Origin of the sequence: Nocardia sp. BMG111209 (assembly GCF_000381925.1) — a bacterium.
Taxonomy (GTDB): Bacteria; Actinomycetota; Actinomycetes; order Mycobacteriales; family Mycobacteriaceae; genus Nocardia.
This window is the reverse complement of the sequence record NZ_KB907307.1, coordinates 2,068,300-2,182,189: the sequence shown is the minus strand read 5'-3', so window position 1 is coordinate 2,182,189 and position 113,890 is coordinate 2,068,300. Positions and strand designations below refer to the sequence as shown.

Here is a 113,890-nt window from a genome sequence, read left to right as displayed (position 1 = left end):
GGATCCGCTGCACCCGCAGCGACGGCAGCGGCAGCAGGTCGACGATTCGCAAGAGGGCGCGTGACAGCACGTGACGATGGTAGTCCGGCGCACCGCCCGTCCCGCACGCGGCCTACTACGCGCCGTCGTTCATTGCATCGTGTGCCATCTCGCGAGGTGTGCCGCGCCGGATCTCGGCGGCGTGGCGGCCTCGAGGTGCGGAAACGGGGTCGCGTCGTCGTCCGAAGAGCCGTCGATGCAGAGGTGCAGCGAGTGCAGAAACGGTGCCGTCAGGCCGGGTGTCCGACCGCCTCGCGGAGGATGCGGAATTCGTCGGCGAGGGCCGCGGGGGTGTAGTGCGCGTTGAGGCCGCTCGGGTTGGGCAGTACCCAGACCTCGGTATCGCCGATGGATTCGGCCTGGCGGCCGACGGTGGTGCGCGGCCGTCCGAACGCGGTCCGGTAGGCGCCCAGCCCGAGTACCGCGAGGGTGCGCGGCCGGTACCGGGTGACGCGCTCGACCAGCGCGCGGCCGCCCTCCCGGAACTCCGCGGCGGTCAGCTCGTCGGCGCGGGCGGTGGTGCGCGCCACGACGTTCGTGATGCCGAGACCGTACTCGAGCAGTTCGCTCTGCTCGTCCGGACTCAGCTGACGCGGCGTGAAGCCGGACCGGTGCAGCGCGGGCCAGAACCGGTTGCCGGGTCGCGCGAAGTGGTGACCGGTGGCGCCCGACCACAGCCCGGGGTTGATCCCGCAGAACAGCACGCGCAGATCCGGCGCGATCACATCGGTGAGCGTGGCCGAGGTCGCCGCGGCGAGCTGGTCCGCGGTCGGTCGAGCGGAAGGCATTCGACCAGTCTGCCGAGCACCTCGGCCGGTCGGCGGGCCGGGTCGAATCGGATCGATCGCTGAAAGGTTGCTGTTTTGATCCGATGTCCGAATGGGTGGCGATCCGCCGTGCCGCCGATCGCACGTAATTACCCTGCGCCGCCGCATCTTTGCCCAACAAGGCCCCGTGTGATCGGCCGCGTCGCATATCGGGTTGATCACGGGTCGATGAACATAGGTGTATTGCCATGAAATAGCTGACGGGTCCTTCGCTAGCGTAACGGAATCGGTGACCGAGTCTTCGCTCACGACCCCGCGCCCGGATGGCCACCGGCGGCGCATCCACCTCTTTCCGACGTCCACCGCTGCGCGTGGTTCGGCGCAGCCGTCCGACCCTCGTTCCCTCGTCCGGCGCCGCGTGCGGGAGGTGGCGTCCCTCGTAGAAGGGTGGCCCGATGTCTCGGATTCGACTGCTCGCCGTATGTGCCGGTTTCGGTCTGGAGGCGTACGACTGGGGGTTGTATCCGCTGTTGCTCTGCTACTTCGGACCGTCGTTCTTCGGCGGTGACGCGCAGCACGCGCTGTTCTCCGGCTTCGCGGTGTTCGCGGCCGGATTCCTCACCCGTCCGCTCGGCGGCCTGGCGCTCGGCCGGTACGCCGACACCCGCGGCCGCAAGCCCGCGATGCGGCTGTGCCTGGCCGGCGCCGGGATCGCGGCACTCGGGATGGCGCTGACGCCGTCGGGCACGTCCATCGGGGTGGCCGCCCCGATCCTGGTGCTGTTCTGGCGGACCCTGCTGGGATTCTCGTTCGGCGGCGAGACGCCGCTCGGCCACAGCTACATGTACGAGATGACTCCCCGGCAGCGCCGCGGCGCCGGCGCGGCCCTGCTGGCGACCGCCGCCTGTATCGGCGCGATCGTCGCCAACCTGCTGGTCCTCGGCCTGGTGCTGGGACTCGGGGCGGACGCCATGGCCGCCGGTGGCTGGCGCGTCCCGTTCCTGGTGGGAGCGCTGGCGTCGATGCTGTTCGCGGCGCTGCGCGGCGGGCTGGCCGAGTCGAGTGAATTCGAACTGCGGCGGCACCAGGCGTATTCGTGGTGGGCCGCCCGGCGATCGCTGGCCGTGCCGATGTTGTCCGTCGCCGGCGTGACCATCGGCGCGGCGGCGTCCTTCTACCTCTGGTCGGCGGTACCGACCGCGTACGCGATCGGCATCCTGCATCTGGACGACACCCAGGTACTGCTCGCCACCACCGTGTCGTCACTGGCGAACGTGGTCGCGATCCCGATGTTCGGCCGGCTCGGCGACCGGATCGGCTGTGCGCGGCTGCTGTCGTCGGCGGCGCTGGTGATGACGTTCGCGATCGGCCCGCTGGTGTTCTGCCTGGATCACGGTGGTGTGCCGGGCTACTGGGTCGTCGTCGTGGTGGGCCATCTGATCATGGCCGCGATGGTCGCCACCATGCCGGCGGTGCTGGCCGGGCTGGTACCGGCCCGCTATCGGGTTACCGCCGAGGCGCTGCCGTACACGGCCACCGTCACCCTCTTCGGCGGCACGATGCCGATGCTCAAGCAACTGACCGTGGACCATCCGGTGCTGCTCACCGTGTACGTCATGCTGCTGCTGTCGATCACGGTCGCCACCACGCGCTGGGCGGATCGCCGCGAACCCGCCGAGGCGCACGTGGTGCTGGTACCGCCGGGAACGGTCCCGCAGCAGACCTGACGGGTCAGTCGAAGCGGAACCAGCGGGTCGCCAGATATCCGGCGCCCGCACCCCACACCACCAGCACGACCAGCCCGTACCAGTCCACGCTGGTGTGCAGCGCCTGATCCAGGGCCTGGGCCAGCGCGCCGGAGGGGATCAGCCGGGCGATCACGGTGACCGCGGAGGGCATGTTGTCCGCGGTCACCACCAGGCTGCCCACGCCGAGCAGCACGAACCACAGGATGTTGGCCAGCGCCAGCACGACCTCGGCCTTCAGGGTGCCGCCGAGCAGCAGGCCCAGCGCGGTGAACGTGGCCGTGCCCAGCGCGATCACGACCGCGCCGAACAACAGACCGGTGATCGGCGGCCGCCAGCCCAGCGCGACCCCGATCAGCCCCAGCAGCACCGATTGCAGGACGACCACGATCAGCACCGCCGCGCATTTGCCGCCGACGATGCCCCAGCGCGGTAATGCGGTGGCGCCCAAGCGTTTCAGCGCGCCGTAGCGGCGGTCGAAGCCGACCGCGATGGCCTGCCCGGTGAATCCGGTCGACATGATGGCGAGCATCATCACCGCGGGCACGATCCGGTCCACCCGATGATGGGAACCGAGGCTGCCGCTCAGGGGCAGCAGGGTGAGCCCGATCAGCAGCGTGATCGGGATGAACATGGTCAGCAGCAGCTGTTCCCCGTTGCGCAGCAACAGGATCAGCTCCATGCGCGTCTGCGCGGCCAGCATCGCCGTCCGCGTCGCCGGACGCGGGTCCGGGCGGAAGGTGCCGGGTGCGAAACGTGCTGCTGCGTCGGTCAACTCCGCAACTCCCGTCCGGTCAGTTCGAGGAAGACATCCTCGAGGCGGCGCTGGTCGATGCGAATATCGCTGGGCAGCACGTCGATTCGCGCACACCAGGCGGTCACGGTCGCGAGCACCTGCGGGGTGATGTCACCCTCCAGCAGGTAGGCGCCCGGCGAGGTCTCCCGTGGCGAGAACCCTTCGGGCAGTGCGGCTTCCAGCAGATCGAGGGTGAGTTTCGGTGGCGCGGTGAAGCGCAGCTGTCCCTCGGCGCCGGCGGAGGTCACCTCGGCCGGGGTGCCGGCGGCCACCACCCGGCCGTGGTCGATGATGACCAGCCGGTCGGCGAGCTGCTCGGCCTCGTCCATCAGATGGGTGGTGAGCAGCACGCTCACCCCGTCGCGGCGCAGCGCGTCGATCAGCTCCCACACCAGATGCCGCGCCTGGGCGTCCATGCCGGCGGTCGGCTCGTCGAGGAACACCAGTTCGGGCCGCCCGACCAGCGCGCAGGCCAGGGACAGCCGCTGCTGCTGCCCGCCGGACAGCCGGCGGTAGGGGGTGCGGCGCGCGTCCTGGAGGCCGAGGGTGGCCAGCAGCCAGTCCGGATCCAGCGGGTCGGCGGCATAGGCCGCCACCAGGTCGAGCATCTCACCGGCCCGGGAGCCGGGATACGCGCCGCCGCCCTGCAACATGACGCCGATCCGGGGCCGCAACCGGCCGGAGTCGGCGATCGGATCCAGGCCGAGCACCCGCACACTGCCGCCGTCGGGGGAGCGGAAGCCCTCGCACATCTCGACGGTGGTGGTCTTGCCCGCGCCGTTGGGGCCCAGCAGCGCGAGCACCTCGGCCCGCTGCACCTCGAAGCTGATGCCGTCGACCGCGGTGGTGTCGCCGAAGCGTTTCACGACGGCGTCGATGCGCACGGCCGGATGCGAAGCAACACTCACGAGCCCACACCGTATGTCGCGGGCTGCTGTGACGGAGCAGACACCCCCGGAGTCGCGCGCCACGGCAACCGGTTTCGCGTCCACACGATGAACGCCAGCGACACGATGACCACCGCGACCGCCGCCTCGATGATCTGGAAGACGCCGTAGTCGGCGCCGCGCGGCATCAGCATCACGCTGACCACCGCCGAGAACGCGACCGCCGGCACCCGGAACGCCTTGGTGGTGGCCCACGCGGCCAGCGGCACGATCGCCCACAGCAGATACCACGGCTGCACCACCGGGAACAGCAGCACGATCGCCGCGAGCGAGACGCCGAGCGCACCCACCGCGGGCAACCGCCCGGTCCAGGTCGCGATGAGCATCCGCAACGTCACGAAGGCGGCGACCGCGCCCGCGATCGGCCGGGTGATGAACAGCAGCGCCGTGGTGTGATCGCCGAGCCCCAGCAGCACGCCACCGAATCCGGTGATGATCCCGATCGCGGTCGGCAGCGACATCCAGCTGCGCACCGCGCCGGCGGTGTTGAGCGTGTAGATCCAGCCGAAGCCGAGACCGCTGGCCAGACTGACGAACAGCGTGGTGGCGACCGCGAGCCCGCCGAGGGTCGCGGCCGAGGCGAGCACCGGCCGCAGGCCCGGACCCCAGCGCCGGGCCAGGGCCATGCCGACGAAGCCCAGCGCGATGATCCCGGTGAACTTCACCGTCGACGACAGGGTGATCACCACCACCCCGAATATCAGCAGCCCCCAGGCCCGGCGATCGAAGGGTCCGGGCCGATCCCGGATACCGCGCAGGCAGAATTCGATACCCGCGAGCATCAGCCCGAGCATCAGCGCGTCGTTGTGCACACCCGCGACCAGATGGAACAGCACCAGCGGATTGGCCGCGCCGAGCCACAGCGCGCTCACCGGCGCCACGCCGCAGCGCCGCGACAGCCGCGGCAGCGCCCACACGATCAGCGCGACCCCGCCGAGCGCCAGCAGCCGATGCGCCCAGACCCCGAAAATGATGTTGTCCCCGGTGATCTGGGCGATGCCGCGGCCGATCCAGAGGATCAGCGGCCCGTACGGCGCGGGCGTCTCGCGCCAGATGTTCGGCACGTTCATGGTCAGGATGTTGCCGACGCCGAGGCCGCTGGCCGGGCCGACCACGTACGGGTCCATCCCGCGCCGGGCGATCTCGCTCTGCGCGAGGTAGGAGTACACGTCCGTGGAGTACAGCGGCGGCGCGACCGACAGCGGCAGGATCCACAGCAGCAGCGTCCGGTCCAGCTGCGAGCGGGTCAGCCGGTGCAGCGGCTGCGCGCCGAATCCGCCGACGGCGAACCGGCCCAGCAGCAGCCACGCCATGACCACCAGCACGGTGCCGATCATCGACAGCGCCAGTGAGGAGGTCTGCCAGCGCGCGAACACGCCGATCACTCGGACGCCGGACACCGGATTCTGCAACACCGGCTGCGCGGCGACGCCCAGCGCGCTGATCGCGATCAGCACCGTACCGGTGGCGCCGAGCAGCCGGATCCGCCGGAATTGGGCCAGTTCCCGCGGGTCGAGTTCGGGTACCTCGGCCTCGACGTGATGTAAGGACGCGAGGGTGATGTGGTCGGCGGTCGCGACGTCCAGCCCGAGGGCCCGGCGCCCGCCATCGATGAGTCTGCGCCGCGCGCCCTCGAATGCCACGACAGCAGACTAGTGGCCGGGGGTGACGGTTCGGCGCATCGGGAGCGGGTCAGGTCACCCTTACTGGATTGCGGGAAGGAATTCCGCCACACTGGTGTTGTGAAAACCGTGGGTTTGCCGAATGAGCAGGTAGACGCCGGGCGCCCGGAGGGTGCCCGGTCTGCTGCTGTGCCCGCGAGCGAGGGGCACACCCGGGCGGCGATCATCCGGGTCCTGCTGGAGCAGGGCCCCATCACGGCGACGGCGATCGGCGAGCAGCTGGGCCTGGCACCGGCCGGTGTGCGGCGTCATCTGGACGCGCTCATCGAGTCGGGCGAGGCGCGGGCCGCCCGGTCCGCGGCCTGGCAGCAGAAGGGCCGCGGCCGTCCCGCCAAGCAGTACCAGCTCACCGCGGCGGGCCGTGGCCGGCTCGGGCACGCCTACGACGATCTGGCGGGAGCGGCCATGCGGCAGCTGCGCGAGATCGGCGGCGATTCGGCCATCATGGAATTCGCCCGCAAACGGGTGGGCACCATCGTCGCCGGTATCGACAAACTGGCCCGGCACACCCCCGAGGCCACCCGCGCCAAGGCCGAGGAGATCGCCGGCGCGTTCAGCGACGCCGGCTTCGCCGCCTCCACCCGGACCGTCGGCCCGGGTGTCCAGATCTGCCAGCACCACTGCCCGGTCTCGCACGTCGCCGAGGAATTCCCGGAGCTGTGCACCGCCGAGCTGGAGGCGTTCCGCGAACTGCTCGGCACCCACGTGCAGCGCCTGGCGACCATCGCCAACGGCGACTGCGCCTGCACCACGCACGTCCCCCTGCTCCTGCCGGCCCCCGGCATACCTGCGAGCACCAGCAAGAAAGCCACCGCTCAGCCCGCGGTGGCGTCTCCACTCGACTCCGGAAGGAGTGCCGAATGACGACCACGACCACGGCAGGCCAGGACCCGGCCATCCCGGTTGCGTCCCTGACCCAGGAGGAGACCATCGCCTCCCTGGGTACCTACGGCTACGGCTGGGCGGACTCCGATGCCGCCGGCGCCTCGGCCAAGCGCGGCCTGTCCGAGGACGTCGTCCGCGACATCTCGGCCAAGAAGAACGAGCCGTCCTGGATGCTCGACATCCGGCTGAAGGCGCTGCGCATCTTCGATCGCAAGCCGATGCCGTCCTGGGGTTCCAACCTCGAGGGCATCGACTTCGACAACATCAAGTACTTCGTGCGCTCCACCGAGAAGCAGGCCGAGAGCTGGGAAGACCTGCCCGAGGACATCAAGAACACCTACGACCGGCTGGGCATCCCGGAGGCGGAGAAGCAGCGGCTGATCGCCGGTGTCGCGGCGCAGTACGAGTCGGAGGTCGTCTACCACCAGATCCGTGAGGATCTGGAACAGCAGGGCGTGATCTTCCTCGACACCGACACCGGTCTCAAGGAGCATCCGGAGATCTTCCAGCAGTACTTCGGCTCGGTGATCCCCGCCGGCGACAACAAGTTCTCCGCGCTGAACACCGCGGTGTGGTCGGGTGGCTCGTTCATCTACGTGCCGCCGGGCGTGCGCGTCGACATCCCGCTGCAGGCCTACTTCCGGATCAACACCGAGAACATGGGCCAGTTCGAGCGGACCCTGATCATCGTCGACGAGGGCGCCTACGTGCACTACGTCGAGGGCTGCACCGCACCGATCTACAAGTCGGACTCGCTGCACTCCGCGGTGGTCGAGATCATCGTCAAGGACGGTGGCCGCTGCCGCTACACCACCATCCAGAACTGGTCCAACAACGTGTACAACCTGGTCACCAAGCGGGCCAAGGCGAGCGCGGGCGCGACCATGGAGTGGATCGACGGCAACATCGGTTCCAAGGTCACCATGAAGTACCCGGCGGTCTGGATGACCGGCGAGCACGCCAAGGGCGAGGTGCTCTCGGTGGCGTTCGCGGGCGAGGGCCAGCACCAGGACACCGGCGCGAAGATGCTGCACCTGGCGCCGAACACCTCCTCGAAGATCGTGTCGAAGTCGGTGGCGCGCGGCGGCGGCCGGGCCTCCTACCGCGGCCTGGTCCAGGTCAACAAGGGCGCCCACGGCTCCAAGTCGACCGTGAAATGCGATGCGCTGCTGGTGGATACGATCAGCCGCTCGGACACCTACCCGTACGTCGACATCCGCGAGGACGACGTCACGATGGGTCACGAGGCCACGGTCTCGAAGATCTCCGATGATCAGCTGTTCTACCTGATGAGCCGCGGCCTCACCGAGGACGAGGCGATGGCGATGGTGGTGCGCGGCTTCGTCGAGCCCATCGCCAAGGAACTGCCCATGGAATACGCGCTCGAGCTGAACCGCCTGATCGAGCTGCAGATGGAAGGAGCGGTCGGCTAGTGAGCAAGCTTGCGAGCGTCTCGGCGGGAGCCGACGAGATCGCGGCCGTGGCCGATCGGATCGCGGCCGCCGGGGAGGCCCGGATGCCGGCGATCAACAAGGGCGAGCTGTTCGCCTCGTTCGATGTGACCGCCTTCGAGATTCCGGTGTCGCACGACGAGGCGTGGCGGTTCACCCCGCTGCGCCGGCTGCGCGGCCTGCACGACGGCACCGCCGTCGCGGACGGCGCCGCGACCGTCGAGGTGGCGGCGGCCGAGGGCGTGACCGTCGCGACGGTCGAGCGCACCGACGAACGCCTCGGCGCCGCCGGCGCCCCGACCGATCGCGTTGCCGCCCAGGCATATTCGAGCTTCGAGCGGGCGACGATCGTGTCCGTGGGCACGGAGACGGAGGTGGCCGAGCCGGTCGCGATCACCGTCACCGGCCCCGGCGTGGACCGGACCGCCTACGGCCACTTGCAGATCCGGCTCGGCAACTTCGCCGTCGCCACCGTCGTGATCGACCAGCGCGGCAGCGGAACCTACGCGGAGAACGTGGAATTCGTGCTCGGCGACAGCGCGCAGCTGACCGTGGTGGCGATCCAGGACTGGGCCGACGACGCCGTGCACGTCACCGCGCACCACGCGGTGCTCGGCCGCGACGCCGTGCTGCGGCACACCGACGTCACCCTCGGCGGCGACCTGGTCCGCCTGACCGCGAACGTGCGCTACGCCGGTCCCGGCGGCGACGCCGAACTGCTGGGGCTCTACTTCGCCGACGACGGCCAGCACTTCGAGCAGCGGCTGCTGATCGATCACGCCGTGCCGAACTGCAAGTCGAACGTGCTGTACAAGGGTGCGCTGCAAGGCGATCCGCATTCGAACAAGTCGGACGCGCACACCGTGTGGGTGGGTGACGTGCTCATCCGGGCCGCCGCCGAGGGCACCGACACCTACGAGGCGAACCGCAACCTGGTGCTCACCGACGGCGCGCGCGCCGATTCGGTGCCGAACCTGGAGATCGAGACCGGCGAGATCGTCGGCGCCGGACATGCCTCGGCCACCGGTCGTTTCGACGACGAGCAGCTGTTCTACCTGCGCGCCCGTGGCATTCCGGAGGATGTCGCGCGACGTCTGGTGGTGCGCGGCTTCTTCCACGAGATCATCCAGAAGATCGCGCTGCCCGAGGTGCGGGAGCGGCTGGAGGCGGCCGTCGAGGCCGAGCTCGCCGCGATCGGCGCCTGAACCCGAACCACACAGCCCACGAAGGACTTTCATGACCACCCTCGAAATCAAGGACCTGCACGCCGAGGTCGCCAACCCGGACGAATCCGGTGAGCCGATCCGGATCCTCAACGGCGTGAACCTCACCGTGAAATCCGGTGAGACACACGCCATCATGGGCCCCAACGGCTCCGGCAAGTCGACGCTGTCCTACGCGATCGCGGGCCATCCCAAGTACGTCGTCACCCAGGGTTCGATCACCCTCGACGGTGAGGACGTGCTGGCGATGTCCGTGGACGAGCGGGCCCGCGCCGGGCTGTTCCTCGCCATGCAGTACCCGGTCGAGGTGCCCGGCGTCTCCACGTCGAACTTCCTGCGCACCGCCGCCACCGCCGTGCGCGGCGAGGCGCCGAAGCTGCGGCTGTGGGTCAAGGAGGTCAAGACGGCGATGTCCGAACTGGAGATCGATCCGGCCTTCGCCGAGCGCAGTGTCAACGAGGGCTTCTCCGGCGGCGAGAAGAAGCGGCACGAGGTGCTGCAGCTCGGCCTGCTGAAGCCGAAGATCGCGATCCTCGACGAGACCGACTCCGGCCTGGACGTCGACGCGCTGCGCATCGTCTCCGAGGGCGTCAACCGCTACAAGGAGCGGGAGAACGGCGGCATCCTGCTCATCACGCACTACACCCGCATCCTGCGTTACATCCAGCCGGAGTTCGTGCACGTGTTCGTCGGCGGCCGCATCGTCGCCGAGGGCGGCGCCGAGCTGGCCGAGGAACTCGACGCGAACGGCTACGTGCGCTTCACTTCGTCCGCGGTAGGAGCCTGACCATGACGGCTGTGTCGGAGTCTCGGCACGCGCTCGACGTCGCCGCGATCCGCGCCGACTTCCCGATCCTGAGCCGCACGGTGCGGGACGGAAAGCCGTTGGCGTACTTGGATTCCGGCGCCACCGCGCAGCGCCCGCTGCAGGTGCTCGACGCCGAGCGGGCCTTCCTGCTGGAGCACAACGCCGCCGTGCACCGCAGCGCGCACCAGCTGGCCGAGGAGGCCAACGAGGCGTACGAGGACGCTCGCGCGACGATCGCCGGCTTCGTGGGCGTCGGCGCCGACGAGATCGTGTACACCAAGAACGCGACCGAATCGCTGAACCTGGTGGCGTACGCCTTCTCCGACGACCGTTTCCCGCACCGGGTCGGCCCCGGCGACGAGATCGTGATCACCGAACTGGAGCACCACGCGAATCTGGTGCCCTGGCAGGAGACCGCGCGCCGTACCGGCGCGACCCTGAAGTGGTACGGGGTTACGGACGACGGGCGGATCGATCTGGATTCGCTGGAGCTGTCGCCGCGTACCAAGGTGGTCGCGTTCAGCCATCAGTCCAATGTGACCGGCGCGGTCGCCGATGTGGCCGAATTGGTCCGGCGGGCAAAGGAAGTCGGCGCGCTCGTGGTGCTCGACGCCTGCCAGTCGGTGCCGCATCAGCCGGTGGATCTGCGCGCGCTGGGTGTCGACTTCGCCGCGTTCTCCGGGCACAAGATGCTCGGGCCGTCCGGCGTCGGCATCCTGTACGGGCGTCGGGAACTACTGGAGGACACTCCGCCGTTCATCACCGGCGGCTCCATGATCGAGACCGTCTACATGGATCACAGCACCTACGCGCCGCCGCCGCAGCGGTTCGAGGCCGGGTCGCAGATGATCTCGCAGGTGGTCGGATTGGCCGCGGCCGTACGGTATCTCACCGATCTGGGTATGGATGCCGTTGCCGCGCACGAACATTCGCTGGTCGGCGCCACGCTCGAGGGGCTCGGCGCGATCGACGGCGTGCGGATCATCGGGCCGACCGAGAACGTCGCCCGCGGTGGTGCGGTGTCGTTCCTGGTCGACGGGGTGCACGCGCACGATGTGGGGCAGGTGCTCGACGATCAGGGTGTCGCTATCCGGGTCGGTCATCACTGTGCCTGGCCGTTGCATCGGCACTTCGGAATTGCTGCCACCGCTCGCGCGTCTTTTGCGGTGTACAGCACACTGGAGGAAGTGGATCAGCTGGTCGCCGCGGTGCGGAAGGCCCGAGAGTTCTTCGGGGTTGCATAGATCATGCGCTTGGAGCAGATGTATCAGGAAGTGATCCTGGATCACTACAAGCACCCGCACGGCCGCGGCCTGCGGGAGCCGTACGAGGCCGAGGTGCATCACGTCAATCCGACCTGTGGTGACGAGGTGACGTTGCGGGTGCACATTGATGGTAATGGCGATGTGGCCGATGTCTCGTACGACGGTCAGGGCTGCTCGATCAGTCAGGCCGCTACGTCGGTTCTCACCGATCAGGTGGTCGGGTTGCCGGTGCAGCAGGCTTTGAAGACCGTCGACGCGTTCAGCGAGATGATCGCGAGCCGCGGCGCGGTCGAGGGCGACGAGGACGTGATCGGCGACGGCATCGCCTTCGCCGGCGTGGCGAAGTACCCGGCCCGGGTCAAGTGCGCCCTGCTGGGCTGGATGGCGTTCAAGGACGCGGTGATCCGGGTAACCGACCAGGAAGCCAAGGCTCCGATGAGCAACGGAGAGAAGCAGTCATGAGCGAGACGAACATCCCGGAGACGGCCGAGGCCGCGGCGGCGGAGACCGGCGCGCCCGCCGAGCCCGTGCAGTTGTCGCCCGAGGAGCTGCGGCAGCTGGAGGACCTCGAGGAGGCGATGCGCGACGTCGTCGATCCCGAACTCGGCATCAACGTGGTCGATCTCGGCCTCGTGTACGACCTGCGCGTCGAGGGCAACGTGGCGCTGCTGGACATGACCCTGACCTCCGCGGCCTGCCCGCTCACCGACGTGATCGAGGATCAGTCCCGTAACGCCCTGGTCCGCAGCGGCCTGGTCGAGGACCTGAAGATCAACTGGGTCTGGATGCCGCCGTGGGGCCCGGACAAGATCACCGAGGACGGGCGCGAGCAACTGCGCGCCCTCGGCTTCACCGTCTGACCTTCTCGATCTGCCGCGGCCGCGGCAGATTCGAGCCGGCCGGTGAAATTCGGGGCTCCCGTCATCGGTTGTGCCGCCGTACCCTTGACCCAACTGACAGGGACGAGGGGAAGTCGGTGCGGCCGGGCCGGGTTGTCGTGTACGCGGAGGCGAGTGCGTCGGGCCGCCGCCTGCTCGGATGAGCGAGGGTGGCGCGCTGGGCGCTGCTGTCGATCTGGCGCGTACCCGGCTGGCCGAGGTCGTCGAACGCATCGGCCGGGTCATGTCGGAGGCCGTCGAAGGCAGCTCCCAACGGGTCGTGCGCAGCGTCGAGGGCACGGTGGCCGTCGACGAGGCGACCGTCGTACCGGCCTGGAAGGCGTACTCGGAGCAGAAATTCATTGTCAAGAACCAGCAGACGCATCCGATCAACAACGCAGACGGAAGCAAATGGGAAGCGCTCGGGGCGAACAACTCCGGATCGGAGTGGGCCGCCGACCACGACAATGTGAAAGCGGCCCTGAACAATTCGGGCGAATTGACGGATCGGGTCGAGCGAATTCTCACCCTCAATTTCAAGGAAGGTGCCACTCCGGGCACGCAGAACAAATTGAACGAATATCGCCGGCAGGTCGACCGTCAGCTGGACGGCGTGAATAGGCTGTCGTCCCGGGAGATCCTGGACAACTGGCAGCACGTCGAGCGGGTCGGTACCGCGCAGCGCGTGGCCCGCGAGGAGTACGAGACGGACCTGTACGAGCGGAAGCTCTACGAGGCGCTGGAGATGGACGGCCGGGGCGAGTTGAACGGGCGCTCTCCGGAGGATTACGCGCAGCAGCAGGTCGCGGCCGAGATGGCCAAGAAGCGCGCGCTGCACGAACAGGATCTGGCCGGTGGTGGCGCGGACCGGATCGGCGTGCTCCCGGACGGCACCTGGAGCATGGGCGACAAGTATGTAAACTCGTCGCTGGGAAGTCAGTGGAAGACTCTCCGGAACGACCTCCGCGACTATGCGGAACAATTGCACAGATCCGGTGACGGAAAGAAACTACTCAATGTGAGATGGAGAGTCGGCTGACCATGTCGCGCATCACCGAGGCCATCGTCCGTAATTGGGGACAACCGACTTTCCGCACCGAAACTCCCACGGAGCGTTTCGAACAGTTCCGGGACGTCGCACCGCCCGCACTGCTCGACATCTGGTTCGAATTCGGTTTCTCCGGATTCGACGACGGCAGGTGGTGGATCTGCGATCCGGTGGCCTGGCAGCCTGCGGTCGACGCGTGGACGGCGGGCCTGGAACTACCCACCGGTCCCGATTCCTGGATCGCGGTGACCCGCTCCGCATTCGGCCGCATGAAACTCTGGAGCCCGAACACGGGATTCGGCCTCACCGTGCTGCCCTATCTCGGCTGGCTGATGTACAAGCCCAGCCCCCGGCAGGTGCGCGACGAATCCACCACCGAGATGGCGATGTATGCCGGCTTCCTGGCACAGACCCGCGAGAACATGGACGTCCCGGATGAGGACGGCGCGGGGATCTTCGACCAGGTGCTGCCCCGGCTGGGCCCGGTCGCGGCGGATACCGTCTACGGTTTCGTCCCCGCGCCGGCGCTGGGCGGTTCGCTCGCCGCCGACCACGTCGAACTCTTCGACGCCGACGTGCACATGCGGTTGCTCAGCGATCTCACGCCCCGGCAACTGATGGAACGGGCCACCCAGTAGCGACTCTCGGACATTGAACCGCCGAGCGCGCGAATCCGTGTGTGACACAGTGGGTGCCGAAGCGCGGCGCCGCGGGTGAGGAGAGTGCCGATGTCCACGATCGACGGATTGCCGGTCCACGCACTACTGGTGCACGTGATCGTCGTGTTGGTACCCCTGACGGCCGTCCTGGCCGCGCTGTGCGCGGTGTGGCCCGCGGCGCGGCGCCGGCTGGTCTGGCTGGTGGCGGTGCTGGCCGCGGTGACGCTGGCGCTGACCCCGGTGACCACGGGGGCGGGGGAGTGGCTGGAGCGGCGGGTCGGCCCGTCGCCGGGGCTGCGAACCCACACCGACCTCGGCGACACCATGATCTGGTTCACGGCCGCGCTCGCGGTCGCCGCCGCGCTGCTGGTGTTGTGGCACGTGCGCGAGGGCCGGAAGCCGTTGGGTCGCCTACTGGCCGGCGTGATCGCGGTCGTGATCCTCGCGGCGAGCGTGGCGGCGGTGGTCCAGGTGTACCGAGTCGGCGAATCGGGGGCGCGAGCGGTGTGGGGCGGAGTCGCCGCCGTCGCGCCCGCGCCGGGGTCGTGATGCCGGGGCGCCGAAGTTCCGCCGCGCGCGGGAGTCGCGCACGATCGGTGGATCGGGACACTAGTTCTCGACCGGTGTGTACAGCGGGAAGTAATCGGCGAGCATGAACTCGGGCAATATGTACTGCGGAAACATCTTCGTCGTGGCCTCCGGATGAAGGATATGGATTATCAACCCCTCGTTGTCGGGGGCGCAGACGGCTTTCAAGCCTGCCTTCTTCACTTTCCGGTAGAAATCCCAGTCCCAGCACACGTCGGCGAAGGTGATATCGGCGATCTCCACCTGCGGGAGTGTGTTCTTCCGCCAGATGTAGGAGAATCCGTAACCCCACAGTTTGTCGATGACCCAATCCGGATTCCAGCCGTCGGTCGATATCGGCATCGCCGCGACCGGCTCCCACGGTGAGAAGACATAGTGCGTCGGCGACAGGATGTCCGACGCCCAGTAGGCGAAAGTCCGCTGCTCGGGGCTGTACGCGAACCATCGGCTCAGCGTGCAGAAGTCGGCATCCCCGAGGAATCGGACCATACGCTCGATGTACTGCGGCGCGTAATAGTCGTCGTCGTCGAACACCGCGATGAGCTGCCCTCGGGCCAGTTTCGCCATGGCCTGCAATTTGCTGCCTATCGTGAGGCGTTCGGCCGGCATGTGGTGATATCTGACACCGCGTTCCTCGTATTCTGGATCGAATAGGTGTCCACTGGGCTCGGGGCTGTCGTCGAATACGATCATCTCGAGTGCGCCGCCATAGGTTTGTGCGAGAAAGTTCTCGACCTGTCTGCGCAGGTATTTCGGCCGCTGATACGTCGGGCAGATGACGCTGACCGCCGGCAGGTCGGTGCTTTCGGACGCTGGGACAAGTTCGATCTCTGGTCGCACCGCACGAGTGTAGCCATCCGGAAATGTCAGCGCCGCAGCACTTTCCGGGCGAGATAGTTGCCCGCGAACTGCACTCCCTGTACGCCCGCGACGATGATCAAGGTGGCGACCAGCGTGACCTGCCAGTCGAAGCGCTGATAGCCGTACACGAGTGCGAAATCGCCGAGCCCGCCGCCGCCGACGGTGCCCGCCATCGCCGACATGTCGACGATCGCGATCACCACGAAGGTGTAGCCGAGTACCAAGGGGCCCAAGGCTTCCGGGATCAGCAGGGTGGCGATGATGCGAAGCGGCCCGGCCCCCATCGACCGGGCCGCCTCGATCACGCCCGGGTCCACCGTCACCAGGTTCTGCTCGACGATCCGGGCGATTCCGAACGAGGCCGCGACGATCATCACGAACGCGGCCGCGTCGGTGCCGATGGTGGTGCCGACCACCTGCAGCGTCACCGGCCCCAGCGCGGCCAGCAGGATGATGAACGGGATCGGCCGTACCACGTTCACGATCACGTTGAGCAGCAGGTGGATCGGCGCGTTGGCCAGCAGACCACCACGACGGGTGGTGTAGAGGGCGGTGCCCAGCGCGAGGCCGAACACCCCGCCGACCGCGAAGGTCAGCAGTACGAGGTAGATGCTGGTGCCGATCGCGTCCCAGAGCACCGGCCGCAGTTGGGTCCAATTCGTCTGCACGGCAGCCTCTCTCACGCCTCGATCGGCACGGCGGCCGCACTCAGGTCGGCGACCACCCGGTCCACCGCGGCCTCGGGACCGTCCAGGGCGAAGGTGATACTGCCGAAGGTACGGTCCTGCAACGCGCTCACGCCGCCGTACACCACCTCGAACCGGACCCCGGTGGCGGCCGCGGCCGCCAGTGCGGCGCCGACCCCGCGGCCGTCCGTGATGTCGACGGTGACCAGCCGCCCCGGATGCGCCGCGCGCAGCCGGCGCAGTTCGTCCGCGGAGGGCCGGTTGTGCAGCACGGTCTCGACGAACGATTTCGTCGGCGCCGCCTGCGGATGCGCGAAAACATCGAAGGTGTCGGCCAATTCGACGATACGTCCCTCGGCGAGCACCGCGACCCGGTCGGCGACCGCGCGGATCACGTCCATCTCGTGGGTGATCACCACGATGGTCACGCCGAGTTCGGTGTTGACCTTGCGCAACAACCGCAGCACCTCGCCGGTGGTCTCCGGATCGAGGGCGGAAGTGGCCTCGTCGGCGAGCAGCAGCGCTGGCGAGGTGGCCAGTGCCCGCGCGATGCCCACGCGCTGTTTCTGCCCGCCGGACAACTGATCCGGATAACTGCGCGCCTTGTCGGAGAGCCCGACGAACTCCAGCAGTTCCGCCACCCGCGCCTTGCGTTTCGCCCGCGGCCAGCCCGCCACCTTCAGCGGATACTCGACATTGCCTGCGGCGGTGCGGGATCGGAACAGGTTGAACTGCTGGAAGATCATGCCGATGTCCAGGCGCAGCCGCCGCACCCGGGCCTCCGGGATCCCGGTGATCGGCTGTCCGGCGACCAACACCTCGCCGGCGGTCGGCTTCTCCAGGCCGTTGATCAGCCGGACCAGGGTGCTCTTACCCGCGCCGGAATAGCCGATGATGCCGAAGATCTCGCCGCGCTCGATGCGCAGGTCGATATCGGCCAGCGCGGTCGTGGTGGTCCGGCCGACGGTGAAGGTCTTACCGGCGGAACGGAATTCGACCGCGGGCGCGTCGTTGCCCGCGCTCACTTGTGCTCTCGGAGGCCCTGCTCGACCCGGGCCAGGATCTGCTCCAGGTCGGCCTGTGAGCGCTTGACCTCGATACCGCTGCCCTTGGTGGCCTCGGCCCACGCCTTCTGCACCTCCGGGTCGTGGAAGACGTCCACCAGCTTCAGCAGTTTCGGATCGTTCTTGTCCGCCGCGCGGACCGCGAGCACGTTGATGTACGGCTCGGCGGCCGGGTTGTTCGGATCGTCGGCGTACAGCGCCGAATGCGGGTCGATACCGGCCCGTTCCAGGAAGGTGTTGTTGATGATCGAGCCGTCGACCGAGTTCAGCGACAGCGCGGTCTGGGTGGCGTCGACCGTGGTCACCTTGACCTTGCTGGCGGCCTTGTCGACATCGGCGGCGGTGGGCTGCGACGGGCTGCCGGTGAACTTCACCAGTCCTGCGGCGGCCAGCACGTTCAGCCCCCGGGCCAGATTGGTCGGATCGTTCGGGACCGCGACCTCACCGCCGGCCGGGATCTCGGCGAGGGTCTTGTGCTTCTTCGAATACAGCGCCAGCGGAACGATGTACGTGGAGCCGATCGGGGTGACGGTGTCGTTGCTCGACACGTCGTACTGGCCCAGGAACTGCAGGTGCTGGAACAGATTGACGTCGATCTGCTTCTGCGCCAGTGCGAGATTCGGCGTCTTGTAGTCGGTGAAGTTGGTGGTCTGCAACGTGATGCCGTTGCGCTTGGCCACCTGTTCGAAGGTGTCCCAGGCCGAATTGCGGTCGGTGGTCCCGATCCGTATCACGGTGCCCGAGGACGACGAGTCGCCGCTGCCGCCGCAGGCGGTGAGGCCGAGGACGGCGGCCAGGGCCAGGACCGGAATCGCCAGTACCCGTCGGAATTTCACTCGTGCTCCCGCGTGATCGTCGAAAGGTGAACCCGACCATCACACGGGAGCGCACCGCACCCGGCAAGGCTTGCGATTGCGGTGAACGAAACCCTGGCCGCACCGGCCTACGGATTGGTCTTGACGACGATGGTGCTGCAGACCTTGTCGGCGAAGGTCTGGCGCTTCTCGTCCCACAGCGGCCACAGATAGCCGATGTAGCAGGCGATTCCGTCGAGGAAGTGCGCGAGCTGCCGGACGAAGGACATCCCGAAGCCGAGGAATCGGCCGTCGGCCTCCCGCACGAGGCTGATACCGACCACCCGCTTACCCCAGGTCTGTCCCGTCTTGCCCTCGAGATAGATCAGGTACAGGGTGACGCCGACCGCGGACAGCCAGCCCAGCAGCACGAAGATCAGCCCGATCGCGGACAGGCCGCCACCGGTGCACTGGTACACCCCGTCCTGATCGGTGCTGCAGCTCATCGAACTACTGCCGATCGCGAACCCGATCGCGTAGAGGATGGCCGCGGGCACGAAGGCGATCAGGCCGTCGATCAGCCGGGCGCCGATGCGCAGGAACCAGCTGGCATAGGGCAGCGCGGGCGCGCCGTACGGCGTGTAGCCGCCGCCGGGCGGATAGCCGTAGCCGGACGGGGGCGGCGGGTAGCCCGGCTGGCCGCCGTACGGCTGCTGACCGTACGGCTGTTGCCCGGTGTAGGGCTGCGTACCGTAGGGCTGGCCGCCGTACGGCTGCTGCTGCGACCCGCTGCCCTGCTGCCCGTACGGCGGTTGCGCACCCGGATATCCGGGCTGGCTCCAGCCGCCGGAATCGCCGTAGCCCGGCTGGGACGACGGGGGATAGCCGTACCCGGGCTGGCCCTGCCACGCCGCGGCGTTCGGATCGCTGGGCTCGGATGGGTTGCTCATCTGTGATTCCTCCGACGTTCATGGGACGACAACGGTGAGCGCATCGACCGGAGTCCGACGTGTGACGCAACTGTGCGGCGGGTGTGAACTCGTTTGCCAAGTATCGCCGACGCGCCGCCGGCACGGCGGCCGAAGCCCATGGATTGCCATATTCCGGCGAATCGGCGCGCGATGAGTATTCGATTTCCGGGTATTCGATTCAGCCGCGATGATGGTCCCGTGGACGACATCACCTACGAGGACACCCGGTTCGGGCTGCACGCGGTGTCGGAGTTGCTCGTCGCCGGGCCGCAGTATCGGCGATTCGGCACCATCCGGATGCGGATCGTGCTCGGCGGCTTCGCCGGCACCAAATGGCCGGTCTCCGTGCTCGGTTCGGATCTGGTCTGGTCGGCCGGCCGGGTGCCGCTGACCGGCAATTTCGCCGAGGTCGCACGGCAGGCCGGTTTCGAGGCGATCGCCCCGCCACCCGGCCTCTACGCCGACGGCACCGGTCTGGATCCGGCCGAGCCGCTGGTCCTGGACGGCGCCGCGCTGGCGTCGATCCACGACTGGTTCGCCGTCGGCGACACCGCGCTGCGCCGCTTCGCCGATCAGCCGCCCACGCTCTGGCCGGAGCATTTCGATCTGTCCGCGGCGGTGGATCAGGTGAATTACGGTGTGTCGCCGGGTGATTGGAACAATTCGGAGCCGTACGCCTACGTCGGGCCGTGGACCGCGCGCACGGGCGAATTCTGGAATGCCCCGTTCGGGGCGATGCGGCCGCGTTCCGCCGTTCCGACGGTGGAGAGCCTGCTGGAGTTCTTCCGCGAGGGCAAGGCCCGCGCCGCCGGGCAATAGCCCGGCCGATGCCGGGGTAGGGGGCGGGTGCGCGACCCGAAAGTTCAAGCGCCCTTACGGGTCTGGCGGCCCGTCGATTTGGCGGGAGCCTTCGCGGCCGTTTTCTTGGCGGTGGTCTTCTTCGCGGCGGACTTCGCGGCCGTGGATTTGCCGGCGGTGGATTTCGCCGCCGATTCGGCGGCCTTCTTCTTCGGCGGCGCCGCGGCGGGTGCGGCCTCGCCGCGGCGGCCGGTGGCCTCGAGGCTGCGTTGCAGTGCGGCGACCAGATCGACCACCTCGGCATCCATCTCCGGCGCCGGCGCCTCCTCGTGCCGGGTCACGGTGCCGGTACCGGATTCGATCGCCTCGTCGAGCAATCTCTTCAACTCGATCTGATATTCGTCCTTGTAGAGACTCGGATCGAAATCATCGGACATGCTGTCGACCAGGGTCTCGGCCATCGCGATCTCCTGCGATCGCGGCGCGGCCACCCCGTCGAGCGATTCGAAATCCGCCGCGCGCACCTCGTCGGGCCACAGCAGCGTCTGCAACACCAGCACCCCGTCGCGCACCCGCAGCGCCGCGAGCCGGGTCTTCTGCCGGAGCGTGAAATTCACCAGGGCCACCCGGTCCACCTGGTCGAGCGTCGTCGCCAGCAGCACATAGGCCTTCGGCGTGGTGGAATCCGGCTCCAGGTAATAACTCCGGTCGAACAGAATCGGATCGATCTGATCGGAGGGCACGAACTGCAACACCGGAATCTCGTGCTTCTCCGCGACCGGCAATTTCGCGAAATCCTCGTCGGTGAGCACCACCTTGTCGCCCTCGGGCGACTCGTACGCCTTGTCGATGTCGGCGTACTGCACGGACTGGCCGCAGACGGTGCACACCCGGTCGTATTTGATGCGCCCGCCGTCCTTGGCGTGCACCTGATGGAACCGGATGTCGTGATCCTCGGTGGCGGTGTACACCTTCACCGGGACATTCACCAGCCCGAATGCGATGGAGCCCTTCCAGATGGATCTCACACGCTCGATCGTACTTTCGACCGGTGTGTCCCGTAGGGCACGTGGACCCGATTGTAACCTTGCCGGACGATGGAGATCGACGAACAACTCGCCGCCGAACTACCCGCCGATCCGGCGGCCGCCGTCGCGTTGCAACAACGTTTGCGCGCGCTGGTCGAGCCGTACGACCCCGCCCCGCCGCATTTCCAGACGATCGCCGGACTCGATTGCGCCTACGACGACGCGGGTAACGTCGTCGCCGCCGTGGTGGTGCTGGACGCGGCGACGCTGGAACCGGTCGACACTGCCACCGCCCGCGGCCACACCACCTTCCCGTACATCCCGGGCCTGCTCGCCTTCCGCGAACTGCCCACCACCATCGCGGCTCTGCGGCAACTCGGCACCACGCCGGACCTGCTGATCTGCGACGGCCAGGGCCTCGCGCACCCGCGCCGCTTCGGACTCGCCTGCCACCTCGGCCTGCTCACCGGCGTGCCGACCGCGGGCGTCGCGAAAACCCTCTGGGGTGACTGCGGCGACCTCGGCGCCGAACGCGGCGCGACCGCCGACATCACGATCGACGGTGAACTCGTCGGCCGCGCGCTGCGCACCCGCACCGCCGTGAAACCGGTCCACGTCTCCGTCGGCCACCGCACGACCCTCGAAACCGCCTGTGCCGCAACCCTGCACCTGACCCCGCGCTACCGGCAGCCCGAAACCACCCGCCGCGCGGACCATCTCTGCCGCATGCTGTTGCGGGGTTAGCTCGCGAGGGCCGCGGTGAGCGCCGCTACCTGTGCGGACCGGAAGGATCGGGCGACTCCGGTTTTCGCCAGTACCTCGTCGAAACCGTGGAAGGCGCCGTCGATCACCAGGGTGTCGCAGGCTACCCCGTTGTCCGCCAGGCGTTTCGCGTAGGCGAGGTCCTCGTCGTGGAACAGGTCGAGGCTGCCGACGCCGATCCAGGCCGGCGGCAGGCCGGACAGATCCTCGTACCGCGCGGGGGCGGCGAGGCCGCTCACGGCCGGATCTCCCGGCGGCAGCGCGGTATAGGCCTGCCAGCCGAAGGCGTTGGACCGGTTGTTCCACAGCCGGAAATTCGACTCGTCCAGGTCGGTGCGCAGCACGGTGCGGTCGTCGAGCATCGGATAGGCCAGGAGCTGGAACACCGGGTGTACCTCACCGCGCTCGTGCGCGAGCAGCGCCAGCGCGGCCGCCAGTCCGCCACCGGCGCTGGCCCCGCCGATCGCGATCCGATCGGCGTCGATATCGGGCTGCCGGGCCAGCCAGCTCAGGGCGTCGTGACAGTCGTGCAGCGGCGCCGGGAACGGGTGTTCGGGGGCCAGCCGGTAGTCGGCGGAGGCCACCACGATGCCGAGTTCGCGGGCGAAGTGCCGGCACAGCCAATCGTCCTGTGCCGCACTGCCGATCACGTAACCGCCGCCGTGGATCCACAGCAGGGCCGCCGACGGGTCCGCCGCGGTCGGCGGCCGGTACACCCGCACGGTGATGTCGCCGGCTCGTTCCACCCGTACGTCGGACGGGGTGCGACGCCCGGTGAGCCCGGTGAGGGCCCGGACCACCGGAAGTGACCGCTTACTCACCGCGCTGCGCGGCAGCCACCGCGCGGTTCCGCGCAGGTCGGGGTGGAATGCGTTGGCGTGCACCATGGTCTTCCGTTCGCTGGACAGCGTGTGGATTGTCCCATATTCGCCTGTACGATGGAGGATCTTGTTCAGTCCGAGGAGAACCGATTTCATGCGTATTGCGAATCTGGCCGGCCGGGGTGTGTTCGTGCTCGGTGGCGAGGACGGTGATCACCAGGCCGCGGAGATCGCGGCGGTGTCCGGCGGCCGTTTCGGCCCGGACCTCGGCCAGATCTACCAGAACTGGGGCCGGTTCCGGGAGTGGGCCGCGACGCTGTCCCCGGATGCGCTCCACACGCATGCCTTCCCGCTGAACCGCGCTCTGCTCGGCGCGCCCTCGCCGGCGCCGCGCCAGGTGTTCGCCGTCGGACTGAACTACCGCGACCACGTCGCCGAGACCGGCTTCGCCGTACCCGAGCAGTTGCCGCCGGTGTTCACCAAGTACGTCTCCTCGTTCAGTGGGCCCGACAGCACGGTTGTGCTGCCCGCGGGTGGCCACGTCGACTGGGAGGTCGAGCTGGTCGTGATCATCGGCCGCGAGCTGCACCGTGCCGACCGCGAGCAGATCTGGCCGGCCGTCGCGGGTGTGACCGTGGGCCAGGATCTTTCCGAGCGGATCTCGCAGTTCCGCGGTCCCGCAGCGCAATTCGGCCTGGGCAAGTCCTTCCCGGGATTCGCGCCGCAGGGTCCGTGGCTGGTCACTCCCGACGAACTGGCCGACCGCGACGATCTCGAACTCGGCTGTGCGATCGACGGTCAGGAGGTGCAGAAGGCCCGCACCGGTGATTTGCTCTTCCCGGTGCCGGAACTGCTTGCGCGACTGTCGGACACCGTCGTGCTGCTGCCCGGCGACGTGATCTTCACCGGTACCCCGGCCGGCGTCGGCATGGGCCGTGACCCGCAGCGATTCCTCCAGTCCGGCGAAACCCTGGACAGCTGGATCGAGGGCATCGGCACCTTGCGCCAGACCTTCATCGCCCGGCGGTAGCCACTCCCGCGGCGGTTCTCCCGCGCGGTCCGTTCCCGGGCGGACCGTGACGTTTCCGTGTCAGTATTCACAGCAACTGCACGGCTGGCTCCGACTCGAAATGCGCCGGTGCTGAGGTGAACTGGAGGGCGTGCTGAACAGCGTGGGGCAGGATCCGGGGGACGAACCGGAACTCGACGATATGACGATCGCGATCACCCGCCGCGAGCTGTTGCGGGTGGTGGGCATCACCGGTGAGTCGGTGAGCCGGCGTGGCGGCCGCTCACTGAACGCGGACGCGGTGGCGGCCCATACGGACGCGGCGATGGGCCGCAGCGCGTTCGTGGTCGCCGACGGCGTGGGTAATCATCTGCTGGCCGTGCGGGCGGCGCGGACCGTGGCCGCGGTCGCGGCGCAGGTCGGTGCGCGCCGCGGCGCGCGGGCCGCGATCCTGGCCGCGCAACAGGAACTGCGCCGCCAGTACCCGCAGGACGAGGCCGACGCGGTGCTGGTGGTGGCGGTACTGCCCGCCGCCGGGCGCGCCGACGGCCGCATCGATATCGCGTGGGTGGGCGACTGCCGCGCGTACCGGTGGAACGGGCGGGTGCTGCACCAGATCACCACCGATCACACCGTCGGCGAATATCTGCGCACCTACGGGCACCATCCGGCGGCCCGGATGGACCACCTGGTGACCACCTCGGCCCGGACCGTCCGGCCCGGCGCCGTCGGCCACGCGGCCACCGGCTCGAGTGCCGGCCGGTTGCTGCTGTGTACCGACGGCGTGCACAAGCCGATCGACATGGCGACGGTGAAATCCGTCCTGTGCGAGTCGACCGATGCGGCGGCCGCGGCGGAAGCCTTGGTGGACAGCGCGTTACGCGCCGGCGGAACCGACAACACCACCGCGCTCGTGGTCGACCGAGGCTAGGTCGAAGGCCGCGCCGACGAGTTCGACCGACCGCACCCGGTCCGCGAGGGCCGAGGCGTGGTGGGCGAGGATCAGTTCGTCGGCGCCGATGCCCGCCGCGAACTCGGTGAGGAACTCGCGCACCTCCGCCGGGGTTCCGGCGGCGGTGTACTTCATCATCGAGGCGAGGTGGCTGCCGTTCGGCGACGCCAGGAACGCGTCGATCTCGTCGTCGGTGAACCGCACGTCGGCGGCGCCGCGGGAGATCATGCTGCGGGCCCGCGCGCGGTAGGCGACGGCGCGCTGCTGCCGGGCATCCTCGCTGTCGGCCGCGGCGAACACGTTGGCCGCGGCCATGATGTACGGCCGCGCCAGCTGATCCGAGGGCTGGAACCGCTCGCGATAGATCTCCACCGCCTGATGCAGCGCGTCCGGCGCGAAATGCGAGGCGAAGGCGTACGGCAGGCCCAGCTGGGCGGCGAGCTGCGCGCCGAACAGCGAGGAGCCGAGGATGTACAGCGGCACGGCCTCCGGCGCCTGCGGCACCGCGCGCACACCCGGAATCCGGGATCGGCCGCTCAGATAGCCCTGCAGTTCCAGCACGTCGCGCGGGAACGAATCCGCCGAGGTGTGGTCGCGCCGCAGCGCGAGCATGGTCTTCTGATCGCTGCCCGGCGCCCGGCCGAGGCCGAGGTCGATCCGGCCCGGGAACAGCGTCTCCAGCGTGCCGAACTGTTCCGCGATCACCAGCGGCGAGTGATTGGGCAGCATGATGCCGCCCGCGCCGAGCCGGATGGTGTCGGTGTTGGCCGCCACGTATCCGATCAGCACGCTGGTGGCGCTGGAGGCGATGGTGTTCATGTTGTGGTGCTCGGCGTACCAGACGCGGCGATAACCGCTGCGCTCGGCGGCTCGGGCGATGGCGACGCTGTTGTCGAAGCTGTCGCGCGCGGTCTCCCCGGGCGCGATCGACGCGAGATCGAGGATGGACAGGGCGATGGGCATACGGAACGGCCTTCCGGCAGGAGAGACGTGCACCCGCTATGATACGGACTGTCAGTCCGCTTGTGTCGACCGGAGGGCCGGATGCGTGCCGACGCCGAACGCAACCGGGCCGCGATCCTCGCGGTGGCCGGTCGCCTGATCTGTGAGGACCACCGCGTCGACGTCTCGATGGACGAGATCGCCGCGGCCGCCGACGTCGGCAAGGGCACCCTCTTCCGCCGGTTCACCGACCGCGAGGGCCTGATCCGCGCGGTGTTCGACGACCGGACCTGCCGCGCCTGGGCACAGGCCCGCGAGATCGCCGCCGACCCCGCGCTACCGGCCGCCGAGCGGATCGTGGCCTACGTCGCCGCCGTCTTCGACCTCTGCTCCGGCCTGCAGCCGCTGCTGCGCGCCCTGCCCGAGAGCTGTCATGCCCGCACCTGGGGTCCGTGGCAGGCGCTGCTCGCGGACCTGATCGCCGAGGCCGCTCCGGAGGCCGACGCGCAATTCCTGGCCCTGGCCGTCTTCGCGAGCCTGCGACCGGAGATCACCGCCGCGATCTCGGCCCCGCGCCACCGCGCGGGCGTGCTCGCCCTCACCGCGCGGATCCTCGGACCGGGCCGCCGCTAGCCCGGCCGTCCGACTCGGCCGAAAATCACTGGACCCGAGCCGTTTTCACGCCGATCATCGACGGATGACCACGAACCCCCAGGACCGTCTCCGGCTGGTCGGGCGCGACGAGCCCGCGGCAGCGTCGGCCGGTCCGCTGTCGTGGGTGATGCACGTCGACGACAGCGACTCCCCGCGCGATGTCATCGACGCGCTCGGCCTCGCGCCGTACCTCAGCGGCGAGCAGCCGCACGCCCGCACGGCCGAGCTCTACCACGTCAAGCCGGACGCGCCGCTGTGCCCCGAGGGCGCCCGCGTGCTGCGCACCAGCGAGGACAGCGGCACCCGGACCGTGCTGTCCACCGGCGAGGGCTGGACGCTGCGCACCCTGCGCCGGTCCGGCGGCGACGCGGTGCTCAACGTCTGCGCCGTCAGCGAGGAGCTGGCCCGCGAGGTGATCGCCACCTGCTCCGAAGATGCCACGGTCACACCGGAATCCGACGACAGCCAGGTGTCCATGGGCTTCTGGCATGCCGGGTCGCACGGCCCGAACCGGCGCGAACGCACCATCACCGCGGCCGGCTGGGCCGATATCGCGGGCAACTACGGCACCGGGGTGGCCGCCGCGATGCAGCAGCTGATGTCGTTGCGGCCCGAGGACATCAGCGCGCGGCTGCTCCTGCTGCACGGGCCGCCGGGCACCGGCAAGACCTCCGCGCTGCGCGCGCTGGCCCGCGAATGGTCGGACTGGTGCCAGGTCGACTGCGTCCTCGACCCGGAGGCGCTGTTCGCCAACACCGGTTACCTCATGGAGGTCGCGATCGGCGTCGACACCTACGACGAGGAGAAGCGGCGCTGGCGGCTGCTGGTCCTGGAGGACTGCGACGAACTGATCCGCGGTTCGGCGAAGGAGTCCACCGGCCAGGGCCTGTCCCGGCTGCTGAACCTCACCGACGGCATGCTGGGCCAGGGCCGCGACGTGCTGGTGGCCATCACCACCAACGAGAACCTGTCCCGGCTGCACCCCGCGGTGATCCGTCCGGGCCGCTGCCTCGCGCAGCTCGAGGTCGGACGGCTCCCGCACCCGGAGGCGACGGCCTGGCTGGCGCGCGAACTCGGCGACCGGCCCCGGCCCGACGTCGGTCCCGACGGGATGACGCTCGCGGAACTCATCGAGGCCCGCGACGACCACGCCCGCATCCAGGCGCTGCCGCCGGCCCCCACGGTCGGGGGATACCTGTGAGACCCGCACGCCGCCGGGGGTAATGTCGGCGTGCGGGTTGCGGGGACGGGAAGGTGAACACCGGTGACGGTTTCGGACGAACGCGGCTCGGCGACCGCGACCAGCATGCGCACGACCGGCGCGCACGACGCGCACGGGGATTCCGGGGCGGACGTCTGGGAGGTGATGTCCACCGCCCGCTCGATCCGCCGCTTCACCGACGAACCGGTCGACGACGCCACCCTCACCCGCTGCCTGCGCGCGGCGACGTGGGCGCCGTCGGGGGCCAACGCTCAGGCCCGGCGGTTCGTGGTGCTGCGCTCCCCGGAGCTGCGGGCCGTGGTCGCGCAGGCCGCGGCCCAGGCGCTGCAGGTGATCGAGCCGGTCTACGGAATGACCCGGCCCGATCCGTCCGACCACGGCCGCCGGGCCCGCGGTGATCGTGCGGTCTACGAATTGCACGACCGCGCAGGCGAATTCACCTCGGTGCTGTTCACCCAGGAGCGGTTCAGCACGGCGTCGGAGCTGCTGCTCGGCGGATCGATCTTCCCGGCCGTGCAGAATTTCCTGCTCGCCGCGCGGGCCTGCGGCCTCGGCGCCTGCCTGACCAGCTGGGCCTCCTACGGCGGTGAGGCGTTGCTGCGCGCCGCGGTCGGTGTCCCGGACAACTGGATCGTCGCCGGGCACGTGGTGGTCGGGTGGCCGCGCGGCGGCTACGGCCCGGTCCGCCGCCGCCCGCTGGCGGAGTCGGTGTTCCTCGACCGCTGGGACGAACCGGCGAGCGAACTGCTCGCCGCGCCGTCGGACGACGGGCGGGGTTCCGGTACGTAGACTCCGGCTGTGACCGATCTCGCGGAATTCGCCCGGCTGGCCGATCGCAGCAACGGCCTCAGCGTGGTCTCGACCCTGCGTGCCGACAACACGATCCAGTCGTCGCTGGTCAATGTCGGGGTGCTGAAACATCCCGATACCGGCGTGGATGTGGTCGGGCTGGTGGTGTTCGGCGCCAGCCGCAAACTCGCCAATCTGCGGGCCCGCCCGCGCACGACGATCGTCGCCCACGCCGGCTGGCAGTGGGCGGCGGTCGAGGGCCCGGTGTGGATCGCCGGTCCGGACGTTCCGGCGCCGGGTGTCGACGCCGAGCGGCTGCGGCTGTTGCTGCGCGAGGTGTTCAGCGCGGCCGGTGGCACACACGACGATTGGGACGAGTACGACCGGGTCATGCTCGCCGAACGCCGCACTGTGCTGCTCGTCACTCCGGAGCGTGTGTACAGCAACGGCTGAGCTCCGAGCCGGTCCGGTGGCGAACCGCCGGACCGGGATCGGGTCCGCTCGGACCTGGCCGCCGGGCCCGTCCGGCCGGGGGATTCCGCTCGAGCACTTGCAGTGTCGTAGGTCACTGTAAATACTTGGGCGGCACGATTTTCGGAGGGAGTGACATGGTCGGGTCCAGGGTGAGATGGACTGCAGCCGCGATACCGGATCAGCACGGCCGGTCGGCGGTGGTGACGGGAGCGAATTCCGGGCTCGGGTTCGAGACCGCGCGGATGCTCGCCGAGCACGGCGCGCACGTGGTGCTCGCCTGCCGCAACCCGGAGCGCGCCACCGCGGCGGCCGAGCAGATCCGGCTCACCGCGCCCGACGCCGAATTGAGTTCGGTCCGGCTGGATCTGGCCGACCCGGATTCGATCCGGGCGGCCGCCGAGGAACTCCGGGAGCGGCTGGCGCGGATCGACCTGCTGATCAACAACGCCGGGGCCGCCTTCGGCGAACTCTCCCTCGTCGGCGGCGTGGATCGCACGTTCGCCACCAATCAGCTGGGCCCGTTCGCGTTCACCGGCCTGCTGCTGGACCGGGTGCTGGCCGCGCCGGCCGGCCGGATCGTGGTGGTGAGCAGCAACGTCTCGGGCATGGACGAACTGGATCTGGACGATCTGGACTACACCCGCCGCGGTTACGGCCGCTGGAAGGCCTACGCTCAGTCGAAGCTGGCCAATCTCGTGTTCGCCCTGGAACTTCAGCGGCGGCTGTCCGCCGCCGACGCGAAAACCCTTGTGGCTGCGGCACATCCCGGTGGCGCGAACACCGACTTCGGCGCCAACACCGGCGGCTTCATCGGATTCATGGGCTCGAAGTCGATGCGCCGGTTCACCGCTCCGCTGGCCATTTCCGCCGCGCAGGGCGCGCTGAACACGCTGCGGGCCGCGGTGGATCCCGAGGTCCGCGGCGGCGATTTCTACTGTCCCGATCGCCTCCGGAACATGCGCGGCTATCCCGCCTCCCGCGATCCGGGCCCGGTGGCCTCGGACGAGACGACCGGCGCGCGGCTGTGGGAAACCTGCACCCGCCTCACCGGCGTCGAGTACGCGTTCCCGGCCTGAGGCCGCGCCGCCTCGCCGGCGTCGCTCGTCTCAGTTGGCTAACTTTCAGCGACAGCGGGGCCCCTCCGGTCACATGATCGATGGGGCGGCCGTACTCGGAACGGCCCCCGAGAGGAGGACCGTGAAGACGCTGGACCGTCGCATCCGCCGCACGGTGGTCATGGTGGCGACCCTGCTCGCGCTGGCCCCCGCCCTGTCCGTGATCCCCGCCGCCGGGGCGCAGCCCCCGCCCCTGCCGGGCCCGTGGTTCCCGCCGCCCGACGACGAGTGGTTCGACGGTCCGCCGCCACCGGACGCCGACTGGTGGCGGGACGGTCCGGACGACCGCGACCAGTGGGACGATCGCCGGTGGCGCGACGGCCCGGACGATCGGCCGTGGGGCGACGGCCCGCCGGAGGACCGCGGCTGGCATCAGGGCCCGCCACCCCCGGGCTTCTTCCCGCCCCACCCCTAGCTCCGGGCCCGGCGATGCCCCCGCCGTATCCCGGACCCGGATGTCCGTGTTGCCCGCCTCCTCCTCCCTGATCCCGGGCGGGACCGGATTCCGGGGACAGCCGTGCTCAGGCCGACGGGCCTGGGCACGGCTTCTCCGTGTTCCGGGCCGGTGCTCAGGCTTCCGGGCCCGGTGGAACGAGAGGTCCCGCCCCGGATCGCTCCGGGGCGGGACCGCACTCGATGACGTCCCCTCCGATCGTCACCGAGCCGTCGTCGATGACTCCCCTCCGCGGCCATCGACGTCTCGACGGTAGGCGCCCTGCCGGTCGCCGCGACAGCCCGAATCCGGCATTCGGCGTGAAGTTGCTGGTCACAGCATCGATCCGGTCATCCGGACCGGAACATCCCGGACATCGGCGGCGGCGCCGGATCCCGCAGCCGCCGGACCGGCCGGTCCGGCGGGCGAAACGCGCCCGTTCCGGAGCGGACCCCGATTTTCCGGACCGGAAAGGTTCCGACGTGGGGATCCGTTCCGCGGCGCGATCGGTCGCGGTCGCGGGCCTCGTACGGTGAGCCGGTACCGGGATCAGGAGGAAGACGGAATGCTGGTCGGGGACCGGAGCCGGTTCGGCATCGAATACGAGCTGGATGCGGTCGGCCCGGGAGGTCCGGATCGGCTGCCCGGCCGCCTCCGCTGGTGGTGCGGGGGTGAGCCGGTGGGCCGCTACGACGTGGCGACCTCGATCGCGGAGGCCGCCGTCGCGACCGGCCGGATCGCCGCGCGCGCCGACCGCCGCCGCAACGCCGACCTGATGGCCCGGCCCGCGGCCGAGGTGGTGCGGATCGTCACCGACGCCCTGTTCACCGACAACGAGCGCACCGAGGAGCAGATCGACGCCGACGCCCGGCTCTACTGGCCGTCGTTCGTCGGTCCGCGCACCGAATCCTTCGATCCCTGGGACGTTTTCGTCGTCGAGGACGGGCCGGCCGCCCGGCTGATCTGGTGCCGGATCGGCCGTCCGGAGATACGCGAATGTGCCCTGCGCCGAGGCGAGTTCGACGGTGTGCTGCGAATGTTTCTCGACGCCTTGCACTTCGGCGGGCAGTGATAGGTTCTGGCGCGGAGGTGTGCGGTATGGACCGGCTCGATGTTCCCGCGGAATCCGAGGATTCCGCGTCGCCCGCGAAGCCGGTCGCGACGTCCCGGCTGGTCCGGGGTTCGCGACTGGGCGCCGTGGTGGCGGCCCAGGCCGTGCGCAAGCGCCGCACCCGGCTGTCGATGATCGGCCGCTCGGCCGCCGCGCGCGAGCGGCTGGCCGACGAGTCGACCATGAAGATGGCCGAACAACTGGTCGTGGTCCTCGGCGATATGAAGGGCCTGGCGATGAAGCTCGGCCAGTTCCTGTCGATGCTGGATCTGGACCTGGTGCCGCCGGATCAGCGGGAGTCGTTCCAGAGCCGGCTGGCGGTGTTGCGCGATCAGGCGCCGGCGGTCGATTTCGACACGATGCGCCGGGTCGTCGAGGAGGAGCGGGGCGCGCCGCTGGAGCGGCTGTTCGCGGAGTTCGATCCGGAACCGGTCGCCGCCGCCTCGATCGGGCAGGTCTACCGGGCCCGGTTGCCCGACGGGACCGAGGTCGCGGTGAAGGTGCAGTATCCGGGCATCGACGCGGCCGTCCGCGCCGATCTCCGCAACATCGGCATGCTGCGCTTCCTGATCGCGCAGTTCCTGCCCGGATTCACCGTCGCGGTGCTGGACGAGTTCCGGTCCACCGTGCTGAACGAACTGGACTACACCACCGAGGCGCGCACCCAGGCGCAGGTGGCGGACCTGTTCACCGATCATCCGTTCATCTCGGTGCCCCGGGCGTTCCCGGAACTCGGCAGCGCGCACGTGCTGGTGACCGAATTCTGCGCGGGTACGCCGTTCGAGGCCATGCGGGCACTGCCGGACGCCGAGCGCGACCGCCTCGGCGAGATCGTCTACCGCTTCTACGTCGGCTCGCTGTACGAATTCGGCGAGTTCTGCGGCGATCCGCACCCGGGCAATCTGCTGCTGCGCCCGGACGGCCGGCTGGCCTTCCTCGATTTCGGCCTGTACAAGCGAATGGACAAGGGGCACATGGCCTTCGAGGTGGCCTGCCTGCGCGCGGCCGCCGAGGACCGGCACGACGACCTGTACCGGCTGATGGTCGACCGCGGCGTCATCGACGAAATCGCCGGGGTGACCGCCGAGGAGTGCTGCGAGTACGTGCTGGCGGCCTCGGAGTGGTGCCTGGTCGACGAGCCGCTGCCGATCACCCCGGATCTGGCCTCCGGCGCATTCCTGATGGCGATCGATCCGCGGCTCGCGGAGTTCTCCGGGATGCGACGGCAGAATCTGCCGCCGGAGCATCTGTTCTCCCGGCGCGCGGACTTCATGACCTTCGGCACTCTCGGCCAACTGCGGGCCACCGCGAACTGGCACCGCATCGCCCGGGAGTGGCTCTACGACGACGAGCCGGTCACCGAACTCGGTGCGCAACACCGGATCTGGCGCCGGCAGCGGGAACGCGACGGTGCGCCGGTCACCGGGGCGTGACCGGCACCGGCAGGTCACGCCACACCCGGCGCCGCTTCCAGCGGATCTGGATCTCGCGGACCAGGCGCACGGTGTCGATATAGGAGGCGACCGGATTCTGCGGCGGGCTGTACTGGTCCCACAGATTGCTGATCCGGTCCAGCATCTCGGTCTGCCCGGGACGCTCGCCGACGTCGCGGAAGATCGCCAGCGCCTGCTGGACCAGATCGGTGCCGCCGGAATAGTCGCCGACCTTGTAGCGCACCAGGCCCAGGCCCATGAAGGCGTACGCCTCGCCGAGCCGGTCACCGATCTCGCGGAAGATCACCGGCGCCTGCTGCACCAGTTCGGCCGCGCCCGCGTAGTCGCCGGCCTGATAGCGCAACAGCCCGAGCCCGATGAAGGTGTAGCCCTGGCTGACCCGGTCGCCGATCTCGCGGAAGATCGCCAGGGCCTGCTGCGCGTATCCGGTCGCCGCGACGAAATCGTCGGTGGCGCCGTGCAACAGGGTCAGGCCCGCGAGGCTGAAGGCGTGCCCGAACCGGTCACCGACCTCCTCGAAGATCGACTTCGCCTGGTGCACGAGGGTATCGGCGCCGGCGAGATCCCCGGTGGCGTACCGCAGCCGGGCGAGGCTGCTCAGTGCGTACGCCTGCCCGACCCGGTCGCCGATCTCCCGGAAGATGCCCAGCGCCTGTTGCAGTCGATCGATCCCGCCGGGGACGTCGTCGGTGACATAGCTCAGCCGGCCGAGCCCGCTGAGCGCGTAGGCCTGTCCGACCCGGTCGCCGATCTCGCGGAAGATGGTGAGCGCCTGCTGCATTCGCTCGTCGGCGCGCGGATACTCGCCGTCGGCGTATGCGAGCAGTCCCAGTTCGATCAGCGTGTACGCCTGGCCCACCCGGTCGCCGATGTCCAGGAATATCGCCAGCGCCTTGTCCATCCGCTCGACCGCGCCGGAGTAGTCGCCGGTGGAGTAGCGCACCAGCCCGAGATCGCTGAGTACGTAGGCCTGTCCGACCCGGTCGCCGATCTCCTCGAACATGGCCAGCGATCGGCCCATCTGCTCGGAGGCGTCGGAACAGTCGCCCGTCGCGTAACCGACCCGGCCCAGATTGCTCAGCGCGTACGCCTCGCCCCAGCGGTCGCCGGCCTCCCGATAGTTCTGCAGCGCAACCGTTGTCAGATCCGCCGCACCCGGATAGTCGCCCATCGCGAACCGCACCGCGACCAGATCGTTGAGCGCGTAGGCGATGCCGAACCGGTCGTCGATCTCGCGCGAAAGGGCCTGTGCCTGTTCGAGTGCCGCGACGGCGCTCGCGTAGTCGCCGGTGGCATAGTGCACGACGCCGAGTTCGTTGAGCGCGTACGCCTCGCCGGAGCGGTCGTCGATCTCCTGGAACACCGCGAGCGACTGTTCCACCAGATTCACCGTGCCGGGGTAGTCGCCGGTTGCGTAGCGCACCACGCCCAGCCCGATCAGCGCGTACGCCTCGCCGAGCCCGTCGCCGACCTCCTGGTAGATGGCCAGCGCCCGGCGCATCAGATCCGCCGTGCCGGGGTAATCGCCGGTGGCATAACCCAATCGGCCGAGGATGCTCAGGCAGCGCGCCTCCCCGGCCCGGTCGCCGAGCCCCCGGTACACCGCCAGCGCCTGGCGGGCCAGGCTTTCGGTACCCGGATAGTCGCCGGTGGCGTAGCGGACCGTGCCCAGGTCCAGCAGGGCGGCGGCCAAGCCGATCCGGTCGTCACTGTGCTCGGCGTGGGTGGCGGCCCGGCGGTGCAGCCGGATGGCCAGCGGCCAGGGCCCGTCCAGGCGCAGCAATCCGGCCAGCGCGCCGGTCAATCCGATCACCCGGGCCGGTTGATGATGCGCCGCACCGTATTCCAGGCAGGACAGCAGGTTGCCGCGCTCGGCCCGCATCCACGCCAGCGCCGCCGCGGCGGTGGCGAACCGCGGCGCGGCCTCGGATTCGGCGGCGCCGGCGGGCGGTTGCGGCCGGGGACCGCCGACCAGGAACCAGTTGGCCCGTTCGCCGGTGCGCTGATAGTGGTCCAGCAGCCGGTCCACGGCCGCGCGATGCTCGTCGTCGCTGCCGGGCAACGCTCGCGCGTATTCGCGCAGCAGATCGTGCATCCGGTACCGGCCGCGGGCGGGTTCCTCGATGAGGTGATCGGTGAACAGCACCTCCAGTTCGCGGCGGGCCTCGGTCTCGGTGCTGCCCGCCAGCACCGCGGCCGCGTGGCTGTCGATATCGGGCCCGGGGTGCACGCTCAGCAGCCGGAACAGCCGCTGCCGGTGCGGCGGCAGGTCGCGGTAGGACATCGTGAACGCGGCCCGGACCGCGCGTTCCCCGGCCTCCAGTTCGGACAACCGGTCCTGGGCGGCGGCGAAATCGGCGGCCGCCTCGGGAATGGTCCAGGCGGTGTGATGGGCCAGCCGCCCGGCGAGCAGCACGATCGCCAGCGGCAGGTAGCCGCACAGCCGGGCGATATCGGCCATCGCGGTGTCGTCGCCGTCGGCGGCGGGCCGATGGGCCAGCGTGCGGAACAGCTCGGCGGCCTTCTCCGGATCCAGGGTGTCCAGCGCCAGCGGCAGTGAGCCGTCGAGGGCGACCAGCCGCCGCCGGCTGGTGATCAGCGTCAGGCAGCCGGGCCCGTTCGGCAGCAGCGGCTCGACCTGCTCGTGGTCCCGGGCGTCGTCGAGGACGAGCAGGATTCGCTTGCCCGCCACCTGGTTCCGCCACATGTTGCGCCGACTGTCCAGCGTGTCGGGCACATTGCGCGGATCGACACCCAGATCGGTGAGCAGCCCGGCCAATACCTCGGTCGGGGTGGCCGCGCTGTGCCCGGAGGTGTGCGCGTGCAGGTTGACGAAGAATCGGCCGTCGGGATAGCGGTCGGCCAGCCGGTGCGCGGCCCGGGTGGCCAGCGCGGTCTTCCCGACCCCGGGCATACCGTCGATGGTGTAGATCGACACCGCCGGACCGGTGGCCGCCAGGTCGAGGATGCGCTGCAGTTCGGGTTCGCGCCCGATCAGCGTGTCGATATCGCGCGGCAGGGTGTCGGTGACGGCGGGCCGCGGCAGCGGCACCGGCGGCGCGCGCAACGGTTCCGGCCCCCGGTCGCTGCGGGCCTCGGCGTTGGCCTCGTTCCAGAGTCGTTGCCAGACGATCCGATTCAGCAGGCGGGAGCCCGCCGGGGTGCCGTGCTGCCGGGCCAGGGCCGTGAGCGTGTCCAGGACCGGTTCGAAGGAGGCGAACCGGGCGGGGACCGCCCGGCCGGACCGCCAGTCGCTGATCCGCTGGACCGGCGGCAGCCGCCGCGCGGCGGGGAACCGGGAGCGGGTGGCCCGGAAGACCCCGTCCAGCGTCGGATTTCCCGCGGCATCGAACAATTCGGTCAGCGACTCCGCGAAATGCGTTCGCGCCGAGCTCAACTTGGCGCTGCCGTCGGCGGATCCGGTCACGGCTGCCAGGTTAGAGCCGGGCGGCGCCGCCGTCCACGCCGGGGCCGGGTCCGCCGGTGTGTGCCGTTCGGCCCGCAAATCCACCGCATCGCGGTGCGTCCGGGCTCACACCAGGTTCTTGCCCTGCGCGCGCCGCTCGCGCATATCCTCCAGATAGCCCTGGAACGGGTACAGCCGCCAGCTGTCCGGCAGGACCGCGGTGGCCCGGCCGATCGAGCGCATGACGAGTTCGAATGCCCGCTGCTGCCGCGGGCCCCAGTCCAGGCCGAGTTCATCGCGGAACTGTTGCGGCAGATAGCCGGTCGTGAAGAACCGGTTGATCCGCCGGAACGCCAGCCGCTGGAGCGGGTGGTAGGGACCGAGATCGACGACCTGGTCGAGCAGGTAGCGGCGCACCTCGTCGTCGAAGGAGATCTCGGCGAGCATCGAGTCCCAGTATTCCCGGAACGCGGCGCGGTCGGCCGGCCACATGTCCGGGCGGACCTGCAGCGTGGTCCCGAATCGGGCGCAGTCGGTGTACATCTCGTCGGCGTCGCGCTCGTCGATGCCGCCGAACAGGAAGGCGACGGAGTCGACGGTGCCGCGGTAGAGGCAGGCCGCGACCCACAGTTGCAGCCGCGGGTCGAAGGCGTTGTAGCGCACCGGACTCTGCGCGGTGGAGCGGACGTGGCGGTGCGAGGTGTCGACCGCGGCGCGGAAGGCGTCGCGATCCTCGTCGGTGCCGAGCAGCGCGACCGCGAGATAGGTGAGGGTCGTCTTGCCCCGTTTGCGGGGGTGCAGGTCGAAACGGCCACTGGTGACGGTGCTCTCGATGACACCGCGGCCGACGGGCGGGAGCCCGAGCTGCATGATCACGTTGGCCGGGCCGCCGAGCAGGGCCACCGGGCCGGACATGTAGCGGCGGCGGCGTTCCTGGGCGGCGTCGGTGTCACCGGGCGGTGGCGCGGTGGGGGCGCGGTCGGGCATATCTCCTCCGCGATTAGTTGAGATGGTTTACATCTCATCTTCTCAGAGCGGCCGAGTGGATGCAATGCTCCGGATACGCCGATAAGTTAACGGAAATTCTGGGTGTGGGATAAGCTGCGGATGTTGCGGAGATCTGGGTGATGGGCCGGTGTCGCCAGGCGGCGCCGGTCCGCTCACCGTCGAGTTGGACCCAGGGGTGCATGGTGAGGAAGAAGCTGTCGGACGCGGCTCGTTCGGTATCCGATTCGTGGTCCGCGGCCGGAGTGCTGCGGCGGCGCGGGATGATCGACCCGGTGCGCCGCCCGGCGGAACTGATCCGCACGATGAAGGACGCGGCCGCCTACGGCCCGTTCGTCACCGTGCTGCGACAGGCCCGCCACCGCTCCGGTGGGTCGGTCGCGATCGTCGACGGGCACGGTGAACTCACCTTCGACGAGCTCGACGCGCAATCGAACGCGCTGGCCCACGGTCTGGCCGCGCTCGGGATCGGGCCCGGGGCGGTCGTCGCCGCGCTGTGCCGCGACCACCGCGGCATGGTGCTGACCCTGCTGGCCGGCGGCAAACTCGGTGCGCGGGTGGTGCTCATGAACACCGGATTCGCCGGTCCGCAGCTCGCCGCCGTGGCCGCGCGCGAACAGGTCGGCGCGTTGCTGCTGGATCAGGAGTTCCTGGCGACGGCGGCCGCGGTCCCGGATTCGGTGCCGCGCGTGATCACCTGGGTGTCGGATCCCGCGGCCGACCTCGGCGCGGTGCCGACCGTCGAATCCCTGGTCGCCACGCACCCCGCCGGTGAACTGCCCGCGCCGCAACGGCCGGGCGGGGTCGTGATCCTCACCAGTGGCACCACCGGCATGCCGAAAGGCGCTCCGCGGGACAAGGTTTCGCCGCTTTTGTCGGCGCAGTTCCTGGACCGGATCCCGTTCCCGGAGGCGGACACCGTCATCATGGCGGCGCCGATCTTCCACGGCACCGGGCTGTCCCAGTTCAGCCTGGGCTGGGCGCTGGGCAATGCGATCGTGTTCCAGCAGGGGCGTTTCGACGCGCGCCGGGTGCTGGCCGATATCGCGAAGTACCGGGCGAAGACGCTGGTGCTGGTGCCGACGATGTTGCAGCGGATCGTCGACCTCGGTGACGAGGTGCTCGCCGAATACGACACGTCCTCGCTGCGGGTGATCTTCGCGGCCGGCTCGTCGCTGTCGCCGGATCTGGGCCGCCGCGCCGCCGAGGCGTTCGGCGATGTGCTCTACAACCTGTACGCGTCCACGGAGGTGGCGGTCGCGGCGGTCGCCACTCCCGAGGATCTGCGCGCCGCGCCCGGGACGGTGGGCCGGCCGCCGGTCGGCTGCCGGGTGGCCCTCTACGACGAGCAGCGCCGGCGGATCACCGAGCCGGATCGGGTCGGCACCATCTTCGTCTCCAGTGGCCTGAGTTTCGCCGGCTACACCGACGGCGGCCACAAGGAGATCGTCGACGGCCTGTTGTGCAGCGGCGATGTCGGCCACTTCGATTCCGCCGGAAGGCTTTTCATCGACGGCCGGGACGACGACATGATCGTCTCCGGCGGTGAGAACGTCTATCCGCTCGAGGTGGAGAATCTGCTCGTGGAGCGCCCGGACGTCCTGGAGGCGGCCGTGATCGGCGTCGAGGACCGCGATTTCGGAAAGCGGTTGCGCGTCTTCGTCGTTCCCGCCGAGGGCGTAACCCTGGAGGAGCAGGAGATCCGCGATTACGTGAAGGCCCACCTGGCCCGGCACAAGGTGCCTCGTGACGTGATCTTCCTGACGGAGTTGCCGCGCAACGCCACCGGGAAGGTGCTGCGCCGCGCTCTGCAGGAGGTCGAGGTCGGCTGAATCCGGTCGCCGCGGCCCCTGCTAGAATCGACATTAACTTAGCGACGGTGCGCCGCTGCCTCGTGCCCTCGCGGCGCCGGTGCGGTGATCGCCGTGCGCCGCGAGGAGAGCGTCATGGGAAGTATCGCCATCACCAAACAGCTGCCGGTGGCGGTGGCGGGTCTGTACGACGCCATCGCGCGGCCGGCCACCTGGGCCCGATGGTCCAGCATCCACCGGGATTTCGTCGGCGAGCCGCCCGAGCGGCTGTACTCCGGCGCCTCGCTGGTGTCGACGGTGGCGCTGCTCGGTGTGACCGGCGAGGTGCGATGGACCGTCGCGGCGGCCGCCGAGCCGAATCTCATCATGCTGTCCGGTCGCGGAAAGGCCGGTACCGCCTGCGAATTCACCTATCTGCTGCGTCCGGTGGCGGGTGGGACCGAACTGACCGCCGGTGGTGACTTCCGCGGCCCGTTCCTCACCGGCTACGTGGCGAAGGCGCTCGAACAGCACGGACGCGAGCAGTTGGACGAAACCCTCGATCGGCTCGCCGCCCTGGTCGGGACGACGGCCGCCGGTGCGGAACCGGCGGCCGATCCGCGCCCCCGACGTGGCGCGGCCCGCCCGTCCGGTGGGCATTCATCGGAACAGGCGCAAACATAGCTCGTCAAATGACCAGTACAGCATGGTACATTTGAGAAAATCGTAGTTAACATGCCAGCGTCGGTGTGGGGCGGTGACCGTGCGGGAGCCGCCCGAGGGAGGAGACCGGATGTCCGAGTCGACGGTCGTCACGGTCCACGCCGCGCCCCGATCGGAGGGCATGGTGATCCGCCCTCGTCCCGGCGTACCGGTGCCCGCCCGGCACCGGACCCCCCGTTCGCCGGTCGCGCTGCAGGCCTCGGTATCGCAGCTGTGTTCCGATCTGGCCGCCGCCGCCTCGCCGCGGGAGACCGAGCAGCGGATGAACCGCCTGCGCGACACCGTCGAACGCTGGGCGCGGGCCGGGATCCCGCTCGACGCCGTGCACCACGCCGTCCACGACGCCTTCGCCGAGCGGCTGTGCGCGGCGCTGCCGGCGCAACCGGCGACGTCCGCCCTGGGCCGCGCGGCCGCCGACCTCGAACTGCTCGGCCGCGTCACCCGGGTGGTGTCGGGTGCGTACGTCGCGGACGGATCCGATTCCGACGGGCAGCGCGATGCCCGCGCGCTGGCGGCCGCGCTGATCGACGGAGCCCGCCCGGCGGCGGTCGCGCGCGAACGCGGCATCCCGCTCGACGCGGCGTATCACGTACTGTCCGTGGACATTCCGCATCAGCACGATCGGCGCGCGGGCCGGGCCCGGCTCCGGCTGCTGCATCGCGCGCTGGCGAAACGCTGTGCCGCGGAACCGCTCTCGCTGCTCGGCCCGGACGGCGGCACCCTGCTGCTGCCCGCGTCGCTGTTCCCCACCGCCGCCGCGGTCGACGACCTGATCGCCGAACTGGCGACGGTGGCCGGCGCCGCGCTCACCGCCGCCGTGGTCGAGGCGCCCGTGGCGGAGGTGGGCGCCGGCGCCGACCGCGCCGACGAACTGCTGGATATCGTGCTGCGCCTGGACCTTCCGGCCCGGCTGTACCGCCTCCAGGACATCGCGCTGGAGTACCAGCTGACCCGGCCCGGCCCCGCCCGCGAGCGCCTGGCCGCGCTGATCGACCCGCTGACCGCCCACCCGGAACTGGTCGAGACCCTCGCGGGCTACCTCCGCCACAACCTGAACCGGCGCCGCGCGGCGGAGGACCTGCACATCCATCCGAACACCATCGACTACCGGCTCAAGCGCATCCTGTCGATCACCGGCGTCGACCCCAATGATGTTTCGGGCCTGTGGCTTCTGGCCTCGGCGCTGATCGTGCACAGGTTCCGGTCGGAGAACCTCACTCGGTCGCGGTCCGTCCTTCCGTGACGGGGGCCGCGAGCCGCTGCTCGTCGCACATCCGCTGCAGCACGGGCAGGGTCTCCTCGAGACCCGCGCCGATCCGCTCGCCGGGTGTGAAGGTGGCGGGCAGATTTCGCATGCCCTGGATGACGCCGATCGTGTCGTAGTGCACCGTGCCGGCGGGATCGCAGACGTAGTCGGGCATCCGGTCCAGGACCGCGGTCAGCATCCGCTTGAACACCGCGCGCGCCACGTTGGAACCGATGCAGCGATGGATACCGAGCCCGAAGCTGTAGTGGCGGTTGCCCTTCCGGTCCAGCACCACGGAATCCGGTTCCTCGAAGACCTGCGGGTCGCGGTTGGCCATCGCCCACGACAGCCACAGCCGCTCACCCTCCTGGAAGCGCTGCCCGGCGAGTTCGCAGTCCTCGGAGATGGTCCGGCCGTCACCGGGCGCCGGGGTGAAGAAGCGCAGGAATTCCTCGGTGGCCGAATTGAGCAGCAGATCCCTTTCGCGGCTGAGGGTTTCACGCTCGTCGGGATGCTGGGACAGCCACTCCAGCGAATGCGAGGTGAGGGCGGTGGTGGTGTCGAAGCCGCCGCCGATCAGCAACGCCATCTGCCCGAGCAGGTCGAGGTCGTCGGGCTTCTCGCCGTCGACGGACATCCGGGCCAGCGCGTCGATCAGGCCGGGACGCGGATTCTCGCGGATCTCATTGAGATTCGCGATCAGGTCCATGCCCATCGTCAGATGCAGCTGCTGCACTCGGGCCATATCGGGGGAGTCCGGCGGGGTGTACACCGACGCATGGGCCGGTTCGTTGTAGATCGACCACTTGTGCAACGGGATTCCGAGCATCCCGAGGGTGAGCACGGCGGGCACGATATTGGCCAGATCGTCGACGAAGTCGATGCGGCCGGACTCGATGCGGTCGTCGATGCAGGCGCGGATCACCTCGTCCACGAAGGGAATCCAGCGATTCACCGCGGCGGGGGAGAGGTAGGGATTGAGCACCGAGCGGTACACCCGGTGCTCGTGGCCGTCCATCTCCAGGATGCCGTTGCGGATCGGCATCGCGGCCTCGCCGGACGGGATGGTGATGCCCTGGTAGCCGCGCCGCTCGCCCTTGACGTCGCGATCGTTGGAAACGTAAGGGCAGCGGGCGAGTTCGAACACCTCGCGATTGCCCGCCGCGACCCAGTGGCCGCCGTAGGTCTCGGTCCACGCCACCGGGCAGCTGTCGTGCATCTCGTGGGTGATGTCCTCGAACCGGTGCCGGTACTCGGCGGTGTGTCGGTCGAAGTGGTAGCCGGGCCGCTCGTCGTGCGGCAACAGGTTCTCGATGGTCACGCGTGGTCCTCTCGGGGGCCGGGTCAGGCTCGGTCGACGAATTCCAGGATGGTCGGGGCGGCGAGGACCCAGGTGTCGAAGATGCCGACGTCCTCGCCGCGGCCCTGCGCCTTGATGGACTGCTCCCAGGCGTCCTCCGCCCACGGGGGGTCGACGAGTTCGGCGCCGGGGATCAGGCAGCTCACCTCGAGCGAGGTGCGCCGGGGGTGGTCGGGATCGTCGGTGCCACCGCGGATGATGCGGGTCGGCACCCGGATGTCGACGAGCAGATCGTCGTTCAGACCGGGGATGGTCTGGCCCGGCGTGGGCACGTACGCCTGCAGCCAGCGCAGGGTCAGCCGGGTGAACTCGGCTTCGTCGAGGGCCAGCAGCCGCGCCTCGTTGCGCGGGTTGTCCCGGATGCGCTGCTTCCATTCGGGCACCGTGAGCAGACCCTCGATTCCCTTGGCGCGCAACGCCGAAATGGTCGGCATGATGTACACCCAGCTGAGCGTGAACAGTCCCGGAATACCGCCGACGATATTCCACAACACCAGTTTTGTGACCAGTTCCGGGTAACGGATCGCGGTGAGCATCGAATCCCGCGCCCCGCCGGAGCCGCCGGCCAGCACGACCGGGCCGAGCTCCAGCGCGGTCAGCAGGCCGTGCAGCGTATCGGCGCGCATGTGGGATTCGCTGGGGCCGAAGAACTGGACCTCGGACGCGCCGCAATTGGGCCGGTCCCACAGCAGTACCCGATGACCGCCGGCGACGAGCCGCTCGGCGAGCGGCCGCACCCCGCGGTAGTCTTTGCCGAATCGGCCGCCCGGGGTGAGGACGATCAATTGCCCTGTGTCGCCCAGGATTTCGTAGACGACCTGGCCGCCGTTGACATCGATGACGGGCATCGCTGGTATCACTTCCTGCCTTCGGTGAACGCCGGGCGGATGCCGATCCGGTCCGCGCGAGGCCGCGAGACCGTGACGGCGCTCACTTATATCGAATACCGTATGGTAAGGCATTCCCGCAAGGGGTACGGGAACTATTGCCCGAGATCGATGGCCCGCGACCTCCGGCAGCCGCCGCAGGTCACGAAAGTTGCCCTCCACCAGTGATTCCGGCGATTCCGGCCGATATCGTAAGGGCTTACCGTATAGTCGGGCCGGCGCGGGCTGTGACCGCGCCGGGAACGTCGGATTTCCGAGGGAATGGAAGGTGCCGTGTCCGTGCTGTCACCGAACCCCGTCGACCGGGGTGCCCCGGGGGTGCTGCCCCTGGACCGTTCGCTCGAACGCGCCCGCCGCCACGTCCTGCGCTACCGCATGGCCGTCGTCACGCACAGCGCCGCCGACCTGGTGAACGCGGCCGGTGGCTGGCTGTTCGACCGGGTGATGGCGGGCTGGGACGTCACCGTGCTCGCCGCCGACCTCAGCGATCCACTCCCGCTGCGGATCCTCGGCGCCACCGTGGTGGACCTGCACGACGCGATGGCGATGCGGCGGGCCCGGGTGGTGCCGCAGTCGTTCGCGCTGTCCGCCACCGTGTGCGCCACCGAGGAGCGGGTGCACGACTGGGCCCTGAGCTGCCTGGGCCGCGGCAGCCACGAGGTCACCCTCTGGGGCGAGGGCCTCCCCGACGAACTGGGCAGCCGCACCACCGCCGCCGAACATGCCCCGAGCCGCGCGGCCCGCGCGTTCAAGGCCCGCGCGCTGGCCGCGGTCGCGAATCCGGCGCGCCCCCTCGCCGAGGTGGAGACCTTCCGGATCGGCGGCCGCCCCCGCCGCGGCCGCGGCGAACCGCTACCGGTCTGACGTGGCACGCCCAGCGAAAACGACCGGCGAGCCGAGACGTCAACGCCGCGAACGCGGCTCGATCACCGCCGACGAGATCGTCAACGGCGCCTATGCCCTCGCCGCCGAGGTCTCGGTGGAGAAACTGAGCATGCCGGCCCTGGCCCGCCGCCTGGACGTCGGCGTCACCAGCATCTACTGGTACTTCCGCAGCAAGGAACAACTGCTGGAGGCGATGCGCGACCGCGCCCTCGCCCAGTACGAGATCGCCCTGCCGTTCACCGGCACCGGTTCCTGGCACGAACGCCTGCGCACCCATTTCATGACGATGCGAGACCTGTTCCGCGACAACCCCGTCCTGTGCGATCTGCTGATCATGCACACCGCCGACTACGGCCCCGGCACGAATCGCGTTACCTACCAACGCCTCGAGGCCGTCATCACCACCATGGTCGACGCCGGCTTCACCCCCGAGGACGCCCTGGAAACCTACTTCACCCTCTCCACCCACAGCCGCGGCTTCGCCATGCTGCAACGCCGCGGCACACTCGACGCCGCCATCGCCACCCCCCGCCCCCCGATCGACGAACAGGACAGCCCCCACCTGTCCCACCTCGCCGCCGCCGGCTACAGCCTCGACCCGGTCCGCGACCGCACCTTCGAACTCGGCCTCGACGCCCTCATCGACCGCGCCAAACAGGTCCTGGCCGCCACCCGGTAACCGATCCGCCTGTCCGCGAAGGGATTCGCGGCGCACTGTCCGCTGATCTCCCGATGCGCGCCGGGCATCGGTGTCGCCGGGCCGGTGCGGGGTACCCGCCCTTCGTCGATGCGAGTTGCGGCGGCCTGTCGCCGACGGGCCCGCACCCGGCGGACAGTGGAGAAGGCGGGTATGGGCGAACAACGTGGGGAACACCCCGGACCGGAAGCTCGGGGTGATGCGCCGGTCGGGCCGAGTGATCTGTCGCGGCAGTCGTGGTGCGGGGTGTTGCGGCGGTCGGTGCGGCGGTTCCGGGAGAACAATCTCACCGATTGGGCGGCGGCGCTGACGTATTACAGTGTGCTGTCGTTGTTTCCGGGGTTGATCGTGCTGACCGGCCTGCTCAGTGCGCTCGGGCGGGGGGCCACCGATTCGCTGATCGATACCGTTCGCCGGATCGGGCCCGGCAGTGGTACCGCGCTGTTGATCGATGCGGTGCACCAACTTCAGGGTGCGCGGTCCTTCGCGGGTGTGGTCGCCGTGATCGGTATCGTGAGCGCGCTGTGGTCGGCGTCGAGTTATCTGGGTGCGTTCATGCGGGCGGTCAACGCGATCTACGGCACCGCCGAGGGGCGTCCGATCTGGCAGACGTTTCCGCTGCGTATCGCCTTGACCGTCGTGGTGCTGATCCTGATCACGGTGACCGCCGCGGCCGTCTCGCTCACCGGGTCGCTGGCCCGGCGGGTGGGCGATTGGCTCGGCTGGGGCAGTGCGGCCGTCGCCGCCTGGAACATCGCCAAATGGCCGGTGCTGATCGTCGTGGTGACCCTGCTCGTCGCGTTGCTCTACTGGGCGGCTCCCAATGCCCGGCAGCTCGGGTTCCGTTGGCTGTCACCGGGTTCCGTGCTGGCGGTGGTGGTGTGGGTCGTCGCGTCGATCGGATTCACCTTGTACGCGACTCATTTCGGCTCCTACAACAAGGTGTACGGATCCCTCGCCGGCGCCATCGTGCTGCTGATCTGGTTGTGGCTGACCAATATCGCGATTCTGCTCGGTGCCCAGGTGGATGCCGAGCTGGCTCGTGGTCGTCAGATCGAGCGGGGGCAGCATCCCGATACCGAGCCGGTCCTGCCGCGGCGCGCCGAACCCGGCGACTGATCGGGGGGATCGGCTCGCCGTGGCGATTGCGCGCGGGCTCGCTCAGCCGGATCCCGCGCCGGACCGAACAGCCCCGGCCGCGTGCACCAGGCCACCGAGCACGACGTGGCAGAGGTCGGAGAGCCGTTGGTACGGAGACGGATTCGGCCATACATCGATGCCGGTCGCCGCGCGGGCCGCGTCGAGTGCGGCGCACTGGCTCAGCACCGTCGCGGTGCGGGCGCCGGAGGTGAACCGGATCAGGTACGGATCGGTGGCCCGGATCTCGGGTAGTCCGGCGGTCGGTGCGGCCCAGGCCCATTCGCGCAACGCCGCCAGTTCGCGCGCCGGAACGCCGTGGAGGGCGGTGCCGCCGGTGGAAGCCGGGCCCGTGAACGCCACTGCCGGGGTGCTCAGTTCGGCTGCCTGCCGTACCTCGTCGTCGGTCCAGGCGGGGTCGAAGGGGGCGGCGATCCGGCCGGACAGGGCGCAGGCGTAGTGCAGGATCACCCATTCCGGGCTGAGGGTCGACCGGATCGCCACGCGCGCACCGGGTTTCGTGATCGCGGCGAGCGCGTGCGCGACCGCGCCCGCGGCGCCGGCGAGTTCGCCGAAGCTCATGCGGTCGTCGGCGGGCCACGGCAGCGCCGGGTGGTCGGCGGCGGTGGCGAGGATCCGGTCGAGCAGCCGGGGGATCGACTCCGGCGGTGGCCCAGCGGAATCGGTCCGCCATCGGTGCGGGCCGTCGGGGCCGATGGTCCGGTGACTGCTCATCTGTCCGGTCCTCCTCGCCGCGGGATGCCTCGGGTGTGCCTCGTCCAGACGATACCAACCCAACCACTTGGTGGGCTATAGTTTCGGCTGAAGCGGCCTTCGTCGGACGGATACCGACGAACCGGTTGGCTACAGTAGGAAATTGCGCGGCGCGCGGCGCCCGCGGGCGGAGGTGTCTGTGCCGGACCAACTACGTTTCGACGATCGGGTCGCGATCATCACCGGCGCCGGGGGCGGTCTCGGGCGAGCATACGCCCGCGTCCTCGCCGCGCGGGGTGCGCGGATCGTCGCCAACGACATCGATCTGAAGGACGACGCCGGGCACACCCCGGCGGGCCGGCTGTGCGCCGAGATCTCCGCGGCGGGCGGCGCCGCGGTGGCGGTGGACGCGTCGGTCGCCGACACCGGAGCGGGGGAGGCCGTGGTCCGCACCGCGCTCGATGCGTTCGGCCGGGTGGACATCCTGATCAACAACGCGGGCATCCTCCGCGACCGTTCCTTCGCGAAACTGTCCGAGGAGGAACTGCACGCCGTGCACGGTGTGCATCTGTACGGGACGCTCGCGGTCACCAAGGCGGCGTGGCCGGTGCTGCGCGAGCGCGGTTACGGTCGGGTGGTGCTGACCACCTCGGTCGCGGGCCTGTTCGGCAATGCGGGCCAGGCCAATTACGCCTCCGCGAAATCGGCGATGGTCGGCCTGGGCCGCACGCTGGCCATCGAGGGCGCACGCTCCGGGATCAACGTCAACATCGTGTCGCCCGGCGCCGCGACCGCGATGACCGCGAAACTGCTGCCCGAACATCTGCACGCGGCGATGGCCCCGGAGAAGGTGGCCCCGATGGTCGCCTACCTGTGCCACGAAACCTGTTCGGAGACAGGCGAGATCTTCTTCGCGTCGGGCGGGCGGTACGCGCGCAACCTGATCGTCGAGACCCCCGGATACCGCAATCCGGCGGCGACGGTGGAGGACATCGCCACCCACCTCGGCACCATCATGGACGCGAGCACCTGGACCCTGCCCGGCGACAGTATGCAACTGCCCGAACTCTGAACGAACCGGCCCGCCCGGCCGCATACTGCGGGCGGGCCGGCATGACGAGCCCGGGGCGACCCGGGCGGCAATCGACGAGGAATGCGATATGGACCGGGACAGCGACACCGTCTTCATCGGCGGCGAATGGATCAGGGCCCGCGGCCCGCAGCGCTACGAGATCATCTCGGCGTCCACCGAGGAGGCGCTCGCGACCGCGCCGGTGGCCGCGGCCGAGGACGTCGACGCGGCGGTCGCGGCCGCACGCCGCGCCTTCGACGATCCGGCGGGCTGGGCGCACTGGGAACCGGAGCGCCGCGCGGCGGTCCTCGACCGCTTCGCCACCGCGCTCGACGAACGCGGATCCGAGATCGCCCGGCTGGTGACCAGCCAGAACGGTATGCCGATCACCATCTCCTCGGTGTCGGAGGCGGTATTCCCCGGCACGCTGGTCCGGTACTACGCGGGCCTGCTGCGCGACACCCCGATCGAGACCGAGCGCCCCTCGATGACCGGCGGGACCACCGTCGTACGGCACGTCCCCATCGGGGTGGTGGCCGCGATCGTGCCGTGGAACTTCCCGCAGACGCTCACCTTCTTCAAACTCGCGCCGGCGCTGGCGGCGGGTAACACGATTGTGTTGAAACCGGCCCCCGAAACCACCCTGGACGCCTATCAGGTGGCCGACGCCGCGAACGCGGCCGGCATCCCCCCGGGTGTGCTGAACATCGTCACCGGCGGTCCGGAAACCGGCGCCGCGCTGGTCGAACACCCCGGCGTGGACAAGGTGGCCTTCACCGGTTCCACCCGGGCCGGGCGGATCATCGCCGAGACCTGCGGCCGGCTGCTGCGCCCGGTCACCCTGGAACTCGGCGGCAAATCGGCGACCATCGTGCTCGACGACGTCGATCTCGCCACCGAGGTCGGCAAGATGTTCAGCTGCACCCTGGTCAACAGCGGGCAGACCTGCATGCTCGGCACCCGCGTGCTCGCACCCCGCAGCCGCTACGGCGAGGTGGTCGACGCGTTCGCCGGACTGGTCGGGATGCTGCCGGTCGGCGACCCCTTCGATCCGGGCGTCATCCTGGGCCCGCTGGTCAGCGCGCGGCAGCGCGAGCGGGTGGAGGGTTATATCGCCAGGGGGCGTGACGAGGCCCGGCTCGTCGCCGGCGGTGGCCGGCCGGCGGGACTGGACAAGGGCTGGTACGTCGCGCCGACCGTCTTCGCCGATGTCGCCAACGACGCGGTGATCGCGCGCGAGGAGATCTTCGGCCCGGTGCTGGCGGTGATCCCGTACGACGACGAGGACGACGCGGTCCGCATCGCCAACGACTCCGCCTACGGACTCGGCGGCACGGTGTGGAGCGCCGACCCCGAACGCGCTCGCGCGCTCGCCACCCGGGTTCGCACCGGGACGGTGGGGGTGAACTTCTACAACATCGACCACCACAGCCCGTTCGGCGGCATCAAGGACAGCGGCATCGGCCGTGAGCTGGGCCCGGAGGGCCTGGCGTCGTTCCGGCACGTCCAGTCGGTGTACCTGGGCTGACCGGTCCGGCCGGCGCCGCGGCGTCCGGCCGAGACCGCAATTTTCCACGAAGAGGCGGGTGCAGAGTCGCGCCCGTGTGCGAGATCGGAATTGGCGTGATGTCTGCGACCGTCGACGAAGTGTTCCGCGATCGGGTGCGGCGCACGCCGGATGCCCCGATCGCCGATTGTGGCCGGGGCCCGGTGACATTCGCCGAACTCGACGAGCGAACCGACCGGCTGGCCGCCGGTCTCACCGCCCTCGGCGTGCGGCCCGGCGACCGCATCGCGCTGATCGTGCCGAATCGGCCGGAGATGATCGAATTACTCATCGCCACCGCGAAACTCGGTGCGGTGCAGGTGCCGCTGAACTATTGGCTGCGCGGTGAGTTCCTGCGCTACCAGCTCGCCGACTGCGGGGCCCGGATCCTGGTCGCCGACGAACTCGGCTATGCCTCCGCTGCACCGCTGCTCGGTGAGACGGAGATCGAACAGGTTGTGCTGCTGGACGATTCGGCCGCGAATCCGTCGGCCGTGGCCTACTCGGCGGTGCTCGCCGCCGGCACGGCGGAATGGATTGCGCGGCAAGCGAATCCGTCGGATCTGTTGTCCATCCTGTACACCTCCGGAACCACCGCGCTGCCGAAGGGCTGCATGCTCAGCACCGGCTACTACGTCACGGTGGGCCGCTCCTACGGCGAACGCGGCTGGGTCCGGCCCGGCGACCGCATGTACACGGCGTTCCCGCTGTTCCACTCCAGCGGGCAGATGGTGGCGTTCATGTCGGCGCTGGTCAACGATGCCGATATCGTCGTCGCACCCGAATTCCACGCCGCGACCTTCATGGCCGACGCCCGCGCGGCCGGGGCGACGATGCTGGTCGGCGTCGGCGTGATGGCCCAGGCCATCCTGGAACAGCCCCCGCATCCCGACGACGCGACCTCCCGGTTCCGGCTCGCCTCCTGGGTCCCGCTACCCGCCGAGCGCCAGGCCGAATTCGAACAGCGCTTCGCCACCCCGGTGATGTCGGAGGGCTACGGCCAGACCGAATGCGTGCCGATCTCGGCCAGCGCCGCCGGCGGTGCGCGGGTACGAACCTCGGCCGGGCTGACCGCCCCCGCGGTCGACGTCCGCATCGTCGACGAGAACGACGAGATCCTGCCCGCCGGCCGCTCCGGCGAGATCGTGGTCCGCCCGAGGGTTCCCAACGCCACCTTCCAGGGCTATTGGAACAAGCCCGCGGAGACGGTGTCTGCCTGGCAGAACCTGTGGCACCACACCGGCGATTTCGGCCTCCTGGACGCCGACGGTTACCTGCACTTCGTCGACCGCAAGAAGGATGTGCTCCGCCGCCGCGGCGAGAACGTGTCCTCCCTGCAACTGGAGCAAGTGATCCGCACCCACGCCGCGGTCGCCGACGTCGCGGTCTGCGCGGTCCCCGCACCGCTGGGCGACGACGACATCAAGGCCTGCGTGGTGACCGCCCCGGACCACACCTTCACCGCCGCCGACCTGTTCGAATTCCTGCGGGATCGCGTGCCCTACTTCGCGATTCCGCGCTACCTCGACGTCCGCGCCGAACTACCGGTGAACGCGCTCGGCCGCGTGATGAAACACGTGTTGCGCGCCGAGGGCGTCGGACCGGATGTGGCGGACCTGGAGGCGCTGGGCCTGGTGGTGCCGCGCGACGAACGCCGCGGCCCGGCCCGGGTGCACTCCGATCCGGTTTAGCGCCACGTTCCCCGGAAGATGACCGGCCCCTTCGGTTTCCGGGCCGGTCAACCGTTCCCCGGCCGGTGCGCGTCTCCCGCGATCTCGCGCGCCCGCGGATAGTCGGCCTTACCGTTGGGCGAGCGCGGTACGGTCGGCACCACGGCGATCGACTTCGGCGCCTTGTATCCGGCCAGCCGCTGCTTGACGTGCGCGATCAGCTCCGCGGGAGTCGGCCGCGCCGACCCGACCGGCGCGACCACGGCGCAGACCGCCTGTCCCCATTGCGGATCCGGCACCCCGACCACCAGGGCGTCGGCCACCTCGGGATGACCGAGCAGTACCGCCTCCACCTCCTCGGTGTAGATCTTCTCCCCGGCGCTGTTGATACACAACGAGTCCCGCCCCAGCAGCTGGATCGTCCCGTCCGCCTCGACGATCGCGCGATCGCCGGGCAGCGCCATCCGGACCCCGGCCACGGTGACGAACGTGGCGGCGGACTTCTCCTCGTCCTTGTAATAACCCAGCGGCACCCGATTGCCCACCGCGAGCCGCCCCACGACCCCCGAACCCGGTGCGACGGGCCGCAATTCGTCGTCGAGCACCGCGGCGTGCGGCCCGATCTCGAAGCGCGCGGTGGTGGCGACATCGTCCTTCGTCGAGATGGACCAGCCCATCCCGAACCCCTCCGAGGAGGAGAAGCCGTCCACGATGGTCAGCGACGGACACTGTTCCAGCAGACCGGCTTTCACCGCATCACTGAGAAATGCGCCGGACGACAGCAGATTCCCCAGGCACGAGATGTCCCAGCGCCCCGGCTCCCGCGCCATCGTCTCGAGAATGGGCCGCCCGAACGCGTCACCCACCATCGCGAGACTGCGCACCCGCAACCCGTGCACGGTGTCGAGCAACTCCACCGGATCGAATCCGTGCCCGCGCAACGAGATCACGCATCCGCCGTCGTTGAGTGTCAGATAACCACCGAACAACCCGGTCCCGTGCATCATCGGACTCGCGGACACATGGGTGCGCCCCGGCTCCGTGATGTACCGCCGCATCCCCGGAATACCCCCCTCGATCGGATAGGACGGCGGCCCAACGGAATTCAACTGCATGAAAATATCTACCTGCCGCCACATCACCCCCTTCGGCAACCCGGTGGTCCCCCCGGTGTACAGCAGGAACAGATCCTCCCCACTGCGCCCCCACCCGGACCGGGTCCGCCCCGCCGCAGCCGCCGCGGCCTGCTCGTACGGCACCGCCCACTCCGGACAAGCCTCAGTCCCGTCATCGACGTGAATCCAGGTCCGCACCGCGGGCAGTTCGCCGCGCACCTCCCCGACCTGCTCGGTGAAGGCCCCATGGAAGACCACCGCCGTGATGTCCGCGTTGCGCCACAGATACAGCAACTCGTCCCGCCGGTACCGATAGTTGGTGTTCACCGCCGGAATACCGATCTTGGTCGCGGCGAACATCACCTCGAGATATTCGGGCGAGTTCCGCAGGCACAGCGCGACCCGATCCGCCCGCGAGGCCCGGCCGTCGAGCAACGTGGCGGCGACCCCATCGGCCCGGCGATCGAACTCGGTCCAGGTGAACACCCGATCGCCCTGCCGCTGCGCAGGCGCCCCCGGCAACGCCTCCGCGATCATCTCCCAGAAGTCGGCGAAGTTCCAATGACTCGTCTCGACCATCGGTCCCACCTTCATCGGTAGTGCTGCTGACACCCCTCATTTTGCCAACCATGTGGTCGGGTTGCAGCCGAATGGAGAATTCGGCCACGAACTTCAGGGGAGCTGCGCGGGCCGCGAACTTCGTCGAACATGCTGTTCACCAGTAAAATTGCGCACCGATTCGATGTCGCCGGGGTGCCGCCCGGATCGATCGTAAGCCCAACCAGCAGGTCGGCAACACTGATGACGGGCCGAACATCGCCTCGCGGTCGCACCCGATCTGCCCGGCCACGTCACCGAACTCGCAGTCGCCGAGAGTGCGGACCGGAAGCACACAACCGGGATTTCGCCGCTGCCGGCGGATGCGCCGTGGCTGCGGTGCCACGACCACCCGTACGTGGCGCAGAGATTCAGCTCCGGTCCGGCAAATCGGCTGTGGCTGAAGAGGTTCGGCTGTCGAGGAGCAGGTCGACGCCGGGTGGGAGGGAACCGGCGGTGGCGGCGGCGCGGATGTGGGCCTCGAGGGTTTCACGGAAGGCGGTGGCGGCGTGGGTGGGGGCCACGTCCTTGCGGTGGGCGAGGGCGACGGTGCGGTGCAGGCTGTGGGGGTCGCGGCCGGTGTCCAGGGACAGCGGGACGGCGCGTAGGTCGGGGTGGCCGGCGAGGACCATGCTGGGGACGACCGCGACACCGAGGCCCGCCTCCACGAAACGGAGGACCGCGTCCATCTCGCCGCCCTCGACGGCCAGGCGGGGCTGGAAGCCGGCGTGCCGGCAGGCGGCGATCGTGGCCTCGCGCAGGTCGTAGCCCGGCCGGAACATCACCAGGGGGCGGTTTCGGAGGTCGGTGATGCTCAGGCGGCGGTTCGGGAGGGTGGGGTCGTCGCGCCGCGCGGCGACCACGAGGTCCTCGCGCAGGATCGGGGTGGTCGCCAGGGGTGTGCCGTCGGCGAGGGGCAGGATCACCAGGGCCAGGTCCAGGGCGCCGCGGGTCAGCTCGCGGACCAGGTCGCGGGAGCCGCCCTCCTCGACCACCAGCTCGATTCCGGGGTGCGCGTCGTGGAACCGCCGCAGCGCGTCGGCCAGCAGGCCGGAACACAGCGAGGGGGTGGCGCCCACCCGCACCCGGCCGCGGCGCAGCCCGATCAGTTCCTGCACCTCGAGACGGGCGGTGTCGACGTCGGCGAGGATCCGCTCGGCGAGCGGCAGCAGGGCCTCGCCCGCGGGGGTGAGGGTGATGTTGCCGCGGGCCCGGCTGAACAGCGGGGCGCCGAGCTCGGTCTCCAGCGCGCGGATCTGTTTGGACAGTGACGGCTGCGCGACGTGCAGCGTATCGGCGGCCCGGGTGAAGTGCCTGGCGCGCGCGACGGCCAGAAAATACGACAACTGCTGCAACTGCACGTCCACCAGCCTAGAACCGGTAATTTCCGCGCCGCAATTTCGAATCCGGTAAATGCCCGTCGATTTCGGGTGGGTGTGAAAACTCTCACGGCCCGTTATTCCTACGGAATGTAGTAAAAGGCGGCGCAGCTCGCTGCATAGCCTGCGGTCATGGTGACGAGTCCGCCGCGGACTTGGACGTCGCGAGCGGGCCGGACGTAGTTTCCGGACATGGTTACGGCACTCCCCGCGGTATACCGCTCGACGGTCGGCAGGAAGGCCGTCATGGCGGTGACCGGCGGCATTCTCGTGTTGTTTCTGATCGCGCACGCGTTCGGGAACCTGAAGGTATTCCTGGGTCCGGCGGAGTTCGACCACTACGCCGCCTGGCTGCGCACGATCGGCGAGCCCGCGCTGCCGCATCGGTGGTTCCTGTCGCTGCTCGAGATCGTGCTGACCGTGAGCGTGATCCTGCACATGTGGTCGGCGGTGACGCTCGCCCGCGCGGCGCGGCGGGCCAGGCCGATCCGGTACGCCGCCCGCACCCGATCGCATGCGCACGGCTACGCCGTCCACACCATGCGCTACGGCGGCGTCGTCATCGCGCTGTTCGTCGTCTGGCATCTGCTCGACCTGACCTTCGGCGCGGTGAATCCACTGCACGGCAACGGAACTCCGTACACCCGGATCGTCGCCGACTTCGCGCCCTCGCGCTGGTACATCACCGTGTTCTACGTCGCCGCGGTACTCCTGGTCGGAGCGCATCTGCGGCACGGGATCCGCAGCGCCGTCCAGACTCTCGGCCTGGCGAGCCGGCGCAGCTACGCCGCGTACGACCGGCTCGCGGCCGTCGTATCGATCGCGCTGGTCGCCGCCTTCCTGGCCGTCCCGATCGCCGTCACATTCGGATGGGTGAAATGACCGTGCACAACCCGTATCTCGTCGGCGCACCGCTCGCCGACACCAAGGCCCCGGCGGGCCCGATCGAGAACCGCTGGACCACACGCAAATTCGAGGCGCGACTGGTCAATCCGGCGAACAAGCGGAAGAAGACGATCATCGTCGTCGGCACCGGCCTCGCGGGCGGTTCGGCCGCCGCGACGCTGGGCGAGCAGGGCTATCGGGTGATCCAGTTCTGTTTCCAGGACTCCCCGCGCCGGGCCCATTCGATCGCCGCGCAGGGCGGTATCAACGCGGCGAAGAACTATCGCAACGACGGCGACAGCGTGTACCGGCTGTTCTACGACACGGTGAAAGGCGGCGACTACCGCGCGCGGGAGTCGAATGTGCACCGGCTGGCGGAGATCTCGACGCAGATCATCGATCAGTGTGTGGCACAGGGTGTTCCGTTCGCACGGGAGTACGGCGGGCTGCTCGACAACCGATCCTTCGGCGGCACACAGGTTTCCCGCACCTTCTACGCTCGCGGCCAGACCGGGCAGCAACTGCTGCTGGGCGCCTATCAGGCGCTGATGCGGCAGGTCGGCGCGGGCACCGTCGAACTGCACGCCCGGCACGAGATGCTCGATCTGATCATGGTCGACGGCGTGGCGCGGGGCGTGGTCGTGCGCGATCTGGTCACCGGCGCGATCGGCTCGCACACCGCCGACGCGGTGGTGCTGGCCACCGGCGGATACGCCAATGTCTATTTCCTGTCGACCAACGCCATGGGCTCGAACGTGACCGCCGCCTGGCGCGCGCACCGGCACGGCGCGTATTTCGGCAATCCGTGTTTCACCCAGATCCATCCGACCTGCATTCCGCCCTCGGGCGATCATCAGTCCAAGCTGACCCTGATGTCGGAGTCGCTGCGCAACGACGGCCGGGTGTGGGTGCCCGAACGGGCCGGCGACGACCGCCCGCCCGGCGACATCCCCGAGCACGAACGCGACTATTTCCTCGAACGCCGCTACCCCGCCTTCGGCAATCTGGTCCCGCGCGATATCGCCTCCCGCGCGGCGAAGAACGTCTGCGACGAGGGCCGCGGCGTCGGTCCCGGCGGCCTCGGTGTCTACCTGGATTTCGCCGAGGCGATGACCCGGCTCGGCCCGGACGTCGTGAAAGCCAAGTACGCCAACCTCTTCACCATGTACGAGCGCATCACGGGTGAGAACCCGTATCGGGTGCCGATGCGGATCTATCCCGCCGTGCATTACACGATGGGCGGCCTGTGGGTCGACTACGACCTGCAATCCACCGTTCCCGGTCTGTTCGTCATCGGTGAGGCGAATTTCTCCGACCACGGCGCCAACCGGCTCGGCGCGTCGGCGCTCATGCAGGGCCTCGCCGACGGATATTTCGTCCTGCCCACCACCATCGGCGACTATCTGGCCCGCACCTCCGCCGGCGAGGTGCCCGCGACCGCGATCGAGGAGGCCGAGAACCGGGTCACGGCGACGATCGACCGCCTGCTGTCGATCCGCGGTGACCGGACCGTCGATTCGTTCCACCGCCGGCTCGGCCACCTCATGTGGGAATACTGCGGGATGGAACGCACCGCCGAGGGCCTGCGCAAGGCCGCGGAACTCGTTCCCGCCCTGCGCGCGGAATTCTGGTCGCGCGTCGATGTGCCCGGCTCCGGGACGGATCTGAACCAGTCGCTCGAACGCGCGGGCCGGGTCGCCGATTTCCTGGAACTGGCCGAACTCATGGTGATCGACGCCCTGCACCGGGCCGAATCCGCCGGCGGCCATTTCCGCGCCGAATCGCAGACCGCCGACGGCGAGGCCGAACGCGACGACGAGAACTTCGCCTATGTCGCCGCCTGGGAATGGAACGGCCCGGACCGTCCGCCGATCCTGCACCCGGAGGCCCTGGAATTCGAATATGCCCACCCGAGCACCCGATCCTACAAATAGAGAGGCGACGGGAATGAAATTCACCCTGCGCATCTGGCGCCAGCGAGGTCCGCGCGACCGCGGCCGCCTGGTCGACTATCCGATCGAGATCTCCCCGGATGCCTCGTTCCTGGAAATGCTCGACGTGCTCAACGAGCGTCTCGCCGGCGCCGGCGACGAACCGATCGCCTTCGACCACGACTGCCGCGAGGGTATCTGCGGTATGTGCTCGCTCGTCATCGACGGCACCCCGCACGGTCCGGAACAGGCCACGACCACCTGCCAGCTGCATATGCGGAAATTCGCCGACGGCCGCACGATCACGGTGGAACCGTGGCGCGCCAAGGCTTTTCCGGTGGTCAAGGATCTGGTGGTGGACCGCTCGGCCTTCGACCGGATCATCCGCGCGGGCGGCTACATCACCGCGCCGACCGGCACTGCGCCCGAAGCACATTCGATCCCCGTGCCCAAACCCGACGCCGACCTCGCCTTCCAGGCCGCCGAATGTATCGGCTGCGGTGCGTGTGTCGCGGCCTGCCCCAACGGTTCGGCGATGTTGTTCACCGCCGCCAAGGCCACCCACCTGGGCCTGCTCCCGCAGGGCGCCCCGGAACGCTATTCCCGCGCCGTCGGCATGATCGCCGCCCACGACGAGCTCGGCTTCGGCGGCTGCACCAACACCGGCGAATGTACCGCCGCGTGCCCGAAGGAGATCCCCCAGGACGTCATCGGCCGCCTGAACAAGGATCTCCTGCGCGCCGCGCGGCATCACGACCCGGGTGCCTGACCGACCGCTACGGTGCGGCGTTCATCGCGTCCGCGACCGCGGCCAGGACATCGATCGGGTCACCGTCGGCGGCGACCGGATAGACCCCGATGTGGTCGGCTCCGGCGTCGAGATGCGCTCGCAGTTGCGCCGCCACGGCGGTGGCGTCGCCGTGGGCGACCAGTGCGTCGATGAGCCGATCGCTGCCGTTCCCGTCGAGGTCGTCCTCGGTGAAGCCGAGCCGGCGCAGGTTGGCCGCGTAGTTGGCGACCCGCAGCCCGGTGCCGGGCGGCGCCGATCGGGCGGCGGCCCGGACCCGCGCGGCATCGCGGTCCACCACCGCGAAATGGCCGGGCAGCAACAGCTTTCCGGGACCGAGGAGCTCCCGGGCCCGGCGGGTGTGTTCCGGTGTGACCATGCACGGGACCGAACCCGCCACGCGGTCGCGGGCGAGCCGGAGCATCCGGGGGCCGAGCGCTGCCACGACGATCCGGTCGGCGGGTACCCCGTTGCGGATCAACTCGTCCAGATAGGACGCCAATACCGTGTAGGGCGAGGCATATTCGACGTGCACCTCGCGATGTCCGATGCCCACCCCGAGCAGGAAGCGGTCCGGGTGCGCGGCGGCGATCCGGTGATACGAGGCGGCGACGGTCCCCGCATCGGCGACCCAGGCGTTCACCACGCTGGTGCCGACCGTCATCCGGGAGGTGGCGTCGAGCAACCGCTGCACCAGCATGAGATCGGCCGGCGGCGAGGCGTCCAGCCACAGGGTGTCGTAGCCCAGGTTCTCCAGCAGCACAGCGCGTTCCGGTGATATCTCGTGCTCGCGCAGATGTGCGCCGAGTACTCCCACAGTGATCGACATATCCACAGTTCAGCCGATCGCGGGCGATCCACCCAGACCCGAAACGCCTGCGCAATGATAAGCTCCCGGCATCGTCGCAGGTAGCAGGTGTGGAGGCGCGGGATGGAGCTACGAGCGCTCCGGTGCTTCGTCACCGTCGCCGAGGAGTTGCACTTCGGGCGGGCCGCCGAGCGGCTGCATCTGGCCCAGCCGGCGGTCAGCCGCCGGATCGCCCAGCTGGAACGGGAATTGGGTGTCCAGCTGTTCGACCGGTCACCGCGCCGGGTCCGGCTCACCGCGGCCGGGCACCGGGTACTGCCCGCGGCCCGCGAGGCCCTGACGGCGATCGACCGGGTCCGGGTGACCGCCGCCGACTCGGCGGGCACCATGCGGATCGGGACCGCCGCCGGATCCGCCGCGCGCCTGGAGCGCGGAATCGAAGCGCTGCACCGTGATTCGAATTTCGCGGTCGCCCTCGTCGATCTGCCCGTCACCCGCCGCCTGAATGCGCTGCGGCAGGGCGACATCGATGTGGCGCTGGCCAGGGGCCCGGTCGTCGCGCCGGGACTGCGGGTGCTGCCCGCGTGGCGGGAGCCCCTGCTGGCGGTGGTGTCCCGGCGGCACCCCGCCGCGGGCCGGGAGTCCGCGGACGCGGCCGTGCTGGGCCGCAGTGTGCTGCGCCTCCCGCCGCGCCGCCACGACCCGTTCGTGCACGACGCGATCATGACCGCGCTGCGCGCAGCGGGTATCGACGCGCCGATCGGCAGACCCGCGGGGACACCACAGGACACGATCATCGAGATCGGCGCCGATCCGGACAGCTGGACCGTCCTGCCGGCCGATCAGGCCCGCGAGGTCACCTCGTCCCGGATCCGCACCGTCCCGCTGGCGCCGCCGATGGCGTTGACCGGCAACGTGATTCTGCCCCCGCACCTACCGGCCCGGTGCGCCGGAGCGCACGTGGCGGCGTTCCGCGACGCACCCGGGCCGCAATTCTGCGACGGCTAGCGGGAATTCGCGGCCAGCGGGGCCTCCGTGCCGAGATTCTCCGGCCGGATCGAGCGTTCACCGGCCACCCGGGCGGCCAGCCGCTCCAACCGTGCGGACTGCGCCTCGGTCAGGTGAACACCGATGGCTCCGGCGTTCTCGCGCACGAATTCGGCATGGCGGGTGCCCGGGATCGGCACCACGTCGTCGCCGCGCGACAGCACCCACGCCAGCGCCACCTGGCCCGGCGTCACACCCACCTCCCCGGCGACCGCGATCACCTCGTCGGCCAGTCGCGCGTTGGTGTCGAAAACCGCTGCGGCGAACCGCGGATGGTCGAGGCGGCGGCCGCCGAGATCGGCGCGGGAGCGGACCGCCCCCGTGAGCCAGCCACGGCCCAGCGGTGAATACGGCACCAGGGCGATGCCGAGTTCCCGTGCGATCGGCACCGTCGTCTCCTCGATATCCCGGCTGAACAGCGACCATTCGCTCTGGATCGCGGTCACCGGATGCACCGCGTGCGCGCGGCGGATCGTGTTCGGACCGGGCTCGGACAGCCCGTAGTGACGAATCTTGCCCGCCGCCACCAACTCCGCGAGCGCACCCACCGTATCCTCGATCGGCACCTGCGGATCGATGCGATGGGCGTAGTACAGGTCGATGTGGTCGACATCCAGTCGGCGCAGCGATGCCTCCACCGCCGTCCGGACGTACTCGGGTCGGCCGTCGATGGGCCGCGCGTCCGGATCGGTGTCGCGGTCGAGCGCGTTGCCGAACTTCGTCGCGATCACCAGCCGGTCGCGCCGGCCCCGGATCGCCCGGCCGAGCAGGGTTTCGCTGAATTCCGGCCCGTAGACGTCGGCGGTGTCGAAGAACGTGATGCCCGCGTCGATCGCCGCGTCCACGACGGCCGTCGCCCGCTGCTCCTCACCGGGATCCGCCGATACGCGAAAACTCATGAACCCCAAGCCGATCGGCGAGACCTGCGGTCCGTGCTGCCCGAGTGTGCGTGGTTCCGACATTCACTGCTCCTTCTGATGTGTCACAACGGAATTCGGGGTAGGGGAGTGCTCGCCGTCCGCCGGGGTGTCGCCGGCCGCCGGGATCTCGCGGCCCCGACCAGGATGCGAGTGCCGCACCGGCCGAACAATGTTTTATTCGCGGAGATTCGGTAAACGAAAACTTCACGATCGGGGCCGTGGGAAGACGTGCGCACCACAGCGGTGCGTCATCGCGGAGGTCCGCTGGGGTGCAGGTGGTCGCGGCCGGTGGCGGAGGTAGGCGGGTGCCGGACCGTGGATCTCTGATAACCCACCAGGTGGTGGACTATCGGTGCCGGCGGGCCGACTCGGCCATGGGCTGTTACCCTCGACTGTCGGCTGTTCCCTGCCGTTTGACCCCGGCTGCGAGGGGTATATCCGCCGACGGTGCCACCGTGTAGGCACCAGCGCCCTTGCTTGTTCTCAACTGGATGGTTGATAATAATCCGGCCTGTCGATGCGGCGGGCAGTGTCGGAGCGAGGGACGTCGTGATGGATGTGAGCGCGGGGAAACCGGCGCCGGACGGGCCGCTGGCCGGTGTGCGGGTGCTCGAGTTGCAGGGCCTGGGCCCGGGACCGTTCTGCGCCATGCTGCTCAGCGACTTCGGCGCGGAGGTCGTGCGGGTCGACCGGGCGGCCGGTGTGACGGACGCCGATCCGGCCGACCCACCGGCCGACGTGTTGTCGCGGGGCCGCCGCTCGATCGCGGTGGACCTGAAGTCGCCGTCCGGTGTGGAGTTACTGCTGCGCCTGGTGGAACAGGCGGACGTACTGATCGAGGGATTCCGCCCCGGGGTGACCGAACGCCTGGGCCTCGGGCCGCAGGTGTGCCTGGAACGCAACCCGCGGCTGATCTACGGCCGCGTCACCGGCTGGGGCAGGGAAGGGCCGTACGCCCGGTACGCGGGCCACGACATCAACTATCTCGCGCTGTCCGGCAACCTGTGGTCGATCGGCCGCAGCGGCGAACGTCCGGTGCCCCCGCTGACCTACGTGGGCGACTTCGGCGGCGGCGGGATGCTGCTGGCCCTGGGAATCTGTGCGGCCCTTGCGGAACGGGCCGAATCCGGCCGCGGCCAGGTGGTCGACACCGCGATGGTCGACGGCGCCGCACTGCTGAACGGCTTCGTATACGGGTTGCGCGACACCGGCGGCTGGACCGAGGAACGCGGGTCCAACCTGCTCGACTCCGGCGCACCCTTCTACGACGTCTACGAAACATCCGACGGCCGTTGGGTTTCCGTCGGTGCGATCGAGCCCCAGTTCTATCGCAACCTGCTGACGCTGCTCGGCCTGACCGACGAACCACTGGACGCGCAGAACGATCCCGAGTACTGGCCGATCCTGCGCACCCGGCTGACCGAGATCTTCCGCACCCGCACCCGCGACGAATGGTGTGCCCTGCTGGAGGGCAAGGAGGCGTGTTTCGCACCGGTCCTCTCCCCCTGGGAGGCCCCGGACCACCCCCACAACCGGGCCCGCGGCACCTTCACCGAATGCCACGGCCGCACCCAGCCCGCCGCCGCCCCCCACTTCGGCCGCACACCGGCCGCGATCGCCGGCCCGGCTCCCCACCCGGGCCAGCACACCACCGAGGTACTGCGAGAGTGGGGTGTCGGCGCATCCGAGATCGGCGCATTGCGTGACCTCGGGGCCATCGCGGAATCGGTTGCGGAAGCGGAAACCACCACGGGCGCAAGGCCGCTCCGATGACCACGCCGGAGGGTCCTGTGAGTGCCGCGCCCGAGCCGCCTGCCGCCGCGCCCGAACCGATCGGGGCTTCCGCACCGGAGCCGCCCGGCGCCGCCATGCCCGATCCTATTGAGGCCGCCACGTCTGAGCTGCCTGGAGTCGCCGCGCCGGAGCTGATCGGGGCTTCCACGCTCGAGCCGCGTGGAGTCGCCGCGCAGGCGTCGCCCGGAGATGCTGTGCCCGAACCGCGCGTGGCCGCCGCATCCGAGCTGCCTGGTGCCGCCGTGCCGGAGCCGATCGACGCCGCCGCGGCGGAGCCGCCTGAGGCCCTTGTGCCGGAACCGCTTGCGGCGAGCGTACGGAAGCCCGCCGCGCCGGTGGGTCCGGATGTGGTTGTCGAGCGGCACGGCGGGGTGTTGTTGCTGACGCTGAACCGGCCGCAGCGGCACAATGCCGTGGGCGGCACCATGTTTCGCGATCTGGCCGAGGCCTTCGACGAGGCCGCTCGCGACGACGGCATTCATGTGGTGGTGACCACCGGGGCCGGGAAGACGTTCTGTGTCGGCGCCGATGTCCGGGATTTCGCGGCGGTCTCCCACCTGCCCGCTCGTGATCTGCTGCTCAGCGAGCTGATCGGCGGGGACAAGGGGCTGCCCGAGTTGTCGCCGGACGGCCGGGTGCTGGATGAGATCGGCAACGCGGGCCGCTGGGCCACCCGGATGTGGAGGCTGGAGAAACCGACCATCGCCGCGATCAACGGCGCGGCCGTGGGTGGCGGGCTGGCGGTCGCCTTGCTGCACGACATTCGGATCGGGGCCCGATCGGCAAGGCTGGGAACGGGTTTCGCGCCTGCGGGTCTGGCCTCCGAACTCGGCCTCAGTTATCTGCTGCCGCGGGTGACCGGCATGTCGGTGGCCGCGGAACTGCTGTTCACCGGCCGGTTGGTCGACGGTGCCGAGGCCCGGGAACTGCGGCTCGTCTCGGAGATCGTGGACGACGACACGCTGCTCGCCCGTGCGCTGGAGACCGCGCAGCGGGTCGCGGCACACCCGACGCGCGGGCTGCAATGGAACAAGCGGCTCCTGCGCCGATCGGTGGACGCCACGCTGGCCGAGCAACTGCGCGCCGAATACGTTGCGCAACTGGCGCTGTTCGACGATCCGGAGACTCGTGCGACGCTGGTCCGACTGACCCGCCGCGTCACCGGCGAGAGTTGATTCGACCGGGTGGTCGACCACGACGACCGGGTGGTCGACTACGACGGTGCCGACTGCTACGCAGATTCACCGTGGAGTCGCCACCACGGTGGAGTATGCCTGCGCCAGCACGTTCGGCGCCACCACGGTGAAAATCGTGCTGCGCCAGCACTGTCGGCGTTACCACAGTGAAAGAGCGACTGCACCAGCACTTTCGGTGATCGACACGATGCAGCCGCGCTCGCGTAAACCAACGAATCGGTTGCGCGATTCGCAGCGGCGGGTGTCGCCTCATCGGTGGTGGTGCCGGTCTCACCGTGGATCGGGCGGGAATGTGCTTGGTGCGGGCGCAATCTCGGCGTGCTGCGGGAGCCACGGCGGTCGGTGGATCGGCATCCGCAGATCGGCCGGCACGCTGTCCATCGTCGGTACGGCTGAGGGAGTAGTACTGGAGTGATCTGCGGCGGACGAGGCAGATGCTGGACGCCGGACCGGCGGGTCGCGAAACCGACCGGCGATCACTTCGTGATGATACCGCCCATGATGAAATCGGTGACCTCGCCGACCAGCGTGGCCTGCGCCTTCGCGGTCGAGGGGCGAAACCAGTTGGGCACGTAAGCCAGAATGCCGATCACGGAATACAGCACGGCGTCGACGTCGATGTCCCGGAACTCCCCGGCCCGCACCCCGGCGCGCAACAGTTGCTTGGTGAAGCGCTCGTATTTGTCGACGCCCCGGTGGATCTCGGCGGCCTGCTCCTCGGGCAGGTGCTGATCGATCCACGGCAGTTCCTGGAAGAACACCACGAGTTCGTCGTGCCGGGTTGCGACGTGATCGACCTGCAGCGCGATCAGTTCGCGCAACCGCTCGGACGCGGTGCCCTCCTTCGGCACCCGGCCGACGAGTTTCAGCGTTGCATCGATCTGCACGGAGAGCAGCTCGAACAGGATGGCGCTCTTGGAGGGGTAGTAGTGGTAGAGGGTTCCCTTGTTGAGTCCGACCTCGTCGGCGATGGTGTCCATCGTCGCGGCGCTGTATCCCTGCTGGCGAATGATGCGCGCGGCTGTTGCGTATACTTCGTCGCGCCGGGACGGCCTGGGCACGGGACTCCTTCCACCGGGTAAATGTTCCGCTCATCATATGACCGCGGCACCCCGGTGTGGTGACCGTTGTGGTGTTATGTGCATCCCATTCTTGAACACTTGGTTGGTTACGATCCGGCTGCTATGCGTCGATCGGCGTCGCTAGCACCGGAAATGCCGCCTCCGATGGGTCGCGCCGGGCCGGTCGGGTGCCGGAACCGACGAATGGGTTGGGAACGAGCGTCCGGTCGGGGGCCGCCGCCGCTGGGTCGGCAGTTGCCGCAGGCCCGTGCGGTCCACCTCGCCGCCGGCGGTCCGGGGACATCCGCACCCGGGGGCAGCACGCACAGCACTTCGGGAATCGTGAACGCGCTCAACCGGTTTCGTGCCGCCGACCGCACCGCGGTCGCATCGGGTGCGGGGTTGCCGTCCGGCAGCACCGCCACGGCCGTAGCGCCGGTGGCAGTAGTGCGCCGAGGCGCGCGGGTCGCAGGTCCGAGAGGTCGGCGTCGGCTGCCAGGACACCGCGCCGATCCACTGGATCGCGAACGCGCAGACCACCTACCGCGGTTCGTTGCCCCGCCGGGCCGAGATCGCGGGCAGCGCCGACCGATCGCCGCGCACCACCTCGATCCGTGCCTCGCACAACAACTCCGGGCCGGACAGCAGCCGCAACACCGACGCGATGCGACCCTCCGCCATCGTGCGCTCGATCTCGAAGGGCAGGTCGGCCGACAGCGGCACCGGCCGCCGATACCGCATCTGGAGCCCCCGCGTCTTACCCGTCGATCCGACCGCGCAATTATGATGCTGCACCACCGAATCCGCGAATACCGCGAGGAATCCGCCGTGCGCGCAACCGGGCGGCCCCTCGTAGCAGATCGGGAAGTTCACCGTGCCCGAAGCCCGCTCGGGACCGTGGATCGTGATGTCGTACACCGGGAACATGGGATTGAACGCACCGACGTCCTGGCCGTGATCGAGGTAGAGCCGCCCGTCACCACCGGCGCGATCGCCCACGCGCGGCGGCCGATCCGCGGGCGCGATCGCGGCCAGCCGCCGCCGCACCCCGGCCAGTACCTGCGTGGCCTCTCGTAATTCGGGCTCCGCGTGCTCGAGTCCGAGCACCACCGCCGCCAGTGCCCGCACCTCGGCCGCGAAGGCCCGCTGTTCCGGTAGTGACTCGTCGCCGAATGTCCACGGTGTCATCGGATCTCATCTCATCCGTCGGAATCGCCACGGCGCCGCACCCGGCCCGCCGGTGGGAGATGGGTTCGGCGGGTCACCGGCCGGTGAAGCCGGGATCGCGGCGTTCGGTGAAGGCGGCCAGGCCCTCCCGGAAATCGGCGGTGCGCGCGGCCAGTTCGAGACCGAAGGACTCGTCGACCAGGGCACGGGACAGCGGCGCCTCACTCGATCGCAGCAGCGCCTGTTTGGTGAGCGCGACCGCGACCGTCGGGGCCGCGGCGAGCCGGGCGACGAGATCCGTGGCGCGCGAATCCAATTCGGCGGCGGGCACCGCCTCGTGCACCAGTCCCCACTCGGCGGCGGTGGCGCCGCTGACCTTCTCGCCCAGCAGCAGCATCCGCCGGGCCCGCGCCAGCCCGATCAGCCGCGGCAGCAGCCAGGACGCGCCGCTGTCGGCGGTGAATCCGCGGCACACGAACGGTTCCCAGAAGGTGGCCCGCTCGTCGGCGATCGCGAAATCGGCGGCCAGCGCCAGCTGACAGCCCAGTCCGGCCGCGTACCCGCGCACCGTCGCCACCACCGGCAGCGGCAGCCCGAGCAGCAGTTCGATCACCCGATGACTCTGGAACGGCAAGCGCCGCACCAGATTCGCCGGCCGCGGCCGCTGCCCGTCGGCGTTGCTCGCCACCCAGTCCGAACCGGCGCAGAAGTCGGCGCCGGTCGCGGTGAGATGGACGACGCGCAGGGTGTCGTCCAGCGCGGCCGTCTCCAGCAGCCGGACCAGCTGCGACACCGAATCCGGATCCAGGGCGTTGCGTTTGCCGGGCCGGTCGATGCGGACCGTCAGCACGCCGCCGCCGCTGTCGTGATGGATGGCCATCTCAGTCCTCCGGCACCTCGAAGTGCGCGTCGCGCAGGGCGAAGGCGGCCGAGGTGCCGTGTTGCGCACGGGCTTTCACGAAGTTGAACTCGTTCTCCTCGAACCGCAGATTGGTCCCGTAGGCGTGGACGAGATAGGAGGTGACCTCCGCGCCCTGATAGGCCTGCGTCTGCTCCACCAGCCGGAACGCCTCCTTGGCGATGGCGATGCCGTCGGCGGGCATCCGGGCCGCCTTGCGGGCCCACCACGCCGCGCGGCGCTCCACCTCGGCGCCGTCGATCACCTCGGTGAAGATCGACTGGTGCGCGAGCTCCGCCGCGGTGAGGATGTCGCCGGTGAGCAGCATCCGCCGCGCGAGCACCGGGCCCAGGCGGTGGAAGAACACGTGCAGCGAACCGAGGGCCGGGCCGAGGAATCGGGTGGCGGGCATACCGATTCGCGCATCGCGCGCGACCACCGCGATATCGGCCATGAGCGCCAGCTCGAATCCGCCGCCGAGGGCGAAACCGCTCACCTCCGCGACCGTGACCTTCGGATAGCCGAGGAAGGTGTGATAGAAGCCGAATGTCTTGCGGTCCACCGCGAGTCGGCGGCGCTGGCTCGGCCGCCGCGGCCGCTCGCCCTGCTCGCCGTCGTACCAGGCGTAGGCATTGCCCATATCGGCGCCGGTGCTGAACACGCCGCCGGCGCCGCGCAGATGCACCACCTTGATGTCGTCGTCGAGGGCCAGCTCGTCGAGATATCCCTCGAGTTGTTCGCGCATGGCGGGGTTGTAGGCGTTGCGCTTCGCCGGATTGTCGATCGTCAGGCGGGCGATCCCGAGCTGGGCGTCCCGCTCCATCAGTACGCGGCCAGTAGTCACCGGTCGGTCCTCCCGTCGACTCGTGGGCCCCTGTGGCGAGCCAGCTTACGGCATAACATCTAGATATTTCCAGAGTTTGCCGGGGATGCGATCAGTAGTGGTCCATCAGATCCACCACGGTCGCGGCCTCCTGTCCGAGCAGTACCCGGCCCACCACGGCCATGTGCGCCTGCCAGTGCTCCACCGCCTCGGTACCCGCGCCGACCTCGATCAATTCCAGCAGCCGGCGCTGCGAGCGCAGCCCGCGGCGCCGGACGGCCAGCGATGCGGCGGTATCGGCGGAATCGCCGACCGCGGAGACCGCGCGGGTCACCACCTCGTTGATCATCTCGGCGAGCACGCTCACCGTCTGGTTGCCGCCGAGTGCGACCAGGCGCTCGTGGAAGGCGGTGTTGGCCGCCGCGAACGCCGCCGGATCGCCGAGCACCGCCTCCTCGGCATCGATCAGTGCGCGCAACTCGTCGACGCCGCGCCGCCGATTGCGTTTGGCGGCAAGGGCCTTCACCGCCAGCGGCTCGATCAGCGACCGGGCCTCGAAGACGTCGGCCAGCGGTACGTTGCGCGCCTGCAGCACCAGGGCGGCCGAGCGCGCGGTGGCCCGCTGATCGGGCAGGTGCACGAAGACGCCGCCGCGCAGCCCGCGCGCCACACTGATCAGCCCCTCCGCCTCCAGGATCCGCAGCGCCTCCCGCAGCGTGGGGCGCGAGACGCCGAACTGTTCGACGAGATCCGGTTCGTGGCCGAGTCTTTCGCCGTCGGACAGTTCGCCGGAGACGATCATGGCCCGCAGTCGCGCGGCGATCTTCTGCGGCACCTCGACCGGCCCGCCCCGGCCGTTGTGCTTGCTCATACCTCCCATAATATATAGATGTTTCTGATACCATCGAGCGCACCACAGCACAGGGAGCGTGCCCGTGAGCAAGACCTACGTCGAGTACGACGCCAGTGATCGCATCGCCACCATCACCTTGAACCGTCCCGAGGCCGCGAACGCGCAGAATCCCGCGCTGCTCGACGAACTCGACGCGGCATGGCAGCGGGCCGCCGACGATCCCGAGGTCCGGGTGATCGTGCTGCAGGCCAACGGGAAACACTTCTCCGCGGGGCACGACATCAAGGCGGTGGGCGCGGGGCCGTCGGACTCCACCCTGGCCGACATCTACGCCTTCGAATCGCGCCGCTTCCTGGAGTACTCGCTGCGCTGGCGCAATGTGCCCAAGCCCTCCATCGCTGCCGTACAGGGCGTGTGCATCTCCGGCGGCCTGCTGCTGTGCTGGCCGTGCGATCTCATCGTGGCCGCCGACAACGCGGTGTTCTCCGACCCGGTGGTCAACATGGGTATCGGCGGCGTCGAATACCACGGCCACACCTGGGAACTGGGCGCGCGCAAGGCCAAGGAGCTGCTGTTCACCGCGAGCTCGCTGACCGCCGCCGAGGCGGAGCGGTTCGGCATGGTCAACCACGTGGTCCCGCTCGACGAGTTGCGCACGGCGGTAAGGGAATTGGCGACCGTCATCGCCTCGAAGCATCCCTTCGCGCTGCGGCAGGCCAAGCGCGCGGTCAACCAGACCCTCGACATCCAGGGCTTCTACTCCGCGGTGCAGTCGGTCTTCGACATCCATCAGACCGGCCACGGCCACGCGCTCAGCGAGACCGGTATGCCGATCCTCATGCTGCTCGACGATATGAAAGCCTCGCTGGGCAAATCGAAGTCGTGACCGTGTAGGTCAGCCGCCGCGGGCCGCCAGCAGGCGGCCGCGGTTGACCTTGGTGGCCTCGCTGCGCGGGATGGCGTCGACGATCTCGATGCTCTTGGGCACCTTGTAGGCGGCCAGCCGACTCTTCGCGAAGGCCCGGATCTCCTCGAACTCCGGCGGATCCGCGGCGTCGGCGGCCTGGATCACCGCGTGCACCCGCCGGCCCCACTGCTCGTCCCGCAGCCCGATGACCACCACGTCGGCCACCTTCGGATGATCGATCAGCGCCGTTTCCACCTCGGCGGGAAAGATGTTCGCGCCGCCGCTGACGATCAGGTCCACCCGCCGGTCGGCGAGGTAGAGGAAGCCGTCGTCGTCGAGATGCCCGAGGTCGCCGATGGATCGGAAGCCGTCCGGCGTCGGCGTGAGTTGCGGTGTGGCGCCGAGGTATCGGGCCCGGTCGCTGCCGGGCATGCGCAGGAAGATCTCGCCGAGCCGCCCGGCCGGCACGCTCGTGCCCGCCTCGTCGAGCACGCGGACCTCGGTACCCCAGATCCCGCGGCCCACGCTGCCCGGATGGGTGAGCCATTCGTCGCCGCGGATGGCGGTGATCCCCACGCCCTCGCTGGAGCCGTAGGCCATGATGATCTTCTCCGGCCCGAGCAGTTCGCACCAGCGCCGGGTCAGCGAGGCCGGCATCGGCGCCGCGCCCTGCATGATCCATTCGATACTGGACAGGTCCCGGTGCTCGATGCCGGGCACATCGGCGATGCGCTGCAACATGATCGGGGTCGCGGTGAAGGTCGAGACGCGGTAGCGCTCGATCACGTCGACGATGCGCGCCGCGTCGAACCGCTCCAGCACCACCAGCCGATCGCCGCCGAGCAGATTGTTCAAGGTGGAGAAGGCGTTGATGTGGTACATCGGCGCGAGCACCAGGATGGTCTGCGGGCTCGGGATCGGCGGAACCCGTTGCCACACATCGGCCAGCGGCCGGTTGTAGTGCGGCCCGCACACCGACGGACTGGTCCCCATGATCACCTTCGGGGTGCCGGTGGCGCCGCTGCTGCAGATGCCGTGCGTGTGCGGGGATACGGCGTCGGGCAACGGGTCCGGCTCCCGATCCACCGTGGCGTCCAGCCACGCCAGGTCGGCCGGGCCCAGATGCACCACGGGGCACACCACCTCGCGGACCCGGTCCAGCTCCCAGTCCGGCAGATCCCAGCGCATCGGCACCGGGACGGCGCCGAGCTTCCACGCGGCGAACACGCTCAGTACGAGATGCGGGGAGTTGCGCACGGCGAGGCCGAGCCGATCACCGTGTCCCAGACCGCGTTCGGCGAGCGCGCCCGCGACCTGATCCGATCGGCGATCCAGCCACGCCCAGTCGAAGGCCGGCTCCGACCCGTCCGCCGCGATGTGCCGATAGACCGGTTGCCCCGGATGTGCCACCGCCCGTTCGCGAATCCGCCGTGCGTGGCTGACCGGCTCCGTCATGACCGTGCTCCCTCCGCCGGACGAGTCACCCGTACCCGGCCCAGGTTTCGAAACATCTAAACATTAACAGCCGGTTCGCGGCCGGGGGAGCGAATGCGGCGCAGCATTCCCGTTCACCGCGGCCGCCGCGCCCGCGCTACCAGCCCGCCGCCGACGATGAGCCGCTGGATCTCGCTGGTGCCCTCGTAGATCCGCAGCAGCCGCACGTCGCGGTAGATCCGCTCGACCGCCGTGCCGCGCATGTATCCGGATCCGCCGTGGACCTGCACCGCGAGATCGGCCACCGTCCCGGCCATCTCGGTGCAGAACAGCTTCGCCGCCGAGGGCGCCAGGCGCCGGTCCTCGTCGGCGACCCAGCGGCGGGCGGCATCGCGGACCAGCGCACGTCCGGCGGCGGTGCCCGTGTACATATCCGCGAGCATCGCCTGCACCAGCTGGAATTCCCCGATGGCCGTGCCGCCCTGCGTCGCCGCGGCGGCGTAGGCCACCGATTCGTCGAGCGCGCGCTGCGCGGTCCCCACGGCCAGTGCCGCGATGTGCACCCGGCCGCGCGCCAGCGAACTCATCGCCGCCCGGTACCCGACGTCGGCGCTACCACCGACCAGCGCGTCGGCGCCGACCCGGACCCCGCCGAAGGCGACCTCGGCGGTCCACGCGCCCTCCTGCCCCATCTTGCGATCGTGCGGCCCCACCGTGACCCCCGGGGTGTCCGCCGGCACCAGGAACACCGCGATCCCCGGCCCCTCGGCGTCGGCGGGCCGGGTGCGGGCGAACACCACGAACAGCCCGGCCACCGGCGCGTTGGTGATGAAGCGCTTGTCCCCGTCGATGATCCAGTCGTCGCCGTCGCGGCGGGCCGTGGTGCGCAGGGCCGCCGGATTCGATCCGGCCCCGGGCTCGGTCAGCGCGAACGAGGCCACCACCTCGCCGTCGGCCATCGGCCGCAACCAGCGCTGCTGCTGTTCCGCGGTGCCGAAACCGACCAGCACCTGGCCCGCGATGCCGTTGTTGGTGCCGAACAGCGACCGCAGCGCCAGGCTGGTGTAGCCGAGTTCCATCGCCAGTTCCACGTCCTGGGCCAGATCGAGTCCCAGCCCGCCCCACCGCTGCGGCAGCGCGTAGCCGAACAGGCCCATGGCCCGCGCCTGTTCGACGATGTCGTCGGGTACCCGGTCGGCCTCGGCGATCTCCGTCTCCCGCGGCACGACCACCGTGCGGACGAAGGTCCGGGTCTGCGCCAGGATGTCGCGGAAATCCTGTTCGGTCACGGCCTCGCTGGTCATGCGGCGGCTCTCCTCGCTCGATCGCGGATCAAAACATCTAGATGATACAGTCGACCACACTGGGAAAACGCTTGTCGCGCACGGAAGAAGAGGTTCATGCGTGAGGTCGTGATCTGCGAACCGGTCCGCACCCCGATCGGCCGGTACGGCGGCGTCCTCGCCGGGCTCACCGCGGTCGAACTCGGCGTGGTGGCGTTGCGGGGCCTGCTGGCGCGCACCGGCCTCGCGCCCGAGGCCGTGGACGATGTCATCCTCGGCCACTGCTATCCCAGCGGCGAGGCCCCCGCGATCGGGCGGGTCGTCGCGCTGGATGCCGGCCTGCCGGTCACCACCGGCGGTATGCAGGTCGACCGCCGCTGCGGCTCGGGTCTCCAGTCGGTGATCAACGCGGTGCTCCAAGTGGGCAGTGGCGCAAGCGATCTCGTCGTCGCCGGGGGCGCCGAGAGCATGAGCAACGTGGTGTTCTATTCCGCCGACATCCGCTGGGGCGGCGGCCGCACCGGCGTGCGGATGCACGACAGCCTGGTCCGGGGCCGCGAAACCGCAGGGGGCGTGCACTATCCGGTCCCCGGCGGCATGCTCGAGACGGCCGAGAATCTGCGCGAGCGGTACCACATCGGCCGCGAGGAACAGGACCGCCTGGCACTCCAATCGCATCGCCGGGCGGTGGCCGCCGCCGCGAGTGGTGCGGCGGCGGAACAGATCATCCCGGTCACGGTCACCGGCCGCGGTGGCAGCACCGAGATCACCACCGACGAGCACCCCCGCGCCGACACCACCCTGGAATCGCTGGCGCGACTGAAACCGGTACGCGCCCAACTGGATCCGGAGTCGACGGTGACCGCCGGCAACGCCAGCGGCCAGAACGACGCCGCCGCCGTCTGCCTGGTCACCACCCGCGAGCGGGCCGCCGAACTGGGCCTGACCCCGCTGGTTCGCCTGGTGTCCTGGGCCGTGGCCGGTGTGCCGCCCGCGCTGATGGGCCTCGGCCCGGTGCCCGCGACCGCCGCCGCGCTGCAAAGGGCCGAATTGTCGCTGGCCGATATGGATCTCGTCGAACTCAACGAGGCGTTCGCGGCCCAGGCGCTGGCCGTGCTGCGCGAATGGAAGTTCGGCGAGGCGGATCTCGAGCGCACCAACGTGCACGGCTCCGGTATCTCGCTCGGACATCCGGTAGGCGCCACCGGAACCCGCATGCTCGCCACCCTGGCCCGCGAACTGCGGCACCGCGAACTGCGCTACGGCCTGGAGACCATGTGCATCGGCGGCGGTCAGGGCCTGGCCGCCGTCTTCGAGCGCGTGGCCTAGCGTTCGCCGGCCGCCGCGCCGCGCAGCAGCAGGTCGATCAGGCCCTCGGCATCGGCCCGGGTCGCGGTCCGGCGGGTCAGTACCCGGAACAGCAGTGCGCCGATGACCGATTCGGCCATCGCGCCCAGATCGGCGTCGGCTCGCAGTGCGCCCGCGGCGACCCCGGCGCCGAGCCGCTCGGTGAGTTGCTGCCGGGTCGGCCCGGTGAGCCGCTCGTACAGCCGTTCGGCGTCGGTATCGCTGTCGGCCGCCGCCGCGGTCAGCCCGCGGATCATCGCCTGGGTGGCGGGCTCGGACAACCGCTGGAAATTGCGGCCGAGCCAGTCGGCCAGATCGGCCGCGAGATCGCCGGTATCGGCCGGTGGCGGGGACTCCGGCACGATGTACCCGCCGAGGACCGCCTCGGCGACCACCTCGGACCGCGACCGCCACCACCGGTACACGGTCTGTTTGCCGACGCCCGCGCGCGCCGCGATCGCGTCCATCGTCATCTGCTCGTAGTGACCGGTCGCCAGCAGGTCGCGCGCGGCCTCGAGTACGGCTCGATGGGCCTGCGCGCTGCGCGGCCGTCCACGTCGGGTCCCTGGCACGGATCGCAAGCCTAATGACCGATACCCGCCCGCCGGTGTAGCGTCGCAATTACGATACAGAAATTCTCGAAAATTGAGTCGGGTATCACGAGCAGGACAGGAGTCCCGATGGACAAGGACGTTGCCGTCGTCATCGGTGTCGGCGGTATGGGCCAGGCGATCGCGCGCCGGATCGGCAGCGGCCGCAGGCTGGTGCTGGCGGATTTCAGCGCCGCCACGCTGGACGCGGCCGGGACGCTGCTGCGTGGTGAGGGCCACGATGTGACGACTCACGTGGTCGATGTCTCCGACGCGGCGTCGGTGCGGGCACTGGCCGAGGCGTCCGCCGCGCTGGGCCGGCTCACGCACATCGCGCACACCGCCGGGCTGTCCCCGACCCAGGCGCCCGTCGACCGCATCCTGCACGTGGACCTGCTCGGCGTCGCCATCGTGCTCGACGAATTCGCCGGCGTGGTGGCGGCCGGCGGCGCGGGTGTGGTCATCGCGAGTATGGCCGGTCACATGGCGCCGGGCCTGCTGTCGGCCGAACAGGCGAAGCAGCTGGCCACGGCCCCGGCCGCGGAACTGCTGTCGCTGCCCGCGGTGACCGCGGTCGACGATCCCGGCCTGGCCTACTCGCTGGCGAAGCAGGCGAATCTGCTGCGCGTCCAGGCGGCCGCCGGTGCGTGGGGCGCCCGCGGCGCCCGGATCAACTCGATCAGCCCGGGTGTGATCTCCACATCCATGGGCCAGCAGGAACTCGCCGGTGAGTCCGGCGCGAATATGCGTGCGCTGCTGGACATGTCGCCGGCCAAGCGGCTCGGCACCCCCGACGACATCGCCGCGGCCGCCGCCTTCCTGCTCGACCCGCAGGCCGGATTCGTCACCGGCACCGACCTGCTCGTCGACGGCGGCGTGGTCGCCACCCTGCGCGCCCTGGCCCCGGCCCGCTGATTCCGCGGCCGCCGGGCCGCGAATGTCGGACTCCGGCGGCACACTGGTCGTATGGATATCTCAGCGGCCGTCGCGGCGGTGCTCGGCGCCTTCGGGTTGTCGGGCGCCGCGGGGCTCAATGCCTGGTTGCCATTGCTGGTGGTCGGGGTCGCCGATCGGCTCGGCTGGATCGATCTGGGCGGTTCGTACGGGTGGCTGTCCTCGACGCCCGTACTGCTCGGCATCGGGGTGCTGCTCGTCGTCGATCTGGTCGGAGACAAGGTGCCGGTGCTGGATTCGGTGCTGCACGCGATCGGGACGGTGATCGCGCCGACGTCCGGGGCGATCCTGTTCACCGCCGACACCAGCCTGTCCGCGCATCTGCCGCCCGTGGTCACGGCGGTGCTCGGGGCCCTCGTCGCGGGCAGTGTGCACGCCGGGCGGACGGTGGCCCGGCCGTTCGTCACGGGAACGACTGCGGGCGTGGGGAATCCGGTCGTGTCGACCGCCGAGGACGGTACCGCGCTGGTGCTCACGATCCTCGCGCTGGTGGTGCCGGTCGTGGCCTTCGTCGCGATCCTGATCCTGCTGTTCGGGCTGGGCTGGACCGCGGTTCGAGCGCGGCGATGGTTGCGGGCCCGGCGGCAGCGCCGGCGGACGGGACCGGGCCCGCGTTCCGGCGAGCTCCCCGACACGAGGCGGTTCGCACCGTGACGGGACGGGCCGCCGGACCGGTGGACGCCGGTCAGGCGCCGCAGAGGCCGCTGTTGCCGTAGGTGTCGGGGGCGCACCAGAAGTAGCCGACGTTCGGGTCGGACATCGCCTGGGTGCCGCGGGTGAAGTGCAGGACGGTGGTCTGGTTGTCGGGAGCGACCACCAGGCCCGCCTTCCAGGCCGTGCCGGTGCTGAGGGCGCCGCCCATGCCGTTGCCGGTGATCGCGGTCCGGTCCTGCAGGGTGATCGTGACGCTCGTGTCGTCGTTGCGGAGCCACTTCACGTTCCACTGCTCGCTGTCGACGGCGCCGTCGTACATGGTCATGGTGCCCAGGCCGTCGTAGTACAGCGACATGGTCCGGTCGTGGCCCTGCCAGCGGTGGTCGTAGGTCCCGGAGGCCGCCGGCAGGGTGCCGATCGGATCGGCCCAGACGACGGTGTTGTCCGCCTGGACGGCCGTGGTGGTGATCAGGGCGCCGGCGACCGCCGCCACCGCCAGCAGCGCGCCCCGCGCACGATTCGCGAACATGGTGTCTCTCCTCCGACCGAGTTTCCGGACTCGTTGTCCGACAGCACAAGTCTGTGCCGCCGGCAGCGACGCGACCAGGCACCCCAGGGTCATGCCGGCCCCACCCTGGCGGGTACGGCCGGCCCTCGGGGGAGGTGGCGGCCGGACCCCACATCACGGTCGAGAACCGATTCCGGTGCGTCAGCAATCCTCCGGCATTCGCTCGTTGAATACTCTGCATATGACATCGAGTCGGCTGTCTCGCAGGTCGATCCTCGCGCTGGCCACCGGGCTACCATTGAGCGCGATGGTTATGAAGCATGTCGGGGGCACGGTGACGCCGGTGCGGTACACCATGACCGCCTTCACGAACGACAGCCAGACCGATATGTGGGTCTACGAATCCAGCGATGCCACCCATTTCTCGCTGGTCCGCCGGTCCGCCTACCGCCCGCCGGACGCCGATCCGGCCGCGACCCCGGCGACCGCGCCGACCGACAAACGGGGCCTGTGCCGCGACCCCAGCGCGTTCCGGCACACCGACGGCGCCTACTACCTCACCTACACGACCGCGTGGGACGGTGACACGATCGGCTTCGCCCGCAGCGCGGACCGGCTCGACTGGACGTTCCTGTACGAGTATCGGATGCCGCTGCCCGGCGTCACCAACACCTGGGCGCCGGAATGGTTCGTCGACCGCGACAACCGCGTGCACGTCATCGTGAGCATCAACGACGGCACCGGCTTCCGGCCGCACCTGATGTCCGCGCTCGACACCGCGCTGAACCAGCCGCAGTGGAGCATCCCGACCCCGCTGATCGGCATCACCCCGGCGCCGGGCACCGCCGGTTACATCGACACCACGATGCGACTGGTCAAGGGCCGTTATCACGCGTTCGTGAAGAACGAGACGACCAAGAACATCGAGGTGGCGGTCGCCGACAAGCTCGGTGGCCCTTACGTTTTCGTGCGTGTCGGCAACTGGGCGCACTGGGGTGGGGACGGCGACGGCGCTCCGCGCGAGGGCCAGTGCGTGATCCCGCTGCCCGACGGCCGCTGGCGGATCTACCTGGACGCCTACGATCTCGACGATCCGGTCCAGGGCCGGTACGTGTACAGCGACACCGTGACCACCGATCTGCTCGGTGAATGGACCACTCCCCAGCCGCTGCCCGGCGTATCGGGATTCGTCCGCCACTTCACCGTGCTGCTCGAATAGTCACGCGCCCGGCCGCCGGGGATTACCGGGCCGCACGGCGGGCATCCGACGAATGCCGGACGGGCCCGGCGTCACCGGGCCGCCGCGATCCACAGCATGATGGTGGGATGGCCGAACGGGTGAGTGTATGCGCGCATTGCTGATACTGATCGTCGTACTGGCGATCGGGCTGGTCGTCGGCGACCGGGTCGCGGTCGTGGTGGCGCAGAACGAGATCGGCCGCAAGATCGCCGGTGAGTACCAGCTCGAGCAGCAGCCGAAGGTTGCCATCAACGGCTTCCCGTTCCTCACCCAGGCCGTCGACGGCACCTATCACGACATCGGGATCCGGGTCGGCGACTGGAGCGGGGAGAACATCACCGTCCACGACCTCGACATCACGCTGACCGACGTCTCGGCGCCGCTGGACGACGTCCTGCACGACCGCACGTCGAATTTCGTGGCCGCGCAGGCGGCGGCGAAGGCGCTGGTGCCCTACGACACCGTGCGCGGCTTCGCGTCGAAGGAGGTCGAGTCGCTGTCCTACGCCCCGGACGGGCTGCGGGTCACCGGGACCTTCTCCGTCGAGGGCGCTCGGGTACCGGCGACGGTGATCGTCACCGTCGCGCCGGTGACCGACGGCATCCGGATCACACCCGTCTCGGTGCAACCGGCGGCCGGTGGGCCCGCGCTGTCCCTGTCGGTGGTGCAGAGCATGCTCACCTTCGTCGTGCCGCTGCGGCAGTTGCCGCTGGGAGCGCAGCTGACCGAGATCCAGCCCGGTCCCGACGGCCTGCGGGTCACCGCGGTCGCGCATACCGTGCGCTTCTCCGACGTACCGCAGACCGGCGGCGAGTAGCGGCCGGCCGCAACGGAATTCACCGCGGCGGGTCCGGCGCTTGCCGTTCGCCCTCGAGTTCGCGGAGAAAGATCTCGACCAGATTGATGACCTGCCGATGTCCGGCGTCGACATCGAAGGCTTCCTCGATCCGCAGGAAACGCGAAATGCTGGACATGGTGAGCACGATGGTTTCCGGGGTGCGCGTCTCGTCCCGCACCCCGTAGCCGTCGAGTATTTTCGCGACCGCGTCCAATTGCAGTTTGCGGAATTTCCGGGAGGAATCCGATATTTCGGCCCGGATGGCCTTCCGATGATTCGCCAGCGCGACGAACTCCATGGTCAGCGCGGTGTGCGAGCGATCGTGGATGGCCTCCCACAACGACCACAGCGGTTGTGGTGCGGCGAGTGCGTCGATCTGGGTCTGATAACTGCGATCGGCCCCGCGCCGGAACAATTCGATGAACAGATTGTCCATGTTCTCGAAGTAGTAGTAGACCAGCGCCGGATTGACCCCGACCGCAGTTCCGAGCCGGCGGGAACTGACCGCGGCGTAGCCCTCGTCCATCATGATCTTCTCGGCCGCGTCGAGCAGCGCGGTGCGCGTGGTGGGATTCTCGGCGGCGTCTCCGCGGCTCGGGCTCATATCGTGCCTCCTGAGGTGTGCGTGGCGAGAGCCTTCGCCGCAGACGCGCATTGTCTCATTTCCCGGTCCGGCCGCGCTGACCACGTGGCGTGCCGAACGGGCCGCACGCGGGCACGATCAGCCTCCTTGTCCCGCAACACCTCTCGTGACCTGCGCGGATGTGAACCCTTGACAGTCGCGAAGGGCCTCCCGTATAACCTTAAGCACTCGATTAATTAATCACCCGGTTAATACTGCGATCAGTGCTCTCCGAACGGTTCCGATGTGGTGCGCCCGGCCCTGTGCCCGCTGCGCGCCGGACCAGGAATGTGGTGTGCTCATGGGACTTCCGCCAACCAGCTCGCGACAGGCGTCGCCCGTCCGGTCGCGTGGGACGGTGGGATATGCCGTCGGCTGAGGTCGTGCCGGCCGCCGTCGCCGGGCCGGTCCGCGGCTGGCACCGCGCGCGGATCGCGGAGGTGATCACCGAGACGGCGGACGCGCGGTCGTTCGTACTGGACATTCCCGAGGCGGTGCGGTCGCGCTTCGACTACCGGGCGGGTCAGTTCCTCACCTTCCGGGTGACGGTCGGCGGGGTCGACCACTACCGCTCATATTCGATGTCCTCGGCGCCGGCGGTGGGAGATCGGTTGCAGGTCACCGTGAAACGCGTGCGCGGCGGGGTGGTGTCCAATGCGATGATCGACACGCTCGGCGCCGGCGCCGAGGTCGAGGTGACGGTGCCGGCGGGGGTTTTCGTCTTGCGTGACGGCAGTGGCGATCTCGTCGCCTTCGCCGGCGGCAGCGGGATCACCCCGGTGTTCTCCGTACTGAAAACGGTGCTGGCCACCACATCTCGCCGGGTGCGGTTGCTGTACGCCAACCGCGACCGGGATTCGGTCATCTTCGCGCGGGAACTGGCCGCACTGGCCGAGGGCAGCGGCGGGCGGCTCACGATCACCTGGCACCACGACACCGAATCCGGCCTCGTCGGCGCCGACGGGATCCGTGGCGTACTCGAATCGACAACGGACGCAGAGTATTTCGTATGCGGCCCGGAACCCTTCATGGACCTCGTCGAGGGGGTGCTCGCCGAGCGCGGCGCCGATCCGGCGCGCGTGCACGTGGAGCGGTTCGCCTCGGCGGCCGAACCGGAACCCGTTGCCCCGCAAGCGGTCACCGCGGCCGAGGTGACCGTGCGATACGGCCGCCGCCGCGTCAGCGGTGCGCATCGCGCGGGCTCGACGATCCTGCAGACGGCCCGCGCACTGGGCGTGGCGCCCCCGTCCTCCTGCGAGGCGGGCAGCTGCGCGACCTGTATCGCCCGGATCGTTCGCGGCAGTGCGCGGATGCGCCACAACGACGCGCTCGGCGAGGACGAGGTGGCCGACGGCTGGGTGCTGACCTGCCAGGCGTTCCCGACCAGCCCGGTCGTGCACGTGGTCTACGAGTAGAGGGAGAAGATCACCATGAACAGTCCGACTCCGAGCGCCGGTACCCCCGGCGTGCCGTCGGCCCGTGCCGGCCGGGTGGCGGTGGTCACCGGTGGCGCGTCCGGCATGGGACTGTCGATCTGCCACGCGCTGGCCGAGATCGGCGACAGTGTGGCGGTCTGGGACATCGACGGCGCCGCCGCCGAACGGGTGGCCGAGGACATCCGGACCGCGGGCGGAGCCGCCATCGCGGCCGAGGTCGACGTGACCGACCGGGCGGTGGTGGACGAGGCGTTGCGGAAGGTGCATGCCGAGTTCGGCCCGGTCCGGATCATGGTCACCAGTGCGGGTCTGGTGGGTTTCGCGCCGTTCACCGAGATCACCGCCGAGGACTGGCGCCGCGTGATCGACGTGAATCTGAACGGCACCTTCCACTGTGTGCAGGCGTCGATCCCGGATATGCTCGCCGCCGGCTGGGGCCGGGTCGTGACGATCTCGTCGTCGAGCGCGCAGCGTGGCTCGCCGGGCATGATCCACTACACCGCGTCCAAGGGCGCCGTGGTGGCGATGACGAAAGGTCTTGCGCGCGAATACGCTTCGCGCGGTATCACGGTGAACACGATTCCGCCGTCGGGGATCGACACCCCGATGTCGCGCAATTCGCAGGCCGCCGGCAACCTGCCGGACAACGAGGTGATGGCCAAGGCGATCCCGGTGGGACATCTGGGCACCGGCGCGGACATCGCCGCGGCGGTGGTGTTCCTGTGCTCGGAACAGGCCGGATACATCACCGGTCAGGTGCTCGGCGTCAACGGTGGCTCGGTCATATGACCCGCGACCTCACCACCTCGGTGCCCCGGCTCGCGCCGCTGGCCCCCGAACAGTGGGACGAGAACGCGCGGGCATTGCTGCGCGGCCGGGTCGGACTCGCCGATCGTTACCTGTCCGGCGAACCGGACGCGCCGCGGATGCCGAACGTACTCGGCGTACTCGGTCATCATCCGGAACTCGCGGCGGCCTGGCTGTCCTACAACGGTGTCCTGCTGCAGGAACCCGCGCTGGATCCGCTGCTGCGGGAACTGGTGATCCTGCGTGTCGCCGCCCGCACCGGCTCCGGTTACGAGTGGCATCAGCACGTGCGCATCGGGACGCAGCTCGGGCTCGCCGCCGCGCAGATCGACGCGATCGGCGCGCCGTCCGGCGGTCCGGCGCTGTCGCCGGTCGAGGCGTTGCTGCTCACCGCCACCGACGAACTCCTCGACGACCACCGCCTGGGCGACCGCACCTGGGCCGCGCTGTCAGGGCAGTTCGACGCCCGCCAATTGCTGGAACTGCTGTTCGTCGCCGGTTCCTACCTGTGCCTGGCGCTGGTCTTCAACAGCGTCGCCCTGCAACCCGACCCGGACGCCGGTCCGGGTGACCGACCCGCCCCACCGGAAACGGAGGTTCGACCGTGAGCGGATGGCCCAAACCCGCCGAAGGCAGCTGGACACAACACTATCCGGATCTCGGCACCGGCCCGATCTCGTTCGAGGATTCGGTGTCGCCGGAGTTCTACGAACTCGAACGGGAGGCGATCTTCCGGCGCGCCTGGCTCAATGTCGGCCGTATCGAGCAATTGCCGCGCACCGGAAGCTATTTCACGAAGGAGATCCGGATCGCCCGCACCTCGGTGATCGTGGTGCGCGACGGCGACGGGACCGTGCGCGCCTTCCACAACATCTGCCGTCATCGCGGAAACAAGCTGGTGTGGAACGACTTTCCCAACGAGGAGGTCTCGGGCACCTGCCGCCAGTTCACCTGCAAGTACCACGGCTGGCGCTACGGCCTCGACGGCGCACTGAATTTCGTGCAGCAGGAGGGCGAATTCTTCGACCTGGACAAGGATTCCACCGGCCTGGCGCCGGTGCACTGCGAGGTGTGGGCGGGCTTCGTCTTCGTCAACCTCGATCGCGAGCCGCGGCAGACGCTGCGGGAATTCCTCGGCCCGATGATCACCGCCCTCGAGGGGTATCCCTTCGACCGGATGACCGAGTGGTACGAATTCTCGGCCGACAATCGCAGCAACTGGAAACTGTTCGCCGACGCGTTCCAGGAGTACTACCACGTGCCGGCCCTGCACACCCAGCAGGTCCCGGCCGCGGTGCGCCGCCCCGAGAACGGTTTCACCTGTGCGCATTTCCAGCTCGACGGCCCGCACCGGGTGACGTCGACGGCCGGCCCGCGGCGCTGGACCCTGGCGCCGGAATACATGTATCCGATCGAGCGGGTCACCCGCAGCGGGCTCGTCGGTCCGTGGCAGTCGCCGGAACTCGACGTGGCGATGCCGCCCGGACTCAACCCCGGCAAGGTCGAGCCGTGGGGTATCGACAACTTCCAGATCTTCCCCAATATCGAAATCCTCATCTACCGCGGCTGGTATCTGCTGTACCGGTACTGGCCGACGTCGCACAACACGCATCATTTCGAGGGCATGCTGTGCTATCAGCCGGCCCGTACCGTGCGCGAGCGCGTGGAGCACGAGGTCTCCTCGGTGGTGTTCAAGGAATTCGCGTTGCAGGACGCGGGCATGCTCACCGGCACCCAGACCGCACTGGAGTCCGCGTACGCCACCGCGGGCATCACCGAATATCCGGTGGGCGATCAGGAAATTCTGGTGCGCCACTTCCACAAGACGGTCGCGGACTGGGTCGACGCCTACCGCGCCGAGCGGACGGGGGTACGCGCATGACGACCGATCGCCTGCTGCCCCCGGCCTACGCCGAACTGGAACCCTACGCGCGGATCTGGTGCCTGCCCACCGAAACCGAGCGATGGAATCGCCGCCGCGATTCCACGATGCCGGAGCTGCTCGACTTCTACGAGGCGTTCTTCCCGCGGCTCGACGAGGCCATCGAGTACTGCGACAAATTCCCGCTGGACGATCTGCCCGAGGACGTCACGAACCTGTTGTGGCTGGTGTATTCGCTCGTCATGGTCGCGATGGCGGTCGAGATCTTCCATCAGCCCGCGCCGACCGACGCCGCCGACGCCGAACTCGAACGCACCAAGGAGCCGCAGCCATGACCATCACCGTCGAAAAACTCGGCCGCGACGTCGGGGCCGAGATCACCGACGTGGACACCGACCGGCTGCTGACCGATCCCGGCGTGCCGGGCGCGATCCTGGACGCGCTGGAGACCTACGGCGTGCTGTTGTTCCGTGGCCTGCACCTGGACGCGGAAACCCAGGTGGAGTTCTGTCGGCACCTCGGTGAGCTGGACACCTCGCCGGGCCATCATCCGGTCAGCGGAATCTATCGGGTCAGCCTGGACACCACGAAGAACTCGTCGGCGAGCTATCTGCGGGCCACCTTCGACTGGCATATCGACGGCTGCACCCCGGCGGACGACGCCTACCCGCAGAAGGCCACGGTGCTCTCCGCGCACGCCGTCGCGGCGTCCGGTGGCGAGACCGAATTCGCCTCCACCTACGCCGCTTTCGACGCGCTGAGCGACGACGAGCGGGCCGAGTTCGCCACGCTGCGGGTACTGCATTCACTGGAGGCCTCGCAGCGGCTGGTCACCCCGGATCCGACGCCGGAGCAGCTGGCCGTGTGGCGGCGGCGGCCGTCGAAGGAACATCCCCTGATCTGGACGCACACCACCGGCCGCCGCTCGCTGGTGCTCGGCGCCTCCACCGATCACGTCGTGGGCATGGAATCCGGTGCGAGCCGCGCGCTGCTGGACGACCTGCTCGACCGCTGCACCGCGCCCGACCGGGTCTACCGGCACGAGTGGTCCGTCGGCGACACCGTCATCTGGGACAACCGCGGCGTCATCCATCGCGCCGCCCCCTATGCGCCGGACTCGCCGCGAGAAATGCTGCGCACCACCGTCCTCGGCGACGAACCCATCCGATAGCCGTAGATCACAGGAGATTCACCATGGCTCGCTGGCCCAAACCCCCCGAGGGCAGCTGGACGCAGCACTATTCGGAACTCGGCACCGCCCCGATGTCGTACGCCGACTCGATCTCGCCGGAGTTCTACGAGCTGGAGCGGGAGGCGATCTTCAAGCGCGCCTGGCTCAATGTCGGCCGCGTGGAGCAGTTGCCGCGCACCGGAAGCTATTTCACGAAGGAGATCCAGGTCGCGCGGACCTCGGTGATTGTGGTGCGCGACGGTGACGGGACCGTGCGCGCGTTCCACAACATCTGCCGTCATCGCGGAAACAAGCTGGTGTGGAACGACTTTCCCAACGAGGAGGTCTCGGGCACCTGCCGCCAGTTCACCTGCAAGTACCACGGCTGGCGCTACGGCCTCGACGGCGCACTGAATTTCGTGCAGCAGGAGGGCGAATTCTTCGACCTGGACAAGGATTCCTACGGGCTGGTGCCGGTCGCCTGTGACGTGTGGTCCGGATTCATCTTCGTGAACCTCGATCGTGAACCGCGGCAGACGTTGCACGAATTCCTCGGCCCGATGGTCACCGGGCTGGAGGGCTATCCCTTCGATCGGCTCAGCGAACGCTGGTACTACCGCAGCGAGGTCGGCGCGAACTGGAAGCTGTACCTGGACGCGTTCCAGGAGTTCTACCACGCGCCGGTCCTGCACGGTAAGCAGAGTCCGGCGAAGTACTCCGCCGCCGCGCAGCAGGCCGGTTTCGAGGCGCCGCACTACCAGCTCGACGGCCCGCACCGGCTGGTCAGCACCTCCGGGGTGGTCACCTGGGAGCTGGACTCCGAGATGCGTAAGCCGATGGAGGACATCACCCGCAGCGGACTGTTCGGGCCTTGGGACACACCGGATCTCGGGCCGATGCCGGCCGGGCTCAATCCGGCGAAGTGCGACCCGTGGGGGCTGGACTCGTTCCAGCTGTTCCCGAATTTCGTGATCCTCATCTGGTCCGGCGGGTGGTATCTCACGTACCACTACTGGCCCACCTCGTACAACACCCATGTGTTCGAGGGCAATCTGTACTTCCCGCCCGCGCGGACCATCCGCGAACGCGTTGCGCACGAGATGGCGGCGGTGACGTTCAAGGAATACGCACTGCAGGACGGCAATACGCTGGAGGCCACCCAGACCATGCTGGAATCCCGTGCGGTCGAGGCCTTTCCGCTCAACGATCAGGAGATCCTGCTGCGGCATCTGCACAAGGTCGCCGGTGACTGGGTCTCGGACTACCTCGGCGGCGATCTGGAGGTGACGAAGCGATGAGCACCCCGTTGTTGCCGGCCGACTTCGCCGATCTCGAATCCTTCGCCGCCACCTGGAGTCTGCCCACCGAACCCGAGCGCTATGCGCGGCGGCTGGCCAGTTCCATGGCCGAGATGCAGCGGTTCTACGACGCGATCACCCCCCGCGCGCAGGACGCGATGGACTACTGCGACCGGTTCCCGCTCGACGAGCAGCCCGACGATGCGCTGAACCTGCTGTATCTGCTGTATTCGATGATCATGGTGTCCTTCCCCGTCGAGGTGTGGAGCCAGCCGCGGGTCCCCGATTCGGGTGCCGCGACCCTCGACTGCGTGATCGAGCCGCAGCCGTGACCGAACCGATCACCGTGCTGCGCGCGGCCCGCCTGCTCGACGTCGACTCCGGCGAATTGCGTTCGCCCGCAACGGTCGTGGTGCAGGGCAACCGGATCGTCTCGGTCCGGCGGGAACCGGCCTCGTTCGAGGTGGAGGGCTATCGCGTCACCGCCGAACCACCGGCGATCCCGGCCTCGGCCACCGTGCTGGATCTGGGCGACGTCACCCTGCTGCCCGGCCTGATGGATATGGAGATCAACCTGCTCATCGGCGGGCCGGACAACCCCACCGGGCTGCCCAACCCGATGCACGGCGTGCAGGACGATCCGGTCTACCGGACGCTGCGGGCCACGGTCAACGCGCGCACCACGCTGCACGCCGGGTTCACCACCGTCCGCAACCTGGGCCTGATGGTGAAGACCGGCGGCTATCTGCTCGATGTGGATCTGGGCCGGGCCATCGAGCAGGGCTGGGTGGAGGGCCCGCGCATCGTCTCGGCGGGGCATGCGATCACCCCGACCGGCGGACATCTCGATCCGACCATGTTCCAGCGCCTGGCGCCGCACATCATGCCGCTGAGTGTGGAGGAGGGGCGCGCCAACGGCGTCCCGCAGGTCCGCGAATGTGTGCGCTATCAGATCAAATACGGGGCCGGAGTCATCAAGATCTCCGCTTCCGGCGGGGTGATGTCGCACGGCACCGTCGCAGGCGCGCAACAGTATTCGGACGAGGAACTCGCCGCGATCGTCGACGAGGCGCACCGCGCCGGTATCCGGGTGGCCGCGCACGCGCACGGCGATGCCGGCATCCGGGCGTGCATCCGTGCCGGGGTGGACTGCATCGAGCACGGCTCGCTGGCTACCGACGACACCATCGCGATGATGGTCGAGCACGGCACCTTCCTGGTGCCGACCAGCTACCTGTCGGAGGGGCTCGACGTCTCGAAAGCCGCACCGGCCCTGCAGCAGAAGGCCGCCGAGGTGTTCCCGAAGGCGCGCGCGATGCTGACCAAGGCCATCGCGGCCGGAGTGCGGATCGCGTGCGGGACCGACGCACCCGCGGTCCCGCACGGCGACAACGCGAAGGAACTGTGGGCCATGGTCGATCGCGGGATGACCCCGCTGCAGGCGATCCGCGCCGCCACGGTCACCAGCGCCGAGCTGATCAACGTCGACGATCGCGGGCGCCTGGCGCCGGGACTGCTGGCCGACATCATCGCCGTCCCCGGCGATCCGACCGCCGACATCAACCTGCTGCAGGACGTGCGGTTCGTCATGAAAGACGGCCGCGTGTACAAGAACACGTAGTTCCAGCCGGTAAACCGTGACACCACAACCGATTCCGGGACGATGATGCTGACACGACACCACCTCTACCTCGGCGGCCGGTGGGAGACCCCCGCGGGCACCGGCACGATCGAGGTCATCTCGCCGCACACCGAGCAGCCCATCGCCCGGGTGCCGGAACCCACCCGGGCCGATGTCGACCGCGCGGTCACCGCCGCGCGGGCGGCGTTCGACCACGGCCCGTGGCCGCGGCTCGACCCGGCCGAGCGGATCCGGATCGTCCGGACGCTGGCCGAGCGGTATCGGCCGCGGCAGGAGGAGCTCGCGCAGCTGATCACCGCGGAAATGGGTGCGCCGATCACCTTTTCGCGCTCGGCGCACGCCCGGCTGCCCGGTGTGCTGATCGACGCGTTCGCCACCCTCGCCGCGGGCATCCCGTGGGAGCGGGCGCGCCCGGGTTTCCTCGGCGCGGACATCCTCGTGCGCAAGGAGCCGGTCGGCGTGGTCGCCGCGATCATCCCGTGGAACATGCCGATGTTCCTCACCGTGGTGAAACTCGTGCCGGCGCTGCTGGCCGGGTGCACCGTCGTGCTCAAACCGTCCCCGGAGACCCCGCTGGACGCCTATCTGATGGCCGACCTGCTCGACGAGGTGGGCCTGCCGCCCGGGGTGGTCAGCGTGCTGCCCGCGGGCCGGGAGATCGGCGAATACCTCGTCGCCCATCCCGGTGTCGACAAGGTCTCCTTCACCGGTTCCACCGCCGCCGGCCGGCAGGTCGCCGCCGCGTGCGGCGCGGCCCTGAAGAAGGTCAACCTCGAACTCGGCGGCAAATCCGCCGCGGTCGTCCTCGATGACGCCGATCCGGCGGCCGTCGCCGACGGCATGGTCGTCGCGGGCCTGATGAACAGCGGCCAGGCGTGTGTCGCGCAGACCCGGATCCTGTTGCCGCGCAAGCGGTATCACGAATTCCTCGACGCCCTCGCCGCCACCGTCGGCGGGCTCGCCGTCGCCGATCCGGCCGATCCGGCCACCCAGGTCGGCCCGCTGGTCGCGCGGCGCCAGCAGGATCGGGTGCGCGAATACATCGAGACCGGGCGGCGCGAGGGCGCGCGGCTGGTGGCCGGCGGCGGCGACCCGCCGGCCGGCCTCGAGCGCGGCTGGTATGTCCGGCCGACCCTGTTCACGGAGGTCGATCCGGCGATGCGCATCGCGCGGGAGGAGATCTTCGGTCCCGTGCTGACCGCGATCCCGTACTCCGACGACCGGGACGCGGTCGCGGTCGCCAACACCGGCGACTACGGCCTGTCCGGCTCGATCTGGACCGCCGACAACGACCGCGGCGTCGCGCTGGCCCGGCAGATCCGCACCGGCACCCTCGGCATCAACGCGGCCTACAGCATGGATCCGTTCGCGCCCTTCGGCGGTGTGAAGGCCAGCGGGATCGGCCGCGAATTCGGCCCCGAGGGGATCGACGCCTACCTGGACACCAAGTCGATCTCGGGGGCGGCCTCATCGCGCTGAGCCGGACCCCTTCGGGGCGCGGGAATTCCACCCGCGGTCGTGCAGCCGGCCGGCGCCGTCGAGGAGCAGATCGAGGGCGAATTCGAATTCGAACTGCTCGTCGCAGCCCTGGCCGACACCGGACAGATCGCCGCCGGTCGCGACCGTCGCGATCCGCAGGATGTGCGGGTAGTGGCGGCCGAATTCGGCGATCGCCGCCGCCTGCGCCTGCGGGTCCGGCGGCGGCCCGGCGTCGCCGCCGGATTCGTCGAACAGTTCCGGGCTGAATCCCCAGATGCGGTTGCCCAGTGCGTGCATCACGTGATGGGTGAGGTCCGCGGAGAATCCGCCGGCGAGGAACAGCCCGGTCACCGCGTCCATGTAGGCGAGCACGATCGGCGTTCGGCGCGTGCGGGTTTCGATCGCCGCGCGCGCCCACGGGTGGCGCAGCACCACCTGCCGCGCCGACAACACGTATTGCCGCACGGACTCCCGCCAGCCCGAATCCGCAGCGGGAGCGGTGAATTCGGCGACGACGAGATCGACCATGCCGTCGAGCAGTTCCTCCTTGTCGGCGACATGTTTGTAGAGGGCCATCGGGACGACCCCGAGATGCTGGGCCAGCCGGCGCATGCTCACCCCGTCGAGCCCGGTCTCGTCGGCCAGCGCCACGGCCGCGCGGAGTACCCGCTCGCGGTTGAGCGGGATGCGCCGGGGGCGCTTCGGTTCCCCCGCGGTCGCGCCGCCGGAGTTCTGCTCGGGTGCCGGCCGAACCAATCGTGATCCTCTCCGTCGCGGTCTCGCGCGTGTCGTCCGCTTGACAGGTGGACAGCGTACACCTTAGCCTTGGCCGCATCGCAGGTGTACGTCGTACACCTCACGTTCGGGAGAGTTCGCCATGGGTACCACCGCACTCGCAGCCCCACGACCGGCCGGTGACACATCGCGGTACAACGCGTATGCCGCCGGCGCGCTGTATCTCGTCACCTTCGTCACCTCGATACCCACGCTCGCGCTCTACGAGCCGGTGCTCCATCACACGGATTTCGTTCTCGGCGTGGGAGATTCAGCCAGCGTGCGGTGGGGGACGCTGCTCGAGGTGGTGCTGGCGTTCGCCTGCGCCGGCACCGCCGTGGCGTTGTTCCCGGTGACGCGGCGGTACAGCGAGACCGCGGCCGCCGGCTTCGTGGGCACGCGGCTGCTGGAGGCCGGGCTGATCCTCGTCGGGGTCGTGACACTGTGGTCGATCGTCACGCTGCGCCACGACGGCGGCGCGGATCCGGCGGCGCTGGTCACCGCGGGCCGGGCACTGGTGGCCGTACACGACGGAAGCTTCCTGTTCGGCCAGAGTCTCATGCCCGTCGCCAACGCGCTGCTGCTCGGCTCGGTGCTGTACCGGTACCGTCTGGTGCCGCGGATCATCCCGCTGCTGGGGCTCGTCGGAGCTCCGCTGCTGCTGGCCTCCGTGGTCGCGAGCGTGTTCGGCGCCTACCCGCAGGGCTCGCCGGCGGCCGCCGTCGCCGCCCTGCCGATCGCGCTGTGGGAGCTGTCGCTGGGAATATGGTTGCTGGTCAAGGGTTTCCGGCCGGATGTCACAGGCCCGCACCGGGCTCCAGCAGTCGCTGCCGAACCTCCATCCAATTCTGCCCGGTGAGTCGGCGGAATGCGGAGATCAGCGCGGCGCCCAGGTCGAAATCCGGATCGACCAGCCACTGCGCGCGCAGCCCGGTCCAGGTGGCCAGGAACTGCCGCGCGGTCTCGGCCGGATCGAGGCCGGGATGGGCCAGGCCGTCCTGTTGCCGCGCCGCGATGATGCCGGTCCATCGGTCGCGCGCCTCGGCATAGTGCTCGGCGAAGAATTCGCGGGCCGGATGGCCGGACGTGCCCGCGTGACCCGCCAAAGTCGTGTACAGCAGCGCGATTTCGCGCGGGCCGCCGGTGGCATAGGTGCGCAGCCGGTCCAGATCCAGCGCCGTCAGCCCGGCCGAGAGATGTTCGTCGTCCTCCTCGAACACCCGCCGCAGTGCCGCGACCAGCAGATGGTCGCGGGTGGGGAAGTGGTAGAGGACCGTTGCCTCGCTGATCCCGGCGCGGGCGGCGGTCTCGGCGGTGGTCACCCCGTCGTGCCCCTTCTCGAGCACGAGGTCGAGGACCGCGCGCGCGATCGTCCGCCGCCGCTGCGCGGTCCTGGCGTAGTTGCCGCGGTTGCGGACCGGTGCTGTCGACACGCCCCCGACTCTACGCATCGCCAATTCTGAGTAAAGACTGGTTTTCGTGCGGACGCTGCGCTTGAATGGTCCGGTCAAGCGATGCCTGCGCATCGAGAGCATGTATTTGCTCGAATTTCGACGCCGAGGAGACCCGTGGAACCGAACCCCGCCGACCCGGACTTCGCCGCGCCCTACCTCGACATCGACGAGTGGCGCACGGGTCCGGTGCCGCATCGGTACGTGCACGGCGGTTTCACCGGCACCGACACCCGGTTCTCGCTGTACTTCCCGCCCGCCGGGGACTATCGGGGCCGGTTCTTCCAGCACATCACCCCGGTCCCGGACAGCAAGCACCTCGCCCCGCGCGCGACCGGCCGGGCGGACAAGATCGGGTTCGCGTTCTCCTCCGGCGCGTACTTCGTGGAGACCAACGGCGGCGGCAGTCCGGCGACACCCGGTGGCGCGGTGACGGATCCGACCGTCACCGCCTATCGCGCGAATGCCGCCGTGGCCCGGTACTCGCGGGTCGTGGCGCGGCGGCTGTACGGCGAGCACCGCACCTACGGATACGCCTACGGCGGCAGCGGCGGCGGCTACCGGACCATCGGCGGCGCGGAGAGCACCGAGGGCGCGTGGGACGGCTTCGTGCCGTACGTGATCGGCAGTCCCATGGCCATTCCCAACGTGTTCACCGTCCGCATGCACGCGCAGCGCGTCCTGCGCGACCGGCTCGACTCGATCGCCGACGCCGCCGACGCCGGCTCCGGCCGTGCGATCGACACCGGCCTGACCGACGAGCAGCGCGCGGCTCTCGCCGAGGTGACCCGGATGGGATTCCCGGTCCGGTCCTGGTTCGGTCACCGCACCATGGGTTTCCACGCGTTCGGCACGCTGTATCCCCATGTGCTGCTGGTGGATCCGACCTATTCGGCCGACTTCTGGAGCAGCCCCGGCTATCTCGGCGCCGACCCCGGCGCCTCGGTGCATCGCGACCGCGTGCGGTACCGCTGCGAGACCACCGGTCCGCTCACCCGTGCGCAGGCCCGGGATCGCGGGATCCCGGACCACCACGCGGCGGGGACACCGCACGGGGGTGTCGACGACGCGTTCAAGGGCCCGGCCGGGGAGCCGGACGCGATCGTGGCCGTCGAGGTGCCCGGTATCGCCGCCGCCGCGCCCGCGCAGGGCGCCGATCTGTTCGTGAGAACCGGTGCGGCAGCGGGTAATCGAGTGACGATCTCCGGATTCCACGGCGACACAGCGCTTCTGGACGCACCCGATCACGCCGGGGTGCTGACCGGGCTCGCCCCCGGCGACACCGTCGAGATCGACAACAGCGCGTTCCTCGCCGCCCAGACCTATCACCGGCACCAGGTCCCCGACGCGTCCTACGCGGTTTGGGACCAGTTCCGCGACGCGGACGGCACACCGCGGTATCCGCAGCGGCCGCTGCTGCTCGGCCCGCTGTTCACCGCGGCCGCCTCCGGTCACCTGCCGACCGGGCGGTTCACCGGCAAGATGATCGTGGTGGCCTGCCTGCTGGACCGGGAGGCGTTCCCGTGGCAGGCCGACTGGTACCGGGCCCGGGTGCGCGAACATCTCGGCGACCGCACCGACGACCGGTTCCGGCTCTGGTACGTCGACCACGCGTTGCACGGCGACGACGAACGTCAGGAGTATCCGACCCGGACCGTCACCTACCTCGGCGTGCTGCATCAGGCGTTGCGGCAGCTCAGCGCCTGGGTCGAGACCGGCCGCCCGCCCGCCGCGACCACGCGCTACACCGTCGACGACGGGCAGGTACACGTTCCCGCGCGCGCCGCCGACCGGCTCGGGGTGCAGCCGGTCGTCACGCTGACCGCCGACGGTGGTGACCGCGCCGACACCGTCGCGGGACGTCCGGTCCGGCTGCGGGCGATCGCCGAAACCCCGCCCGGCGCGGGGCGGATCGTGGCTCTCGCCTGGGACTTCGACGGCACCGGCGACTTCACCGAATACGACGAATTCACCCCGGCCGGCACCGTCGAGGTCGAGCGGGAGCACGTATTCACCGGACCGGCAACGCATTTCGTCACCGTGCGGGTCTCCTCGCACCCCGACGGCGACCCGGACGACGGCTACGCCCGGGTCGACAACCTCGCCCGAGTGCGTGTCGTGGTCACCGATTGAACTCGGATCGGTTCCGGTGCTTCGATACCCGTCCGTGACGGAATACCGCGAATCCCGCCGGCCTCGGTAACTGCTCGATTCCGGCTCGATCGATGCCGTCGCGACCGTGCCGATGCGCCGGACGGGTAGCGTTCCCACCCAGCCTGTGACCGATCCATCCGTTGTCCGAAGGGGCCGCCCGGGGCGGCCAGTGAGGGGCGAGAACGGTGTCGTATTCCGGGAGCGCGGCCGGACCCGAGGTCCGCTGCGGCGTCCGTCTCCGCCGCGAGAAGCTGATCATGCGGATCTTCCAGAACCGGATCGGCGCCGCGTTGTTGCGCCGCCTCGCCGATCCGGAGGCGATCGTCCGGGCCGGGACGGCGTTCTCGGCGGCACAGGTCGTGGTCACGGCGGTCGAATTCGGACTGTTCACCGAACTGGCGACCGCCCGCCGTTCCATGCCCGAACTGTGCGAGCGGATGGGCTGGCATCCGCGCGCGGCCGCCCCGTTCCTCGACGCTCTGGTGGATCTGGGCCTGTTGCGTCATTGCCGCTCCGGCCGTTATGCGAATTCCCGCGCGGCCGCCCTGTTCCTGCGTCCCGCCGGCCCGAACTACGTGGGCGGCCTGCTGGAATTGTCGGGTAAACGCCTGTACGGGCTGTGGGCGGGCCTGAGCGATCTGCTGCGCACGGGCATCCCCGAGGCGGGCGAGGAACGCGGCGGCAACGAATTCTTCTCCACCCTCTACCGCGACCCCGCCGCGCTGCGGGATTTCCTGACCGGTATGACGGGCATTGCGACCGGGGAGGCGATGCTCATCGCGTCCCGCTTCCCGTGGCGCAGATTCCGCACCTTCGTCGATATCGGATCGGCACAGGGCGCGCTCCCGGTCCGCCTGGCCCTGACCCATCCGCACCTCACCGGCGCCGGTTACGACCTCGCGGCGGTCGAGCCGATCTTCCGGGAATACGTCGAGTCCTACGGCCTGGGCGACCGCCTGCTGTTCATCCCCGGCGACATGTTCCACGAACCGCTGCCCAGCGCCGACGTCATCTCCTTCGGCCACATCCTGCACGGCTACGGCGAATCCGTGCGCCGGGACCTGCTGGCCAAGGCGTACAACGCACTTCCGCCCGGCGGCGCGGTCCTCGTCTACGACGCGATGATCGACCCCCGCCGCCGCAACAACCTGATGAGCCGGCTGTCCAGCCTGAACATCATGCTGGAGATGCGCGGCGGCTTCGAGGCCACCCTTCCCGAATGCGAAACCTGGCTGCACGAAACAGGTTTCGTCGACATCCGGACCGGCCGGCTGATCGGGCCGACCTCGATGGTCCACGGCCGCAAGCCGGGCCCGGACCCGGCCACCCGGCGATAGTCGGCGCCGATGGCAGGATATCGGGTGTGGGTGATTATTTCGAACGTATCGTCGACCTCGAGGTGACCGCGGCCGAGGCGAACACGCTGGCCGAGCACATGATCGACTGGATGGTGTCGCGGCGGTGGCTGCTGCGGGAGACCTCCGGCGACTCGATGTACAGCCTCCAGGTCGACGAAGGCCATGTGCCCGGCCCGGATTGGCCGCAGATCACCCGCGAATGGGGCGCCGACTGGATCCCCGGCCCCGTCGCCGTCATCGTCGGCCGCCACGAGCACTACGCCGGCCAGGGTGCCGTCGAACCGTCCGGCGCGGACTGCCCGCACTGCCGCGCGACCACCGTGATCATCGACTACCCGGAACGATGGGAGGCCGATCCCGCTGTCTGGCAACCGTTCTCGGATGCGATCGACGCCTGGAAGCGCACCGGCGCCGGCACGGTGACCTGCCCCTCCTGCGCAACCGCGAGCCCCGTCACCGCCTGGGCATGGGCGGACAACTTCGCCCTGGGCGCCCTCGCCTTCGACTTCTGGGGCTGGCCGCCGCTCACCGACGAATTCCTCGCCGAACTCGCCACCCGCCTCGGGCACCGCATCGAACGCCACACCGGCAAGTTCTGACCGGGGCGCGGTCGAAACCGCCTGTGCGCGCGGCGATTCGCGGTCATACTGAGGCCCGGACATCGAGCGAGGAGCCGTCATGGACCGCGGGGCACCGATCTGTGTCGTCGGCGCAGGCCAGAGCGGCATCCTCGCCGCGGCGAAGCTGCACGACCAGGGTTACCGCAACGTCGAGATCCTCGAGGCGTCGCCGCACCTCGGCGGACTGTGCCGGACCGCCGAGGCGGACGGCGAAATCTACGATTTCCACGCGCATCTCATCGTGCAGCAGGACTTCGGCGCCGATATGGCGAGCACCGCCATCCACGAACTGATCACCCGGCACCCCGTCCCCACCCAGCCCGAGATCCTGCATTTCGTCGCCCGCTCCCCGTCGGGCGAACCACAACCGGCCGTGCCACCACATTTCGTGCCCCTGCTGTCCTCCCTGACCGCGGAGCAGGCCGCCGACCAGTTGGCCGCCGCATGGACCATCCTCGAGCGGGCCCGCCGCGACCGAACCGGAGCGGGCCTGCGCGGCTTGGCCTTCGACCGCATTCCCGGCGAGACCTGGGAGAGCTACCGCGCCAGGCACGCACCCCTGGTCGGCGAAATCCTCCAGGGCCTGGTGCTGTACGCGAACATGCGGCGGCCACGCCAGCCCGCGGAAACCGTCGTCAACATCAACGCGCACATCAACGGCCACGTCTCCCAACTGGCCAAGATGATGTTGCGCCTGTACCCCGCGGACCGAGAAGCCCTGCTGCAGCGCATGCCACCCTCACTGGTGGCCCAGATCGGATCCCGCCGCCCGGTCAGTCTCGGCTTCCCCCACGGATTCCGCAGCCTGCTCCAGCGCATCGCCGACGACCAGCGACTCCGCATCACCCTGAATGCCACGGTGACCCGCATCGAACCCCGTGCACCCGAAGCGATCCGGGTCACCTGGCGCGCGGACGGCCACGACCACGAGCGGATCTACGCCCGCGTCGTCATGACCGGCCGCCCCTCCCAGATCCGAGAGGTGTTCCCCACCGGCGATATTCACGACCTCTTCGCCGAACGCAACTGCCCCCGGGCCTGGACCCGCAGCTACCTGATCCGAGCGGGGGAGGAGCCGATCGCCTTCCCCCGCCGCCCCGATTCCCCGGAGCCACTGGGCTTCTGGGTCATCGACCCCTACGGCAGCTACACCGACACCGATCCGGACCAGGCGCTGCACCGCATCACCGCGGCCAACAAACAACACCCCGGCCGGAACTGGGTGTGCTTCAGCAACTCCGACACCACGATCACCGACGCCGAAGCCTGGTCCATCGCGAAGGACACCCTGTTCCTGTTCCGCGAACCGGAACTGCTCGCCGAGACGATCGCCGAATGGCCCGCCTACCCCAGCGCGGAAGCCCTGCGCGACGGCTGGTTCGACCGCGTGGAAGCCGTCCAGGGCCGCGACGGCATCTACTTCGTCGGCGAAATCCTCTCCGGCCCCACCATCGAATGCATCAGCTCCTTCGTCCGCGACACCATCCCCACCTGGTTCCCCGCTTCGTGAGCGGCGCGCCGGCTCGCTTCCTACCGCGTCAGGGTGCGGAACGGGACGATGTCGGCGAGGCGTCCGGTCCGCATCTTGTCGACCCACTGCGGGTCGGCGAGCAGTGCCCGGCCGAGGGCGACGATGTCGAATTCGCCGCGTTCGAACTGTTCCTGGAGGACGCGGAAGCGGTCGGCCTGGCTCTCGTCGATGTGGTCGCCGCGGAAGACGCTGTCGACCCCGACGGATCCGACGGTGATCACCGGTAGGCCCGTGATCTTCTTGGTCCAGCCGGCGAGGCTGGAATCGGTTGCGTGGTCGGTGAATTCGGGCAGCCAGTGCCGCCGCAGCGAGGTGTGGAAGATGTCGACGCCGGCGTCGACCAGCGGGGTCAGCAATTGTTCGAGCTCGCCGGGGGTTTCGGCGATCCGGGCGGTGTAGTCGACACCCTTCCACTGCGAGAAGCGGTAGATGATCGGGAAGTCGGAGCCGACCGCCGCGCGGACGGCCGCCACCACCCGCGCCGGGAACGCCGCCCGTTCGCGCGCCGCGCCGTTGTGTTCGTCGGTGCGGTGATTGGTTGCGGCCCAGAAGAACTGGTCGAGCAGATAGCCGTGCGCGCCGTGCAGTTCGATGCCGTCGAACCCCAGCTGCCGGGCCAGGACCGCCGACTCCACGTACGAGCCGATGAGCGTCTCGAGATCGTTACCGGTGAGCGGGCGGCCGACCGCTCGGCCGTCATGGTCCACACCCGAGGGGCTCACGGACGGCGTCGCGGATTCGAAGGCGGGAGCATCGCCACGGGCCACGCCGAGATGCCACAGCTGCGGCACGATCGCGGCGCCCTCGGCGTGGACGGCCTCGACCACGGCCCGCCAACCGGCGGCGCTGTCCTCGCCATAGATCCGCGGCACCTCCGCGGACGGACCGGCCGCCGGGCCGCGGATATAGGTGCCCTCGGTGATGATCAGGCCCACACCGCCGGCGGCGCGGGCACGGTAGTAGCCGACGTTCTCGGCGTTCGGAATCCCCTCCGGCGACTGCCCGCGGGTCATGGGAGCCATCGCGAATCGGTTGCGCAACCGCAGCGAACCCATCCGGAACTCGTCGAACAGACCGTCGAGGGTCACCGGCAGAACGATCGAATCGTCTGACATGGAACATATCCTTTGCACGCTGGGGCTCGGCCGCAAACCCCTCTGCCAACAACGCCGGTGATCATGACATTCCCGGGACCGGGGGCCACCCGCGCCGCCGGGCTACCGACCGGCCAGTTCGGCGACGACCGGAGCGAATCTCTCGGCGAAGTCGGCGCCGAAGACGATATAGGAGAAGCCGAACTCCTCCCGTCGCCGTTGGATCTCCTCGATGGCGGCCGCCGGGTCATCGGGAAGGACGGTCAGGGCGTCCACCGCCCGCAGCGCGGCCGGGTCGGTGTCCGGTGAGGCCATGTGCGGTGCGACGGTGTCGCCGATCACCGGTACGGCGAGCGCGAGCTCGGGGTCGCCGAGGGTACGGAACTCCCGGATCAGCTTCGCGACCTCACTGCGGGGCCGATCGTCGAGCGGGAAGGTGACCGTATCCGCGACCTCGGCCGCCAGCGCGCGGGCCTTCGGACCGGATACCGCCATCGCCACCGGCGTGTGACGGTCGGGGCCGTCGAAATCCCGTAGCCTGCTGACGGTTTCGCGTACCTGCGCCAGCCGCTCGCCCGGCGGGGGAACGCCGGGCACCCCCTTGTCGCGCAGTTCCTCGGCGATTCCGGGCCGGCCGGTGCCGATGCCCATCTCGAACCGGCCGTCGGTCAGCAGCGACAGCGAGTGCGCCTCCCACGCCGTCAGCCACGCCGGACGCAGGGGAGACGCGTACACCCACGTGCCCACCCGCAGGTCGGTGATTGCCGCGGCGGTGGCCAGCATCGGGCCCGGCGCCGGCTGCGTCAGCGGGAAATCCGGTACCAGCAGTGTCGAGTAGCCGCTGTCGGCGATGCGGCGCACCCGATCGCGCCACGTCGCCACGTCGCTTCGCAGCGGGGCGACCACCCCGAACCGGAACGGTCTTTTCATCTCTGGACTCCTGTCTGCCGGTACTTCCGGAGGTATCGACCGAGCGTCCACCCGAAACTAATCGGTGTCGGGGAATCCGCGGCGGGAGCGTCGAACGGTCCACCTCACTCGGAACACCTGTCGCTGGTGAAACCGGTTCCGCTGGTCAGGAATTCGGGTCGTTGCGGGTGGCGCGGCGGGCGAGGATCGAGGCGATGCCGGTGGCGGCGGCTCGGACCGGGACGGCGTGGGATTCCGGGCGGAAGCGGGTGGCCGGTCCGGTGACGGAGATCGCGGCGACGGGGTCGGTGCCGTCGAGGATGGGGGCGGCGAGACAGACTATGCCGGTGGCGGATTCCTCGTATTCGTAGGCGATGCCCTGGTCGAGGATGTGCTCGAGCTGGGTGCGGAGCAGGCCGGGGGCGACGATGGTGCGCGGGGTGCGGCGGGGGAGTGGGCCGGTGAGGATGCGGTCGATGGTGAGCGGGTCCGAGTGGGCGAGCAGGGCTTTGCCGATTGCGGTGCAGTACAACGGCATTCGGCCGCCCACGCGGGACGGGGAGCGGGCCTGGCGGTGGCCGCCGAGTTTGCTGATGTAGACGACCTCGTCGCCGTCGCGGACGCCGAGGTGGACCGTTTCGCCGGTGCGGGTGTAGAGGTCCTGGAGGAACGGGACGGCGACCTCCAGGAGGGTGCGTTCCGCGGCGGCGCGCATACCGAGTTCGAACAGGCCGCGGCCGAGCCGGTAGCCCTCGGCGGAGGCGGTGAGCAGACGCGCGGCGGCGAGATCCTGGCTGATGCGGTGCACGGTGGCCTTCGGCAGGCCGGTGCGGCGGGCCAGTTCGGACAACCCCACGGCACGGTCCTCGACGCCGAACGATTCCAGGATCAGGATCGCCCGGCCGAGTACCGATCGTTCGTCGAGTTTCCGGTCCGTCACCACGCTGTTCTCCGTCGTCGGTTCACTGAGTGGACCAGTTTACTGGCCCACCCGCGGGTGCCCGGAGTCAACTGGGTCCACACACCCGAACAAGGAGGTCCACGTGTCCAGCAGTTCCGATACCGCCGCGGCGCGGCTCGGCGATACCGCCGCGGCGCGGGTCGACGACTCGGTCATCGAGAGTGCGGCGCAGCGGCTGGCCGCCGCGGCCGCCTCCGGTGTGCCCTGCGCCCCGGTCCGCGACCTGATCGGCCCGGAGGACATCGCCGCGGCATATCGGGTGCAGGAGCGGTTCAATGCGGTGCGCGTCGCGGGCGGCGCCGTCGTGGGGCGCAAGATCGGTGCCACGTCGGCGGCGGTGCAGCAGCAGTTGGGGGTGGATCAGCCCGACTTCGGGGTGCTGTTCGCCGATATGGCCTACCGCGACGGCGACGAGATCCCGATGCACCGGCTGTTGCAGCCGCGCGCGGAGGCGGAGGTCGCGTTCGTGCTGGCCGCCGATCTGGCCGACGGCCCGCTGGATGTCGCGCAGTGCCGGGCGGCCGTGGCGTACGCGGTGGCGGCGCTGGAGATCGTGGACAGCCGCATCACCGGCTGGGACATCTCGTTCGCGGACACCGTCGCCGACAACGCGTCGAGCGGGCTGTTCGTACTCGGTGAAAAGCGTTCGAGTCTCGCGGAATTCGATCCTGTCGACGTCACGATGAGTATGGCGATCGACGGTGCGGTCGTGTCCACCGGCAACGGCGCCGCCTGTCTGGGTGATCCGCTGAATGCGTTGTCGTGGCTGGCGTTTCGGGCCCGCGAATTCGGTGACCCGCTGCGTGCGGGGCAGGTGATCCTCTCCGGTGCGCTGGGGCCGATGCGGCCGCTGCACGCCGGCGCCACCGTCACCGCGAACATCGGTGTGCTGGGCTCGGTTTCGGCCTCCTTCACCGCGACGAAGACCACTGCTCCGGAGGAGGATGCGCGATGAGCGCGAAGACGAAGGTCGCGATCATCGGGTCGGGCAATATCGGCACCGATCTGATGATCAAGGTACTGCGGCACTCCCAGGTACTGGAGATGGCCGCCATGGTCGGCATCGACCCCGACTCCGACGGTCTCGCGCGCGCGGCCCGGTTGCGGGTGCCCACCACCCACGAGGGTGTCGAGGGCCTGCTCGCGATGCCCGGATTCGACGAGATCGAGATCGTCTTCGACGCCACCTCCGCGAAGGCGCACACGACCACTCACGCGCGGCTCGCCCCACTGGGCAAGCGACTGATCGACCTCACCCCGGCCGCGATCGGCCCGTTCGTGGTACCGGCCGTCAACATCGCCGACCACCTGGACGCGGTGAACGTGAACATGGTGACCTGCGGCGGCCAGGCCACGATCCCGATCGTCGCCGCGGTGTCGCGGGTCGCGCCGGTGGCGTATGCGGAGATCGTGGCGTCGATCGCCTCGAAATCGGCCGGACCGGGCACCCGCGCGAATATCGACGAGTTCACCGAGACCACCTCCCACGCCATCGAACAGGTCGGCGGCGCCGAACGCGGTAAGGCCGTCATCGTCCTGAATCCGGCCGAGCCGCCACTGATCATGCGCGACACCGTGTTCTGCCTGGTCGACGCCCCGGACCCGGACACCCAGGACCGCATCCGCGAGTCGATCACCGAGATGACCGCCGACGTCGCCGCCTACGTGCCGGGTTACCGGTTGAAACAGGACGTGCAGATCGACCCGATTCCCGCCGACCAGCCGGTGCACACCCTGCTCGCCGACGGCACCGCGACCGTGCCGACCCATCGGGTGTCGGTATTCCTCGAGGTCGAGGGTGCGGCCCACTACCTGCCCGCCTACGCGGGCAACCTCGACATCATGACCTCGGCCGGGCTGCGGGTCGCCGAACGGATCGCCCACGACCTGCAACAGAAAGAGACCACCCGATGACCACGACGATCTTCGTCCAGGACGTCACCCTGCGCGACGGTATGCACGCGGTGCGGCACCGGATCACCCCGGAGAACGTGGGCCGGATCGTGGCCGCACTCGACGCGGCCGGGGTCGACGCCATCGAGGTCGCGCACGGCGACGGGCTCGCCGGCGGTTCGGTGAACTACGGTCCCGGCTCGCACAGTGACTGGGCTTGGATCGAAGCGGCCGCCGCCAACCTGACCGACGCCCGCTTGACCACGCTGTTGCTGCCCGGTGTGGGCACGGTCGCGGATCTGCGACGCGCCTACGAGCTGGGTGTGCGGTCGGTGCGGGTGGCGACGCACTGCACCGAGGCCGACGTGTCCGCGCAGCACATCGCGACCGCCCGCGAGATGGGTATGGACGTCTCGGGTTTCCTGATGATGAGCCACATGGCCCCGCCGGCGGAACTGGCCGCGCAGGCGAAACTGATGGAATCCTATGGCGCGCACTGTGTCTACGTGACCGACTCGGGCGGGCGCCTGACCATGGACGGTGTCCGCGACCGGGTCCGTGCCTACCGGGACATCCTCGACGCGGGTACCGAGATCGGTATCCACGCGCACGAGAATCTCTCACTGTCCGTGGCGAATTCGGTGGTGGCGGTGGAGAACGGCGTGTACCGGGTGGACGCGTCGCTGGCCGGACACGGTGCGGGCGCGGGCAATTGCCCGATCGAGGCGTTCGTGGCCGTCGCGGATCTGCTGGAGTGGAAGCACGGCTGTGACGTGTTCGCGTTGCAGGACGCCGCCGACGATCTGGTCCGCCCCTTGCAGGACCGTCCGGTCCGCGTCGACCGTGAGACGCTGACCCTCGGCTACGCGGGGGTGTACTCCAGCTTCCTGCGGCACGCCGAAGCCGCCGGGCAGCGATACGGGATCGAGGTCCGCAGCCTGCTCATGGAAGCCGGTCGCCGCGGCCTGGTCGGCGGTCAGGAGGACATGATCGTCGACATCGCGCTCACCATGGTCGCCGAACGCGACGCCGGCGCGGTGCCGGCGGCGGGCTGAGCGTACGACCGCCCCGGCCCGGTTTGGTTGAATGACGTGGTGACCCCATCCCCCGAGCCCACCGCCGCGCTGCTGCTGTACCTGGTCAAGCGGCTCGAGCTGGCCACTCGGTCACAACTCGATGCCGTGCTGAAACCGTCCGGCGTGACCGCCCTGCAGTACACCGCGCTCACCGTCCTGGAACGGCGGCGGACGATGTCGGCGGCGGATCTGGCGCGTGCCTCGTTCGTACGGGCCCAGTCGACCTCGGATCTGGTGAGCGCGCTCGAACGGCACGGACTCATCGAGCGGTCCGCCGATCCGGCCAACCGCCGCCGGTTGGTGATCAGCCTGACGGCACAGGGACACGCGTTCCTGGCCGAATACAACCCGCTGGTCGCGCAATTGGAGGAACGCATGCTCGTGGGATTCGACGCGGCCGACCGCGACCGGTTCCGGGAGTACCTCGTCGCCGGTCGCCGCGCACTCACCGGCGACCGGCGCGCGTGACATCGCATCGAGCTCGCCGCCGGACGATTTCGCGGCCTGCCGCAGATCGGAATGTCGTGCACGGAGGCTGAGCCGGGTTGCGGCTCAGCGTCTTTCGCGCATCACGACGGGTGCGGGACCCGATCCGGCAGCACCGGCAGACAGGTGTAGACCGCCGCCACCGATCCACCGGCGGTCAGCACGGTCCGGTCCGGCCGGACGATCGCCGCGCAGGCAGCCGCCTTGCCGAGCCAGGCTCCCAGCTCACTGTCCGGGCCTACCCGCACCACCGCCGCGCCGCGCCGCCGGATCTCGAATTCCTGTGCAGCACTGGGAGAATCCAGAGTCAGTACCAGGAATCGGCGTTCCCCGGACCGGTCGAGCCGCGGCCCGCCCGGCACGATCGGCAGGTTGGGGCACAGGGTTCCGGTCAGGGGCCTGCCGCGCCACGGAACCGTGCGCGGCCCGGGGCGCACGAACATCGACGGCGACAGCGGCGGCGTCGCACTGTCGGTCACCATCGCCGCGAAACCGGGTAACCGGGCCAGCAGCGGCACCGCCAGCCGCCGCATTCGGTCGCCGGTCACCCCGCCGCGGGTCATCGTGGCGCCCATCCCGACCGCGAGCCGGATCAGCGCCGCCGCGTGCGGTTTACGCTCGGCCTGGTAGCTGTCCAGGCTTTCCGCCGGCAGATCACCGTGCAGCACCCCGGCCAGTTTCCAGGCCAGATTCGCGGCGTCCCGCATGCCCGATCCCAAGCCCTGGCCGATGAACGGCGGGGTGAGATGCGCCGCGTCGCCGAGCAGCAGGATCCGGCGGTCGCGCCAGCGATCCGCGACACAGGCCCGGAACGTGTACTCGGCCGCGCGGATCAGCTCGAGATCCGCACCGGCCGTCTCGCCCAGCCAGGGCCGGATCAGCGGGTCGAGCCGGTCCAGGTCGTCGAAATCCGTCACCGATTCGCCTGCGCGCAACCGGAATTCCCAGCGATACCGGGTGGCGCCGATGCGCATGAAGGTGGCCGCCCGGTACGAATCGCACACCTGGTGGACACCCTCCCACTGCCCGAGGCCGGCCGAGGTCCCGATATCGACGACCAGCCACCGTTGCGTGAACCCCCTTTCCTCCCACCGGCTTCCGATGCTCGCCCGGACGATGCTGTTGGCGCCGTCGGCCCCCAGGACGAACCGCCCGCGTACCACCGCGCGATCACCGGTACGTCGGTCGACCAGCGCGGCACGAGCGCAATCCCGTTCGTGCACAACCTGCTCCACCTCGACCCCGGTCCGCAGCGTGATCCGGGGGCGGCGCGCGACGGCGCGGCGCAGCAGCCGCTCGAGTTCGGGCTGGTCGAACATGGAGGCCGCCGGAAAACCGTGCCGGCCCGCCGTGGTCGCGCGCGAGAACTCCGCCAGCACCCGATGCCGGGCATCGAGCAGCCGCAGGCCCGCACCCGGCCGCGAGATCGCCGCGAATTCGGCTGCCACGTCCAGCATTCCGAGGATCCGGTAGACCTCGTCGTCGAGGTGCACGGCCCGCGGCTGCGGATGGACCTCGTCGCGGCGATCCAGCACCAGGCATTCGACACCGCGATCGGCGAGCAGCGCCGCCGCGGTGAGACCGGTGGGCCCCGCGCCGACGATCACGACCTGCCGGTGCGCGGCGAATGCCGTTGTCCCGGTGCGGGGTGACGCCGCATCCCCGCCGGCGGGGACCGTCATGCGTACCGCACCGGGGTGCGCTGGATCCCGAGGTCCAGGATTCCGTCGCCGGTGGCGATCGAAGCCTCGATGATGTCGCCGTCCCGCAGATAGCGGGGATTGCCGGCTTGGCGCCGGAAGAAGCTCTGCCACTTGATGTGTGGCGGCAGCAGCGCGCCGATGATCTCGATCGGTTTCGGCGGGGCCACCAGTGCGGTCCCGCCCGGCGTGCCGGTGAGCAGCAGGTCGCCCGGATCGACCCGCTGGAACCGGGACAGCGTGCGCAGGGCGTCCAGGGGCGGATGGATCATGTCGGCGACGGTCGAGTCCTGCCGGATCTCACCGTTGACCCGCAGGGTCAGCCGCAGGTCGGTGAAGCGGTCGAACTCCCCGTCTTCCAGGAGGAGGAGAACCGGCCCGGTCGGGGTGAACGTCGGATACGACTTGGCCTCGTAGAACTGTGTTTTCGGCAGTTGCACGTCCCGGGCGGAGACGTCGTCGGTGATCACCAGTCCCGCGATCACCCGGGGCAGGTCGGCGGGGCCGATACTCGTGCCCACCTCGATCGTCTGCCCGAAGACGAGCCCGATCTCCACCTCGTAGTCCAGCAGCGCGACATGCGGGGGCTTGACGACGTCGTCGTGCGGACCGCTGATCGAACCCGAGGACTTGCGGAAGAAGGTGAGCGGCACGGTATCCGGATTCATTCCCGAATCCCGCACGTGCGAGACGTAATTCGTCATCTGCGCGATGACCCGGCAGGGCGCGGTGACCGGCGACAGCAGCGCCAGGCCCGCCGGATCGGTCAGCGGACCGGTGCCCCGGGCCGCCGCCGCGATCGCCGCCCGATCGGCGAGGAGTTCGGCGGTCGTGGTTGCGGCCGTGCCGATCTCGCGGGCGCCGCCGGGAAGCAGCACCCACCAGTGGTCCCGGGTGCGCAGGACGGAAAGGCTCACGAGTTGGCCACCTTCAGGAATCCCAGCAGGCGCCGGGTGTCGAATTCGTTGTCGGCGCACCGCAATGCGGACACGATCGAGCGCAGTTCTCCCAGTGACCGCGGGCTCGGGGGTGTGCCGAGGAAGTCGGCGGTCGCCGGTGGTCCCCATTGGGCCAGCCCGGACGCGCTCATCGGCGCCCATCCGGGTGCGACCGAACGGTCGAAGCGGTCGCCGTCGGTGAAGTGCTCGACGATCAGGCCGTCCGGATCCCGCCAGTAGTCGAAGATCTGGCTGCCCTGGATGTGCCGTCCGATTCCCCAGGATCGGCGATATCCCCGCTCCCGCAGGTACTCTCCGCCGGCCGCCAGCACATCGAGGTCGCGGACCTGATACGCCGAGTGGACGTAGCGGTTCGCCGGGCCGAGCATCAGCGCGAGGGTGTGGTGGTCGGACGGGGTGTCCCCGCGGTCGCAGCGGAGGAAGCTCATCACCGGGCCGCGGTCGCGCTGCCCCGGGTAGTAGAGGAAATCGCTCACGATCAGCCCGAGTTGCGCGAGATACCAGTTGAGCGCCTCGAGGTAGCGATCGGACTGGAGTACGACATGGCCGAGGCGCTCGATCGACGCGGCCTCGCGCGGGGCGCGCTGACCCCGGTTGATCCGGACGAGCCGGTCGCCGGTGTTGTGGTCGGTCCAGGCCGGCTGCGCGGGCAGGGCGGGGTGTTCGGTGCATCCGGTGACGACCCGGACCCGGGCGCCGCCGGGATCGCGGGTGGTCGCCGACACGCCGCCGAGGGTTTCCGGCAGCGGTTCGACGCCCACCCCGGCGGCCTCGGCGAAGCGGCGGACGTCGTCGGCGGTCGCGGCCCGGAACGCCGGGCCGAGGAATGCCGAACGGGCCGCCCGGCGCACGACCACACAGGGCGGGCCCGCATGCGTTCCGCGCAGGTGCAGTTCGTCGGCGGTGTGCAGCACCGGGGTGAAACCGAAGTCGGCGGCGAATGCCGCGGTGCGGGTCAGATCGGGTTTCCCGAATTCCAGCCAGGCCAGATCGACCACCTTGACGACCGGATTCGGATGCCGGCCCGGATGTTCGCCGCGCAGCGCCACACCGTCGGCGTGCAGTCCCTCGTGTACGTCCCCGAACGTGGTCATCGCCACTCTCCTCGATACGCATGTGACGATATCGTCACATCCGTCGTTATCGTCAGTCAAGAGATTATCTGACGATATCGTCAGTGATAGGCTGATCTATTCTCGGAAACGTGTGCGACGAAGGGCGGTGGTTGACGTGGTGCTGCGCGACGGCCTCAGTCGTACCGAGCGGCGGAAGGCCACCACCCGGTCGGCGTTGATCCGGGCCGGGCAGAAACTGCTCGCCGAGGGCCGGACCGATGTGTCGGTCCTCGAGATCACCTCGACCGCGGACGTGGGCAACGGTTCCTTCTACAACCACTTCGCCACCAAGACGGAATTGTTCGACGCGGCCGTGGACGCGGTCCTCGAGGCCCACGGCACGCTGATGGACGAATTGACCGCTCGCATCGAGGATCCCGCGGAGGCGTTCACGCAGAGCTTCCGGATGACCGGGCATCTCTATCGCCGCCATCGTGAACTCACCCTCGTCGTGCTGCGCCGCGGCACCGGAATCCTGTTGTCGGAGGGCGGTCTCGTGCCGCGGGCCACCCGGGATATCCGGGTCGCGGTCGCCGCGGGCCGCTTCCGGGTCGAGGATGTGGATCTGGCCGCCGCCGTGATCGTCGGCGCCTCCCTGTCGCTCGGGCAGATGCTGCTCTCGCAACCCGAGCGCGATGTCGCCGAGACCACCGACGCGGTCACCCGGCAGGTGTTGCGCGGCATGGGATTACCGGACGCCGACGTCGAGGATCTGTGCTCCCGTCCGCTGCCCGAGGTGGGGTGAGCGAGGCGCTCACCGCGCCGGATCCAGTAGCGCGGCGGCGTTCGCCGCGGTGGTGGACCGCCAGGATCCGTTGCCGCCGAACGCTTTCCAGCAGCGATCGAGTACGTCCTGTTGCACGCCGACGGCGTGCGCGGGGGTGAAGCAGTAGTCGCTGCCGTAGACCAGCCGGTGTTCGTCCGCGCACGCCGACAGCGCGCCGAGCGCGGTCTCGTCCGGCGAACCCGCGAGGTCCCACCACAGCTCCCTCAGGGCGGCACGGAAATCCGCGGCCTGCGCCGTCGGATGCCTCGGCGGCGCGAGCCACCGCAGACCCTGCTGGAAGACGCTCGCGCGGGCGACCAACAACGGCAGGACGCCGCCGCTGTGCGGGATCACCAGCCGCAGGCCGGGATACCGGTCGAGCGCCCCGCCGAGCAGCAGTCCGCAGACGACACGTGCAGTGTCGAAAAGGAATTCGATCATCGGCCGGGGGTAGCCGAGCGCGGTCGCCTCCCAGCCCGGCGGTGAGGTCGGGTGCAGGAGAACCGGTATCCGGCGCGCGGCGAGCATCGCCCAGAGTTCGTCGTGCGTGGCGTCGGTGACATATGTTCCGCGCGAATGGGTTTGCAGGATCACGCCGCTCGCGCCGAGGGTGTCCAGGGCCCGTTCGGCTTCGGCCAGCGCGGCCCCGACGTCGGGCAGCGGCAGCGAGGCGAGGAATCCGAACCGATCGGGGTGGTTGCCGCAGACCGCCGCCGCCGCGTCGTTGACCCGCGCCGCCAGGGCCGGCGCCGCGGCGGGATCCACGACGGTCACGCCGGGGGTCGACAGCGACAGCAGCGATCGGCCGATCCCGCGCTCGTCCATGAGCCGCAGGTGGTCCGCGACGTTCCACGCCGGCCAGGCCGGCATCCCGTCGGGAGTGTCGTGGCCCGCGCGTCGTGCCTGCTCGGAGTACCAATCCGGGACGAAATGGCTGTGCACATCGATCAGCTCGGTCATATGTCTGAGAATATCGTCAGAAGTGTACGAAACCGCCACTGTTGGCGATATCGGCTGTAATGTCGAGCCCATGTTCGGACGGCACGGCGAAGAGTCGCGGGCGGATCGGCCCCGGATGGTTTCCCGGCGGCGGGCCCTGTCGGCGGGCGGGATCCTGCTCGGCGCCGGCGTGCTGTCGGCGCGCGCCGCGGGCCGGGCCCCGGCCTCGCCGCCGGCCGGCGACATCGTGCCCAAGGGGATCGCGGTCGACGCGCCGTGGCATGCGAAGGTCCGCGAGGCCGGCTATGTCGCGAAGACCGCGGAGATCGACGGCGTGCGGTTCGGCTACCGGGAGGGTCCGGCGTCCGGCCCCGCTCTGGTGCTGCTGCACGCACAGCAGATGGACTGGTTCAGCTACAGCCGGGTGCTCCCGGCGCTGGCGGCGGACTACCACGTCTTCGACATCGACTATCAGGGGCACGGCGGGACCCGCACGCCGGCGGGATATCCCATGGCCGCCAACCGAATCGGGGCCGATCTGGCCGCCCTGCTCGACTCCGTGGTGGGGCGCCCGGCCTACGTCACCGGCAATTCCTCGGGCGGCCTGCTGGCCGCCTGGCTCGCGGCCGAACGTCCCGATCTGGTGACGGCGGTCCTGCTCGAGGATCCGCCGTTGTTCGCCTCGGAATATCCACGGATCGAGCAGACCATCGCCTATCGCGACTTCGCCTCCAGCCACAAGGCGATCGGGCAGCACGTCGACGACTTCCTGCTGTTCTGGATCGACGACAGCCGGGAGTTCTTCGACAACAACGTATTTCCCGGATCGAACGTGGTACTGGCGGACGCCGTCCGGGCGCAACGGCTGCTGCGGCCGGGGGTGCCCGTCGAACTCGACATCGTGGGCAACGACATGATCCGGCTGTTCCTGCGCGGTATGGACCACCAGTACGACCCGGCCTTCGGTGATGCCTTCTATCGCGGTACCTGGAACGAGGGCTTCGATCACGCGGCGGCGCTGGCGCGGATCACGGCGCCGACGATGCTGCTGCACGCGAACTATTCGTGGGTCGACGGCGACATCCTCTACGGCGCGATGGATCAGCAGGATGCCGACCGGGCGATGTCGTTGCTGCCCAACGGTTTCTATCAGCGGATCGACGCCGAGCACGTCACGCATCTGGACGCGCCGGCGCAGTTCACCGCGATCGCGCGGTCGTTCTTCCCGGCGCATCCCTAGTCGATCTCGGAGTTCCCGAGCAGCACATTCGTGCGTCCCCGGCCGGTTAGGCTGAAGTGACGCCGATCACTGCCGCGGTGACGTGTGGGCGGGCCGTCTCCCGGCGGCGTCGATGCCGGATATCGATGCGGGCGACTTGAGTCGCGAGTAGAGTCGGCCTACGATGTTCGTATAGCAACCATTTGTACGCATACCGAACATCTTGGGTTGTGGAGTCGCCGATTCGCGACCGCTCGGCTGTGCCGGGACGGGAGCCGCGATCGTGGCCGAGGGTCCCGCCGTGTCCGGGATCGGGCTGCCGATCCGTCGAATCCGAGTGGGGCACGGTCCCTTTCGGGGTGAACGGGCCGGGCGGCGACGAGTTCGGATGAACAGGAACGAGGGAGCGATCGTGGCCAGGATTACGTCCTTGGCGGAGGCGGTGGCCGATCTGGTGCACGACGGCGATACCGTCGCGCTGGAAGGTTTCACCCATCTGATTCCGGTGGCCGCCGGGCAGGAGATCATCCGGCAGCGCCGTCGCGACCTGACGCTGGTCCGGATGACTCCGGACATCGTCTACGACCAGATGATCGGCGCCGGCTGTGCCCGGAAGCTGATCTTCTCCTGGGGCGGTAATCCGGGGGTCGGCTCGCTGCACCGGTTCCGGGACGCGGTGCAGAACTCCTGGCCGGTCCCGCTGGCGATCGAGGAACACAGCCACGCTGGCATGGCCAATCGCTATGTCGCCGGCGCCTCCGGACTGCCGTTCGCGGTGCTGCGCGGATACGTGGGCACCGATCTGCCGACCGTCACCGACACCGTCAAGCCGATCACCTGCCCGTTCACCGGCGAGGAACTCATGGCGGTGCCGGCACTGAATCCGGACGTCTCGATCGTCCACGCGCAGCGCGCCGACCGGAAGGGCAATGTGCAGCTCTGGGGCCTGGTCGGGGTGCAGAAGGAGGCCGTGCTGGCCGCCCGGCGCAGCCTGGTCACCGTCGAGGAGATCGTCGACGAGCTGACCCCGGTACCCGGCGGCGTGGTGCTGCCGTCCTGGGCCGTGACCGCCGTGGCCGCGGTGCCCGGCGGCGCGCATCCCTCCTACGCGCAGGGCTACTCCGAGCGCGACAACGCCTACTACGCCGCGTGGGATCCGATCGGCCGCGACCGCGAGGGGTTCACCCGCTGGCTCGACGAGCACGTGTACGCGGCGCCGATCGGAGTCCGGCCGTGACCACAGTGGAGAATCCCGTGACCGATCAGCAGTACACCGCCGACGAGATGATGACCGTGGCGGCCGCTCGTGCCCTCGGCGACGGGCAGATCTGCTTCGTCGGCATCGGCCTGCCGTCCACCGCGGCCAATCTGGCCCGCACCACCCACGCCCCGAACCTGGTGCTGATCTACGAATCGGGCACCCTCGGCTCCAAACCGGACCGGCTGCCCGCCTCCATCGGTGACGGCGTGCTCGCCGAGACCGCCGACGCCGTGATCAGCGTGCCCGAGGTGTTCAACTACTGGCTGCAGCCGGGCCGCGTCGACGTCGGTTTCCTCGGCGCGGCGCAGATCGACAAGTACGCCAACATCAACACGACCGTCATCGGCGGCGACTACGCGCATCCGCAGGTGCGGCTGCCCGGCGCCGGCGGCGCTCCGGAGATCGCGGCCTCCTGCGGTGAGGTGTTCGTGGTGGTGCGGCAGTCGCACCGGTCGTTCGTCGATCGGGTCGACTTCGTCACCTCGCTGGGGCACGGCCGCGGCGACGGCGAACGCGCGCGGCTGGGCCTGCGGGGCGCCGGACCCACCCTGGTCATCACCGATCTGGGCGTGATGCGGCCCGACGAGACCGGTGAGCTGATCCTGCGCGCCGTGCATCCCGGCGTCACCGTGGACGAGGTCCGCGCGGCCACCGGCTGGGAGTTGAAGGTCGCCGCCGATCTGACCGTCACCCCCGCTCCCACCGCCGGCGAACTGGCGACCCTGCGCGACCTGAAGGCGAGATCATGACTGCCGCATACCTTTACGACGGCCTGCGCACCCCGTTCGGCCGGTACTCCGGCGGACTGTCCGGGGTACGGCCCGACGATCTCGCCGCGCATGTGCTGCGCACCCTCGCCCAGCGCAACGACCTCGATCCCGGCCTCGTCGCCGAGGTGATGTTCGGCGCCGCCAACCAGGCCGGCGAGGACAACCGCAACGTGGCCCGGATGGCGGCGCTGCTGGCGGGCTGGCCCACCTCGGTGCCCGGCACCACCGTCAACCGGCTCTGCGGATCCGGTATGGACGCCGCCATGTCCGGCTCCCGGCTGATCGAAACCGGTGACGCCGCAACGGTGGTCGTCGGCGGCGTGGAATCGATGAGCCGCGCGCCCTGGGTGCTGCCCAAGCCCGCCAAGGGTTTTCCCGCCGGCAACGAGACCCTGCACTCGACCACGCTGGGCTGGCGGCTGGTGAACCCGGCCATGCCCGCGCAGTGGACCGTATCGCTGGGTGAGAGCACCGAAATCCTCGCGGCCCGTTACGGAATCGGCCGCGCCGAACAGGACGCGTTCGCCGCCCGCAGCCATCGCCTGACCGCGCGGGCCTGGCAGGACGGCTTCTACGACGACCACGTGGTGGCGGTCCCGGGCACCGAACTCACCTGCGACGAATCGCTGCGTCCCGACACCACCGCCGAGAAGCTGGCGAAACTGCGGCCCGTGTTCCGCGCGGACGGCACCGTCACCGCCGGTAACGCGTCCCCGCTCAACGACGGCGCCTCGGCGCTGCTGCTCGGCGACGAGGCGCTCGCCGACCGGCTCGGCCGCGCGCCGCTGGCCCGCATCGCCGGGCGCGGCGCGGCCGGTGTGGACCCCGACGTATTCGGCATCGGCCCGGTGCGGGCCGCCGAACTCGCGCTGCACCGGGCCGGAATCGACTGGGGCGACGTGGAAGTCGTGGAACTGAACGAGGCGTTCGCTGCCCAGTCGCTGGCCTGCCTGGCCGACTGGAAGGAACTCGATCCGGAGATCGTGAACGTCAACGGCGGCGCGATCGCGATCGGGCATCCGCTCGGCGCGTCCGGCGGCCGCGTGATCATCCAGCTCGCCCGCGAGATGCGGCGGCGCGGCAGCCGGTGGGGGCTCGCGGCGCTGTGCATCGGCGTCGGGCAGGGACTGGCCGTGGTATTGGAGGCACAGTGAGCGACCACCCGAACACCGGGAACGGGCCGGCCGTCGCCGGCTACCGCCCGGATCCACCGGAAACCCATCCGCCACTGGACTTTCCGGGCTACAAGTCGACGGCGCTGCGCCATCCGAAGCAGCCGTTGCTGTTGCTGCCGCAGACCCTCACCGAGATCACCGGGCCGGTACTGGGCGGCGATCTGGTGCGCCCGGACGATCACGATCTGACCTTCCGGCATCGCGATGATCCGATCGGGCAGAAGATCATCGTGTTCGGCCGGTTGCTCGACAGCGACGGCCGGCCGATCCCGGATTCGCTGATCGAGATCTGGCAGGCCAACGCGGCGGGCCGGTATCGGCACATCGGTGACCGCTGGGACGCGCCGCTGGATCCGAACTTCGACGGGGTCGGGCGCACGATCACCGACAAACAGGGCCGGTACGAATTCGTCACGATCCAGCCCGGCGCCTACCCGTGGGGTAATCACCACAACGCCTGGCGACCGGCACACATCCACTTCTCGGTGTTCGGCCGGGCGTTCCCGCAGCGGCTGGTCACCCAGATGTACTTCCCCGGCGATCCGCTGTTCTTCCAGGACCCGATCTTCAATTCGGTGCCCGAAGCCGCACGGCCCCGGCTGATCTCGCGGTTCAGCCTGGAGCGCACGAAGCCGAACTGGGCCCTGGCCTACGAATTCGACATCGTGCTGCGTGGCCGCGACGCCACCCCGTTCGAGGAGCCGCACCATGACTGAGCAGCTGCCGACGACGCCGTCGCAGACCGTCGGCCCGTACCTGCACATCGGCCTGGACTGGGACCGCTACGGCCGTTTCGTGGTGCCGGAGGGGACCGCGGGCTCGTTCCGGATCCACGGCGAGGTGTTCGACGGTGCGGGACAACGGATTCCGGACGCGCTGATCGAGACATGGCAGGCCGATCCGGACGGCCGGTTCGATCATCCCGACGATCCGCGCGGTCGGGTGCCCGGATTCCGGGGATTCGGGCGCAGCGACACCCGGCTCGGTGAATACTCCCTCCACACGGTGCATCCGGGTGTGGTGCCGGGACCACGGGGCGCGCAGGCGCCGCATCTCGATGTCTCGGTGTTCGCCCGGGGTATGCTGCACCGGGTGGTGACCCGCCTGTACTTCCCCGAGAACGAGGCCGCCAACGCGGCCGACCCGGTGCTGAGTTCGGTTCCGGTGCACCGGCGTTCGACCCTGATCGCGACGGCCGAGCCCGGCGGCTACCGCTTCGACGTGCACCTGCAGGGCGACGGCGAGACGGTCTTCTTCGATGTCTGATCCGGCGGCGCGGGGCCTGTTCGACGGCGTCCTCGCCGCCGGACCGGTCGCTGCCGCGGTCGATGACCGGGCCTGGGTGCAGGCCATGCTCGACTTCGAGAGCGCCCTCGCGCACGCCGAGGCGGACGCCGAGCTGATCCCCGCCGCGGCCGCCGCGGAGATCGGGAACCACTGCCGCGCAGAGCTGTACGACATCGGCGA

112 protein-coding genes (2 of these 112 running past the window's edge) are annotated in these 113,890 nt (G+C 69.7%); 71 read left to right on the top strand and 41 right to left on the bottom strand.

Annotated elements, in window-relative coordinates; genetic code table 11:
* On the bottom strand, positions 1-70 hold the beginning of the coding sequence (locus tag G361_RS0110025) for a heme A synthase (protein WP_019926943.1). It extends 905 nt beyond the left edge of the window; the window shows 70 of its 975 coding nt (coding positions 1-70); its start codon is at positions 68-70; the stop codon falls past the left edge of the window.
* 199 nt (positions 71-269) lie between these two features.
* Entirely contained in the window at positions 270-827 is a 558-nt protein-coding gene (gene mug, locus G361_RS0110020; protein WP_019926942.1) for a G/U mismatch-specific DNA glycosylase, read from the bottom strand.
* A 434-nt stretch (positions 828-1,261) separates the two neighbouring features.
* Here mug and G361_RS0110015 point away from each other — a divergent pair, with 434 nt between their 5' ends.
* Positions 1,262-2,533, top strand: coding sequence for an MFS transporter (locus G361_RS0110015; protein ID WP_019926941.1), 1,272 nt, complete (start codon positions 1,262-1,264; stop codon positions 2,531-2,533).
* Positions 2,534-2,537: 4 nt separating this feature from the next.
* Here the strand turns inward: G361_RS0110015 and G361_RS0110010 are convergent, their stop codons facing one another.
* Genes G361_RS0110010 through mptB form a run of 3 tightly spaced genes read right to left on the bottom strand, consistent with a single transcriptional unit; the run spans position 2,538 to position 5,937 of the window.
* The gene (locus tag G361_RS0110010) at positions 2,538-3,326 is read right to left on the bottom strand and encodes an ABC transporter permease (RefSeq protein WP_026342873.1); all 789 of its coding nucleotides are present in this window, start codon (positions 3,324-3,326) and stop codon (positions 2,538-2,540) included.
* Positions 3,323-4,255, bottom strand: a complete 933-nt coding sequence (locus G361_RS0110005) for an ABC transporter ATP-binding protein (protein WP_026342872.1) — start codon at positions 4,253-4,255, stop codon at positions 3,323-3,325. Before G361_RS0110005 ends, G361_RS0110010 begins: the two co-directional genes overlap by 4 nt.
* Positions 4,252-5,937, bottom strand: coding sequence for a polyprenol phosphomannose-dependent alpha 1,6 mannosyltransferase MptB (mptB, locus tag G361_RS0110000; protein ID WP_019926938.1), 1,686 nt, complete (start codon positions 5,935-5,937; stop codon positions 4,252-4,254). The genes G361_RS0110005 and mptB overlap by 4 nt, the downstream gene beginning before the upstream one ends.
* A gap of 168 nt (positions 5,938-6,105) precedes the next feature.
* Here mptB and G361_RS0109995 point away from each other — a divergent pair, with 168 nt between their 5' ends.
* The 10 genes from G361_RS0109995 (at position 6,106) to G361_RS0109950 (ending at position 14,742) form a co-directional block, all read left to right on the top strand.
* Positions 6,106-6,840 (top strand): metalloregulator ArsR/SmtB family transcription factor, encoded by a 735-nt coding sequence (locus G361_RS0109995; RefSeq protein ID WP_019926937.1) that lies wholly within the window; start codon positions 6,106-6,108, stop codon positions 6,838-6,840.
* The gene (sufB, locus tag G361_RS0109990; RefSeq protein WP_019926936.1) at positions 6,837-8,294 is read left to right on the top strand and encodes a Fe-S cluster assembly protein SufB; all 1,458 of its coding nucleotides are present in this window, start codon (positions 6,837-6,839) and stop codon (positions 8,292-8,294) included. The genes G361_RS0109995 and sufB overlap by 4 nt, the downstream gene beginning before the upstream one ends.
* Before the next feature lie 83 nt (positions 8,295-8,377).
* Positions 8,378-9,517, top strand: coding sequence for a Fe-S cluster assembly protein SufD (gene sufD / locus G361_RS0109985; RefSeq protein ID WP_155981635.1), 1,140 nt, complete (start codon positions 8,378-8,380; stop codon positions 9,515-9,517).
* Between the two features lie 31 nt (positions 9,518-9,548).
* Positions 9,549-10,322, top strand: coding sequence for a Fe-S cluster assembly ATPase SufC (sufC, locus tag G361_RS0109980; protein WP_019926934.1), 774 nt, complete (start codon positions 9,549-9,551; stop codon positions 10,320-10,322).
* A gap of 2 nt (positions 10,323-10,324) precedes the next feature.
* Positions 10,325-11,587: a cysteine desulfurase gene (locus tag G361_RS0109975; protein WP_019926933.1), complete on the top strand. Its 1,263-nt coding sequence runs from the start codon at positions 10,325-10,327 to the stop codon at positions 11,585-11,587.
* A 3-nt stretch (positions 11,588-11,590) separates the two neighbouring features.
* Positions 11,591-12,070, top strand: a complete 480-nt coding sequence (gene sufU, locus G361_RS0109970) for a Fe-S cluster assembly sulfur transfer protein SufU (RefSeq protein WP_019926932.1) — start codon at positions 11,591-11,593, stop codon at positions 12,068-12,070.
* The gene (locus tag G361_RS0109965; protein ID WP_019926931.1) at positions 12,067-12,468 is read left to right on the top strand and encodes a metal-sulfur cluster assembly factor; all 402 of its coding nucleotides are present in this window, start codon (positions 12,067-12,069) and stop codon (positions 12,466-12,468) included. The genes sufU and G361_RS0109965 overlap by 4 nt, the downstream gene beginning before the upstream one ends.
* Before the next feature lie 178 nt (positions 12,469-12,646).
* The gene (locus tag G361_RS0109960; RefSeq protein WP_026342870.1) at positions 12,647-13,525 is read left to right on the top strand and encodes a polymorphic toxin type 15 domain-containing protein; all 879 of its coding nucleotides are present in this window, start codon (positions 12,647-12,649) and stop codon (positions 13,523-13,525) included.
* Positions 13,510-14,172, top strand: a complete 663-nt coding sequence (locus G361_RS0109955) for a GAD-like domain-containing protein (RefSeq protein WP_019926930.1) — start codon at positions 13,510-13,512, stop codon at positions 14,170-14,172. Before G361_RS0109960 ends, G361_RS0109955 begins: the two co-directional genes overlap by 16 nt.
* Before the next feature lie 90 nt (positions 14,173-14,262).
* A complete protein-coding gene (locus tag G361_RS0109950; RefSeq protein ID WP_019926929.1) occupies positions 14,263-14,742 on the top strand; it encodes a DUF2231 domain-containing protein in 480 nt (159 codons plus the stop codon).
* A gap of 60 nt (positions 14,743-14,802) precedes the next feature.
* Here the strand turns inward: G361_RS0109950 and G361_RS0109945 are convergent, their stop codons facing one another.
* From G361_RS0109945 to G361_RS43060, 5 genes are all read right to left on the bottom strand, one after another.
* Positions 14,803-15,621, bottom strand: a complete 819-nt coding sequence (locus G361_RS0109945; protein WP_019926928.1) for a glycosyltransferase family 2 protein — start codon at positions 15,619-15,621, stop codon at positions 14,803-14,805.
* A 26-nt stretch (positions 15,622-15,647) separates the two neighbouring features.
* A complete protein-coding gene (locus G361_RS0109940) occupies positions 15,648-16,310 on the bottom strand; it encodes a methionine ABC transporter permease (protein WP_019926927.1) in 663 nt (220 codons plus the stop codon).
* Positions 16,311-16,321: 11 nt separating this feature from the next.
* Complete coding sequence (locus G361_RS0109935; protein ID WP_019926926.1) at positions 16,322-17,353, bottom strand: methionine ABC transporter ATP-binding protein; 1,032 nt, start codon at positions 17,351-17,353, stop codon at positions 16,322-16,324.
* On the bottom strand, positions 17,350-18,228 hold the full coding sequence (locus tag G361_RS0109930; protein ID WP_019926925.1) for a MetQ/NlpA family ABC transporter substrate-binding protein: 879 nt from the start codon (positions 18,226-18,228) through the stop codon (positions 17,350-17,352). Before G361_RS0109930 ends, G361_RS0109935 begins: the two co-directional genes overlap by 4 nt.
* Positions 18,229-18,335: 107 nt before the next feature.
* Positions 18,336-19,136, bottom strand: a complete 801-nt coding sequence (locus tag G361_RS43060; RefSeq protein ID WP_019926924.1) for an RDD family protein — start codon at positions 19,134-19,136, stop codon at positions 18,336-18,338.
* A gap of 219 nt (positions 19,137-19,355) precedes the next feature.
* On the opposite strand from G361_RS43060, the gene G361_RS0109920 reads away from it, so the two are divergent.
* Positions 19,356-19,976: a hypothetical protein gene (locus tag G361_RS0109920; RefSeq protein WP_019926923.1), complete on the top strand. Its 621-nt coding sequence runs from the start codon at positions 19,356-19,358 to the stop codon at positions 19,974-19,976.
* 44 nt (positions 19,977-20,020) lie between these two features.
* On the opposite strand, the gene G361_RS0109915 is transcribed toward G361_RS0109920, so the two are convergent.
* The gene (locus G361_RS0109915) at positions 20,021-20,983 is read right to left on the bottom strand and encodes a Ku protein (RefSeq protein WP_019926922.1); all 963 of its coding nucleotides are present in this window, start codon (positions 20,981-20,983) and stop codon (positions 20,021-20,023) included.
* Positions 20,984-21,052: 69 nt separating this feature from the next.
* Here G361_RS0109915 and G361_RS0109910 point away from each other — a divergent pair, with 69 nt between their 5' ends.
* A complete protein-coding gene (locus tag G361_RS0109910; protein WP_019926921.1) occupies positions 21,053-21,727 on the top strand; it encodes an endonuclease V in 675 nt (224 codons plus the stop codon).
* Here G361_RS0109910 and G361_RS0109905 read toward each other — a convergent pair.
* Positions 21,724-22,632, bottom strand: a complete 909-nt coding sequence (locus G361_RS0109905; protein ID WP_155981389.1) for an alpha/beta hydrolase — start codon at positions 22,630-22,632, stop codon at positions 21,724-21,726. The two genes, G361_RS0109910 and G361_RS0109905, sit on opposite strands and share 4 nt — an antisense overlap.
* 88 nt (positions 22,633-22,720) lie before the next feature.
* On the opposite strand from G361_RS0109905, the gene G361_RS0109900 reads away from it, so the two are divergent.
* Entirely contained in the window at positions 22,721-23,596 is an 876-nt protein-coding gene (locus G361_RS0109900; RefSeq protein WP_019926919.1) for a fumarylacetoacetate hydrolase family protein, read from the top strand.
* A 130-nt stretch (positions 23,597-23,726) separates the two neighbouring features.
* A complete protein-coding gene (locus tag G361_RS0109895; RefSeq protein WP_019926918.1) occupies positions 23,727-24,506 on the top strand; it encodes a PP2C family serine/threonine-protein phosphatase in 780 nt (259 codons plus the stop codon).
* Here the strand turns inward: G361_RS0109895 and G361_RS0109890 are convergent.
* Positions 24,453-25,490: an LLM class flavin-dependent oxidoreductase gene (locus G361_RS0109890; RefSeq protein WP_019926917.1), complete on the bottom strand. Its 1,038-nt coding sequence runs from the start codon at positions 25,488-25,490 to the stop codon at positions 24,453-24,455. The genes G361_RS0109895 and G361_RS0109890 overlap by 54 nt on opposite strands.
* 81 nt (positions 25,491-25,571) lie before the next feature.
* Here G361_RS0109890 and G361_RS43055 point away from each other — a divergent pair, with 81 nt between their 5' ends.
* From G361_RS43055 to G361_RS0109845, 8 genes are all read left to right on the top strand, one after another.
* Positions 25,572-26,102: a TetR/AcrR family transcriptional regulator gene (locus G361_RS43055; protein ID WP_019926916.1), complete on the top strand. Its 531-nt coding sequence runs from the start codon at positions 25,572-25,574 to the stop codon at positions 26,100-26,102.
* A 64-nt stretch (positions 26,103-26,166) separates the two neighbouring features.
* Positions 26,167-27,324 (top strand): DUF5925 domain-containing protein, encoded by a 1,158-nt coding sequence (locus G361_RS0109880; RefSeq protein ID WP_019926915.1) that lies wholly within the window; start codon positions 26,167-26,169, stop codon positions 27,322-27,324.
* Positions 27,325-27,429: 105 nt separating this feature from the next.
* Positions 27,430-28,134 (top strand): nitroreductase family protein, encoded by a 705-nt coding sequence (locus G361_RS0109875; protein ID WP_052172760.1) that lies wholly within the window; start codon positions 27,430-27,432, stop codon positions 28,132-28,134.
* Positions 28,135-28,143: 9 nt separating this feature from the next.
* Positions 28,144-28,587 (top strand): hypothetical protein, encoded by a 444-nt coding sequence (locus G361_RS0109870; protein WP_019926913.1) that lies wholly within the window; start codon positions 28,144-28,146, stop codon positions 28,585-28,587.
* Between the two features lie 170 nt (positions 28,588-28,757).
* Positions 28,758-29,684 (top strand): oxidoreductase, encoded by a 927-nt coding sequence (locus G361_RS0109865; protein WP_026342865.1) that lies wholly within the window; start codon positions 28,758-28,760, stop codon positions 29,682-29,684.
* Between the two features lie 121 nt (positions 29,685-29,805).
* On the top strand, positions 29,806-30,138 hold the full coding sequence (locus tag G361_RS43050; RefSeq protein ID WP_019926911.1) for a hypothetical protein: 333 nt from the start codon (positions 29,806-29,808) through the stop codon (positions 30,136-30,138).
* A 583-nt stretch (positions 30,139-30,721) separates the two neighbouring features.
* A complete protein-coding gene (locus G361_RS0109850; protein ID WP_155981388.1) occupies positions 30,722-31,228 on the top strand; it encodes an Imm42 family immunity protein in 507 nt (168 codons plus the stop codon).
* Between the two features lie 26 nt (positions 31,229-31,254).
* Positions 31,255-32,700, top strand: a complete 1,446-nt coding sequence (locus G361_RS0109845) for an AarF/ABC1/UbiB kinase family protein (RefSeq protein ID WP_052172759.1) — start codon at positions 31,255-31,257, stop codon at positions 32,698-32,700.
* Here the strand turns inward: G361_RS0109845 and G361_RS46815 are convergent.
* Together G361_RS46815 and G361_RS0109835 are read right to left on the bottom strand one after the other, a co-directional pair.
* On the bottom strand, positions 32,687-36,148 hold the full coding sequence (locus G361_RS46815; RefSeq protein ID WP_231386828.1) for a tetratricopeptide repeat protein: 3,462 nt from the start codon (positions 36,146-36,148) through the stop codon (positions 32,687-32,689). The genes G361_RS0109845 and G361_RS46815 overlap by 14 nt on opposite strands.
* Before the next feature lie 105 nt (positions 36,149-36,253).
* On the bottom strand, positions 36,254-37,114 hold the full coding sequence (locus G361_RS0109835) for an oxygenase MpaB family protein (protein ID WP_019926906.1): 861 nt from the start codon (positions 37,112-37,114) through the stop codon (positions 36,254-36,256).
* 200 nt (positions 37,115-37,314) lie between these two features.
* Here G361_RS0109835 and G361_RS0109830 point away from each other — a divergent pair, with 200 nt between their 5' ends.
* The 3 genes from G361_RS0109830 to G361_RS43040 all read left to right on the top strand — a co-directional run bounded on the left by G361_RS0109830 (position 37,315) and on the right by G361_RS43040 (position 40,888).
* Positions 37,315-38,964 carry an acyl-CoA synthetase gene (locus G361_RS0109830; RefSeq protein ID WP_019926905.1) on the top strand — a complete coding sequence of 550 codons (1,650 nt, stop codon included), beginning with the start codon at positions 37,315-37,317 and terminating at the stop codon, positions 38,962-38,964.
* Between the two features lie 114 nt (positions 38,965-39,078).
* A complete protein-coding gene (locus tag G361_RS0109825; protein ID WP_155981387.1) occupies positions 39,079-39,606 on the top strand; it encodes an SRPBCC family protein in 528 nt (175 codons plus the stop codon).
* Between the two features lie 109 nt (positions 39,607-39,715).
* Positions 39,716-40,888 carry a CdaR family transcriptional regulator gene (locus G361_RS43040; protein WP_155981386.1) on the top strand — a complete coding sequence of 391 codons (1,173 nt, stop codon included), beginning with the start codon at positions 39,716-39,718 and terminating at the stop codon, positions 40,886-40,888.
* Here G361_RS43040 and G361_RS0109815 read toward each other — a convergent pair.
* Both G361_RS0109815 and G361_RS0109810 read right to left on the bottom strand, forming a co-directional pair.
* Positions 40,860-42,212 (bottom strand): cytochrome P450, encoded by a 1,353-nt coding sequence (locus tag G361_RS0109815; protein ID WP_019926902.1) that lies wholly within the window; start codon positions 42,210-42,212, stop codon positions 40,860-40,862. The two genes, G361_RS43040 and G361_RS0109815, sit on opposite strands and share 29 nt — an antisense overlap.
* A 23-nt stretch (positions 42,213-42,235) precedes the next feature.
* Positions 42,236-43,099, bottom strand: coding sequence for an alpha/beta fold hydrolase (locus G361_RS0109810; RefSeq protein WP_019926901.1), 864 nt, complete (start codon positions 43,097-43,099; stop codon positions 42,236-42,238).
* 402 nt (positions 43,100-43,501) lie between these two features.
* Between G361_RS0109810 and G361_RS43035 the strand changes: the two genes are divergently transcribed.
* The 3 genes from G361_RS43035 to G361_RS0109790 all read left to right on the top strand — a co-directional run bounded on the left by G361_RS43035 (position 43,502) and on the right by G361_RS0109790 (position 45,839).
* Positions 43,502-44,002, top strand: a complete 501-nt coding sequence (locus tag G361_RS43035; protein ID WP_052172758.1) for a hypothetical protein — start codon at positions 43,502-43,504, stop codon at positions 44,000-44,002.
* 1 nt (position 44,003) lies between these two features.
* On the top strand, positions 44,004-44,702 hold the full coding sequence (locus G361_RS0109795; RefSeq protein ID WP_019926898.1) for a TetR/AcrR family transcriptional regulator: 699 nt from the start codon (positions 44,004-44,006) through the stop codon (positions 44,700-44,702).
* A 171-nt stretch (positions 44,703-44,873) separates the two neighbouring features.
* Entirely contained in the window at positions 44,874-45,839 is a 966-nt protein-coding gene (locus G361_RS0109790) for a YihY/virulence factor BrkB family protein (protein WP_052172757.1), read from the top strand.
* 42 nt (positions 45,840-45,881) lie between these two features.
* On the opposite strand, the gene G361_RS43030 is transcribed toward G361_RS0109790, so the two are convergent.
* Positions 45,882-46,592, bottom strand: coding sequence for an AMP-binding protein (locus G361_RS43030; protein ID WP_019926896.1), 711 nt, complete (start codon positions 46,590-46,592; stop codon positions 45,882-45,884).
* Positions 46,593-46,764: 172 nt separating this feature from the next.
* Between G361_RS43030 and G361_RS0109780 the strand changes: the two genes are divergently transcribed.
* The 3 genes from G361_RS0109780 (at position 46,765) to G361_RS43025 (ending at position 50,880) form a co-directional block, all read left to right on the top strand.
* Positions 46,765-47,643, top strand: a complete 879-nt coding sequence (locus G361_RS0109780) for an SDR family NAD(P)-dependent oxidoreductase (protein WP_026342864.1) — start codon at positions 46,765-46,767, stop codon at positions 47,641-47,643.
* A gap of 88 nt (positions 47,644-47,731) precedes the next feature.
* A complete protein-coding gene (locus G361_RS0109775) occupies positions 47,732-49,171 on the top strand; it encodes an aldehyde dehydrogenase (RefSeq protein ID WP_019926894.1) in 1,440 nt (479 codons plus the stop codon).
* A gap of 98 nt (positions 49,172-49,269) precedes the next feature.
* On the top strand, positions 49,270-50,880 hold the full coding sequence (locus G361_RS43025) for an AMP-binding protein (protein ID WP_019926893.1): 1,611 nt from the start codon (positions 49,270-49,272) through the stop codon (positions 50,878-50,880).
* A 47-nt stretch (positions 50,881-50,927) separates the two neighbouring features.
* Here the strand turns inward: G361_RS43025 and G361_RS0109765 are convergent, their stop codons facing one another.
* Positions 50,928-52,553, bottom strand: coding sequence for an AMP-binding protein (locus G361_RS0109765; RefSeq protein ID WP_019926892.1), 1,626 nt, complete (start codon positions 52,551-52,553; stop codon positions 50,928-50,930).
* A gap of 389 nt (positions 52,554-52,942) precedes the next feature.
* On the bottom strand, positions 52,943-53,932 hold the full coding sequence (locus tag G361_RS0109760; RefSeq protein ID WP_036494837.1) for a LysR family transcriptional regulator: 990 nt from the start codon (positions 53,930-53,932) through the stop codon (positions 52,943-52,945).
* Between the two features lie 210 nt (positions 53,933-54,142).
* On the opposite strand from G361_RS0109760, the gene G361_RS0109755 reads away from it, so the two are divergent.
* Genes G361_RS0109755 through G361_RS0109745 form a run of 3 tightly spaced genes read left to right on the top strand, consistent with a single transcriptional unit; the run spans position 54,143 to position 57,535 of the window.
* Positions 54,143-54,832, top strand: coding sequence for a succinate dehydrogenase cytochrome b subunit (locus G361_RS0109755; protein WP_026342863.1), 690 nt, complete (start codon positions 54,143-54,145; stop codon positions 54,830-54,832).
* A complete protein-coding gene (locus G361_RS0109750; protein ID WP_019926888.1) occupies positions 54,829-56,769 on the top strand; it encodes a fumarate reductase/succinate dehydrogenase flavoprotein subunit in 1,941 nt (646 codons plus the stop codon). Before G361_RS0109755 ends, G361_RS0109750 begins: the two co-directional genes overlap by 4 nt.
* 13 nt (positions 56,770-56,782) lie before the next feature.
* Complete coding sequence (locus tag G361_RS0109745) at positions 56,783-57,535, top strand: succinate dehydrogenase/fumarate reductase iron-sulfur subunit (protein WP_019926887.1); 753 nt, start codon at positions 56,783-56,785, stop codon at positions 57,533-57,535.
* A 7-nt stretch (positions 57,536-57,542) separates the two neighbouring features.
* On the opposite strand, the gene G361_RS0109740 is transcribed toward G361_RS0109745, so the two are convergent.
* Positions 57,543-58,382 (bottom strand): TIGR03620 family F420-dependent LLM class oxidoreductase, encoded by an 840-nt coding sequence (locus tag G361_RS0109740; protein WP_019926886.1) that lies wholly within the window; start codon positions 58,380-58,382, stop codon positions 57,543-57,545.
* Positions 58,383-58,484: 102 nt separating this feature from the next.
* Between G361_RS0109740 and G361_RS0109735 the strand changes: the two genes are divergently transcribed.
* Entirely contained in the window at positions 58,485-59,369 is an 885-nt protein-coding gene (locus G361_RS0109735; protein WP_019926885.1) for a LysR family transcriptional regulator, read from the top strand.
* On the opposite strand, the gene G361_RS0109730 is transcribed toward G361_RS0109735, so the two are convergent.
* The gene (locus G361_RS0109730; protein WP_019926884.1) at positions 59,366-60,370 is read right to left on the bottom strand and encodes an aldo/keto reductase; all 1,005 of its coding nucleotides are present in this window, start codon (positions 60,368-60,370) and stop codon (positions 59,366-59,368) included. The two genes, G361_RS0109735 and G361_RS0109730, sit on opposite strands and share 4 nt — an antisense overlap.
* 510 nt (positions 60,371-60,880) lie before the next feature.
* Between G361_RS0109730 and G361_RS0109725 the strand changes: the two genes are divergently transcribed.
* Positions 60,881-62,101, top strand: a complete 1,221-nt coding sequence (locus tag G361_RS0109725; protein ID WP_019926883.1) for a CaiB/BaiF CoA-transferase family protein — start codon at positions 60,881-60,883, stop codon at positions 62,099-62,101.
* A gap of 215 nt (positions 62,102-62,316) precedes the next feature.
* The gene (locus G361_RS43020) at positions 62,317-63,297 is read left to right on the top strand and encodes an enoyl-CoA hydratase/isomerase family protein (protein WP_019926882.1); all 981 of its coding nucleotides are present in this window, start codon (positions 62,317-62,319) and stop codon (positions 63,295-63,297) included.
* 497 nt (positions 63,298-63,794) lie between these two features.
* Here the strand turns inward: G361_RS43020 and G361_RS46810 are convergent, their stop codons facing one another.
* The 5 genes from G361_RS46810 to G361_RS0109695 all read right to left on the bottom strand — a co-directional run bounded on the left by G361_RS46810 (position 63,795) and on the right by G361_RS0109695 (position 68,138).
* Positions 63,795-64,379, bottom strand: coding sequence for a TetR/AcrR family transcriptional regulator (locus G361_RS46810; RefSeq protein ID WP_081635344.1), 585 nt, complete (start codon positions 64,377-64,379; stop codon positions 63,795-63,797).
* Between the two features lie 540 nt (positions 64,380-64,919).
* Entirely contained in the window at positions 64,920-65,567 is a 648-nt protein-coding gene (locus G361_RS0109710) for a hypothetical protein (protein WP_019926880.1), read from the bottom strand.
* 73 nt (positions 65,568-65,640) lie between these two features.
* Positions 65,641-66,426: an enoyl-CoA hydratase/isomerase family protein gene (locus G361_RS0109705; RefSeq protein ID WP_019926879.1), complete on the bottom strand. Its 786-nt coding sequence runs from the start codon at positions 66,424-66,426 to the stop codon at positions 65,641-65,643.
* 1 nt (position 66,427) lies between these two features.
* Positions 66,428-67,267 carry an enoyl-CoA hydratase/isomerase family protein gene (locus tag G361_RS0109700; RefSeq protein WP_019926878.1) on the bottom strand — a complete coding sequence of 280 codons (840 nt, stop codon included), beginning with the start codon at positions 67,265-67,267 and terminating at the stop codon, positions 66,428-66,430.
* Between the two features lie 112 nt (positions 67,268-67,379).
* Positions 67,380-68,138: a FadR/GntR family transcriptional regulator gene (locus G361_RS0109695; protein WP_019926877.1), complete on the bottom strand. Its 759-nt coding sequence runs from the start codon at positions 68,136-68,138 to the stop codon at positions 67,380-67,382.
* Positions 68,139-68,202: 64 nt separating this feature from the next.
* Here G361_RS0109695 and G361_RS0109690 point away from each other — a divergent pair, with 64 nt between their 5' ends.
* Complete coding sequence (locus G361_RS0109690) at positions 68,203-69,006, top strand: enoyl-CoA hydratase (RefSeq protein ID WP_019926876.1); 804 nt, start codon at positions 68,203-68,205, stop codon at positions 69,004-69,006.
* 9 nt (positions 69,007-69,015) lie between these two features.
* Here the strand turns inward: G361_RS0109690 and G361_RS0109685 are convergent, their stop codons facing one another.
* Together G361_RS0109685 and G361_RS0109680 are read right to left on the bottom strand one after the other, a co-directional pair.
* Positions 69,016-70,482 carry a class I adenylate-forming enzyme family protein gene (locus G361_RS0109685; RefSeq protein ID WP_019926875.1) on the bottom strand — a complete coding sequence of 489 codons (1,467 nt, stop codon included), beginning with the start codon at positions 70,480-70,482 and terminating at the stop codon, positions 69,016-69,018.
* A 113-nt stretch (positions 70,483-70,595) separates the two neighbouring features.
* A complete protein-coding gene (locus G361_RS0109680; protein WP_019926874.1) occupies positions 70,596-71,765 on the bottom strand; it encodes an acyl-CoA dehydrogenase family protein in 1,170 nt (389 codons plus the stop codon).
* 96 nt (positions 71,766-71,861) lie between these two features.
* On the opposite strand from G361_RS0109680, the gene G361_RS0109675 reads away from it, so the two are divergent.
* Positions 71,862-73,073, top strand: a complete 1,212-nt coding sequence (locus tag G361_RS0109675; protein WP_019926873.1) for an acetyl-CoA C-acetyltransferase — start codon at positions 71,862-71,864, stop codon at positions 73,071-73,073.
* Here the strand turns inward: G361_RS0109675 and G361_RS0109670 are convergent.
* On the bottom strand, positions 73,070-73,663 hold the full coding sequence (locus tag G361_RS0109670; RefSeq protein WP_036494094.1) for a TetR/AcrR family transcriptional regulator: 594 nt from the start codon (positions 73,661-73,663) through the stop codon (positions 73,070-73,072). The two genes, G361_RS0109675 and G361_RS0109670, sit on opposite strands and share 4 nt — an antisense overlap.
* Positions 73,664-73,771: 108 nt before the next feature.
* Here G361_RS0109670 and G361_RS0109665 point away from each other — a divergent pair, with 108 nt between their 5' ends.
* Both G361_RS0109665 and G361_RS0109660 read left to right on the top strand, forming a co-directional pair.
* Positions 73,772-74,596, top strand: a complete 825-nt coding sequence (locus G361_RS0109665) for an SDR family oxidoreductase (protein WP_019926871.1) — start codon at positions 73,772-73,774, stop codon at positions 74,594-74,596.
* A 51-nt stretch (positions 74,597-74,647) separates the two neighbouring features.
* Positions 74,648-75,289: a DUF4126 domain-containing protein gene (locus G361_RS0109660; RefSeq protein WP_019926870.1), complete on the top strand. Its 642-nt coding sequence runs from the start codon at positions 74,648-74,650 to the stop codon at positions 75,287-75,289.
* A gap of 31 nt (positions 75,290-75,320) precedes the next feature.
* Here G361_RS0109660 and G361_RS0109655 read toward each other — a convergent pair whose 3' ends face one another.
* The gene (locus tag G361_RS0109655; protein ID WP_019926869.1) at positions 75,321-75,818 is read right to left on the bottom strand and encodes a hypothetical protein; all 498 of its coding nucleotides are present in this window, start codon (positions 75,816-75,818) and stop codon (positions 75,321-75,323) included.
* A gap of 286 nt (positions 75,819-76,104) precedes the next feature.
* On the opposite strand from G361_RS0109655, the gene G361_RS0109650 reads away from it, so the two are divergent.
* On the top strand, positions 76,105-77,016 hold the full coding sequence (locus G361_RS0109650; RefSeq protein WP_052172643.1) for a glycoside hydrolase: 912 nt from the start codon (positions 76,105-76,107) through the stop codon (positions 77,014-77,016).
* Between the two features lie 127 nt (positions 77,017-77,143).
* Entirely contained in the window at positions 77,144-77,854 is a 711-nt protein-coding gene (locus G361_RS0109645; protein ID WP_019926867.1) for a DUF2993 domain-containing protein, read from the top strand.
* 19 nt (positions 77,855-77,873) lie between these two features.
* Here the strand turns inward: G361_RS0109645 and G361_RS0109640 are convergent, their stop codons facing one another.
* The gene (locus G361_RS0109640) at positions 77,874-78,479 is read right to left on the bottom strand and encodes a TetR/AcrR family transcriptional regulator (RefSeq protein WP_019926866.1); all 606 of its coding nucleotides are present in this window, start codon (positions 78,477-78,479) and stop codon (positions 77,874-77,876) included.
* 383 nt (positions 78,480-78,862) lie between these two features.
* Here G361_RS0109640 and G361_RS0109635 point away from each other — a divergent pair, with 383 nt between their 5' ends.
* Genes G361_RS0109635 through G361_RS0109585 form a run of 10 tightly spaced genes read left to right on the top strand, consistent with a single transcriptional unit; the run spans position 78,863 to position 88,212 of the window.
* Positions 78,863-79,912 (top strand): ferredoxin--NADP reductase, encoded by a 1,050-nt coding sequence (locus G361_RS0109635; protein ID WP_019926865.1) that lies wholly within the window; start codon positions 78,863-78,865, stop codon positions 79,910-79,912.
* 15 nt (positions 79,913-79,927) lie between these two features.
* Positions 79,928-80,722: an SDR family NAD(P)-dependent oxidoreductase gene (locus G361_RS0109625; RefSeq protein ID WP_052172642.1), complete on the top strand. Its 795-nt coding sequence runs from the start codon at positions 79,928-79,930 to the stop codon at positions 80,720-80,722.
* Entirely contained in the window at positions 80,719-81,348 is a 630-nt protein-coding gene (locus G361_RS0109620) for a carboxymuconolactone decarboxylase family protein (RefSeq protein ID WP_019926862.1), read from the top strand. Before G361_RS0109625 ends, G361_RS0109620 begins: the two co-directional genes overlap by 4 nt.
* Entirely contained in the window at positions 81,345-82,622 is a 1,278-nt protein-coding gene (locus G361_RS0109615) for an aromatic ring-hydroxylating dioxygenase subunit alpha (protein ID WP_019926861.1), read from the top strand. The genes G361_RS0109620 and G361_RS0109615 overlap by 4 nt, the downstream gene beginning before the upstream one ends.
* A complete protein-coding gene (locus tag G361_RS0109610; RefSeq protein ID WP_019926860.1) occupies positions 82,619-82,957 on the top strand; it encodes a hypothetical protein in 339 nt (112 codons plus the stop codon). Before G361_RS0109615 ends, G361_RS0109610 begins: the two co-directional genes overlap by 4 nt.
* Positions 82,954-83,793: a TauD/TfdA family dioxygenase gene (locus tag G361_RS0109605; RefSeq protein ID WP_019926859.1), complete on the top strand. Its 840-nt coding sequence runs from the start codon at positions 82,954-82,956 to the stop codon at positions 83,791-83,793. Before G361_RS0109610 ends, G361_RS0109605 begins: the two co-directional genes overlap by 4 nt.
* A gap of 23 nt (positions 83,794-83,816) precedes the next feature.
* Positions 83,817-85,091 (top strand): aromatic ring-hydroxylating dioxygenase subunit alpha, encoded by a 1,275-nt coding sequence (locus G361_RS0109600; RefSeq protein ID WP_019926858.1) that lies wholly within the window; start codon positions 83,817-83,819, stop codon positions 85,089-85,091.
* Complete coding sequence (locus G361_RS0109595) at positions 85,088-85,423, top strand: hypothetical protein (RefSeq protein ID WP_019926857.1); 336 nt, start codon at positions 85,088-85,090, stop codon at positions 85,421-85,423. Before G361_RS0109600 ends, G361_RS0109595 begins: the two co-directional genes overlap by 4 nt.
* A complete protein-coding gene (locus tag G361_RS0109590; RefSeq protein WP_019926856.1) occupies positions 85,420-86,712 on the top strand; it encodes an amidohydrolase family protein in 1,293 nt (430 codons plus the stop codon). The genes G361_RS0109595 and G361_RS0109590 overlap by 4 nt, the downstream gene beginning before the upstream one ends.
* Positions 86,713-86,754: 42 nt before the next feature.
* Positions 86,755-88,212 carry an aldehyde dehydrogenase gene (locus G361_RS0109585; RefSeq protein ID WP_019926855.1) on the top strand — a complete coding sequence of 486 codons (1,458 nt, stop codon included), beginning with the start codon at positions 86,755-86,757 and terminating at the stop codon, positions 88,210-88,212.
* Here G361_RS0109585 and G361_RS0109580 read toward each other — a convergent pair.
* Complete coding sequence (locus G361_RS0109580; protein WP_019926854.1) at positions 88,201-88,968, bottom strand: TetR/AcrR family transcriptional regulator; 768 nt, start codon at positions 88,966-88,968, stop codon at positions 88,201-88,203. The genes G361_RS0109585 and G361_RS0109580 overlap by 12 nt on opposite strands.
* A gap of 121 nt (positions 88,969-89,089) precedes the next feature.
* Here G361_RS0109580 and G361_RS0109575 point away from each other — a divergent pair, with 121 nt between their 5' ends.
* The gene (locus tag G361_RS0109575; protein WP_019926853.1) at positions 89,090-89,845 is read left to right on the top strand and encodes a DUF4386 domain-containing protein; all 756 of its coding nucleotides are present in this window, start codon (positions 89,090-89,092) and stop codon (positions 89,843-89,845) included.
* Here G361_RS0109575 and G361_RS0109570 read toward each other — a convergent pair.
* Entirely contained in the window at positions 89,784-90,419 is a 636-nt protein-coding gene (locus G361_RS0109570; RefSeq protein WP_019926852.1) for a TetR/AcrR family transcriptional regulator, read from the bottom strand. The two genes, G361_RS0109575 and G361_RS0109570, sit on opposite strands and share 62 nt — an antisense overlap.
* Before the next feature lie 135 nt (positions 90,420-90,554).
* On the opposite strand from G361_RS0109570, the gene G361_RS0109565 reads away from it, so the two are divergent.
* From G361_RS0109565 to G361_RS0109550, 4 genes are all read left to right on the top strand, one after another.
* Complete coding sequence (locus G361_RS0109565) at positions 90,555-92,570, top strand: hypothetical protein (RefSeq protein WP_019926851.1); 2,016 nt, start codon at positions 90,555-90,557, stop codon at positions 92,568-92,570.
* Positions 92,571-92,776: 206 nt separating this feature from the next.
* Positions 92,777-93,928, top strand: coding sequence for a methyltransferase (locus tag G361_RS0109560; RefSeq protein WP_019926850.1), 1,152 nt, complete (start codon positions 92,777-92,779; stop codon positions 93,926-93,928).
* A 26-nt stretch (positions 93,929-93,954) separates the two neighbouring features.
* Positions 93,955-94,548, top strand: coding sequence for a hypothetical protein (locus G361_RS0109555; protein ID WP_019926849.1), 594 nt, complete (start codon positions 93,955-93,957; stop codon positions 94,546-94,548).
* Positions 94,549-94,627: 79 nt separating this feature from the next.
* Positions 94,628-96,079, top strand: coding sequence for an NAD(P)/FAD-dependent oxidoreductase (locus G361_RS0109550; protein ID WP_019926848.1), 1,452 nt, complete (start codon positions 94,628-94,630; stop codon positions 96,077-96,079).
* Positions 96,080-96,099: 20 nt separating this feature from the next.
* Here G361_RS0109550 and G361_RS0109545 read toward each other — a convergent pair whose 3' ends face one another.
* The 3 genes from G361_RS0109545 to G361_RS0109535 form a co-directional block, all read right to left on the bottom strand.
* The gene (locus tag G361_RS0109545) at positions 96,100-97,215 is read right to left on the bottom strand and encodes a hypothetical protein (protein WP_019926847.1); all 1,116 of its coding nucleotides are present in this window, start codon (positions 97,213-97,215) and stop codon (positions 96,100-96,102) included.
* Positions 97,216-97,317: 102 nt separating this feature from the next.
* Positions 97,318-98,124, bottom strand: coding sequence for an LLM class flavin-dependent oxidoreductase (locus G361_RS0109540; protein ID WP_019926846.1), 807 nt, complete (start codon positions 98,122-98,124; stop codon positions 97,318-97,320).
* Positions 98,125-98,269: 145 nt separating this feature from the next.
* Positions 98,270-99,043: an IclR family transcriptional regulator gene (locus tag G361_RS0109535; RefSeq protein WP_019926845.1), complete on the bottom strand. Its 774-nt coding sequence runs from the start codon at positions 99,041-99,043 to the stop codon at positions 98,270-98,272.
* Between the two features lie 103 nt (positions 99,044-99,146).
* Between G361_RS0109535 and G361_RS0109530 the strand changes: the two genes are divergently transcribed.
* Genes G361_RS0109530 through G361_RS0109515 form a run of 4 tightly spaced genes read left to right on the top strand, consistent with a single transcriptional unit; the run spans position 99,147 to position 102,501 of the window.
* Complete coding sequence (locus tag G361_RS0109530; protein ID WP_019926844.1) at positions 99,147-100,019, top strand: 2-keto-4-pentenoate hydratase; 873 nt, start codon at positions 99,147-99,149, stop codon at positions 100,017-100,019.
* Positions 100,016-100,978, top strand: coding sequence for an acetaldehyde dehydrogenase (acetylating) (locus tag G361_RS0109525; protein WP_019926843.1), 963 nt, complete (start codon positions 100,016-100,018; stop codon positions 100,976-100,978). The genes G361_RS0109530 and G361_RS0109525 overlap by 4 nt, the downstream gene beginning before the upstream one ends.
* Positions 100,975-102,012: a 4-hydroxy-2-oxovalerate aldolase gene (gene dmpG / locus G361_RS0109520; RefSeq protein ID WP_019926842.1), complete on the top strand. Its 1,038-nt coding sequence runs from the start codon at positions 100,975-100,977 to the stop codon at positions 102,010-102,012. Before G361_RS0109525 ends, dmpG begins: the two co-directional genes overlap by 4 nt.
* A gap of 39 nt (positions 102,013-102,051) precedes the next feature.
* Positions 102,052-102,501, top strand: coding sequence for a MarR family winged helix-turn-helix transcriptional regulator (locus G361_RS0109515; RefSeq protein WP_155981384.1), 450 nt, complete (start codon positions 102,052-102,054; stop codon positions 102,499-102,501).
* 101 nt (positions 102,502-102,602) lie between these two features.
* On the opposite strand, the gene G361_RS0109510 is transcribed toward G361_RS0109515, so the two are convergent.
* The 3 genes from G361_RS0109510 to G361_RS0109500 are packed head-to-tail and all read right to left on the bottom strand — an operon-like array spanning position 102,603 to position 106,272.
* Positions 102,603-104,201, bottom strand: coding sequence for a bifunctional 3-(3-hydroxy-phenyl)propionate/3-hydroxycinnamic acid hydroxylase (locus G361_RS0109510; protein ID WP_019926840.1), 1,599 nt, complete (start codon positions 104,199-104,201; stop codon positions 102,603-102,605).
* Positions 104,198-105,136, bottom strand: coding sequence for a fumarylacetoacetate hydrolase family protein (locus G361_RS0109505; protein ID WP_019926839.1), 939 nt, complete (start codon positions 105,134-105,136; stop codon positions 104,198-104,200). The genes G361_RS0109510 and G361_RS0109505 overlap by 4 nt, the downstream gene beginning before the upstream one ends.
* Positions 105,133-106,272, bottom strand: coding sequence for a VOC family protein (locus tag G361_RS0109500; RefSeq protein WP_019926838.1), 1,140 nt, complete (start codon positions 106,270-106,272; stop codon positions 105,133-105,135). Before G361_RS0109500 ends, G361_RS0109505 begins: the two co-directional genes overlap by 4 nt.
* Positions 106,273-106,408: 136 nt before the next feature.
* Between G361_RS0109500 and G361_RS0109495 the strand changes: the two genes are divergently transcribed.
* Positions 106,409-107,038 carry a TetR/AcrR family transcriptional regulator gene (locus G361_RS0109495; RefSeq protein WP_019926837.1) on the top strand — a complete coding sequence of 210 codons (630 nt, stop codon included), beginning with the start codon at positions 106,409-106,411 and terminating at the stop codon, positions 107,036-107,038.
* A 9-nt stretch (positions 107,039-107,047) separates the two neighbouring features.
* Here G361_RS0109495 and G361_RS0109490 read toward each other — a convergent pair whose 3' ends face one another.
* Positions 107,048-108,019 carry an amidohydrolase family protein gene (locus G361_RS0109490; RefSeq protein WP_019926836.1) on the bottom strand — a complete coding sequence of 324 codons (972 nt, stop codon included), beginning with the start codon at positions 108,017-108,019 and terminating at the stop codon, positions 107,048-107,050.
* A 70-nt stretch (positions 108,020-108,089) separates the two neighbouring features.
* On the opposite strand from G361_RS0109490, the gene G361_RS0109485 reads away from it, so the two are divergent.
* The 7 genes from G361_RS0109485 to pcaB all read left to right on the top strand — a co-directional run.
* On the top strand, positions 108,090-109,238 hold the full coding sequence (locus G361_RS0109485) for an alpha/beta fold hydrolase (protein ID WP_196814452.1): 1,149 nt from the start codon (positions 108,090-108,092) through the stop codon (positions 109,236-109,238).
* Between the two features lie 391 nt (positions 109,239-109,629).
* On the top strand, positions 109,630-110,454 hold the full coding sequence (locus G361_RS0109480) for a CoA transferase subunit A (protein WP_026342853.1): 825 nt from the start codon (positions 109,630-109,632) through the stop codon (positions 110,452-110,454).
* Between the two features lie 47 nt (positions 110,455-110,501).
* A complete protein-coding gene (locus tag G361_RS0109475) occupies positions 110,502-111,227 on the top strand; it encodes a CoA-transferase subunit beta (protein WP_052172756.1) in 726 nt (241 codons plus the stop codon).
* Positions 111,224-112,402: a thiolase family protein gene (locus G361_RS0109470; protein WP_019926832.1), complete on the top strand. Its 1,179-nt coding sequence runs from the start codon at positions 111,224-111,226 to the stop codon at positions 112,400-112,402. Before G361_RS0109475 ends, G361_RS0109470 begins: the two co-directional genes overlap by 4 nt.
* Positions 112,399-113,139 (top strand): protocatechuate 3,4-dioxygenase subunit beta, encoded by a 741-nt coding sequence (pcaH, locus tag G361_RS0109465; RefSeq protein ID WP_019926831.1) that lies wholly within the window; start codon positions 112,399-112,401, stop codon positions 113,137-113,139. Before G361_RS0109470 ends, pcaH begins: the two co-directional genes overlap by 4 nt.
* Positions 113,132-113,689 carry a protocatechuate 3,4-dioxygenase subunit alpha gene (pcaG, locus tag G361_RS0109460; protein ID WP_019926830.1) on the top strand — a complete coding sequence of 186 codons (558 nt, stop codon included), beginning with the start codon at positions 113,132-113,134 and terminating at the stop codon, positions 113,687-113,689. Before pcaH ends, pcaG begins: the two co-directional genes overlap by 8 nt.
* Positions 113,682-113,890: the start of a 3-carboxy-cis,cis-muconate cycloisomerase gene (gene pcaB / locus G361_RS0109455; protein WP_019926829.1), read on the top strand. Its footprint extends 1,189 nt past the window's final position; 209 of the gene's 1,398 nt are visible here — the first part of the coding sequence; its start codon is at positions 113,682-113,684; the stop codon falls past the right edge of the window. The genes pcaG and pcaB overlap by 8 nt, the downstream gene beginning before the upstream one ends.

Excerpts from the sequence above, each read along its gene's own strand:
- G361_RS0109550 (WP_019926848.1), top strand. The coding sequence starts at position 94,628 with ATGGACCGCGGGGCACCGATCTGTGTCGTCGGCGCAGGCCAGAGCGGC.
- G361_RS0109540 (WP_019926846.1), bottom strand. The coding sequence starts at position 98,124 with ATGAAAAGACCGTTCCGGTTCGGGGTGGTCGCCCCGCTGCGAAGCGAC.
- G361_RS0110015 (WP_019926941.1), top strand. The coding sequence starts at position 1,262 with ATGTCTCGGATTCGACTGCTCGCCGTATGTGCCGGTTTCGGTCTGGAG.
- G361_RS0109900 (WP_019926919.1), top strand. The coding sequence starts at position 22,721 with ATGCGTATTGCGAATCTGGCCGGCCGGGGTGTGTTCGTGCTCGGTGGC.
- G361_RS0109685 (WP_019926875.1), bottom strand. The coding sequence starts at position 70,482 with ATGACGGAGCCGGTCAGCCACGCACGGCGGATTCGCGAACGGGCGGTG.
- mug (WP_019926942.1), bottom strand. The coding sequence starts at position 827 with ATGCCTTCCGCTCGACCGACCGCGGACCAGCTCGCCGCGGCGACCTCG.
- G361_RS0109965 (WP_019926931.1), top strand. The coding sequence starts at position 12,067 with ATGAGCGAGACGAACATCCCGGAGACGGCCGAGGCCGCGGCGGCGGAG.
- G361_RS0109635 (WP_019926865.1), top strand. The coding sequence starts at position 78,863 with ATGCCGTCGGCTGAGGTCGTGCCGGCCGCCGTCGCCGGGCCGGTCCGC.
- dmpG (WP_019926842.1), top strand. The coding sequence starts at position 100,975 with ATGACCACGACGATCTTCGTCCAGGACGTCACCCTGCGCGACGGTATG.
- G361_RS43030 (WP_019926896.1), bottom strand. The coding sequence starts at position 46,592 with ATGAGCAGTCACCGGACCATCGGCCCCGACGGCCCGCACCGATGGCGG.
- G361_RS43040 (WP_155981386.1), top strand. The coding sequence starts at position 39,716 with ATGTCCGAGTCGACGGTCGTCACGGTCCACGCCGCGCCCCGATCGGAG.
- G361_RS0109655 (WP_019926869.1), bottom strand. The coding sequence starts at position 75,818 with ATGTTCGCGAATCGTGCGCGGGGCGCGCTGCTGGCGGTGGCGGCGGTC.
- G361_RS0109810 (WP_019926901.1), bottom strand. The coding sequence starts at position 43,099 with ATGCCCGTCATCGATGTCAACGGCGGCCAGGTCGTCTACGAAATCCTG.
- G361_RS0109845 (WP_052172759.1), top strand. The coding sequence starts at position 31,255 with ATGGACCGGCTCGATGTTCCCGCGGAATCCGAGGATTCCGCGTCGCCC.
- G361_RS0109620 (WP_019926862.1), top strand. The coding sequence starts at position 80,719 with ATGACCCGCGACCTCACCACCTCGGTGCCCCGGCTCGCGCCGCTGGCC.
- G361_RS0109665 (WP_019926871.1), top strand. The coding sequence starts at position 73,772 with ATGGACAAGGACGTTGCCGTCGTCATCGGTGTCGGCGGTATGGGCCAG.
- G361_RS0109710 (WP_019926880.1), bottom strand. The coding sequence starts at position 65,567 with ATGACACCGTGGACATTCGGCGACGAGTCACTACCGGAACAGCGGGCC.
- G361_RS0109850 (WP_155981388.1), top strand. The coding sequence starts at position 30,722 with ATGCTGGTCGGGGACCGGAGCCGGTTCGGCATCGAATACGAGCTGGAT.
- G361_RS43055 (WP_019926916.1), top strand. The coding sequence starts at position 25,572 with ATGCGTGCCGACGCCGAACGCAACCGGGCCGCGATCCTCGCGGTGGCC.
- G361_RS0109650 (WP_052172643.1), top strand. The coding sequence starts at position 76,105 with ATGGTTATGAAGCATGTCGGGGGCACGGTGACGCCGGTGCGGTACACC.
- G361_RS0109595 (WP_019926857.1), top strand. The coding sequence starts at position 85,088 with ATGAGCACCCCGTTGTTGCCGGCCGACTTCGCCGATCTCGAATCCTTC.
- G361_RS0109600 (WP_019926858.1), top strand. The coding sequence starts at position 83,817 with ATGGCTCGCTGGCCCAAACCCCCCGAGGGCAGCTGGACGCAGCACTAT.
- G361_RS0109645 (WP_019926867.1), top strand. The coding sequence starts at position 77,144 with ATGCGCGCATTGCTGATACTGATCGTCGTACTGGCGATCGGGCTGGTC.
- sufU (WP_019926932.1), top strand. The coding sequence starts at position 11,591 with ATGCGCTTGGAGCAGATGTATCAGGAAGTGATCCTGGATCACTACAAG.
- G361_RS0109660 (WP_019926870.1), top strand. The coding sequence starts at position 74,648 with ATGGATATCTCAGCGGCCGTCGCGGCGGTGCTCGGCGCCTTCGGGTTG.
- G361_RS43060 (WP_019926924.1), bottom strand. The coding sequence starts at position 19,136 with ATGAGCAACCCATCCGAGCCCAGCGATCCGAACGCCGCGGCGTGGCAG.
- G361_RS0109755 (WP_026342863.1), top strand. The coding sequence starts at position 54,143 with ATGGTTACGGCACTCCCCGCGGTATACCGCTCGACGGTCGGCAGGAAG.
- G361_RS0109910 (WP_019926921.1), top strand. The coding sequence starts at position 21,053 with ATGGAGATCGACGAACAACTCGCCGCCGAACTACCCGCCGATCCGGCG.
- G361_RS0109680 (WP_019926874.1), bottom strand. The coding sequence starts at position 71,765 with ATGACCAGCGAGGCCGTGACCGAACAGGATTTCCGCGACATCCTGGCG.
- G361_RS0109695 (WP_019926877.1), bottom strand. The coding sequence starts at position 68,138 with ATGAGCAAGCACAACGGCCGGGGCGGGCCGGTCGAGGTGCCGCAGAAG.
- G361_RS0109745 (WP_019926887.1), top strand. The coding sequence starts at position 56,783 with ATGAAATTCACCCTGCGCATCTGGCGCCAGCGAGGTCCGCGCGACCGC.
- sufB (WP_019926936.1), top strand. The coding sequence starts at position 6,837 with ATGACGACCACGACCACGGCAGGCCAGGACCCGGCCATCCCGGTTGCG.
- G361_RS0109610 (WP_019926860.1), top strand. The coding sequence starts at position 82,619 with ATGACGACCGATCGCCTGCTGCCCCCGGCCTACGCCGAACTGGAACCC.
- G361_RS0109700 (WP_019926878.1), bottom strand. The coding sequence starts at position 67,267 with ATGGAGCGGGACGCCCAGCTCGGGATCGCCCGCCTGACGATCGACAAT.
- G361_RS0109640 (WP_019926866.1), bottom strand. The coding sequence starts at position 78,479 with ATGAGCCCGAGCCGCGGAGACGCCGCCGAGAATCCCACCACGCGCACC.
- G361_RS0109955 (WP_019926930.1), top strand. The coding sequence starts at position 13,510 with ATGGAGAGTCGGCTGACCATGTCGCGCATCACCGAGGCCATCGTCCGT.
- G361_RS0109675 (WP_019926873.1), top strand. The coding sequence starts at position 71,862 with ATGCGTGAGGTCGTGATCTGCGAACCGGTCCGCACCCCGATCGGCCGG.
- G361_RS0109775 (WP_019926894.1), top strand. The coding sequence starts at position 47,732 with ATGGACCGGGACAGCGACACCGTCTTCATCGGCGGCGAATGGATCAGG.
- G361_RS0109960 (WP_026342870.1), top strand. The coding sequence starts at position 12,647 with ATGAGCGAGGGTGGCGCGCTGGGCGCTGCTGTCGATCTGGCGCGTACC.
- G361_RS0109835 (WP_019926906.1), bottom strand. The coding sequence starts at position 37,114 with ATGCCCGACCGCGCCCCCACCGCGCCACCGCCCGGTGACACCGACGCC.
- G361_RS0109830 (WP_019926905.1), top strand. The coding sequence starts at position 37,315 with ATGGTGAGGAAGAAGCTGTCGGACGCGGCTCGTTCGGTATCCGATTCG.
- G361_RS0109950 (WP_019926929.1), top strand. The coding sequence starts at position 14,263 with ATGTCCACGATCGACGGATTGCCGGTCCACGCACTACTGGTGCACGTG.
- G361_RS0109730 (WP_019926884.1), bottom strand. The coding sequence starts at position 60,370 with ATGTCGGAACCACGCACACTCGGGCAGCACGGACCGCAGGTCTCGCCG.
- G361_RS0109790 (WP_052172757.1), top strand. The coding sequence starts at position 44,874 with ATGGGCGAACAACGTGGGGAACACCCCGGACCGGAAGCTCGGGGTGAT.
- G361_RS0109765 (WP_019926892.1), bottom strand. The coding sequence starts at position 52,553 with ATGGTCGAGACGAGTCATTGGAACTTCGCCGACTTCTGGGAGATGATC.
- G361_RS0109875 (WP_052172760.1), top strand. The coding sequence starts at position 27,430 with ATGCGCACGACCGGCGCGCACGACGCGCACGGGGATTCCGGGGCGGAC.
- G361_RS0109470 (WP_019926832.1), top strand. The coding sequence starts at position 111,224 with ATGACTGCCGCATACCTTTACGACGGCCTGCGCACCCCGTTCGGCCGG.
- G361_RS0109525 (WP_019926843.1), top strand. The coding sequence starts at position 100,016 with ATGAGCGCGAAGACGAAGGTCGCGATCATCGGGTCGGGCAATATCGGC.
- G361_RS0109605 (WP_019926859.1), top strand. The coding sequence starts at position 82,954 with ATGACCATCACCGTCGAAAAACTCGGCCGCGACGTCGGGGCCGAGATC.
- pcaG (WP_019926830.1), top strand. The coding sequence starts at position 113,132 with ATGACTGAGCAGCTGCCGACGACGCCGTCGCAGACCGTCGGCCCGTAC.
- G361_RS0109490 (WP_019926836.1), bottom strand. The coding sequence starts at position 108,019 with ATGACCGAGCTGATCGATGTGCACAGCCATTTCGTCCCGGATTGGTAC.
- G361_RS0109575 (WP_019926853.1), top strand. The coding sequence starts at position 89,090 with ATGGGTACCACCGCACTCGCAGCCCCACGACCGGCCGGTGACACATCG.
- G361_RS0109545 (WP_019926847.1), bottom strand. The coding sequence starts at position 97,215 with ATGTCAGACGATTCGATCGTTCTGCCGGTGACCCTCGACGGTCTGTTC.
- G361_RS0109475 (WP_052172756.1), top strand. The coding sequence starts at position 110,502 with ATGATGACCGTGGCGGCCGCTCGTGCCCTCGGCGACGGGCAGATCTGC.
- sufC (WP_019926934.1), top strand. The coding sequence starts at position 9,549 with ATGACCACCCTCGAAATCAAGGACCTGCACGCCGAGGTCGCCAACCCG.
- G361_RS0109740 (WP_019926886.1), bottom strand. The coding sequence starts at position 58,382 with ATGTCGATCACTGTGGGAGTACTCGGCGCACATCTGCGCGAGCACGAG.
- G361_RS0109585 (WP_019926855.1), top strand. The coding sequence starts at position 86,755 with ATGATGCTGACACGACACCACCTCTACCTCGGCGGCCGGTGGGAGACC.
- G361_RS0109750 (WP_019926888.1), top strand. The coding sequence starts at position 54,829 with ATGACCGTGCACAACCCGTATCTCGTCGGCGCACCGCTCGCCGACACC.
- G361_RS0109705 (WP_019926879.1), bottom strand. The coding sequence starts at position 66,426 with ATGGCCATCCATCACGACAGCGGCGGCGGCGTGCTGACGGTCCGCATC.
- G361_RS0109825 (WP_155981387.1), top strand. The coding sequence starts at position 39,079 with ATGGGAAGTATCGCCATCACCAAACAGCTGCCGGTGGCGGTGGCGGGT.
- G361_RS0109725 (WP_019926883.1), top strand. The coding sequence starts at position 60,881 with ATGGATGTGAGCGCGGGGAAACCGGCGCCGGACGGGCCGCTGGCCGGT.
- G361_RS0109905 (WP_155981389.1), bottom strand. The coding sequence starts at position 22,632 with ATGGTGCACGCCAACGCATTCCACCCCGACCTGCGCGGAACCGCGCGG.
- G361_RS0109975 (WP_019926933.1), top strand. The coding sequence starts at position 10,325 with ATGACGGCTGTGTCGGAGTCTCGGCACGCGCTCGACGTCGCCGCGATC.
- G361_RS0109625 (WP_052172642.1), top strand. The coding sequence starts at position 79,928 with ATGAACAGTCCGACTCCGAGCGCCGGTACCCCCGGCGTGCCGTCGGCC.
- G361_RS0109510 (WP_019926840.1), bottom strand. The coding sequence starts at position 104,201 with ATGACGGTCCCCGCCGGCGGGGATGCGGCGTCACCCCGCACCGGGACA.
- G361_RS43025 (WP_019926893.1), top strand. The coding sequence starts at position 49,270 with ATGTCTGCGACCGTCGACGAAGTGTTCCGCGATCGGGTGCGGCGCACG.
- G361_RS0109890 (WP_019926917.1), bottom strand. The coding sequence starts at position 25,490 with ATGCCCATCGCCCTGTCCATCCTCGATCTCGCGTCGATCGCGCCCGGG.
- G361_RS0109880 (WP_019926915.1), top strand. The coding sequence starts at position 26,167 with ATGACCACGAACCCCCAGGACCGTCTCCGGCTGGTCGGGCGCGACGAG.
- G361_RS0109485 (WP_196814452.1), top strand. The coding sequence starts at position 108,090 with ATGTTCGGACGGCACGGCGAAGAGTCGCGGGCGGATCGGCCCCGGATG.
- G361_RS0109735 (WP_019926885.1), top strand. The coding sequence starts at position 58,485 with ATGGAGCTACGAGCGCTCCGGTGCTTCGTCACCGTCGCCGAGGAGTTG.
- G361_RS0109500 (WP_019926838.1), bottom strand. The coding sequence starts at position 106,272 with ATGACCACGTTCGGGGACGTACACGAGGGACTGCACGCCGACGGTGTG.
- sufD (WP_155981635.1), top strand. The coding sequence starts at position 8,378 with ATGCCGGCGATCAACAAGGGCGAGCTGTTCGCCTCGTTCGATGTGACC.